92 protein-coding genes, 1 pseudogene and 1 riboswitch (1 of these 94 running past the window's edge) are annotated in these 96,095 nt (G+C 65.3%); of the genes and pseudogenes, 29 read left to right on the forward strand and 64 right to left on the reverse strand.

Annotated elements, in window-relative coordinates; all coding sequences use genetic code 11:
* Positions 1–38, forward strand: the end of a protein-coding gene (locus ASG84_RS08995; RefSeq protein WP_057476681.1) for a FadR/GntR family transcriptional regulator. Its footprint begins 706 nt before the window's first position; only the last 38 of its 744 coding nucleotides appear in the window; the start codon falls outside the window, past its left edge; its stop codon occupies positions 36–38.
* A gap of 59 nt (positions 39–97) precedes the next feature.
* On the forward strand, positions 98–2,650 hold the full coding sequence (gene otsB / locus ASG84_RS09000) for a trehalose-phosphatase (protein ID WP_057476682.1): 2,553 nt from the start codon (positions 98–100) through the stop codon (positions 2,648–2,650).
* Between the two features lie 221 nt (positions 2,651–2,871).
* Here the strand turns inward: otsB and ASG84_RS09005 are convergent, their stop codons facing one another.
* On the reverse strand, positions 2,872–3,978 hold the full coding sequence (locus tag ASG84_RS09005) for a LacI family DNA-binding transcriptional regulator (protein ID WP_057476683.1): 1,107 nt from the start codon (positions 3,976–3,978) through the stop codon (positions 2,872–2,874).
* A 142-nt stretch (positions 3,979–4,120) separates the two neighbouring features.
* Here ASG84_RS09005 and ASG84_RS09010 point away from each other — a divergent pair, with 142 nt between their 5' ends.
* The 6 genes from ASG84_RS09010 to ASG84_RS09035 are packed head-to-tail and all read left to right on the forward strand — an operon-like array spanning position 4,121 to position 9,095.
* A complete protein-coding gene (locus ASG84_RS09010; protein WP_057476684.1) occupies positions 4,121–5,134 on the forward strand; it encodes a metal ABC transporter solute-binding protein, Zn/Mn family in 1,014 nt (337 codons plus the stop codon).
* 31 nt (positions 5,135–5,165) lie between these two features.
* On the forward strand, positions 5,166–5,999 hold the full coding sequence (locus ASG84_RS09015; protein WP_057476685.1) for a metal ABC transporter ATP-binding protein: 834 nt from the start codon (positions 5,166–5,168) through the stop codon (positions 5,997–5,999).
* Positions 5,996–6,874, forward strand: a complete 879-nt coding sequence (locus ASG84_RS09020) for a metal ABC transporter permease (RefSeq protein WP_032380152.1) — start codon at positions 5,996–5,998, stop codon at positions 6,872–6,874. The genes ASG84_RS09015 and ASG84_RS09020 overlap by 4 nt, the downstream gene beginning before the upstream one ends.
* Positions 6,875–6,883: 9 nt before the next feature.
* A complete protein-coding gene (locus ASG84_RS09025) occupies positions 6,884–7,642 on the forward strand; it encodes a LamB/YcsF family protein (protein WP_057476686.1) in 759 nt (252 codons plus the stop codon).
* Positions 7,642–8,244 (forward strand): 5-oxoprolinase subunit B family protein, encoded by a 603-nt coding sequence (locus ASG84_RS09030; RefSeq protein WP_057476687.1) that lies wholly within the window; start codon positions 7,642–7,644, stop codon positions 8,242–8,244. The genes ASG84_RS09025 and ASG84_RS09030 overlap by 1 nt, the downstream gene beginning before the upstream one ends.
* A complete protein-coding gene (locus tag ASG84_RS09035) occupies positions 8,241–9,095 on the forward strand; it encodes a biotin-dependent carboxyltransferase family protein (RefSeq protein WP_057476688.1) in 855 nt (284 codons plus the stop codon). Before ASG84_RS09030 ends, ASG84_RS09035 begins: the two co-directional genes overlap by 4 nt.
* 95 nt (positions 9,096–9,190) lie before the next feature.
* Here the strand turns inward: ASG84_RS09035 and rlmB are convergent, their stop codons facing one another.
* The 5 genes from rlmB to ASG84_RS09060 are packed head-to-tail and all read right to left on the reverse strand — an operon-like array spanning position 9,191 to position 13,229.
* Complete coding sequence (rlmB, locus tag ASG84_RS09040; RefSeq protein ID WP_032380147.1) at positions 9,191–10,174, reverse strand: 23S rRNA (guanosine(2251)-2'-O)-methyltransferase RlmB; 984 nt, start codon at positions 10,172–10,174, stop codon at positions 9,191–9,193.
* Entirely contained in the window at positions 10,174–11,589 is a 1,416-nt protein-coding gene (cysS, locus tag ASG84_RS09045) for a cysteine--tRNA ligase (RefSeq protein WP_057476774.1), read from the reverse strand. The genes rlmB and cysS overlap by 1 nt, the downstream gene beginning before the upstream one ends.
* Positions 11,590–11,612: 23 nt before the next feature.
* A complete protein-coding gene (ispF, locus tag ASG84_RS09050; protein WP_057476689.1) occupies positions 11,613–12,077 on the reverse strand; it encodes a 2-C-methyl-D-erythritol 2,4-cyclodiphosphate synthase in 465 nt (154 codons plus the stop codon).
* A complete protein-coding gene (gene ispD, locus ASG84_RS09055; RefSeq protein ID WP_057476690.1) occupies positions 12,074–12,739 on the reverse strand; it encodes a 2-C-methyl-D-erythritol 4-phosphate cytidylyltransferase in 666 nt (221 codons plus the stop codon). Before ispD ends, ispF begins: the two co-directional genes overlap by 4 nt.
* Position 12,740: 1 nt before the next feature.
* Positions 12,741–13,229: a CarD family transcriptional regulator gene (locus tag ASG84_RS09060; protein WP_027494344.1), complete on the reverse strand. Its 489-nt coding sequence runs from the start codon at positions 13,227–13,229 to the stop codon at positions 12,741–12,743.
* 288 nt (positions 13,230–13,517) lie between these two features.
* On the opposite strand from ASG84_RS09060, the gene ASG84_RS09065 reads away from it, so the two are divergent.
* The 3 genes from ASG84_RS09065 to disA all read left to right on the forward strand — a co-directional run bounded on the left by ASG84_RS09065 (position 13,518) and on the right by disA (position 16,763).
* The gene (locus tag ASG84_RS09065) at positions 13,518–14,126 is read left to right on the forward strand and encodes a hypothetical protein (RefSeq protein ID WP_057476691.1); all 609 of its coding nucleotides are present in this window, start codon (positions 13,518–13,520) and stop codon (positions 14,124–14,126) included.
* 43 nt (positions 14,127–14,169) lie between these two features.
* The gene (gene radA, locus ASG84_RS09070; protein WP_032380143.1) at positions 14,170–15,567 is read left to right on the forward strand and encodes a DNA repair protein RadA; all 1,398 of its coding nucleotides are present in this window, start codon (positions 14,170–14,172) and stop codon (positions 15,565–15,567) included.
* Between the two features lie 110 nt (positions 15,568–15,677).
* The gene (gene disA / locus ASG84_RS09075) at positions 15,678–16,763 is read left to right on the forward strand and encodes a DNA integrity scanning diadenylate cyclase DisA (RefSeq protein WP_037195049.1); all 1,086 of its coding nucleotides are present in this window, start codon (positions 15,678–15,680) and stop codon (positions 16,761–16,763) included.
* 12 nt (positions 16,764–16,775) lie between these two features.
* Here disA and ASG84_RS09080 read toward each other — a convergent pair whose 3' ends face one another.
* The 3 genes from ASG84_RS09080 to ASG84_RS09090 all read right to left on the reverse strand — a co-directional run bounded on the left by ASG84_RS09080 (position 16,776) and on the right by ASG84_RS09090 (position 19,109).
* Positions 16,776–17,648, reverse strand: coding sequence for an SCO6745 family protein (locus ASG84_RS09080; protein WP_057476692.1), 873 nt, complete (start codon positions 17,646–17,648; stop codon positions 16,776–16,778).
* A 15-nt stretch (positions 17,649–17,663) separates the two neighbouring features.
* Positions 17,664–18,401 carry a hypothetical protein gene (locus ASG84_RS09085; protein ID WP_057476693.1) on the reverse strand — a complete coding sequence of 246 codons (738 nt, stop codon included), beginning with the start codon at positions 18,399–18,401 and terminating at the stop codon, positions 17,664–17,666.
* 81 nt (positions 18,402–18,482) lie between these two features.
* The gene (locus ASG84_RS09090; RefSeq protein ID WP_057476775.1) at positions 18,483–19,109 is read right to left on the reverse strand and encodes a carbonic anhydrase; all 627 of its coding nucleotides are present in this window, start codon (positions 19,107–19,109) and stop codon (positions 18,483–18,485) included.
* 90 nt (positions 19,110–19,199) lie between these two features.
* Between ASG84_RS09090 and ASG84_RS09095 the strand changes: the two genes are divergently transcribed.
* Positions 19,200–20,084: an A/G-specific adenine glycosylase gene (locus ASG84_RS09095; protein ID WP_057476694.1), complete on the forward strand. Its 885-nt coding sequence runs from the start codon at positions 19,200–19,202 to the stop codon at positions 20,082–20,084.
* Here ASG84_RS09095 and ASG84_RS09100 read toward each other — a convergent pair.
* Together ASG84_RS09100 and ASG84_RS09105 are read right to left on the reverse strand one after the other, a co-directional pair.
* On the reverse strand, positions 20,081–20,890 hold the full coding sequence (locus ASG84_RS09100; protein ID WP_057476776.1) for an alpha/beta fold hydrolase: 810 nt from the start codon (positions 20,888–20,890) through the stop codon (positions 20,081–20,083). The genes ASG84_RS09095 and ASG84_RS09100 overlap by 4 nt on opposite strands.
* Positions 20,891–20,895: 5 nt before the next feature.
* Positions 20,896–21,633: an alpha/beta fold hydrolase gene (locus ASG84_RS09105; protein WP_057476695.1), complete on the reverse strand. Its 738-nt coding sequence runs from the start codon at positions 21,631–21,633 to the stop codon at positions 20,896–20,898.
* Between the two features lie 36 nt (positions 21,634–21,669).
* On the opposite strand from ASG84_RS09105, the gene ASG84_RS09110 reads away from it, so the two are divergent.
* Entirely contained in the window at positions 21,670–21,981 is a 312-nt protein-coding gene (locus ASG84_RS09110) for an antibiotic biosynthesis monooxygenase family protein (protein ID WP_057476696.1), read from the forward strand.
* A gap of 10 nt (positions 21,982–21,991) precedes the next feature.
* Here ASG84_RS09110 and ASG84_RS09115 read toward each other — a convergent pair whose 3' ends face one another.
* Positions 21,992–24,304, reverse strand: a complete 2,313-nt coding sequence (locus ASG84_RS09115; protein WP_156399437.1) for a putative bifunctional diguanylate cyclase/phosphodiesterase — start codon at positions 24,302–24,304, stop codon at positions 21,992–21,994.
* A gap of 173 nt (positions 24,305–24,477) precedes the next feature.
* Complete coding sequence (locus ASG84_RS09120) at positions 24,478–24,915, reverse strand: OsmC family protein (protein WP_057476698.1); 438 nt, start codon at positions 24,913–24,915, stop codon at positions 24,478–24,480.
* A gap of 111 nt (positions 24,916–25,026) precedes the next feature.
* Between ASG84_RS09120 and ASG84_RS09125 the strand changes: the two genes are divergently transcribed.
* Together ASG84_RS09125 and ASG84_RS09130 are read left to right on the forward strand one after the other, a co-directional pair.
* Positions 25,027–26,208, forward strand: a complete 1,182-nt coding sequence (locus ASG84_RS09125; protein WP_057476699.1) for an alpha/beta fold hydrolase — start codon at positions 25,027–25,029, stop codon at positions 26,206–26,208.
* 65 nt (positions 26,209–26,273) lie between these two features.
* On the forward strand, positions 26,274–27,599 hold the full coding sequence (locus tag ASG84_RS09130) for a serine hydrolase domain-containing protein (RefSeq protein ID WP_057476700.1): 1,326 nt from the start codon (positions 26,274–26,276) through the stop codon (positions 27,597–27,599).
* A gap of 185 nt (positions 27,600–27,784) precedes the next feature.
* On the opposite strand, the gene ASG84_RS09135 is transcribed toward ASG84_RS09130, so the two are convergent.
* From ASG84_RS09135 to dacB, 19 genes are all read right to left on the reverse strand, one after another.
* Complete coding sequence (locus ASG84_RS09135; protein WP_057476701.1) at positions 27,785–30,325, reverse strand: ATP-dependent Clp protease ATP-binding subunit; 2,541 nt, start codon at positions 30,323–30,325, stop codon at positions 27,785–27,787.
* Positions 30,326–30,599: 274 nt separating this feature from the next.
* A complete protein-coding gene (gene lysS, locus ASG84_RS09140) occupies positions 30,600–32,123 on the reverse strand; it encodes a lysine--tRNA ligase (RefSeq protein ID WP_057476702.1) in 1,524 nt (507 codons plus the stop codon).
* Positions 32,124–32,159: 36 nt separating this feature from the next.
* Complete coding sequence (locus ASG84_RS09145; protein ID WP_057476703.1) at positions 32,160–32,597, reverse strand: rhodanese-like domain-containing protein; 438 nt, start codon at positions 32,595–32,597, stop codon at positions 32,160–32,162.
* The gene (locus ASG84_RS09150) at positions 32,594–33,163 is read right to left on the reverse strand and encodes a cysteine dioxygenase (protein ID WP_057476704.1); all 570 of its coding nucleotides are present in this window, start codon (positions 33,161–33,163) and stop codon (positions 32,594–32,596) included. Before ASG84_RS09150 ends, ASG84_RS09145 begins: the two co-directional genes overlap by 4 nt.
* 149 nt (positions 33,164–33,312) lie before the next feature.
* On the reverse strand, positions 33,313–34,113 hold the full coding sequence (locus tag ASG84_RS09155; protein ID WP_057476705.1) for a type III pantothenate kinase: 801 nt from the start codon (positions 34,111–34,113) through the stop codon (positions 33,313–33,315).
* 4 nt (positions 34,114–34,117) lie between these two features.
* Positions 34,118–34,549, reverse strand: coding sequence for an aspartate 1-decarboxylase (gene panD, locus ASG84_RS09160; protein ID WP_057476777.1), 432 nt, complete (start codon positions 34,547–34,549; stop codon positions 34,118–34,120).
* 4 nt (positions 34,550–34,553) lie between these two features.
* Positions 34,554–35,462: a pantoate--beta-alanine ligase gene (gene panC, locus ASG84_RS09165; RefSeq protein ID WP_057476706.1), complete on the reverse strand. Its 909-nt coding sequence runs from the start codon at positions 35,460–35,462 to the stop codon at positions 34,554–34,556.
* Positions 35,459–36,373 carry a Rossmann-like and DUF2520 domain-containing protein gene (locus ASG84_RS09170; RefSeq protein ID WP_057476707.1) on the reverse strand — a complete coding sequence of 305 codons (915 nt, stop codon included), beginning with the start codon at positions 36,371–36,373 and terminating at the stop codon, positions 35,459–35,461. The genes panC and ASG84_RS09170 overlap by 4 nt, the downstream gene beginning before the upstream one ends.
* A gap of 113 nt (positions 36,374–36,486) precedes the next feature.
* Positions 36,487–37,863, reverse strand: a complete 1,377-nt coding sequence (locus ASG84_RS09175; protein WP_200936531.1) for a DUF6779 domain-containing protein — start codon at positions 37,861–37,863, stop codon at positions 36,487–36,489.
* A 90-nt stretch (positions 37,864–37,953) separates the two neighbouring features.
* Positions 37,954–38,424, reverse strand: coding sequence for a DUF3180 domain-containing protein (locus ASG84_RS09180; RefSeq protein ID WP_156399438.1), 471 nt, complete (start codon positions 38,422–38,424; stop codon positions 37,954–37,956).
* Entirely contained in the window at positions 38,421–38,930 is a 510-nt protein-coding gene (gene folK / locus ASG84_RS09185) for a 2-amino-4-hydroxy-6-hydroxymethyldihydropteridine diphosphokinase (protein WP_057476709.1), read from the reverse strand. Before folK ends, ASG84_RS09180 begins: the two co-directional genes overlap by 4 nt.
* Positions 38,927–39,352 carry a dihydroneopterin aldolase gene (gene folB / locus ASG84_RS09190; protein ID WP_082520893.1) on the reverse strand — a complete coding sequence of 142 codons (426 nt, stop codon included), beginning with the start codon at positions 39,350–39,352 and terminating at the stop codon, positions 38,927–38,929. The genes folK and folB overlap by 4 nt, the downstream gene beginning before the upstream one ends.
* Positions 39,349–40,197 (reverse strand): dihydropteroate synthase, encoded by an 849-nt coding sequence (folP, locus tag ASG84_RS09195; protein ID WP_057476710.1) that lies wholly within the window; start codon positions 40,195–40,197, stop codon positions 39,349–39,351. The genes folB and folP overlap by 4 nt, the downstream gene beginning before the upstream one ends.
* Positions 40,198–40,216: 19 nt before the next feature.
* Positions 40,217–40,816 (reverse strand): GTP cyclohydrolase I FolE, encoded by a 600-nt coding sequence (folE, locus tag ASG84_RS09200; RefSeq protein ID WP_057476779.1) that lies wholly within the window; start codon positions 40,814–40,816, stop codon positions 40,217–40,219.
* Positions 40,817–41,033: 217 nt separating this feature from the next.
* The gene (gene ftsH / locus ASG84_RS09205; protein WP_057476711.1) at positions 41,034–43,907 is read right to left on the reverse strand and encodes an ATP-dependent zinc metalloprotease FtsH; all 2,874 of its coding nucleotides are present in this window, start codon (positions 43,905–43,907) and stop codon (positions 41,034–41,036) included.
* Between the two features lie 304 nt (positions 43,908–44,211).
* Positions 44,212–44,763, reverse strand: coding sequence for a hypoxanthine phosphoribosyltransferase (hpt, locus tag ASG84_RS09210; protein ID WP_057476780.1), 552 nt, complete (start codon positions 44,761–44,763; stop codon positions 44,212–44,214).
* An 11-nt stretch (positions 44,764–44,774) separates the two neighbouring features.
* On the reverse strand, positions 44,775–45,749 hold the full coding sequence (tilS, locus tag ASG84_RS09215; RefSeq protein WP_057476712.1) for a tRNA lysidine(34) synthetase TilS: 975 nt from the start codon (positions 45,747–45,749) through the stop codon (positions 44,775–44,777).
* A 17-nt stretch (positions 45,750–45,766) separates the two neighbouring features.
* Positions 45,767–46,849, reverse strand: coding sequence for a zinc-dependent metalloprotease (locus tag ASG84_RS09220; protein WP_156399439.1), 1,083 nt, complete (start codon positions 46,847–46,849; stop codon positions 45,767–45,769).
* Positions 46,846–48,249, reverse strand: a complete 1,404-nt coding sequence (dacB, locus tag ASG84_RS09225) for a D-alanyl-D-alanine carboxypeptidase/D-alanyl-D-alanine endopeptidase (protein WP_057476714.1) — start codon at positions 48,247–48,249, stop codon at positions 46,846–46,848. The genes ASG84_RS09220 and dacB overlap by 4 nt, the downstream gene beginning before the upstream one ends.
* Positions 48,250–48,392: 143 nt before the next feature.
* Between dacB and ASG84_RS09230 the strand changes: the two genes are divergently transcribed.
* Both ASG84_RS09230 and ASG84_RS09235 read left to right on the forward strand, forming a co-directional pair.
* The gene (locus ASG84_RS09230) at positions 48,393–48,884 is read left to right on the forward strand and encodes an inorganic diphosphatase (protein WP_032380124.1); all 492 of its coding nucleotides are present in this window, start codon (positions 48,393–48,395) and stop codon (positions 48,882–48,884) included.
* A 63-nt stretch (positions 48,885–48,947) separates the two neighbouring features.
* Positions 48,948–49,406, forward strand: coding sequence for a PAS domain-containing protein (locus tag ASG84_RS09235; protein ID WP_057476715.1), 459 nt, complete (start codon positions 48,948–48,950; stop codon positions 49,404–49,406).
* A gap of 37 nt (positions 49,407–49,443) precedes the next feature.
* Here ASG84_RS09235 and ASG84_RS09240 read toward each other — a convergent pair whose 3' ends face one another.
* The 3 genes from ASG84_RS09240 to ASG84_RS09250 are packed head-to-tail and all read right to left on the reverse strand — an operon-like array spanning position 49,444 to position 51,872.
* A complete protein-coding gene (locus tag ASG84_RS09240; protein ID WP_057476781.1) occupies positions 49,444–50,520 on the reverse strand; it encodes a GGDEF domain-containing protein in 1,077 nt (358 codons plus the stop codon).
* A gap of 58 nt (positions 50,521–50,578) precedes the next feature.
* Entirely contained in the window at positions 50,579–51,043 is a 465-nt protein-coding gene (locus ASG84_RS09245; protein ID WP_057476716.1) for a MarR family winged helix-turn-helix transcriptional regulator, read from the reverse strand.
* 1 nt (position 51,044) lies between these two features.
* A complete protein-coding gene (locus ASG84_RS09250) occupies positions 51,045–51,872 on the reverse strand; it encodes a crotonase/enoyl-CoA hydratase family protein (protein WP_057476717.1) in 828 nt (275 codons plus the stop codon).
* Between the two features lie 119 nt (positions 51,873–51,991).
* Here ASG84_RS09250 and ASG84_RS09255 point away from each other — a divergent pair, with 119 nt between their 5' ends.
* The gene (locus ASG84_RS09255; protein ID WP_057476718.1) at positions 51,992–52,489 is read left to right on the forward strand and encodes a 2-oxo-4-hydroxy-4-carboxy-5-ureidoimidazoline decarboxylase; all 498 of its coding nucleotides are present in this window, start codon (positions 51,992–51,994) and stop codon (positions 52,487–52,489) included.
* Positions 52,490–52,510: 21 nt separating this feature from the next.
* Here ASG84_RS09255 and ASG84_RS09260 read toward each other — a convergent pair whose 3' ends face one another.
* Both ASG84_RS09260 and ASG84_RS09265 read right to left on the reverse strand, forming a co-directional pair.
* Positions 52,511–52,735 carry a DUF6480 family protein gene (locus ASG84_RS09260; protein WP_057476719.1) on the reverse strand — a complete coding sequence of 75 codons (225 nt, stop codon included), beginning with the start codon at positions 52,733–52,735 and terminating at the stop codon, positions 52,511–52,513.
* A 28-nt stretch (positions 52,736–52,763) separates the two neighbouring features.
* On the reverse strand, positions 52,764–53,408 hold the full coding sequence (locus ASG84_RS09265) for a TetR/AcrR family transcriptional regulator (protein WP_082520887.1): 645 nt from the start codon (positions 53,406–53,408) through the stop codon (positions 52,764–52,766).
* Between the two features lie 72 nt (positions 53,409–53,480).
* On the opposite strand from ASG84_RS09265, the gene ASG84_RS09270 reads away from it, so the two are divergent.
* Genes ASG84_RS09270 through ASG84_RS09280 form a run of 3 tightly spaced genes read left to right on the forward strand, consistent with a single transcriptional unit; the run spans position 53,481 to position 55,991 of the window.
* Positions 53,481–54,485 carry a hypothetical protein gene (locus ASG84_RS09270; RefSeq protein WP_057476720.1) on the forward strand — a complete coding sequence of 335 codons (1,005 nt, stop codon included), beginning with the start codon at positions 53,481–53,483 and terminating at the stop codon, positions 54,483–54,485.
* Positions 54,486–54,489: 4 nt separating this feature from the next.
* Complete coding sequence (alc, locus tag ASG84_RS09275) at positions 54,490–55,464, forward strand: allantoicase (RefSeq protein WP_057476721.1); 975 nt, start codon at positions 54,490–54,492, stop codon at positions 55,462–55,464.
* A 53-nt stretch (positions 55,465–55,517) separates the two neighbouring features.
* Positions 55,518–55,991: a YbaK/EbsC family protein gene (locus tag ASG84_RS09280; protein ID WP_057476722.1), complete on the forward strand. Its 474-nt coding sequence runs from the start codon at positions 55,518–55,520 to the stop codon at positions 55,989–55,991.
* A gap of 18 nt (positions 55,992–56,009) precedes the next feature.
* Here ASG84_RS09280 and ASG84_RS09285 read toward each other — a convergent pair whose 3' ends face one another.
* Entirely contained in the window at positions 56,010–56,513 is a 504-nt protein-coding gene (locus ASG84_RS09285) for a hypothetical protein (protein WP_057476723.1), read from the reverse strand.
* 155 nt (positions 56,514–56,668) lie between these two features.
* On the reverse strand, positions 56,669–58,000 hold the full coding sequence (locus ASG84_RS09290) for an aminotransferase class V-fold PLP-dependent enzyme (protein WP_057476724.1): 1,332 nt from the start codon (positions 57,998–58,000) through the stop codon (positions 56,669–56,671).
* Positions 58,001–58,053: 53 nt separating this feature from the next.
* Positions 58,054–58,169, reverse strand: a riboswitch (SAM riboswitch).
* A gap of 195 nt (positions 58,170–58,364) precedes the next feature.
* On the opposite strand from ASG84_RS09290, the gene ASG84_RS09295 reads away from it, so the two are divergent.
* Both ASG84_RS09295 and ASG84_RS09300 read left to right on the forward strand, forming a co-directional pair.
* The gene (locus ASG84_RS09295) at positions 58,365–62,294 is read left to right on the forward strand and encodes a Pls/PosA family non-ribosomal peptide synthetase (protein ID WP_235581604.1); all 3,930 of its coding nucleotides are present in this window, start codon (positions 58,365–58,367) and stop codon (positions 62,292–62,294) included.
* Positions 62,295–62,296: 2 nt separating this feature from the next.
* Positions 62,297–63,634 carry a M1 family metallopeptidase gene (locus ASG84_RS09300; protein WP_156399440.1) on the forward strand — a complete coding sequence of 446 codons (1,338 nt, stop codon included), beginning with the start codon at positions 62,297–62,299 and terminating at the stop codon, positions 63,632–63,634.
* 87 nt (positions 63,635–63,721) lie between these two features.
* Here the strand turns inward: ASG84_RS09300 and ASG84_RS09305 are convergent, their stop codons facing one another.
* The 13 genes and pseudogenes from ASG84_RS09305 to ASG84_RS09365 form a co-directional block, all read right to left on the reverse strand.
* On the reverse strand, positions 63,722–64,342 hold the full coding sequence (locus tag ASG84_RS09305; RefSeq protein ID WP_057476726.1) for a hypothetical protein: 621 nt from the start codon (positions 64,340–64,342) through the stop codon (positions 63,722–63,724).
* Positions 64,343–65,129: 787 nt separating this feature from the next.
* Positions 65,130–66,338 (reverse strand): annotated as a pseudogene (locus ASG84_RS09310) (MFS transporter); the annotation flags it as partial.
* A complete protein-coding gene (locus ASG84_RS09315; RefSeq protein ID WP_057476727.1) occupies positions 66,335–66,991 on the reverse strand; it encodes a GntR family transcriptional regulator in 657 nt (218 codons plus the stop codon). The pseudogene ASG84_RS09310 and the gene ASG84_RS09315, both read right to left, overlap by 4 nt.
* A 123-nt stretch (positions 66,992–67,114) precedes the next feature.
* Positions 67,115–67,312, reverse strand: coding sequence for a hypothetical protein (locus ASG84_RS09320; RefSeq protein WP_057476728.1), 198 nt, complete (start codon positions 67,310–67,312; stop codon positions 67,115–67,117).
* A gap of 112 nt (positions 67,313–67,424) precedes the next feature.
* Positions 67,425–67,835 (reverse strand): DUF2752 domain-containing protein, encoded by a 411-nt coding sequence (locus tag ASG84_RS09325; RefSeq protein ID WP_057476729.1) that lies wholly within the window; start codon positions 67,833–67,835, stop codon positions 67,425–67,427.
* Positions 67,836–67,854: 19 nt separating this feature from the next.
* Positions 67,855–68,196: a cupredoxin domain-containing protein gene (locus ASG84_RS09330; RefSeq protein ID WP_057476784.1), complete on the reverse strand. Its 342-nt coding sequence runs from the start codon at positions 68,194–68,196 to the stop codon at positions 67,855–67,857.
* 23 nt (positions 68,197–68,219) lie between these two features.
* Positions 68,220–69,194 (reverse strand): HEAT repeat domain-containing protein, encoded by a 975-nt coding sequence (locus ASG84_RS09335; protein WP_057476730.1) that lies wholly within the window; start codon positions 69,192–69,194, stop codon positions 68,220–68,222.
* Between the two features lie 9 nt (positions 69,195–69,203).
* Positions 69,204–69,836 (reverse strand): HEAT repeat domain-containing protein, encoded by a 633-nt coding sequence (locus ASG84_RS09340; protein WP_057476731.1) that lies wholly within the window; start codon positions 69,834–69,836, stop codon positions 69,204–69,206.
* Between the two features lie 28 nt (positions 69,837–69,864).
* Positions 69,865–71,922 (reverse strand): FUSC family protein, encoded by a 2,058-nt coding sequence (locus tag ASG84_RS09345; protein ID WP_082520888.1) that lies wholly within the window; start codon positions 71,920–71,922, stop codon positions 69,865–69,867.
* A 22-nt stretch (positions 71,923–71,944) separates the two neighbouring features.
* Entirely contained in the window at positions 71,945–73,237 is a 1,293-nt protein-coding gene (locus tag ASG84_RS09350; protein ID WP_057476733.1) for a GAF domain-containing protein, read from the reverse strand.
* Positions 73,238–73,281: 44 nt separating this feature from the next.
* Positions 73,282–74,049: an acetoin reductase gene (locus tag ASG84_RS09355; RefSeq protein WP_057476734.1), complete on the reverse strand. Its 768-nt coding sequence runs from the start codon at positions 74,047–74,049 to the stop codon at positions 73,282–73,284.
* Positions 74,046–75,104, reverse strand: a complete 1,059-nt coding sequence (locus ASG84_RS09360) for a 2,3-butanediol dehydrogenase (protein WP_057476735.1) — start codon at positions 75,102–75,104, stop codon at positions 74,046–74,048. The genes ASG84_RS09355 and ASG84_RS09360 overlap by 4 nt, the downstream gene beginning before the upstream one ends.
* A gap of 110 nt (positions 75,105–75,214) precedes the next feature.
* Positions 75,215–76,003 carry a hypothetical protein gene (locus tag ASG84_RS09365; RefSeq protein WP_057476736.1) on the reverse strand — a complete coding sequence of 263 codons (789 nt, stop codon included), beginning with the start codon at positions 76,001–76,003 and terminating at the stop codon, positions 75,215–75,217.
* A gap of 132 nt (positions 76,004–76,135) precedes the next feature.
* On the opposite strand from ASG84_RS09365, the gene ASG84_RS09370 reads away from it, so the two are divergent.
* The gene (locus ASG84_RS09370) at positions 76,136–77,977 is read left to right on the forward strand and encodes a flavin-containing monooxygenase (protein WP_057476737.1); all 1,842 of its coding nucleotides are present in this window, start codon (positions 76,136–76,138) and stop codon (positions 77,975–77,977) included.
* A 93-nt stretch (positions 77,978–78,070) separates the two neighbouring features.
* Here the strand turns inward: ASG84_RS09370 and ASG84_RS09375 are convergent, their stop codons facing one another.
* The 7 genes from ASG84_RS09375 to ASG84_RS09405 all read right to left on the reverse strand — a co-directional run bounded on the left by ASG84_RS09375 (position 78,071) and on the right by ASG84_RS09405 (position 85,060).
* Positions 78,071–79,435, reverse strand: a complete 1,365-nt coding sequence (locus ASG84_RS09375; RefSeq protein WP_057476738.1) for an NAD(P)/FAD-dependent oxidoreductase — start codon at positions 79,433–79,435, stop codon at positions 78,071–78,073.
* Positions 79,436–79,498: 63 nt separating this feature from the next.
* The gene (locus ASG84_RS09380; protein WP_057476739.1) at positions 79,499–80,974 is read right to left on the reverse strand and encodes a carboxylesterase/lipase family protein; all 1,476 of its coding nucleotides are present in this window, start codon (positions 80,972–80,974) and stop codon (positions 79,499–79,501) included.
* A gap of 57 nt (positions 80,975–81,031) precedes the next feature.
* Complete coding sequence (locus ASG84_RS09385) at positions 81,032–82,036, reverse strand: aldo/keto reductase family protein (RefSeq protein WP_037149047.1); 1,005 nt, start codon at positions 82,034–82,036, stop codon at positions 81,032–81,034.
* A 23-nt stretch (positions 82,037–82,059) separates the two neighbouring features.
* Positions 82,060–83,307 carry a hypothetical protein gene (locus tag ASG84_RS09390; protein WP_057476740.1) on the reverse strand — a complete coding sequence of 416 codons (1,248 nt, stop codon included), beginning with the start codon at positions 83,305–83,307 and terminating at the stop codon, positions 82,060–82,062.
* Between the two features lie 7 nt (positions 83,308–83,314).
* Positions 83,315–83,779 carry a MarR family winged helix-turn-helix transcriptional regulator gene (locus tag ASG84_RS09395; RefSeq protein ID WP_057476741.1) on the reverse strand — a complete coding sequence of 155 codons (465 nt, stop codon included), beginning with the start codon at positions 83,777–83,779 and terminating at the stop codon, positions 83,315–83,317.
* Positions 83,776–84,375, reverse strand: a complete 600-nt coding sequence (locus tag ASG84_RS09400; RefSeq protein ID WP_057476742.1) for a DJ-1/PfpI family protein — start codon at positions 84,373–84,375, stop codon at positions 83,776–83,778. Before ASG84_RS09400 ends, ASG84_RS09395 begins: the two co-directional genes overlap by 4 nt.
* 40 nt (positions 84,376–84,415) lie before the next feature.
* Positions 84,416–85,060: a hypothetical protein gene (locus ASG84_RS09405; protein ID WP_057476743.1), complete on the reverse strand. Its 645-nt coding sequence runs from the start codon at positions 85,058–85,060 to the stop codon at positions 84,416–84,418.
* Between the two features lie 95 nt (positions 85,061–85,155).
* Here ASG84_RS09405 and ASG84_RS09410 point away from each other — a divergent pair, with 95 nt between their 5' ends.
* Entirely contained in the window at positions 85,156–85,527 is a 372-nt protein-coding gene (locus ASG84_RS09410) for an ArsR/SmtB family transcription factor (protein ID WP_057476744.1), read from the forward strand.
* A 2-nt stretch (positions 85,528–85,529) separates the two neighbouring features.
* Positions 85,530–86,561, forward strand: coding sequence for a TIGR03086 family metal-binding protein (locus tag ASG84_RS28620; RefSeq protein ID WP_057476745.1), 1,032 nt, complete (start codon positions 85,530–85,532; stop codon positions 86,559–86,561).
* A gap of 6 nt (positions 86,562–86,567) precedes the next feature.
* On the opposite strand, the gene ASG84_RS09420 is transcribed toward ASG84_RS28620, so the two are convergent.
* From ASG84_RS09420 to ASG84_RS09430, 3 genes are all read right to left on the reverse strand, one after another.
* Positions 86,568–87,773 carry an acyl-CoA dehydrogenase family protein gene (locus ASG84_RS09420; RefSeq protein ID WP_057476746.1) on the reverse strand — a complete coding sequence of 402 codons (1,206 nt, stop codon included), beginning with the start codon at positions 87,771–87,773 and terminating at the stop codon, positions 86,568–86,570.
* 9 nt (positions 87,774–87,782) lie between these two features.
* Positions 87,783–88,604, reverse strand: coding sequence for an SDR family oxidoreductase (locus tag ASG84_RS09425; RefSeq protein ID WP_057476747.1), 822 nt, complete (start codon positions 88,602–88,604; stop codon positions 87,783–87,785).
* A gap of 70 nt (positions 88,605–88,674) precedes the next feature.
* Positions 88,675–89,496: a sulfurtransferase gene (locus tag ASG84_RS09430; protein ID WP_057476748.1), complete on the reverse strand. Its 822-nt coding sequence runs from the start codon at positions 89,494–89,496 to the stop codon at positions 88,675–88,677.
* Between the two features lie 47 nt (positions 89,497–89,543).
* Here ASG84_RS09430 and ASG84_RS09435 point away from each other — a divergent pair, with 47 nt between their 5' ends.
* Positions 89,544–90,707 carry an NADH:flavin oxidoreductase gene (locus tag ASG84_RS09435; protein ID WP_156399441.1) on the forward strand — a complete coding sequence of 388 codons (1,164 nt, stop codon included), beginning with the start codon at positions 89,544–89,546 and terminating at the stop codon, positions 90,705–90,707.
* A gap of 183 nt (positions 90,708–90,890) precedes the next feature.
* Here the strand turns inward: ASG84_RS09435 and ASG84_RS09440 are convergent, their stop codons facing one another.
* Entirely contained in the window at positions 90,891–91,406 is a 516-nt protein-coding gene (locus ASG84_RS09440) for a CGNR zinc finger domain-containing protein (protein ID WP_057476750.1), read from the reverse strand.
* Positions 91,407–91,492: 86 nt separating this feature from the next.
* On the opposite strand from ASG84_RS09440, the gene ASG84_RS09445 reads away from it, so the two are divergent.
* Positions 91,493–92,374, forward strand: a complete 882-nt coding sequence (locus ASG84_RS09445) for an alpha/beta fold hydrolase (protein ID WP_057476751.1) — start codon at positions 91,493–91,495, stop codon at positions 92,372–92,374.
* A 79-nt stretch (positions 92,375–92,453) separates the two neighbouring features.
* Positions 92,454–94,316, forward strand: a complete 1,863-nt coding sequence (locus ASG84_RS09450; RefSeq protein ID WP_156399442.1) for a pyridoxamine 5'-phosphate oxidase family protein — start codon at positions 92,454–92,456, stop codon at positions 94,314–94,316.
* Between the two features lie 23 nt (positions 94,317–94,339).
* On the opposite strand, the gene ASG84_RS27735 is transcribed toward ASG84_RS09450, so the two are convergent.
* Positions 94,340–96,095, reverse strand: a 1,756-nt coding sequence (locus ASG84_RS27735) for an HNH endonuclease signature motif containing protein (RefSeq protein WP_057476753.1), incomplete at its 5' end; no start/stop codon positions are given.

Below are 96,095 nucleotides of genomic sequence, written 5' to 3' on the forward strand. Positions count from 1 at the left end.
TGACGCCGTCGCCCGGTCTGGTGCCCGACCAGCAGTGATACGCCGAGCGCGCGAAGCCAGGTACGCCGAGACGAGGTTCATCGCCTAGATTCGACGCGTGACTGCTCTCGAATTGCCGCTCGAACTTCGCCGCGCGCTCGTCGGAGTAGCGCGCACCCCGCGCCTGCTCGTCGCGTCCGATTACGACGGCACCATGGCTCCGATCGTGTCCGACCCGCAGAAGGCCTTCCCGCACCCCGAGTCCGTGAGCGCGATGCGCGGGCTCGCCTCGCTGGCCGGCACCAACGCCGCCGTCATCTCCGGGCGCGCCCTGCGCGATCTCGCAATCCTCTCTCGGTTGCCGTCCGAGGTGCAGCTCGTGGGCAGCCACGGCAGCGAGTTCGACGCCGGGTTCGTCAACGCCATCGACGACGACGCCAAGAAGCTCCTCACCCTCATCACCGGAGAACTGCAAACCATCGCCGACGCCCATCCCGGCGTCAGCATCGAGACCAAGCCGGCCAGCGTCGCGCTGCACGTCCGCAACGCCGAGACCGCCGCCGGTGACGAAGCGCTCGCGGCCGTGCGCTCCGGAGCAGCAGCACGCGACGGCGTGCAGGTCACCGAAGGCAAGTCCGTCATCGAGCTGGCCGTCATCGTCACCGACAAGGGCGTCGCCCTCGACATTCTTCGCCACCAGGAAGCCGCCACTGCCGCAGTCTTCTTCGGCGACGACGTCACCGACGAGAAGGCTTTCGGCCATTTGCACGGCCCCGACATCGGGGTCAAGATCGGGCCGGGCGACACCCTCGCAGAGTTCCGTATCGACAGCACCGAGCAGGTCGCGCTGGCGTTGGCGTTCCTGTTGGAGGAGCGTCGGCAGTGGCTGTCCGGAGCCGATGCACCGCGTATCGAACGTCTGACGATGTTGGCCAGCCCCAATGCGGTTGCCCTGCTCACCCCCGATGCCGACGTCACCTGGCTGTGCCACCCCGAACCCGATTCCGCAGCCGTGTTCGCGCACCTGCTCGGCGGCGATCAGGCCGGCCACTTCAGCGTCGGACCCACCCGCGCATCGCTGCCTCTCAGTCAGCAGTACGTGGACGGAACGATGACTGTGCAGACCAAATGGGCCAGCCTGCAGGTCACCGACTACCTGCCGCACGACATCGGCCAGGGCCAGACCGCTCTGACCCGCGTCATCACAGGCAAAGCCACTGCCGTGGTGACGTTCGCGCCGCGTCCGGAATTCGGAAAGGCCTGGGCCTCACTGGAACCCGATGCCGAGGGCCTGCGTGTCCTCGGTACGGCCGATCCGATGGTGCTGCGCAGTCCCGGCGTCACCTGGAACATCGTCTCCGACGGGTCGCAGCAGACAGCACACGCCGAGGTCGACCCCTCCGACGGACCGATCGTTCTCGAATTGCGTCTCGGCACAGACGATCTGGGCGAACATCCCTGGGCCGAGGTCGAGCGTCGTCGCGCGGCCGAGGCCTACTGGAAGGACTGGGCCGACGGCCTGGACCTGCCGCCGCTCAAGCGCGATCTGATGAAGCGATCGGCACTGACGCTGCGCGGCCTGGTGCACGCCGAGTCCGGTTCGATCATGGCGGCCGCCACCACCTCACTGCCAGAAGACATCGGTGGAGTACGTAACTGGGACTACCGCTACTGCTGGCTGCGCGACGCTGCACTCACCGCGACCGCACTGGTTGACGTCGGATCGGTCGCCGAGGCCGAGAACTACCTGTCCTGGATCCACGGTGTACTGGAATCGGTATCGGGCCCGGAACGACTACACCCGCTGTACACCATCTGGGGTCTCGGACTTCCTCCCGAAGCAGTCATCGACGAGCTGCCGGGGTACGCCGGATCGCGTCCGGTGCGCGTGGGAAACGCTGCGAATCAACAGGTTCAGCTGGACGTCTTCGGGCCCATCGTCGAATTGGTGTCCGCCCTCGCCCACGCACGTAAAGCCAAGGGCTCCGAAAACAGCCTGTCCGACGACGACTGGGAACTCGTCCGCGCCATGGTCGAAGCCGTCGAACGACGCTGGTTCGAGCCCGATCACGGCATCTGGGAAATCCGCGACAATCCCCGCCACCACGTCTACTCGAAGGTGATGGGCTGGATCACCGTCGACCGTGCTATCGGACTGGCCGAAACCTTCGGCCGCACAGCCGAATCGAGCTGGGCACCCCTGCGCGAGAAAATCCGCGAGGAAGTGCTCGCCAATGGCTGGAACGACGAGGTACAGTCCTTCACCGCCGCCTACGACGGCACCGACCTCGACGCCGCGACGCTGTACATCGGCCTGTCGGGTCTGATCGATCCGGCAGATCCGCGCTTCGCCGCCACCGTCACCGCCACCGAGGCCGAACTGCGGAGCGGATCGACCGTCTACCGCTACCACCACGACGACGGTCTCCCCGGCGGCGAAGGCGGATTTCACCTGTGCGCCGCCTGGCTCGTCGAGGCATATCTGTTGGTGGGACAGCGCGCCGAGGCCGAGGCTCTGTTCGCCCAACTCGTCAGCGCTGCCGGACCGACAGGCCTGCTCAGTGAGGAATACGACCCGATTGCCGAACGATCGCTCGGCAACCATCCGCAGGCCTACAGTCACCTGGGTCTGCTGCGTTGTGCGAGATTGCTCAGCGCTCAGCCTTACTGACCTCCACCCAACCCACCCCCGGTTCACCCCCATTCCGGATCAATGCGCCTTTGTTGCACTCAGACTGACTGAAACCCACATTCATCCCGAACGGGGTTCCGGCCGACACCGAATGAATGTGGCTTTGTTGCAGTCAGACTGACTGAAACCCGCATTGATCCCGAACGGGGGTTGGGCAGAGCTGGGGCGGGCGGTTGGGCGGGCGGTTGGGCGAAAGAAGGTCAGGCGATAGCGGGCGGTTGCTCCGGCGGCGGTCCCGCGGTTCGTCCGCGGAAGAGTTCGGTCGGCAGGGTTTCCGCGGCGACGATGCCCGAGTGCGAGGACGAGAGCACCAGCTTCCCGGCTCGTCGACCTTTTTCTTCGGCGTCCTGGCGCACGGTGGTGAGGTTCTCGCGGATGGCGTCGGAGATGCCGTCGAATCCGGTCACCGAGAGTTGGCTCGGCACATCGATTCCGGAGACCTTCGCGAAGTTGAGAGCACCCAGCGCGATGACGTCGGTGGTACAGAGCAGGGCCGTGGTTTCGCGGTTGGCTTGCAGCGCTTGGGCCGCAGCGGAGTGGCCGGAGCGAACGGTGTGGTCGAAGCGTTCGACGACGGTGAGGGTGTCGGGATCGAGTCCGGCGTCGATCATCGCGGCCTGCACGCCGGCGATACGTTCGCGCTGAACGTGGAAGTGACTGTCCGCCAGCCGTCCCGGGGGCACGACGCCATCGCGGCGGTCGCGTCCGAGCCGCATGCACAACACGGCAAGATGCTCGTGTCCGAGTGAGATGAGATGCGCAGCAAGCATTTTCATGGCGACGCGATCGTCGATAGCAACGAGGGCGGCCTCGGGGATGTTGCGGGGCTGGTCACAGACGACGATCGGGAGGTGACGTTCGCGCACTGCAGCGAGGTAGGGGTCGTCGTCGGCAACGGAGTACACGACGAATCCGTCGACTCCCGCCTGTTGCACCACGGCGGCAGCCTGTACGTCGTCTCGCTCGGCACCAGCGGGGATCAACAGCAGACCCTGCCCTGCGGCCTCGCAGGATTCGGCGAGGCCTGCAAGGAAGCTCATGGCGGCCGGGTCACGGAAGGAGTAGCTGAGGGCTTCGGTGAGAAGCAGCCCGATGGCTCCGGCCTTGCGGGTACGCAGCGATCGGGCAACCGGGTCGGGGCCCGCGTAGCCGCGCCGTTTGGCCGCCTGAAGTACGCGTTCGCGCAGTTCGGGAGAGAGCTGATCCGGTCGGTTGTAGGCGTTCGAGACAGTGGTGCGCGATACCTTCAGCTCGGCAGCAATCGATGCCAACGTCGCTTGACGTCGCGGTTCGCTCGACCTGACCATTACCGGGACGTTAGTCCCACTACGCACTCCGGAGAAATTGGAGGTCGCCTTCGTCCGATTCGATCGAGAGCCCCGACGAGCGCTAGAGTACAACGGTAACGGTTTCCATTAGCGTCAAGCCTTGCCCATCAGGAGTACAACGATGTCGTCCATCCATCGCGCGTCCCGGACCAAGCTCACGGCTGTACTGGGCCTGACCTGCGCCGCAGCCCTCACATTGAGTGCGTGCAGCTCCAGCGATCCTGCGAGCACCGAGTCCGCCCCCGCCACCCCTGTCGACGGGCCGATCACGATCGTCGCGTCCACCAACGTCTGGGGAAGCGTCGCCGAGGCGGTTGCCGGTGACCTCGCGACAGTGACGTCGATCATCTCCGATCCCTCTGCAGATCCGCATTCCTACGAGGCGAGCCCGGCCGACGCGGCGTCCGTCTCCGAAGCATCGCTCGTGGTCTACAACGGCGGTGGCTACGACCAATTCATCGAGGACATCCTCGATTCCGAGGCACAGAACGTGCCCTCGGTCGACGCCTTCACTCTGCTCGACGAGAGCCACGATCACGCCTCCGACGAGCCCACCTCGGAAGCCGCAGCCGAACCCACGGCGGACGACGGTCATTCACACGGCGAGGTCAACGAACACGTCTGGTACAACGCCGAGGTGGCAGCGCACGCCGCCGAGGAGATCGCCGACAAGCTCGGCCAGCTCGATCCCGACAACGCCGCGCAGTACACCGCCAACGCCGAGACCTTCCACGAGCAGGTCCACGCCATCACCGACGTGACGGCGAAGATCGCCGCCGATTTCCCGAACGCGCCGGTGGCCCAGACCGAACCGATCGCGCACTACCTGATCGAGGAGTCCGATCTCGACGATCGCACCCCCGAGGACTTCAAGGATTCCATCGAGGAAGGCAACGACCCGTCGCCAGCCTCCATCGCCGCAACGCGAGATCTGTTCACGTCCAAGTCCGTTCGCGCGCTGGTCTACAACATCCAGACCGAGGACGCCGTCACCCAGGACATTCGCTCCACGAGCGAGGCCGCGGGCATCCCCGTCGTCGAGGTCACCGAAACGCTGCCCGCAGGCATGACGTACATCGAATGGCAGACCAAGGCCGCGACGGATCTGCAGGCCGCTCTCACCACCGCCTCCTGAACCCGACGAGCGTGATGGAAAGCTGTAGTACATGCCTGCTGTAGAACTGCGCGATGCCGGACTGGCGTTCGGCGACCGCACGCTGTGGCAGAACCTGGACCTGACGGTCGAGAAGGGCGAATTCGTCGCTGTTCTCGGCCCCAACGGATCCGGTAAGACGTCTCTGCTCAAGGTGTTGCTCGGCCAGAATCAGCTCACGTCCGGCACGGCCGCGATCGACGGTAATCCCGTCCGTCGCGGCCAGTCGGGCGTGGGATACGTCCCGCAGCAACGCAACATCGACGACGATCTGCCGCTGCGCGGACGCGATCTCGTCGGCCTGGGCTGGGACGGCCACAAATGGGGCATGGGATTGCGCGGCATGCGGCAGCGCAAGGACACGGTGCAGCGAGCGATCGATCAGGTCGACGCCAACTCCTTCGCGGGTGCCCCGGTCGGCTCGATGTCCGGCGGGGAGCAGCAGCGTCTGCGCATCGCTCAGGCACTCGTCGGGGACCCCTCGGTCCTGCTGTGCGACGAGCCGCTGCTGAGCCTGGACCTCGCAAACCAATCTCTGGTCTCGGGCCTCATCGATCGCCGACGGCGGGAGCACGACACGGCGGTGCTGTTCGTGACCCACGAGATCAACCCGATCCTCCCGCTCGTCGACCGCATCGTCTACATCGTCGACGGCCGGTTCCGCATCGGCACTCCCGAGAAGGTCATGACCACCGAGGTGTTGTCGGAGCTCTACGGCACCGAGGTGGAGGTGCTGAAGGTCCGCGGCCGACTCGTGGTCGTCGGTACCGGCGACTCCATCGATGCGCTCGGCTCGGCAGGCGCACACCACCCACCCGTGTCGCACGACAGAGAAGACAAGGCATGAACGAGAAGGTTCTCGACGCATTCTCGAAGATGCTCGACTTCGACACCACCGCCAATCTGCTGACCTACGACTTCGTCCAGCAGGCGCTGATCGCGGCCGCAATTCTCGGGTTGCTCGCGGGCGCTCTCGGACCGTTGATAGTCAGCCGCCAATGGGCCTTCGCGGTACACGGATCCAGTGAACTCTCGCTCACCGGCGCATCCGCTGCTCTGCTCGTCGGCATCACCGTGGGCCTCGGAGCCATCGTGGGATCCGTTGTCGCAGCCGTGATGTTCGCGTTGCTCGGAAACAAGGCCCGCGATCGTGACTCGGTCATCGGCGTCATCATGTCCTTCGGCCTCGGCCTGTCGGTGTTGTTCATCTGGCTCTACCCGGGCCGAACCGGCACCAGCTTCTCGTTGCTCATCGGCCAGATAGTCGGCGTCGGGCAGAGCGGAATTCAGCTGCTGCTGGTCTGCGCCGTGCTGGTGCTGATCGTGCTCGCGGTGGTCTACCGGCCGCTGCTGTTCGCCAGTACAGACCCCGAGGTAGCGCTGGCGAGAGGCGTCCCCGTCCGTGCGCTGTCGGTCGTGTTCGCGGTACTCGTCGGCGTGGCGTGTGCGCTGGGCGTCCAGATAGTCGGTGCCCTGCTGGTGCTCTCGCTGTTGATCACTCCCGCCGCGGCCGCCGCGCGGGTCACGGCCAGCCCGCTCAAGGCGACGCTGCTGTCCATCCTGTTCGCCGAGATCGCCGCCGTCGGGGGCATCCTGCTCTCCCTCGCACCCGGACTGCCGGTCTCGACGTTCGTCACCACCATTTCGTTCGTGATCTACCTCCTCTGCCGCGCTGTGGGTGCCACACGCAAGGCCAATTCCGGACGGCTCGTCGCCGCTTAAGATGGCAGCGTGACGGCCATCGATCTCAACGCCGATCTCGGCGAAAGCTACGGTGCATGGACTCTGGGCGACGACGACGCCATGCTCGCCGTGGTCTCGAGCGCCAACGTTGCGTGCGGCTTTCATGCCGGTGATCCCACCACTTTGTTGCGCACGTGCCGCTCGGCCGCGAACGCAGCGGTGCGGATCGGAGCGCAGGTGGGGTATCACGACCTTGCCGGATTCGGCCGACGCTTTCTCGACGTCTCCCCCGCCGACCTCGCTGCCGACGTCATCTACCAGATGGGCGCTCTCGACGCGCTCGCTCAGGTGGCCGGCTCTGCGATTGCCTACGTCAAACCGCATGGGGCGCTGTACAACGCGATCGTGCACCACCGCGAGCAGGCACGGGCCGTGGTCGACGCCGTCAGCTCGTACGACCCAACGCTGCCGGTGCTCGGACTGCCCGGCTCGATTTTTCTCGAAGAGGCCGAGCGAGCCGGACTGCGCACTGTCGCAGAGGCTTTCGCAGACCGCGCCTACACAGCGCAGGGAACGCTGGTGTCGCGCTCGGAGCCCGGTGCCGTGCTGTCGGACCCCGTCGCGGTGGCACAGCGAGTGCTGACCATGGTCACCGATGGGACCACCATGGCCGTGGACGGCTCGACCATCGACGTTCGGGCCGAGTCGATCTGCTTGCACGGCGACTCCCCCGGCGCAGTCATGATGGCCACCGCCGTCTCGGAGCTGCTGCGTAACAACCACATCGACGTCACCGCCTTCGTCTGATGCGGATCCACCCGGCCGGCGATAATGGGGCACTCGTCGAATTCGACGGGCTGGACGAGTCGATGGCGTACTACCGCGCGCTGGCTCTGAACCCACCGGCTGCCGTCGTCGACCTCGTTCCCGCCGCGCGCACCGTCCTGGTGATGTTCGACGGGCCGCGGCAGCCGATACTGGACTGGATCTCGGCCACCGAGCCGGCCGAATCAGACGACTACAACCGCGCCGACACCGTGACGATCTCGGTCGTCTACGACGGCGAGGACCTCGACGAAGTGGCCCACCTGAAGGGACTGTCGACCACGGAAGTCGTTGCCGCGCATTGTGAACAGACGTGGACCGTCGCGTTCGGCGGCTTCGCCCCCGGCTTCGGCTACCTCGTCGGCACAGACACCCGACTGCACGTCCCGCGGCGTACATCGCCGCGCACCACTGTCCCGGCCGGTGCAGTGGGACTCGCGGGCGAGTTCTCGGGCATCTACCCACGCTCGTCGCCCGGCGGCTGGCAATTGATCGGACGTACCGACGCGCAACTGTGGAACCTCGACCGCGACCCACCCGCGCTGCTTCGCCCCGGCACCACCGTCCGATTCGAGCGGGCATGAAAACCCTCACCGTGCTGCGGACGGGACCGCTGTGCACCGTGCAGGATCGCGGCCGCCCAGGGCATGCGTCGATCGGAGTCGGGCGCTCCGGTGCCGCAGACCTGCTCTCACACGATGCCGCAAACCGATTGGTGGGCAACAATTCCGGAGCCGCGACACTGGAAGTGACCTTCGGAGGACTGACGCTGCGCGCCGAGTTCGACGCTGTTGTCGCAGTCACCGGTGCGCACGCGACCTGTCGAATCGACGGCACGCAGCAGGGACTGTATTCGACACTGGTATTGCGAGCCGGGCAGGAACTGGAGCTGTCCGCGCCGACATCAGGTCTGCGCAGCTACCTCGCCGTACGCGGCGGAATCGACGTGCCCGCTGTCCTCGGCAGCCGATCGACGGACACGATGTCGGGCATCGGCCCCGCTGTCCTCTCCCCCGACACCGTGTTGAGTGTCGGCAACGACAGCGCGGCATGGCCCGCCGCGGAGTTCGTGCCGCCACCATCGATTCGAGCCACACTGCACGTCACGTTCGGGCCACGCGAGAACTGGTTCACCGAGCACGCCCGATCGCTGCTGCTGGAGCAGCCGTGGACCGTCACGCAGGATTCGGATCGCGTCGGGATCAGGCTCGACGGTGCCGAGCCGTTGAGCCGGGTCGACGACAATGAATTGCCCAGCGAGGGAATGGTTCTCGGCGCACTACAGGTGCCGCCGTCCGGGCAGCCGGTGCTGTTTCTCGCCGACCACCCCGTCACGGGCGGCTATCCGGTGATCGCCATCGTCACCGCGGACGACGTGTCCGCCGCCGCGCAGCTGACCCCCGGAACGCAGATACGGTTCCGTGCTGTCGGTTGACCCCGACCGCACACAACCTCACACCCTTGTTCTCGACCTCACACACCCATTCGAGCGATAGCAGGGGTGTGAGGTGTGCAAAAAGGGTGTGAGGTTCAGCCCCGACGCTGACGCGCGATGTCCGCCAACACGACGCCTGCTGCGACGGATGCGTTGAGCGATTCCACCGGCCCCGCCATCGGGATCGACAGGATGTGGTCGCAGGTCTCGCTGACCAGACGCGACAGGCCCTTGCCCTCGGATCCGACAACGATGACCACGGGACCCTTACCGTCGAAGGTGTCGAGTTCGGTGTCACCGCCGGCATCGAGGCCAACGACCGTGACGCCCTTCGACTGCCAATCCTTGAGGGTGCGAGTCAGATTGACCGCGCGTGCGATAGGCAGGCGAGCCGCAGCGCCGGCGCTGGTTCGCCATGCCACTGCGGACACACTCGCGCTACGACGCTGCGGGATCACGACGCCGTGGCCACCGAATGCAGCCACCGAGCGCACCACTGCGCCCAGGTTGCGCGGGTCGGTGATGTTGTCGAGCGCAACGAGCAGCGCAGGTTCCTGGTGCGTGCGCGCGTTCGAGATCAAGTCGTCGGGATGCGCGTAGCGGTACGGCGGCACCTGCAGCGCGAGGCCCTGGTGCAATCCGTTGGCGCTGAGCTTGTCCAGATCGGAGCGAGGCACCTCGAGGATGGAGATGCGCGCATCGCCCGCTCGCTGGACGGCTTCCTTGAGTCGATCGTCGCTGTCGGTCCCCACGGCGACCCACAGGGCCGTTGCCGGCACGCCTGCCCGCAGGCACTCGACGACCGGGTTGCGGCCGAGCACCACCTCGGGGCCGTCCTCGGCCTTGCGTCCGGCCGGCCTGCTGCCTGCGCGGCCACCGGTGGTGCCGCCGCGGTTCTGCGCTGACTTCTCGGCGAGCTTCGCCCGGCGCGCGGCGGGATGCTTGGTGCGCTCGGAGGCGGGAGGCGTCGCGCCTCGTCCTTCGAGGCCCTTACGCCGCTTGCCTCCGGAACCGGCGACCTGCCCCTTCTTGGTGCCGTCCTTGCGGATTGCGCCGCGCCTACTCGAATTGCCTGCCATCACAAACCTGCTTCGTCGGTCTTGCTCGTACCCAGCGACCATTCGGGCCCGTTGGGTGTATCTGTCACGTCGACTCCGGCCTTGGCCAGTCTCGTCCGTATCTCGTCTGCGGCGGCCCAGTCCTTGGTCGCCTTCGCCGTTGCTCGACGCTCCAGCTCTGCATCGACCAGTACGCCGAGCGCACCGAGAGCTGCTGCGTCGGAACCACTGTCGCTGGACCAGTGCGGGTCGAGCGGGTCGACGCCCAGAATGTCCAGCATCGCCCGCACACTTCCCGCGTACTCCACCGCGGCCGGTAGGTCACCGGACTCGAGTGCGGTATTGCCGAGGGTGACCGTGGCGTGAATCTCCGCCAACGCCTTGGGAACTCCGAGATCGTCGTCCAGGGCTGCAGCGAATCCGGCGGTCCACTTGCCCATCGGTACCTCACCGGCGCGCTCGACGGCTCGCCGGACGAACCCCTCGATACCCCGATATGTCACGGCCGCGGTTTCGAGCGCGGCGTCCGAGTACTCGAGCATCGACCGGTAGTGTGCGCCACCGAGATAGAACCGAAGCTCTTGCGGCCGAACCTTTTTCAGAACGTTGGGCACGGAGAGAACATTGCCGAGAGACTTCGACATCTTCTCGCCGCCCATCGTCACCCACCCGTTGTGCAGCCAGTACCGCGAGAAGCCGTCTCCGGCCGCCATCGACTGCGCCCGCTCGTTCTCGTGATGCGGAAACACCAGATCGAGCCCGCCGCAATGGATGTCGAAATCCGCGCCGAGGTAGTTCTCCGCCATGGCCGAGCATTCGAGGTGCCAGCCCGGGCGACCCGGCCCCCACGGCGTAGGCCACGACGGTTCGCCGGGCTTGGCACCCTTCCACAGCGTGAAGTCGCGGGGATCGCGCTTGCCCTCGGCGACGGTCTCACCCTGGTGTACGTCGTCGAGCTTGTGGCCGGACAGCGCGCCGTAGCTCGGAAAGCTCTGCACGTCGAAGTAGACGTCGCCGCATTCGTCGGCGTAGGCATGACCGCTTTCGATCAATCGCTCGATCATCTGGACCATCTGCGTGATGTGCCCCGTCGCGCGCGGCTCGGCCGACGGCGGAAGAACTCCGAGTCGGTCGTACGCCCAGGTGAAGGACCGCTCGTAGGTCGCGGCCCACTCCCACCAGGGACGGCCTGCGTCGCGTGCCTTGTTGAGAATCTTGTCGTCGATGTCGGTGACGTTGCGGACGAAGGCGACGTCGTAGTCGTGCGCCAGCAACCACCGCCGCAACACGTCGAACGCGACGCCGCTGCGCACATGACCGATGTGGGGTTCCCCCTGCACCGTCGCCCCACACAGGTACACCGATGCATGGCCAGGGACCAAGGGGGTGAATTCCCGCAGGGCCCTCGTCTCGGTGTCGTGTAGGTGAAGGGTCACGACCAGCAATGCTACCGGTGGTTTTACCCCGTCATGACAAGTGCGGTCGCGATGGCCGCGATTCCTTCACCGCGGCCGGTCAGACCGAGCCCGTCGGTAGTGGTCGCAGACACCGAGACCGGCGCCCCGAGCACGCGCGAGAGAACTTCCTGCGCCTCGACGCGACGCGGTCCGATCTTGGGCCTGTTGCCGATGATCTGTACCGCAGCGTTGCCGATCGTGAATCCGTCCGCGTCGAGCAGCCGCTTGACCTCGGTCAACATGGCGGCCCCACTGACCCCGTCCCATTCCGGACGGCCCGTCCCGAAAACCGACCCCAGATCGCCGAGACCTGCTGCGGACAGCAACGCGTCGCACAGCGCATGGGAGGCGACGTCGCCATCGGAATGCCCCTCGAGTCCGTCCGCGTCCTCGAACAGCAGTCCGGCCAGCCAACAGGGTCGGCCGGGAGCGATGGGATGGACGTCGGTGCCGATGCCGACTCTCATAGGAGCGCCTTTGCCAGGAGTAGGTCGTGTGGCGTGGTGATCTTGAACGCGAGGGCGTCGCCGACGATGGTGTGCACCGTCTCGCCGATGCGCTCGACCAAGCCCGCGTCGTCGGTGGAGACATCGGTGGTGGCGTCGTACGCACGACGCAGGACGTCGGCGTCGAAGCCCTGCGGTGTCTGTACCGCGCGCAGACCAGCGCGATCGGGTGTGCCGATGACTGCGCCCATGAGGTCCACGGACTTGATGGTGTCGACGACCGGCAGAACCGGAATGACGGCGGAGCGGCCGGCGCGGACCTCGGCCACGACGCGCGCGATCAACGTCGGTGGCGTGAGGGCGCGCGCGGCGTCGTGGACCAGCACGATCGATGCGTCGCCGACAGCAGCGAGACCGGCGCGCACGGAATCGGTGCGCTCGGCACCACCCGCCACGACGAGGACATCGGCACCCACGTGGCTGCGAGCGACGTCGAGAAGATCAGCGGGGACGATGACGACGATGCGATCGACGGCACCCGAGGACCGCAACCCGTCCACGGACCGCGTCAGCAGAGAATCGGTACCCAGACAGACGAATGCCTTCGGCTCGTCGTGTCCGAGCCGAAGGCCTTTGCCTGCAGCGGGTACCAGCGCGACTACGTCGCCGGCGGTACCGTCCACGCTACGAAGCTGTAGCGAGAACTTCGTCGAGCATGGTGTCGGCCTTGGCCTGGTCGGTTCCTTCGGCCAGTGCCAGCTCGCCGACCAGAATCTGACGTGCCTTGGCGAGCATGCGCTTCTCACCTGCCGACAGTCCGCGATCCTGTTCGCGGCGCCAGAGATCGCGAACGACCTCGGCAACCTTGTTCACGTCACCGGAGGCCAGCTTCTCCAGGTTCGCCTTGTAGCGGCGCGACCAGTTGGTGGGCTCTTCGGTGTGCGGTGCACGCAGCACCTGGAAGACTTTGTCGAGGCCTTCTTGGCCGACGACGTCGCGAACTCCTACGTATTCCGCGTTGTCCGCGGGAACTCGAACGGTGAGGTCGCCTTGCGCGACCTTGAGAACCAGATACTCTCTCGGTTCACCCTTGATGGTGCGTGTCTCTATCGCTTCGATCAGCGCCGCTCCGTGATGGGGGTAAACGACGGTGTCTCCGACCTTGAAAATCATGTGACAAGTGCCCCTTTCGATTTATCAAGAATACCACGGCTGATATCAACGGTGCAGGTCAGGGGCATAGCGGTGCCGAATCAGGGGTTGACACAGACGCATCGACGTGTATCCGGGGCCACATTTTCAGGTGCATCGTTCTGCCTGTTCTTCTCCTGACAGGCACCCCCACCTGGCGTCATCGGGCCGCTGGCAGACCCCACGGGCGGTCGGTGGACGAGAACTACTACTCTGCCTAGTGGACGAGATGGACCGAGCCGGCCCGGCACCACATGGAGGACGACCGAAGTGACTTCAATCGACGCTGCGACACCGCTTGGCCGCCCTCGTAGAGTGGCCGCCACACTCGCCCTCCTCGCCGGTGGCGCGCTTGCACTCAGCGCGTGCGGCGCAGGCCAAATTTCCCAGACCGCCACTCAGGTCGCTGCCGTCAACGGCAACTCCGCTGACGTCGGAGACATCCAGCTGCGCAACGTGCACGTGGTGTACCCCGATTCGCAGGAGTACAGCATCGAACCCGGCGGCACCGTCGAACTCGGCTTCACTGCCATCAACTCCAACTCCGCTGCTGCAGACGAACTGATTGGCATCTCGTCCCCCGAGGCGCAGGTCACCATCGTCGACGAGGCGGAATCGGGAAGTACCGAGATCGCACCGTCCACCGCTTTGGGTGCAGGTGCGCCCGCCGACGTCCAGCTCGACGATCCCCTGCTGCCGATTCAGTTGATCAAGGTCGAGATGGCCGACATCAGCGAGAACGTTCGGCCGGGCCTGACACTGCCGGTGACGTTCGAGTTCGCGAACGCAGGCGAGGTCGTCGTCAACGTCCCGGTCGATGCCGGTCACGAGCTCGAGCGCTCCGAAGAGGCCGTGTCCGAGCACAGCGAAGGCGAATAGCCACCACCCCGATCCTGTCGGTGCCGATCGTTAGGCTCCGTGCGTGGTCAAACTGAAATCGAGCTACCGCTGCTCTGCGTGTCATCACTCGGTCTCGAAATGGGTCGGACGCTGTCCCGAATGCGGTAACTGGGGATCGATGGACGAGGTCCAGGCCACAGCCGCTCCCCTGACTACCCGTGCAGGCGCGTCGGCGTTGCGTTCCGGCGGCGGCGCCATGATCCCCACCACGCCGGCAGCCGCTCTGACGACGATCAGCAGTGCCACGTCACAGGCCAACACCACCGGCATCGACGAGTTCGACCGCGTACTCGGCGGCGGTTTGGTGCCCGGTTCGGTCGTTCTGCTCGCAGGTGAGCCCGGCGTCGGCAAATCGACCCTGCTGCTCGAGGTCGTGCACAGGTGGGCCCGCTCGGCACCGGACCGCCGCGCGCTCTACGTCACGGGCGAGGAATCCGCCGGTCAGGTCCGATTGCGTGCAGATCGCACCGGCGCTGTTCACGAGCGCGTCTTCCTCGCTGCCGAGTCCGATCTGGCCACGGTGTTCGGCCATGTCGAACAGGTGAAACCGAGCCTGCTGATCGTCGATTCGGTACAGACGATGCTCGCCGCCGACGTCGACGGTGTCATCGGCGGAGTCACGCAGGTTCGCGCCATCACCAGCGCCCTGACCACTCTCGCCAAGACCACCGGGGTAGCGGTGTTGCTCGTCGGACATGTCACCAAGGACGGCGCGGTGGCCGGTCCGCGGTCGCTCGAGCATCTGGTCGACGTGGTCCTCAACTTCGAGGGTGACAAGCACTCCACACTGCGAATGATCCGGGGCGTCAAGAATCGGTTCGGCGCGTCCGACGAAGTGGGGTGCTTCGAGTTGCGCGAGACCGGCATCGTCGGCATCAGCGATCCTTCCGGCCTGTTCCTTCATCATCGGAGCGACGCCGTCCCCGGGACTGCCGTCACGGTCACCATGGACGGCAAACGGCCACTACTGGCGGAGTTGCAAGCACTGATCGTCGACACCGCGATGCCGTCGCCCCGGCGTGCGGTCAGCGGACTCGATCACGCGCGAGTGGCGATGATCCTGGCCGTTCTCGAACGCCGTTGCGGGGTCAAGGTCTCCAAGGCCGAGGTCTACGCGGCCACGGTCGGCGGCATGCGCACCAGCGAACCATCCGCGGACCTCGCTCTCGCGGCGGCCGTGGCCTCGGCCGTGCGCGATCAACCCCTCCCCGCGGGAATGGTGATTCTAGGCGAAGTGGGCCTGGCCGGCGAGGTGCGACGCGTGGCCGGGTTGGGCCGCCGACTCGCCGAGGCTGCGCGACTGGGCTTCAACTACGCAATCGTCCCCGAGGACGCCGGTCCGATCCCCGACGGCATCAAAGTCAAGACGGTCACCAACGTCGGCGAGGCGTTGACCTACACGCGTATGCGCCCTGTATGACACCGGGCGGTATTCTTCGTCGTGCTGCCTGCAGGTAGCAGCGCAGTAGTCTGTGTTCGCACGAGTAGATCCGCACACACGACGGCGACATGAACACGAGGGGGTTGGCCATGGAGGGCACCACGCCGTCCCCAGCGTTGCGCGAGACCATCGCTCGGCTCGCACCGGGAACCGCTCTGCGTGACGGCCTGGAGCGAATTCTGCGCGGGCGCACCGGCGGGTTGATCGTCCTCGGCTACGACGAGGAAGTCGAAGCGATCTGCGATGGAGGCTTCGAGCTCGATGTCGAGTTCGCCCCGACCAGGCTTCGCGAATTGTCGAAAATGGATGGCGCAGTGGTGCTTTCGACCGACGGCAAGCGGATCGTCCGGTCCAATGTCCAGCTGGTGCCCGACCACAAGATTCCCACGGTCGAATCCGGTACGCGCCACCGTGCCGCCGAGCGAACCGCCATGCAGACCGGCTATCCCGTTGTCTCCGTGAGCCAGTCGATGAGCATCGTCAGCGTGTACATCGGCGGCATCAGACACGTCGTCGAAGGCTCGGCCACCATCCTTTCGCGCGCCAATCAGGCCGTCGCAACCCTCGAGCGTTACAAGGCCAGGCTCGACGACAACACTCGTCAACTCTCGGTCGTCGAGATCGAGGACTTCGTGACTCTGCGCGACGCCCTGACCGTCGCACAGCGACTCGAGATGGTGCGGCGAGTGTCGGTGGAGATCGAGCAGAACGTCCTCGAACTCGGCACCGACGGCCGCCAGCTCGCCCTGCAGCTCGAAGAGTTGTTGGGCGACAACGACGTCGATCGCCAGCTGATCGTGCGCGACTATCTGGCCGGCAACGAGCCGTCGAGCACCACCGGGGTGGAGAAGGCACTGGCCGCACTCGACAAGCTGACCGACGTCGATCTGCTGGATCTGACGACATTGGCCCGCGCCTTCGGCTACCCCGCGACCATCGAGGCCCTCGACACCCCGATGAGTCCTCGCGGGTACCGGGTGCTGACGCGCGTTCCGCGGTTGCAGTTCAGCCAGATTCATCGACTCGTCGGCGCGTTCGGCACACTGCAGGGCTTGCTCGCCGCCACCGCTGCCGATCTGCAGTCGGTCGACGGCATCGGTGGACTGTGGGCTCGACACATCAGAGAAGGCCTCTCCAGACTCGCCGAGGCCTCGATCTCGGGTCCTTACGACTGAGATCCGGTACGACTAGGACTTCTTCTTCGTCCCCGGCAGGAAACCGGCGTCGATCACGGCCTTCACATACGGCCGTGCGCTCGTGATCAGCTCCTCGGCACCGGGGACGTCTCTCCACACTGCCGACGCCATGGCGTCGGTGCGATCTTCGATGTGCTGATCGAGAGCAGTGCCGTTGTCGGTCAACGTCTCACCATCGCTGGAGATGGTGAGCAGTCCGCGCGTCGCGAGTCGTTCTGCAGCCGAATCCCATTCGCTGTCGGACCACTGCCGCGTCAGCTGCGTGATGCGCTTGCCGAGTGCTCGGCGGCCGGCCTGCGGGGTCGGGCGGACGGCCTCGTGGAACACTGCTGCTTCCACCGGGTCGAGTTCTGCGTCGATCAACGCGGCGAGGTGGCCGTCGCCGCGCCATTCACGCAGCACGGTGATCGAGTGCCAGAGGGCGAGATGCGGCACGTCGGGTCGTTCTGTGGAATGCCACGCTGCCGCGAGAGGACGGCCTGCGAAGGAGGCGGTGTCACCGATATCGCCCAGCCGGCCCGCCAACGTTGCGAGCGCTGCATCGTCCGCCAAAGAGCCGAGAGCCGTTCCGAGAACGGAGTCGAGCAGTGCCCACCGACGGTCGGACACCGCATCCAGGCCGACGGCCACAGCGGCCGGCCACGCACGCTCGATCAGCGCCGGGTTGAAGTTGTAGAACGCAGCCGCCACGACGCTCGGCGCGCACAGACCCATCGGGGCGGCCCGTGCACCGACGTACCAGGCGTGACCGTCGAGTCCGGTGTCCTCGTAGGCAGTCCCCAACTCGGGATTGAAGTAGGCGGTGACGTGAAAAGGTTCGAGAGTCTTGTAGGCGGCACGGGCGAGGGCTATCGGAGTCGTCATGAGATTCGACCGTACTCAGCCGGTGATGTTGAACGGCTCCGGCGCACTCTTGAGCTCGCCGAGTTGCGCGATCGCCTGGTACGCGCCGACTCCCACCGGGATGCGCTCTTCACCGCAGCCGGGAACGGAGTTGGTACCCGACCACTTGACCGTGAAACCGGCCTGCTCGCCCGGCTTGAAGGTACGCAGATCGGACGCGGCGTTGGGGAAGCAATCGACGTTGGACCAGATGCGCTGGTTGTCGAGGGTGTAAACGAGAGCCTGCTGCAGACCGGCACCGACGTCGCGCTGGCATTCGGTGGAGCCGATGTTGGTGATGACCACGGTGAACACGGGCTCTTCACCCAGACGGTAGGTGGCCTTCTCCGGCGTCACCTTGATCGCGAGTGACTGGTCCGGGCACTGATTTGCGATCACCGGAGCCGGTGCACCGCTGGTGGTCACCGCTGCGCCGCCACCGGCTGCAGAGTCGGTACCTCCACCCGAGCCGCCCGATCCACCCGAGCCGCCGCCGGAGCCACCCGAACCACCGGAATCACCTGCGGTGGCGGACGAACTGGGTGACGGCAGAGCGGACGTCGACGCCGGTGCCGACACGACACCGGCCGGTGCGGCCTCCGTGTCGTCGGAACCGCCGCTGAGCGAGGCGATGAACCACACGATCAATCCGAGCACGACCACGGCCGCACCGATGGCGAGCGCACGGCGTCGCCAATAGATTTCGGGAGGCAAAGGCCCGTTCGGTTCCAACACGAAACCAACCGTATGCGGCCGAACGCTCCCTATCCCTGAGCCCACGCGGCGTGTCGCGCCAGTGAACTCGGCGATGCCGGGTCAGGCGGGCTGTTCGCCGATGTCGCCGATGACCTCACGGAGCTGCGCGTGACCCTTCGACAGCTGGTAGGTCAGGCCGACGATCGCCAACTCCCCCGCCTCGACCTTCTCGGCGACGATGCGGGAGCGCTGCATCAGCAGGTTGCCGGTCTCTTCGACATGCCTGGCCTCGAACTCGTCGACGGCGGCGTAACCATCGCGGCGAGCCGAGAGCACAGACGGGGTGACGCGTTCGACGACGTCGCGAATGTAACCACCGGGGACGTCACCACTTTCGAGCGCATCGACGGTGGCCTGCACTGCACCGCAGTGATCGTGACCGAGTACGACGATCAGCGGCGCGTTCAGCACTGCGACGCCGTACTCGATGGAACCGAGAACGGCGGAGTCCACGACGTGACCGGCGGTGCGGACGACGAACATGTCGCCGAGGCCCTGGTCGAAGATGATCTCGGCTGCAACGCGCGAATCGGCGCAGCCGAAGAGGATGGCACCGGGATGCTGAGCACTCTCGAGGCGAGCTCGGTCCTCGATGCCCTGCGATGGGTGCAGGACCTCTCCGGAGACAAACCTTTGGTTGCCTTCCTTGAGTGACTTCCAGGCAGCGATCGGGTTCGAAGCAGGCATGGGTTTCATTGTGCACGCGCAGCGGGCGCGAGGCGAGTCGGGTTCACTACTGTTGGTACCGGTCACAGACACGAGGAGAAGGGCGCACAGTTGCCGATCGATGCCGAGGCTCTGCTCGGGTGGTTCGACACCGACGGACGCGATCTCCCGTGGCGTCGTCCGGGCGTCAGCGCCTGGCAGATCCTGATGAGCGAGATCATGCTGCAGCAGACTCCGGTGGTGCGGGTTGCGCCCATCTGGGAGCAGTGGGTGCAGCGGTGGCCCGTGCCGTCGGCGATGGCCGCGTCCTCGCAGGCCGAGGTGCTCCGTGCGTGGGGCAAGTTGGGCTATCCGCGTCGGGCACTGCGGTTGCACGAGTGCTCGCGAGTGCTCGCCGAGGAGTACGGCGACGAGGTGCCGAGCGAGGTGGAGACACTTCTGGGCCTGCCGGGCATCGGTGCCTACACAGCAAGAGCGGTCGCGACTTTTGCCTACGGTCAGCGAGTTCCGGTGGTGGACACCAATGTTCGACGCGTTGTCGCGCGTGCGCAGCACGGCAGCGCCGAGCCCGGAAATCCCTCCACCACAAGAGATCTGGCCGATGTGGAGCAGCTGCTTCCGGTGAGCGTCCCGCGGGCGGCCCGATACTCGGCGGCACTGATGGAGCTCGGCGCGTTGATCTGCACCGCCAAGAATCCGGCGTGCCTGCTGTGCCCGCTGCCGGAGTGCGCCTGGCTCGAGGCAGGTCGACCGGCGCACACCGGGCCTGCCAAGAAGGTCCAGAAGTTCGCGGGCACCGACCGTCAGGTTCGCGGCAAACTCATGTCGGTTCTGCGCGAGAGCACCGGCCCGGTCGAGCGAGCCCAACTCGACATCGTCTGGCCCACCGACCCGACGCAACGCGACCGAGCTCTCGATTCATTGCTCACCGATGGCTTGATCGAGCAGACCGAATCGGGATTGTTCGCCCTCGCAGGCGAGGGTGGCGACAGCTAGGACGCCAGAAACTCCACGAGCGCGGCGTTGACCGCATCGGGTCGTTCGAGGTAGCCGAAGTGGCCGGTGTCGGCTATTTCGACATAGCGCGCACCGGGTATCGCGGCTGCGACGTCGCGGCACTGCTGTACCGGAATCATGCGGTCATCGGCGAATCCGATCACCAGAGACTTCGCCCTGATTGCCCGGTACGCAGCCAATCGGTCTGTTCCGGAGCGCATTTCGAGTCCGATCTGCGCCCGCATTCCCGCCGTCTTCCGGCCGCCCGAGTATTCGAGGACCGCCAGCCAATCACCGATCGCACTGTCGTCGGCCAGAGTCTTCGGTGAAAAGTTCTGCATCGCAGTCATTGCCGCGCGGTACGACGCGGGGAGTTCGACTCCGGCGTCGTGGAGGTCCTTCTCGCCCTTCGACATCTGCGCACGAAAGGTGGTGGTCTTGCCGAAGGTGGCCATCATCACCGCATGCGACACCAGATCCGGCCGGGCCAAAGCCAATTCCTGGGTGACGCGAGCTCCCATCGAGGTACCCACGACGCGCGCGGGGCCACCACCGAGGTGCTCGATGAGCGCAGCCGTGTCGGCCACCAGGTCGTCGAGCATCATCCCGCCTGCGCACTCGGAAGACGGTGCAATGCCGCGATTGTCGAAGGTGACGACCCGGTATCCCTGCTTAACCAGGGTCGGAACCTGATGGGTTCGCCACACTCGCCCCGGACTACCGGTACCCATCACCAGCACCACGAGCGGTCCGTCGCCGGCGATGTCGTAGTTCAGGTCGATTCCGTTGAGCTTCGCGAGCGGCATTCGGATCATCTTAGTGTGCGCAGGAACTCCTGGACCGCCGTGCGATATCGCTCGGGGGCCTCGTCGTGAATCAGGTGCGCGGCGTTCTCGATCCGCACATACGACGATTCGGGCTTGCGCGCGTGCATCTGCTTCATCTGCCCGGCCGGGGTGATGGTGTGCTCGCCCTCGATCAGCAACACCGGAGCGCTCACGGCATCCCACTCGTCCCAGAAATGACGCGTACCCCATTCCTGCGAGATGGCCTCGAAGGTGTCGACGTCGCCGTGCAGTCGCCAGCCGTCGTCGTCGCGCTCGAAGGAGTCCAGAAAGTATTGTCCCGCAACGTCTCCGAAGAATTCACGCACGGCACCCGCGTCGGGAAAGGGTTGCGGCCATGCCCGCATCATCGTGGCCCAATCGTCGGCGGTGCGGCCTCTGAAGTCGGGAGCGATGTCCTCGATCACGAGTGCGGTCACCAGGTCGGGACGCTGCGCTGCCGCACACCAGGCGTGCAGCGCGCCCATCGAATGGCCGATCAACACACTCGGGCCCAGCGACTCCAGATTCTCCAGAAGGTCCGCCACGAACGACTCGGTGGTGAGCTCGGGCGGTGCCGGACGGCGGTGCCCCGGTGCGTCGTAGGTGTGCACGTGCCCGAATTCGTGAAGCCATGGAACCTGTCGACGCCAGGTTGCTGCACTGCCCATCAACCCGTGCAACAGCAGGATCGAACGTCCGGATCCACCCTCGTCGTAGAGCATCACCGCCGAGCATAACGGCGGCGTAGTCTCTCGAGAATGGCCATTGTGAAGATCAACGCGATCGATGTACCGGAGGGCGCAGGCCCCGAGCTCGAGAAGCGCTTCGCTGCGCGCGCCGGAACGGTCGACGGCTCCCCCGGATTTCTCGGTTTCCAGTTACTCCGGCCGGTCAAGGGCGAGTCGCGCTACTTCGTCGTCACCCAGTGGGAAGACGAGGAGTCGTTCCAGGCTTGGTCGGGTGGGCCGTCGCGCCAGGCACACGCGGGTTCCGGTGAGAGCAAACCGGTGTCTTCGGGAGCATCACTGCTCGAGTTCGAGGTCGTCCTGGACGTGCCCGCCACCTCGTGAGCAACGCTGCTCAGATGCGCGCGCGTGCGAGTTCCCACTCGAGTTTCGTCGGCGTCTCCGAATCCAGTTTCGCTACGGCATCGGCCAGGAACTCCGCGGACATCGGTCTACCCAGGAAGTAGCCCTGGGCACCGTCGCACCCCAGCAATCGAAGCGCGTCGAGAGTGCCCGCGTCCTCGACCCCCTCGGCCATCACTCGCACCCCGAGGCTTCGCGCGAGATCGATGGTCGATCGCACGATCGACGCATCGGTGTCGTCGGTGTTCATGTTCGACACGAACGAGCGGTCGATCTTGAGCGTCTGCACCGGCAGACTCTGCAGATACGCCAACGAGCTGTAGCCGGTGCCGTAATCGTCGATAGCGAGGGTCACCCCCAGGCTGCGCAAGGATGCCAATGCGTTCACCGAACGCACCGGGTCGGTCATGGCGGTCGTCTCGGTGACCTCGAATTCCAGGGTGTGCGCAGGCACGGAGTACTTGGTCAGCGCAGCGGACACCTGTTCGGTGAGTGTTTCGTCGAGCAAATTTCGAACCGAAAGATTCACCGAGACAGACAGATTGATGCCACGTCGCCGTAATGCGCTGCACTGCGCCAATGCCTCGTCGAGCACCAGCGCGGTGATTGCGGGCAGCATGCCGGTGCGCTCGGCGTCGGGTAGGAAGATCGACGGTCCGATCAACCCCTCACGCGGGTGTTGCCACCGCAGCAGAGCCTCTACGCGGTCGACGCTGCCCGATTCCAGATCCAGGCAGGGCTGGAAGAACACCCGCAGCTGGTGATCCCGAATCGCGGTGTCGAGCTCGCCCAGCAACCGCATCTGATCGTGGCGGTCACGATCCATGTCGGGTTCGTATCGACCGACTCGGGTCTGCCCTGCCTTGGCCGCGGTCAGCGCCACATGGGCCTGCTGCATCATCGCCTCACCGTCGACAGGCATAGCCGACGGGCAGACCTCTCGGCGCGCACGTGCCGACGACTCGTCGATGGCCGCAATTCCGACTGTCGCGTCGAGGGCCACGTTGATGTCGTGGACGAACATCTTGCGACTGACGGCGAACTGCAGCTGTGCGGCGGTCTCGTTCGCGTCGATGAGGCCTGGGCGACGACACATCGCCACCACGAACTGATCGCCGCCGAGGCGTCCCACCAGATCGTCGGGTCGAACCGATGCGACGAGTCGATGGCCGATCTCACGCAGCACGCTGTCGCCCACGCTGTAACCGAACGTCTCGTTGATCTGCGCGAAGCGGTCGATGTCGACCACCAGCGTGAAGACATCCGAATCACCGCGAGTGGCGAGCATCGAGTCCAATCGCTCGCGAAGTAGACGCCGACTGGCGAGTCCGGTCACCGCGTCCGTGCGTGCCACATCCTCGAGAATGGCAGCCTGCCGTCGCAGTGTCCGCACGAAACGCGCCATCCGGAACCCGACAAGAACGATGACCAACGCCGAGGACCCCACGATGACCCAACCCCATTGCCCGACGGGAACGCCGCGAGCCAGCTGCACGGTCATCACCACCGGTGTCACGGCTACCGCAACCGAGAGAGTGGAAAACCGCCCCTTGCCGAACCGGAGCGGACCGGGCCGGGCGGCCCGCCTGACCGACTTCTGCTCGTCGTGCAAGGCGATGACGCCGAAGCAGACGTACGCGGCCAGCCACATCGCGTTGGGAAGCGTCGATCGATAGATCTCGATATCGATCGCGGCGGCGTAGGACGCGCAGTCGGCGGCAACGAGTAGTACCACTCCCGCTGCTGCGGCCAGGAAGGGAACTGTGACCGACCGCGTGACGAGGTACAAACTGACGACGAGGGTCAACAGGAACGCGTCGACGGTGAGGTACGCCGTTGCCGGCCACAGGGACACGGCCTCGGAGAACGACCGTGCCGAGCCGTCGGACACGACGAACACCCAGGTGACGAGACCGAACCCGACGGCGACGATCAAGCATTCGTACAGCTCTTCCAGCCCGAACACCAGGCCGTTCTCGTCGGCGGCCCGGGCGAACGCGACTGCGATGATCGCGTAGCCCAGCAGGTAGAACGCGTCCGCGGCCGACAACGTCGGCATACGAGCACCGTCGACTTTCGTCACGGCTATCAGTGCGTCCCCGACGCCCCAACTGCCGACGCCGACGGCCAGGTACTTCCACGTTCGCTTGTCCGCACCCGGTTCGCGGACGTAGCGGTACACGAACGCCGCCACTGTGGCCGAGACCACGATTGCGTAGATCGCATTCCGGGGTAATCCCTGCGGGGCAATTATGTAGGCCACCACTGCGATCGCACCGAGGCCCAGGAAGCGCGTCCACAACATAGTGGGCCGATCCTTCCTAGGCCGGTCGGTGCGTACCCCGGACGTACGCGAAAGCCGATCGAACCCGACGTGTGACTTGAATTCGTCGCCGAACCATCCGTAGATGGGCCAAGTCACGAACTATTTCAAACTTGACGATCGTTCGCCAGTCTCACATCGGGCACCGCGTCTGTTCAGCCCTCCAAAGACGCATCCAAGGTGATGTCAACGCCGGTCAGTGCCTTGCTGACGGGGCACGTTTCTTTGGCAGCCTGAGCGGCCTTCGCAAAGCCGTCTGCGTCGAGACCGTCGACCTCGCCCCGAACGGTCAGCTTGATACCCGTCAGTTTGAAACCGGGCTGGTCAGGACCGAGCGAGACTTCGGCGGTGACCTCGAGACTCTGCGGGGTGCCACCCGCCTCGGCGATCAAGGCCGACAGCTGCATCGCGTAGCAACTGGAATGAGCGGCTGCGATCAATTCCTCGGGGCTGGTGGTGCCGTCGGCGTTCTCGGCGGCGCGCTTGGGAAACGACACGTCGAAAGTCGCTGCGCCGGAACTGGACAGCTCGACCTGGCCGGAACCTTGCTCGAGGGTGCCGTTCCAAGCTGTGCGTGAGGTACGAGTTGGCATCGAACTTCGATCCTTTCGTTGTCGGCCCTGTGTAGGACCGATACTCAGGCTAACGTCGGCGGCACGGCCGGGCCATCGAGTGCGGGAATCTCGACACGAAGGATGTGACAGATGAAGAAGCGGGTGTGCGCGCTGACGATCGCGTCGACTGCGATGGTGGCGATCGCAATGCCGTCGACGCCGGTCGCGGGCGCCGATTCATTGCGAGACTTCTACGACGCGCCGGTCCCGACCCTCGCCGCGGCGGCCCCCGGCGAGGTGATGAGGACAAAGCCGGTCACCTCACCCAAGGGATTCGGACTGGGCTTCGACATCGAACGTATTCTCTACCGATCCACCGACACTCGCGACGACCCCATGGTCGTGTCCGGGTACTCCATGACCCCCACCGCTCCGTGGCCCGGCCCCGGCCCACGGCCGGTCATCGCCTACGCGCCCGGCACCTCCGGTATGGCCGACCGCTGCGCCGGATCCGCAGTTCTCGGTACCGTCGGATCGTCCCCGGCCATCCTGCCGTTGCTGCTGGCCGGATACCGCGTCGTCGCGACCGATTACCAGGGACTGGGCACTCCGGGCGGACACACGTATCTGAACCGGCTCGCCTCTGGCCGAGCGCTGCTCGACGCGGCCAGAACCGCCGACGATGACGCCCCCGTGGTGTTGTTCGGTTACTCCGAAGGCGGATTCGCGGCGGGGGCCGCTGCCGAACTTGCTGCCACCTACGCCCCGGACCTCGATGTCGTCGGGGCGTATGTGGGCGCACCACCGGCAGATCCGACGCTCAACATCGAGAATCTGGACAACACGACTCTCGGTAGTGCCGTGCTCTTCGCCGTCGACGGCATGATCAACTCCTACCCGGAACGAGCGGAGAGCATCCGCAGCTTCTTCGACTCCGACGGCGTTGCCGCGCTCGATGCCGCGGAGGACTGGTGCACCACCGACCCCGCGGCCACCGAGACGGTGCACACCAGCGAACTCACCCGGGACGGCCGACCACTGATCGAGCAGCTGAGCAACCCGGTTTTCGCCGAGGTGGCCGAAGAGAACACCGTCGGCCGCATCGCCCCCGCAATGCCGGTGTACCTGTCGCATGCAGTCGAGGACGACACCGTGCCCGTCGAGCAGAGTCGCACTCTGCTCGAGCGCTGGCAGGAACTGGGCGCCCAGGTCACCTACCGCGAGTACGAGTTTCCGGTCATCCCCTACAAGGGCGCGAACCATCTCCCGGGGGCTCTGGCCGCATACTCCGACATCCTGCCCTGGATCGCCGGCCTGGTTCGCTCGAGCTGATCTCGGGTAGGAAATCAGGGTGTTCACCGAGGCGTCGACCTCGGTGAGGTTGGTTCACTCCATCCATGCGAATCGTGCACGCCCTCCTGACCATCGCAGCAGTTCTGACCGCCACCCCGACCATCCCCGACGACGGCAGCGCGTCGGACATCGCGGTGATCGCCGAGGATCTGGGCCTGCCTGGAGTGGCCTTCCGAGTCGTCTCCGAACGCGACGTGATCGAGAACGTCGAATACGGGGTGGACGGGTACGGTGCCCCGATCGACGACGGCACGCCGTTCGTCTGGGGTTCGGTCTCGAAGTCGGTGACGGCAGCGACGGTGTACTCGCTCGCCTCGCAGCAGCGCCTCGACCTGCAGTCGACTGTCAATTCTGTTCTGCCGAATAGTAATTCGATCCTCGCCGACCACGTCACCATCACCGACCTGATCCACCACACCAGCGGACTCCCCCACGACGTCGCCCCACTCGATGTGTGGGGACGCACCGACCGAGCACTCGACGTCGTACCCACCCTCGACGTCACCTCCGCCGAGCGCGGCAGTTTCCGCTACTCCAGCCTGAATTACCTACGGTTGCAGGCCGTCGTCGAGAAGATCACTGCCGAGCCGTTCGCGGACGTCGTCGCACGTGAAACCGGAGTGCACACCGTGGCTGCCGTCGCGCCCGGGCACGTTCCGTTCTTCGGGTCACCTCGACGCATCGACACCGGGATCGATGCCGCCGGACTCGGTTACGGCTACCTCGGTGGTTCGATCGACGAACTCTCGCGCTACGCGGCGCGGCAACTGACCGACCCGGCGTCGAACAGTCCCGACGCGGTGCCGACGGGATCCGGCACGGCCTACGGATACGGGTGGTACGTCGAAACGCTGACCGACGGCACCGAGATGCGATGGCATTCGGGAGCGGTTCCCGGCTACTTCACGCACGTTGCACTGATACCCGAACGCCATCTGGCCGTGGTGTTCGCCGCCAACGGATACGGCGAACTGGAAGCCGAAAAACTGGCTTCGGCAGCCCGCTCACTGGTCCTCGCCCGAATCGGAATCGACGAACCCCGCAGCACCGGCCTCGGTATATATGCGGCTGCGCTGATTGCGTCGAGCACACTCGCGGTGTTGCTGGCACTCTGCGCTTGCCGAATCCTGTTTCGCATCAAGACTCCCCCGAGCCGATGGGCACCCGCGCACATCCTGATGGCCGTCGTTGCCGGAGGACTGCTCTACTTCGCGTTGCCGATGGTCGCCGGGGTGCCGATGTCGACCCTGGCCCGCTGGGCTCCCGATATCTCGCTGCTGTTCTGGATCGTGCTCGCTGAACTTGTCCTCATCGCTGGGGCTCTCGCTGCCCGGGTCTGGATCAATGCGCCATTGTTGCAGTCTGACTGACTGAAAGCCACATTGATCCACAACGGGGGTGGTCCATTGACGCGAACGCGAGGGGGTGTGCCGAAAGGGGCGGGCGCGCGGGCGCGCGGGCGGGCGGGGGCGGACGGCGAACGGGGCGGTAGGCGGAGATACGACAACGGGCGACCCTCCGAAGAGGATCGCCCGTTACTTGGAACTGGTGAAACTTACTCGCTGTCGCTGTCTCCGCTGGCCTTGGCCAGGTCGACCGGGACCTCGTCGGGGACGATGATGGCCTTCTTCTCGCCGCGGAACGTGAACTTCGCGTCCTCGCCAGCGCCTTCGCCGTCCCAGTTCTCGACGTCGACCAGGATGATCTGGCCGGCTTCGATCTCGCCGAAGAGGATCTTCTCCGACAACGCGTCCTCGATCTCGCGCTGGATGGTGCGACGCAGTGGCCGCGCACCCAGTACGGGGTCGAATCCGCGCTTGGCCAGCAACGACTTGGCCTTCTCGGTGACCTCGATCGCCATGTCCTTGTTCTTGAGCGCACCTTCGACTCGGTTGAGCATGAGATCGACCATCTGGATGATCTCGTCTCGCGTGAGCTGGTGGAACACGACGATGTCGTCGATACGGTTCAGGAACTCGGGGCGGAAATGCTTCTTCAGCTCGTCGTTGACCTTGAGCTTCATCCGCTCGTAGTTCGAGCCGGTGCCTTCACCCGAGGAGAAGCCGAGACCGACAGCCTTGGAGATGTCTGCGGTACCGAGGTTCGAGGTGAAGATCAGCACGGTGTTCTTGAAGTCGACCGTGCGTCCCTGTCCGTCGGTGAGACGACCGTCTTCCAGGACCTGGAGCAGCGTGTTGTAGATCTCCGAGTGGGCCTTCTCGATCTCGTCGAACAGCACCACGGAGAACGGCTTGCGGCGGACCTTCTCGGTGAGCTGGCCACCCTCTTCGTAGCCGACGTATCCGGGAGGAGCACCGAACAGACGCGAGGCGGTGAAGCGGTCGTGGAACTCGCCCATGTCGATCTGGATGAGTGCGTCGTCCTCGCCGAACAGGAAGTTGGCGAGAGCCTTCGACAGCTCGGTCTTACCGACACCGGACGGGCCGGCGAAGATGAACGAGCCCGACGGACGCTTCGGGTCCTTCAGACCTGCACGGGTACGACGGATCGCCTTCGAGACGGCCTTGACTGCCTCGACCTGGCCGATGATCCGCTTGTGCAGCTCGTCTTCCATGCGGAGCAGACGAGTGGTCTCCTCCTCGGTGAGCTTGAAGACGGGGATGCCGGTCCAGTTTCCGAGGACCTCGGCGATCTGCTCGTCGTCGACCTCGGCGATGACGTCGAGGTCACCGGAGCGCCACTGCTTCTCGCGCTCGGCGCGCTGACCGACGAGCGTCTTCTCCTTGTCGCGCAGGTTCGCAGCCTTCTCGAAGTCCTGTGCGTCGATGGCCGATTCCTTCTCCCGGCGCGCGTCGGCGATCTTGTCGTCGAACTCACGCAGGTCTGGCGGCGCGGTCATCCGGCGGATGCGCATCCGCGCGCCCGCCTCGTCGATGAGGTCGATTGCCTTGTCGGGCAAGAACCGATCGTTGATGTACCGGTCGGCCAATGTGGCGGCCGCGACGAGCGCACCGTCGGTGATCGAGACGCGGTGGTGAGCCTCGTAGCGATCGCGCAGACCCTTGAGGATCTCGATGGTGTGCTCGACCGTCGGCTCGCCGACCTGGACGGGCTGGAAACGACGCTCGAGTGCGGCGTCCTTCTCGATGTACTTGCGGTACTCGTCGAGGGTGGTGGCACCGATGGTCTGCAGTTCGCCACGAGCCAACTTCGGCTTGAGGATCGACGCTGCGTCGATGGCACCTTCGGCAGCACCTGCGCCGACGAGCGTGTGCAGCTCGTCGATGAACAGGATGATGTCGCCGCGGGTGTTGATCTCCTTGAGCACCTTCTTCAGGCGCTCCTCGAAGTCACCGCGGTAGCGGCTGCCGGCCACGAGCGAGCCGAGGTCGAGGGTGTAGAGCTGCTTGTCCTTGAGCGTCTCGGGAACCTCGCCGTTGACGATGGCCTGAGCCAGTCCCTCGACGACGGCCGTCTTACCGACACCGGGCTCACCGATGAGAACAGGGTTGTTCTTGGTACGACGCGAGAGCACCTGCATGACGCGCTCGATTTCCTTCGCACGACCGATGACCGGGTCGAGCTTGCCTTCGAGCGCGGCCTGGGTGAGGTTGCGACCGAACTGATCGAGGACCAGTGACGTCGACGGGGTACCCGCCTCGCCGCGACCGCTGCCGCTCTCGGACGGCTCCTTGCCCTGGTAACCGGACAGCAGCTGGATGACCTGCTGGCGTACCCGGTTGAGGTCGGCTCCGAGCTTGACCAGAACCTGAGCTGCGACGCCTTCGCCTTCGCGGATCAGGCCGAGCAGAATGTGCTCGGTGCCGATGTAGTTGTGGCCGAGCTGCAGTGCTTCACGCAGACTGAGCTCGAGTACTTTCTTGGCGCGCGGGGTGAACGGGATGTGACCGGACGGAGCCTGCTGGCCCTGGCCGATGATCTCCTCGACCTGGCTGCGTACTCCTTCGAGGGAGATGCCCAGCGACTCGAGAGACTTGGCGGCGACGCCTTCGCCCTCGTGAATGAGGCCGAGCAGAATGTGCTCCGTGCCGATGTAGTTGTGGTTGAGCATCCGGGCTTCTTCTTGAGCCAGGACGACAACACGCCTCGCGCGATCGGTGAACCTCTCGAACATCGCTCTCCCTCACTTCTTGGTGGGTGGTAGCTCGCCCACCAGTTCTTCTAGCGCCGCAGTGTCCATACGCTGAGGTCGCTTGTGCATTTGAAGGTAAGACTGATTCTCACTGTAGTTGGCCGACGTGACGAACGCCGACCCTCCACCCCTGAAATGCTGCGCAACCGCCCGCGGATCCGGACTGCTGTGCCTGCTTACTGTTCATAACGCAGGCACTATGCAAAACGTTTCCCATTCGATGTCCGCTGCTGGCGAACAGCGCTTTACCTACCGATCAGGCCTGCGAGGGCTTGACGATCGGAAACAGGATCGTTTCGCGGATGCCCAGGCCGGTCAGCGCCATCAACAGACGGTCGATGCCCATGCCGGTTCCGGTGGTCGGCGGCATGCCCTGCTCCATCGCGGCGAGAAAGTCCTCGTCCAGAACCATCGCCTCGTCGTCGCCCGCCGCAGCCTGACGAGCCTGGTCCTCGAAACGCTCGCGTTGAATGATCGGGTCGATCAGCTCGGAGTATCCGGTCGCCAACTCGAAGCCGCGTACGTACAGGTCCCACTTCTCGGTGACGCCGGGCTTGCTGCGGTGCTGCCGGGTCAGCGGGGACGTCTCGACGGGGAAATCGCGAACGAACGTCGGTTCGGTCAACGCGTCGCCCACCTGGTGTTCCCACAATTCCTCGACGAGCTTGCCGTGGCCGTAGATCGGGACCCCGTCCTTGCGCGGCACCTCGACACCGACCTTGTCGGCGATGGCGAGCAGTTCGTCGACGGTGGTCTCCGGGGTGACGTCGAATCCGAGCGACTCCGACAACGACGGGTACATCTCCAGCGTCGTCCATTCGCCGCCGAGGTCGTAGCTGGTCCCGTCGGGCAGCGTCACCACGGTGGATCCGAGCGCGGCCATGGCCACTTCCTGGACGAGTTCGCGCGTCATCTTCGCCGAGTCGTCGTACGTGCCGTAGGCCTCGTACGTCTCGAGCATCGCGAACTCCGGAGAATGCGAGGAGTCGGCACCTTCGTTGCGGAAGTTGCGGTTGATCTCGAAGACCTTCTCGATGCCGCCGACGACGCAGCGCTTGAGGAACAGCTCCGGTGCGATACGCAGGAACAGATCGGTATCCATGGCATTGGAGTGGGTGACGAACGGCCGCGCCGCAGCACCGCCGTGCAGCGTCTGCAGCATCGGCGTCTCGACTTCGAGGAATCCTCGACGCTCGAGTGCGTTGCGCAATTCTCGAACGACGGCGATCCGCTTGCGTGCGGTCTCGCGGGCTTCCGGACGCGTGATCAGATCCAGGTATCGCTGCCGAATACGCGTCTCTTCGTTCAGTTCCTTGTGCGCGACGGGCAAGGGCCGCAACGACTTCGACGCGATCTGCCATGCGTCGGCCATCACCGAGAGCTCACCGCGACGGGAGCTGATGACCTCGCCGTGCACGAACACGAAGTCACCGAGGTCGACGTCGGCCTTCCACTGCGCAAGCGCGTCCTCGCCGACGCCGGCAAGGCTGATCATCGCCTGCAGCTGGGTGCCGTCGCCCTCCTGCAGCGTGGCGAAGCACAGCTTGCCGGTGTTGCGGACGAAGATGACGCGGCCGACGACTCCGACGACGAGACCGGTGGTCGTGTCGGCTTCGAGCTCGGGAAACTCGGTTCGGATCTCGAGCAGCGAATGGGTGCGCGGAACCGATACCGGGTATGCCTCGACCCCGCGCTCGAGCAGCGCAGCGCGCTTGGCTCGACGAATCCGTAGCTGCTCCGGGGTGTCGTCGGCCGGCTGGGTAGAAGCTGAATCACTCACGCGCAAACACTTTACAGTCCGAGACCGTGCGAGCGTTCAGTGCGCTGCGACGGCCTCGGCCTCGCGAACGCAGTGCTCGGCCTGCGTCAACACACCGAGTAATCCCGCCGACTTCAGGGCCTGATAGCCGCCGACCAGATCGGTGGCCTTGTGCAGACCCAACTGCTTGAGCGAGGCCGCCGCGAGCGAGGAGGTGTAGCCCTCGGAGCAGATGACGATCCATTCCATGTCGTGATCGACGGCGATGGCCAGGCGCGCATCGCTCGTCGGATCGAGACGCCATTCGAGGACGTTGCGTTCGATGGCCAACGCGCCGGGCAACGTTCCTTCGACGGCACGCTGGGCCTGCGGGCGAATGTCGATCACGACGGCACCGCGCTCCACGGCGTCGCGCAACTCGAATACGGTGATGCGATCGATGGTCTTGCGAGCGGCTTCCAGCATGTCGACAATGGTCCAGGTGTGAACGGTCATCGTGTGGCCTTCTCGGGTTCGTCGGTGAGCTCGCTGCGGGTGCGGCGCAGAGTCGCACGCTCGGTCACCTCGTAGTAGGACATTGCCGTCAGTGGCGGCGAGTATGCGTGGACGCTGAGAGTGGGCCCGGTAGTAGTCGACGCCGGATCGTGCATCACGTCGTGCACCCACCCCAGCGGGAAGGCCGCCTGATCTCCCGCGTCGAGATGACGCTGCTTCAGTTCGGTTCCTGCCCAACGATATTCGAGCAAAGATCCACTCAGGACGGTCAGGGCTCCGAGCGATCCGGCATGGTCGTGCAGTTCGGTGGACCGATCCGGAACCCAGCTGATCAACCAGACATCGAGGTCGTCGTCGGAATGCAGGCGGGCGGCCCAGCGCTCGTCGGTCGGCCAGAGACCGCCGCCGGGTAGCAGGTGATCGAAACGACCTTCGAGGACGTCCGATGCGCCTTGATCGGTGATCCGGAGCAGGTCGGGAGGCCGCAGCCGCGTCGGCAGTGCGGAGACCGGCCGCGAGGACAATAGGGTGCGGGAGGGTGCAGAAAATACAGGTGTGGAAAGCATGAAGCTCTACTCCAGGGGTGTGTTATGAGCGAGGCAGCGGTCAGCCTCGACAACACTCCTGGGTGGCCATGCACGTCATCACGCCGACGATTCTGACACACGAACGCCGGATGCGCTAGCGCTGGATCGAAACGGTCATCGCGAAACCCTCAGCGCGGGCGCCGCTTTGCCATGTTGCGCTCGTAGACGAGTCGCAATCCTTCGAGTGTCAGGTCCGGTTCGTGGTGCTCGATGGTGGTCGACTCGGGCAGGATCAACGCCGCGATGTCTCCGGTGCCGATGACCGCCACGTCCGTTCCGGCCACCTCGGGCACCTCCCGCCGAATTCGTCCGACGAGGCCGTCCACCAGGCCCGCGAATCCGAAGATGGTGCCCGACTGGATGCATTCGACGGTGTTCTTGCCCAGCACCGACCGCGGCCGGACCATCTCCACCTCGCGCAGCGTGGCGGTGCGGGTCGACATCGCCCACGCCGACATTTCCAGGCCGGGCGCAATGGCACCGCCGAGAAATTCACCCTTGGCCGATACGACGTCGACGCAGGTGGTGGTGCCGAAGTCCACCACGATGCACGCCGAGTCGTAGAGATCATGTGCGGCAAGGGTATTGACGATCCGATCCGCTCCCACTTCTTTGGGATTGTCCACCAGCAGCGGCACACCGGTCCGGACGCCGGGTTCGACGACCACGTGCACCACATGGTCCCAGTACCGCGTGAGCATGGTGCGCATCTCTCGCAGCACCGACGGCACCGTCGACAGTGCGGTGATTCCGGTGATCTGTTCCGCATCGGCTCCCAGCAACCCACGCAACATCAGCGCCAATTCGTCGGCTGTCACATGAGGATCGGTTCGAATGCGCCAGTCCCGCAGCAGCTTCGAGTGATCACCGGTGCCGGTGAACAACCCGACCACGGTACTGGTGTTGCGCACATCGATCGCGAGGAGCATCGAATCAGACCAGCACGGAATCGGCCCGGAGATCGCGCGGACTGATCAGACCCGAGCCCGCAGGCGCATGTGCCGGATCGCTGCCCAGCTCGACCGGCCGGTTCTTCTCGTCGACGAAGACGACCCGAGGCGCGTAGTCGGCAACTTCCTGCTCGTCCATCACCCCGTAGGCGATCAGAATGACCAGATCACCTGGATTGACCAGATGAGCTGCGGCCCCGTTGATTCCGATGACTCCGCTGCCGCGTTCACCGGTGATCACGTAGGTTTCGAGTCGAGCGCCGTTGTCGATGTCGACGATGGTGACCTGCTCGCCTTCGAGCAGATCGGCGGCCTCCATCAGATCCTGGTCGACGGTCACCGAGCCCACGTAGTGCAGGTCTGCGTGCGTGACGGTGGCGCGATGGATCTTGGACTTCATCATGGTACGAAACATCGTGTCACTCTCCACTTTTCGGATCGTCAGGATATTCTAGAAACCCGGTGCCGACGGCGACACCGACGTTGTCGATCAGCCTCGTGGTGCCTACTTTGGCGGCCACGAGCAGCCTGCCGTCCCCACGTTCGGGAGCCGGGCCGAGATGCGGGTCTCGTACCTCGAGGTAATCGACCTGCACCAGCGGCGCCTCGTCGAGAACGGCGCGCGCAGTGGCGATGATGGCCTCCGCTCCCCCGGCCGCGGCATGCGCCCCGGCCACCAGCGCGGCCGACAGAGCCATCGCCGCATCACGCTGCTCCGGGTCCAGATACCGATTACGGGAGGACAGTGCCAGACCGTCCTGCTCGCGCACCGTCGGTACCCCGATGACGGCGACGTCGAAATTCAGATCTCGCACCATCTGCCGGATCAGGGTCAGCTGCTGGTAGTCCTTCTCCCCGAAGTACGCCCGATGCGGAGCGGCTATCTGCAGCAGCTTGGCCACGACGGTGAGCATACCCGCGAAATGAGTTGGCCTGCTTGCACCTTCGAGTTCACTGCCGAGCGGCCCGGGATGGACCGTAGTGCGCGGACCGGACGGGTACATGTCCGACGCGGACGGCGCGAAGACCAGCTCGACTCCCTCCTCACGGAGCAGCGCGACATCGGCGTCGAGGGTTCGCGGGTACGCATCCAGATCCTCACCCACACCGAACTGCAGCGGATTGACGAAGATCGACACGATCACCACCGCACCGGTGAGCTTTGCCTGACGCACCAAGTGCAGATGACCGGCGTGCAACGCGCCCATGGTCGGCACCAGCGCGACCTGTTTTCCGACACCCCGTAAGGCCTTGGACACCGACGTGATCACCGCGGGATCGTGGTGAACTGTCAACTGCCCCTTCGTGTAGCTGCCCGCGAGGGTCATTGCTTCCCTTCCAGAAGTTCGATCAGGTCTGCCCCGGCACCGATGCGCTGCGCAGAGCGAAGAGACAGCGCCCGATACCCGGCAGCGATTCGCGGATCCACGGTCTCGAGCACGTCGAGGTGCTTACCGACTGCGGCGGTATCGCCTCGGGCCACCGGGCCGGTGAGCGCCGATTGCCCGTTGCGCAGCGCATTGTCCAGCGCAGCTTCGAGAAGCGGAGCCAGAACACGCTCGGGCACACCACGTTCGGCATCGGAGCCAGGAAAACCCGGTCCGGCCAACGCGACTCGAAGCGCTTCGACCGCGTCGACCACAAGGGTGACAAGGTGATTACTACCGTGCGCGAGTGCGGCGTGGTACAGCGCCCGATTGTTCTCGGCGACATGCACCGGCTCGCCGCCGATCTCGAGCACCAGAGCCTGCGCAACGGCGTAACCGATCTCGTCACTAGCGGTGATACCGAAGCACGCCGCCGTCATCCTGTCGGTGTCCTCGGCTCGGCCGCTGAACGTCATGGCCGGATGGATCGCGAGCGGCACCGCACCCAGGGCCGTCAGCGGTTCGAGCACCGAGACACCGTTCGCACCGGAGGTGTGCACCACGAGTTTCCCTGGTGCCACCGCCCCGGTGGACGCCAGGCCGGCGACGATCGACGCCAACTCGCTGTCCGGTACGGCAAGAATCAACAGTTCAGCGCGACGAGCTACCTCGTCGACGGGCAGAACCTGCGACTCCGGTAACCGGTCGCGCACCCGAGCGAGCGACGCGTCCGACACAGCAGCAGCACCGACAACGACGTGTCCGACGCGTTCGAGCGCCTCCCCGAATGCCGTGCCCACCCGCCCGGCGGAGACGACACCCACCGTCAATCGAGCTGGCGACAGACCACCAGTGAACCCTGATGAGGTCACCGAAAACTTCCTCTCGTTCGTTCCAGTCCCGCTCGGCGGGTACCAGACGTCCTGCAGGGAACAATAGCGACAGCGGCACCGATGGTGCCATGAATACCGGTGTGATCTGGTTCTCAGTCGGCGCGACGCCGACGACGACGCGTGCCTGCGTCGGTGGTCGTCGTATCGGCCGAGTCGCCGCCGGCCAGACCGGCCATGATCTCGGCGACGGAACGGCCGTTCGAGTGCGCGCCGGTGGCATCGTCGTCGGTCGACTCTGCTCGCCTACGACCGCGCCGAGGCGAGCTGGAAGCATCCACGGCTGGAGTCTCGAGGTCTCGATCCACCGAGAAGAACGCGTCCGCCGAGTCGCGTAACGCACTACGAGAGGCCGGGTAGGGGTCGACGTCCTGGTCTGGATCCGATCCCTGAGCAGTGTCGGAAACGTAGTCGGCGGCAGGCTCGGCTTCGGAATACGGGGCTTCGGAGTACCCGGTCTGACGAGACTCGACGGGCGTCGAGTACTCCTCCGCTTGGTACTGCTCGGCCTGATATTGCTCGGCCACGACGGTGTCGGCCTCGTACGTTTCCGCGGTGGGCTCGGGCTCGTAGTCCTGCGCTTCCGGCTCCGCTGCCGGCGGACGCGTCTGCTCGAAGTTGTAGGCGGTGAACGGCGAGCTGGGCGGAGTGACCCGCGCGGCCGGTCTCGCACCGTACGGGCGGGGCCGCGTTCCGGGGCGCTCGAAAGCATCGACTTCGTCCACGGCTGTTGCCGACGCGTCGTAGCTCGAGTCCTCGGTCTCGAACGCGTTCTCCGCGTACCCACCCTGCGACTCGGGAGCAGTCGATGCCGCGGTGGCCTGCGGCATCTCGTCCGGTCCTTCGGGGTACACCACCGACGTCTCGGCCGTGACCGGCTCGTCGTACGGGGTTCCGACACCGTTGAGACCGGCGCCCGCGGGCATCGGCCCGTTGCCGTTCCCGCCACCCGGTACATACAGCCCGGACGGGGCAGGCTGATAGCTGTCGTATCGTCGGCCGCCGAGTTCTTGCATTCTCATTGCCTCGGCCCGTAACGCGACGCGTTCGGTGGGCAGATTGCCGTCGAACAGCACTTGCAGGTTCTGGCGGAGCGCGGCGAGTTCGTTGCGCAGTGCTGCGACTTCGTCGATCTCCATTCGCGATTCGCTACGAACCCGGGCCTCGACGCTCATCTCGTATTCGCGTCGCGCCGAAATCTCCCGGGCCAACTGCAACTCGTAGACCGTCTGCAGATCTTTGGCCTTGGTTTGGTCCGCAGCCGATTCCCGGCGGTACTTCGTCATGGCGAAAGCGCCGATCACGGCAGCCCACAACGCCGAGAGAACGCCGACCCTCATCCACTGCACACTCTCGGTGAACAGCATGAACACGCTGGCGACGATGCCGAGCACGACGAGCGCGGCAAGAAACAGCTGGCTCGCACTACGCCTGTTTCGGCGTCCCTTCTTTGCGCGAGTCTGATCTGTCATGTTCACCAGGGTAACTGGCAACTCGACCGCAAATAGTCATCCTCGGCCGATCACTTACACAACCGAGGTAACAATCAAATGTTTCGTGCGTTACCGGGAACGCTCGTCGTCCCGATCTTTCGGGGTTCGGCAACACTGCTCGAGCCACACCGCGGCAGCGACGACGGCCACTCCCGCAACCAGCGCCACGATCGCCCCGACGCGATCGGAGGACGCGGCCCGTACCGTCGTGGCACGCGGCATCACATACACCAGAAATCCGACGGTCACCCCGGTGACGGCTGTCCCCACCAGCATCGATGCCTTCGCCAGCACCAGCGCCCGATACACCGTCAACGGATTCAGATCGTGCAGACCGGTACCCACCCGGTGCTCGGCAATGCGATTGCGGACGATCACTGCAGTCACGACCTCCACCACCGCCACGAGATACAACGAGGCCCCGGCGTACACGGGAATCGGCGGCAACGAACCGTAGAAAACCCGGACCAGCAGCCAGGTGCCGATCGCGGCGACCAGGAAAATACCCAAGACATCCCCGACCTTGGTGGGATTGGTCACCACGGGCCATCACCGGTGCCGTCGAGGCGTTCGACTCCCGCACGCTCTTCCGCACTCAAACGCGAGAGCAACTCGGTCACCGGCACATCCGTGTCACCGACGCACAGGGTGGCGTCAGGTTCGACGTCCAGCCACGGCAGCAGCACGAATGCCCGCTCGTGCGCGCGGGGATGCGGGAGTATCAGACGAGGGTCATCGCTGATCACGTCGTCACACACGATCACATCGACGTCGAGGCTGCGTGGCCCCCATCGTTGCACTCGAACGCGATCCGCCGCTTCCTCGAACTGCTGCCCCAGACGCAACCAGTCCCAGGGGTCGTACGCGTCGTCCTCGGCCACCAGCGTCGCATTGAGAAAATCCTGCTGCTCGACGCCGCCCCAGGGCGCAGATCGGTAGACGGCTGAACTGGCCACCAATCGTGATCCCAATCCTGTTGTCACAGAACGCAAGTGGCTGAGCGAGTCGCCGATGTTACTGCCGATCGACAGCACCGCACGCGTCACGTTCGCTCCCGGTACGCCACCACGGCGACATCCTCGAACGTCAGCGGGATGGGGGCGGACGGCTTGTGCAGCACTACTTCCACCGCGTCGACGCGCGAATCGTAGGCCAACACCACCTCGGTGATCTCGGCCGACACCGTCTCGATCAAGTCTTTCGAAGGACCCGAGATCACGGCCGCGGCACGTTCGGCCAGTTCGCCGTAGTGCAGCGTCCGGGTCAGATCGTCGGTCTCGGCTGCGGGCCGCAGATTCATCCATACGGTGATGTCGACGACGAAGTCCTGGCCGTCGCGCTTCTCGAAGTCGAACACACCGTGATTGCCGCGCACCCTGAGGCCACGTAGTTCGATGCGGTCGCCGCGACGCGTTCCGAGGCCACTGCTCTCGGGGCCACTGCTCTCTGGGCCACTGCTCTCGCTCATGCCCGTCCACCCTGCCATGCCTTGACGACGGCGACCGCGTCGAGTGAGGCCTGAACGTCGTGCACCCGCACACCCCATGCGCCGCCGGCAACGGCGAGTGCCGATACGACAGCCGTGGCGATCTCGCGTCCGTCCGGTGGTCGAGGCGAACCGTCATCGTCGGCCAGAAGCGAACCGAGGAAACGTTTGCGAGAGGCTCCGACGAGTACCGGAAAACCGGCCGTCACCAGCTCGGGTAGGCCGCGAAGCAGTTCCCAGTTGTGCTGGGCATTCTTGGCGAAGCCGAGACCGGGGTCGAGCACCAGCGCCGATTCGTCCACCCCCGCGGCCACCGCGCGATCGATCTGTTCCATCAGCTCGTTGCGCACGTCGGCAACCACGTCGTCGTATCGGTCGGCCGGGCCGGAGTGCCGATACTCGGACCCGGCTGACCGCCAGTGCATCAGGATCCACGGCACGCCACCGGCCGCGACCACCCCGGCCATGGCCGAATCGGCTCGGCCACCCGACACGTCGTTCACTATCGACACGCCTGCCTCGATGGCTGCCTCGGCGACCGAAGCGCGCATCGTATCGACGCTGGTCACCACGCCTTCTGCGGCCAGCGCCGCGATCACCGGCACTACCCGCTCGGCTTCGAGAACCGAATCGATACGGTCGGCCCCCGGGCGCGTCGATTCACCACCGACGTCCACGACGTCGACCCCGCGGCGATGCATCGCCAACCCGTGCTCGACGGCCGCGTCGACGTCGAGGTACCGACCGCCGTCCGAAAAGGAATCGGCAGTGACGTTGAGAACGCCCATGACGACGGGGGCCGGCGGGATGCTCCTCGCGAGACTCATCGGGTATCGGTCGGTCGCGTCATTTCCGCAGGATCAGGTCCAGTGCTTCCGAACGCGACGCCGCGCTGGACTGCAACAGACCGCGCACGGCCGAGGTGGTGGTGCTGGCCCCCGGCTTGCGAATTCCGCGCATTGCCATGCAGAGGTGCTCGGCCTCGATGACGACGATCGCGCCGCGCGGGTCGAGCTTGCGCATCAAGGCGTCGGCGATCTGACTGGTCAGACGTTCCTGCACCTGGGGGCGCTTGGCGTACATGTCCACCACGCGTGCCAGTTTCGACAGGCCGGTGACCTTGCCGCTCTTGCCCGGGATGTATCCGACGTGGGCAACGCCATGGAACGAGACCAGGTGGTGCTCGCACGTGGAGTACATCGGGATGTCACGGACGAGTACCAGTTCCTGATGTCCCTCGTCGAAGGTCGTGTTCAACGCTGTGTCCGGGTCGGTGTAGAGCCCGGCGAAAATCTCGCGGTACGAGCGTGCGACGCGGGCCGGGGTATCGAGCAGTCCGGGGCGATCGGGATCCTCGCCGACGGCGATCAACAACTCACGCACTGCAGCCTCGGCGCGAGGCTGGTCGAAGACCGCCCCGGTGGCGTAGGCGACCGTCTGCTCCACTGCTCGCTGTTCGGCTGCCGGGACTTCTGCCGAGTCGTTGGTCGACTCGTCGGTCCGATTGACTGACACGTGAATGTACCTCCGTTTGGGCTCCACGAATGAGACGGCTGGGCTCACCTGCAACGGTCCGAAAAAACAATTGCAGATGAGCCCAACACGGTTCGAACGACGTGCTGGGCCGACCTTCGCGGTCGACCCAGCAAGCCTAATGACAGGTCTAGCGGTACGAACCCCCAGGCCCTTCCCAGCGACGCGTCTGCGGGCCGTCGTCGCCGTCCTCGTCGGCTCGCTCGTCGCCTCGCGACTCCTCGTACGGAGTATCGCCGGAACGATCGTCACCGGGAAGCGGGTAGTTCTGCGACGGACCGGGCACCTCCCACGACGGGGCCGACGGCTCTTCGTGGGCGGAACTGTCCGGATTGTCGGCGTACGGGGGCGCGTGACGAGACGTCCGACCTTGGTCCCGTGTATCAGGTCGGAACGGGTCCGGCTGATACTGCGGCGGCTGGTACGCCTGTTGCTGACCGGTCGGCGGTTGGTACGACTGCGGCTGCTGATAGGTCGGGTGCTGCCGGTAGGTCGGCTGACCCTGAGGCGGCTCGTACCGATTCTGATCCGGTCGATTCGATTCCGGCTGATCCCGAGTCGGCTGGTTCTGGGCCGGTGGGTTCTGGGCCGGTGGGTTCTGCGCCGGAGGAGTCGTCGGGCCCTGGTAGCGCGGAACCGACGGTTGATCGCGCGGCGGCCAGCCCGGGGCAGACCATCCTGCGGGAGCGCCGTAATCGGGCCGTGCACCAGCATTAGGGGCCGGACGGGGATCCGATCTGCGGTAGCCCTCGGAGTAGCCGCCGTCGTTCGGAACACCGCCGTTGTGGGCGCCACCGTTGTGGGTGCCACCGTAATTGCCGTTGGTGCCACCGCCGTTGTAGCCCCCGTTGACCGGTCCGCCGTTGTTCGGGGCACCGTTGACCGGGCTGCCGTTCGTGGGAGCACCGTTCGTGGGAGCACCGTTCGTGGGAGCACCGTTGGCCGGGCTGCCGTTGTAGCTGTTGCTTCCGTTCGGGTAGCCGCCCTTGCTCAGCTGCGGCGAACCGGAGTAGCTGGGCTGCGGAACCTGTTGCGGCGGAAGCTGTTTCGGGGCCGGCGGCACCGGAGGCCACGGCTCGCCGCGCTCAGCGGCAAGTTCGCGCGGAGTCTTCACCGGCGGCTTGTCCGAGGGCTTACGGTCACCGAAGTCGTTGAACAAGGTGATGCGCGGGCGCTTGGTGACGCTGTGGAAGATCTTTTCGAGGTCCTTGCGGGTGAGCGTCTCACGTTCGAGCAGCTCGGAGGCGAGGGTGTCGAGCAGATCGCGGTACTCGTTGAGGATGGCCCACGCTTCGGTGTGCGCAGCTTCGATGAGCTTGCGCACCTCCTCGTCGATCTCGCGGGCGACCTCGTGCGAGAAATCGGACTGCTGGCCCATCGAACGACCCAGGAACGGATCGCCCTGTTCCTGCCCGTACCGAACGGCTCCGAGCTTGCTGCTCATGCCGTACTCGGTGACCATCGCGCGAGCGATCTTGGTGGCCTGGTCGATGTCGGATGACGCGCCGGTGGTCGGCTCGTGGAAGACGAGTTCCTCCGCGGCGCGGCCGCCCATGGCCATCACCAGACGAGCGATCATCTCCGACCGCGTCATCAGGCCCTTGTCGTCCTCGGGCACCGTCATCGCATGGCCGCCGGTACGCCCGCGAGCGAGGATGGTGACCTTGTACACGGGCTCGATATCGGGCATCGCCCACGCGGCGAGGGTGTGTCCACCCTCGTGGTACGCGGTGATCTTGCGCTCGTGCTCGCTGATGATGCGGCTCTTGCGTCGCGGACCACCGACCACGCGGTCCACCGACTCCTCGAGCGAGGCCTCGGTGATCACGGTGCCGTTCTCACGCGCGGTGAGCAGTGCCGCTTCGTTGATGACGTTGGCCAGGTCTGCACCCGACATTCCGACGGTTCGCTTGGCAAGACCCTCGAGGTCGGCGTCCTGAGCAACGGGCTTGCCTGCCGAGTGCACCTTGAGGATTGCGCGACGGCCGGCCAGGTCTGGCGCGCCGACCGGGATCTGCCGGTCGAAGCGGCCGGGACGCAGCAGCGCCGGGTCCAGGATGTCGGGACGGTTGGTCGCGGCGATGAGGATCACGCCGGTGCGCTCACCGAAGCCGTCCATCTCGACGAGCAACTGGTTGAGCGTCTGCTCGCGCTCGTCGTGTCCGCCGCCCATGCCTGCACCACGCTGGCGGCCGACGGCGTCGATCTCGTCGACGAAGATGATGCAGGGGCTGTTCTGCTTGGCCTGCTCGAAGAGATCGCGGACGCGAGATGCACCGACACCGACGAACATCTCGACGAAGTCCGAGCCCGAGATGGTGAAGAACGGGACTCCCGCTTCGCCTGCGACGGCGCGCGCGAGCAGCGTCTTGCCGGTTCCGGGAGGGCCGTAGAGCAGAACACCGCGCGGAATCTTGGCACCGAGCGCCTGGTAGCGCGCCGGGTTCTGCAGGAAATCCTTGATCTCGTACAGCTCTTCGACGGCCTCGTCCGCGCCTGCCACGTCGGCGAACGTGGTTTTGGGCATGTCTTTCGTGAGCTGCTTGGCCTTCGACTTGCCGAAGCCCATGACTCCGCCGCGACCGCCACCCTGCATGCGGCTCATCACGAAGATGATCACGCCGAGGATCAGCACCATCGGAAGGATCAGCAGCAGGAAGGAGCTGAACCAGCTCTCCTGGGTGACAGTGGTGTTGTAGCTGTTCAGACCCTGCGAGTCGACCTTGTCGAAGATCTGCTCGGATGCCGAGTCCGGGTACTTCGCAATGATCTGCTTCTGATTGTCGGTGGCGTCGGAGGCCTCTTTGAGGGTCAGCCGAATCTGCTGCTCACGGTCGTCGATCTGCGCGGACTCGACGTTGCGGTCGTCGAGCTGGGCGATCGCCACCGAGGTGTCGACCGACGTCCAGTTCCGCGTGTCGTTACCGAAGTAGCTGAAGGCATAGATCACCAACAGAATGCCGAAAACGATGGCGAGATTCCGTATTACTGTCTTCCGATTCATACAGCTTCAGCCGAGACGGCCGTGTCCTTTCAGTCCGCTCCCGCGCGCTGGCTGCTCCCTGCCCGCCGGATACTCCAGGCTAGCGCGAGACTCGGACATCTGACTCGCTCATACCTGGCGCTCTGCGTCCACGCACCTGTTTGCGTCGACGCTTCTTCCCCTCCAACGACCGCACTCCCCCGGCAGTTCCCCACCTCTTCGGCACCTTATCCGCATCGATGGACCATTGCATACGTCTCGGCGCGGCAATGGTCCATTCACGCGGGTCCGGGAGCCGCGAACCGGGCTGAACGAACGACGAGGCTCAGCTGTAGACCTTCGGGTCCAGCAGGCCGATGTACGGCAGATCACGGTAGCGCTCGTTGTAGTCCAGGCCGTATCCCACGACGAATTCGTTGGGGATGTCGAAGCCCACGTTCGCGACCTCGACGTCGACCTTGATGGCGTCGGGCTTGCGCAGCAATGTCACCACCGACAAGGAAGCAGGCGAACGGGTCGCGAGGTTGCGCTTGAGCCAGCTCAGCGTCAGACCGGAGTCGATGATGTCCTCGACGATCAGCACGTGGCGTCCGGTGATGTCGCGGTCGAGGTCCTTGAGAATTCGGACGACACCGGACGACGACGTCGACGAGCCGTAGGAGCTGACCGCCATGAACTCGAGCTGCGCCGGGATGGGCAGGGCCCGGGCGAAGTCGGTCATGAACATGATCGCGCCCTTGAGGACGCCGACCAGGAGCAGGTCACCTTCCGGGGCACCTTCGGGATACCGCTTCGCGATTTCCTCTGCGAGTTCCGCAGTGCGCGCTTTGATCTGTTCCTCGGAAATGAGAACCGATTCGATGTCGCCCTCGTACACGGGGTTTCCCTTCATTCGTTCTCCAGGCCGACGCTCAGCCTGCCATGTCGCCGCGAGCACACCAACCTCGCATCGGGCGTTCCGCCTGGCAGCGCAACCCCGCCCTGGCCGGTCCATCGTCCGACGAGGGCGTCGACGGCTCGGAGCTGTCGATCGGTCGACGACGTCACTCCCCGTTCGAGCAACCATCGGCGAAGCACGCGGCGGCGAACGGCCGGGGCGAGAGGTTCGATCACCGACACCTCGAGGTCCGGGCCATCGGTGTCGGCGACGGACCCGGCAAGCGCGTCGAGCACGTCGCCGTCCTCACGTAACTGCTCGGCCGTCCGCGCGAGTGCAGCGGCGACGCCACCACCCAGCACGTCCTCGAGCAACGGCAGCACCTCGTGGCGCAGCCGCACCCGAGTGAAATCGGTATCGGTGTTGTGCGGATCCTCGAAGGGCTCCAACCCGAGCTCGACGCAGGCAGCCCGGGTGACCGCACGCCTGACTCCGAGCAGCGGACGGCCCCACGGTGGGGTGAACGCCGTCATGCCGGCAATCGACCGCGGCCCCGATCCGCGGCCCAACCCGAGCAGCACCGTTTCGGCCTGATCGTCGAGGGTGTGCGCCACCAGCACCGACGCGTCGCCGCGCGCGAGATCCAACGCGTCGTATCTGGCTCTGCGGGCCGCTGCTTCCGTCCCGCCCGAACCGGTGACGCGCACCGGAAGAACGCGAGCTTCGACCGCACCCAACTCCAGCGCCCGCGCCGCTGCCGCCGCCGCGACCTCGGCCGAACCCGGCTGAAGACCGTGGTCGACGATCAACGCGCGCACGTTCGGGGCCTCGGCGACGCTCGCGGCCATCAGGGCCAGCGAATCGGCGCCGCCGGACAGCGCAACGGCAACCGGGCCGGGGTGTGCAGCGAGCCATGCCCGCACCGCATGCCGAATCTCCAGCAGGGCAGGGCCCTCAGGAAATCTCGGTCGTTCCGCGGGCTCCACTCCCTCAGGCAGACGCACTAGTCCAGAACTCGGGCGATCCACGCGTCCGGATCCTCGATCTCCGACAGCAGCGGCAGCGTGTCGGGGCCGGTCCACACGGTGTTGAAGCGCTCCATCCCCACCGCCGCGACGACGTGATCGACGAAGGCCTTGCCGCGCACGTACTGGGCCATCTTCGCGTCCATGCCGAGCAATGCCCGGACGACGCGTTGGAGCGGGCTGACCTTGCGTCGTCGCCGCTGATCGAATGCACCGCGAATCTGCGTCACGGTCGGTACGACGGCAGGCCCGACGGCGTCCATCACGTGGTCGGCGTGGCCCTCGAGCAGAGTGCCCAGCACCAGGAGGCGGTCGATGGCGTCGCGCTGCGGCTGAGGTTGGGTGGCGCGCAACAGACCGACGATGCCCGCGTCCTCCGACTTCGTCGTTCCGCTCGGATTCTTGCGGGCCTTCAACGCCCCGGTCAACCGATTGGCGACGTCCGAGAGTGGCTCGTCGGAACCGTCGGAGAGCACCCCCACGTTCTCGCGCATGTAGCCGCCGAGCCACGGTGCGGAGGAGAACTGCACACGGTGCGTCACCTCGTGCAGGCACACCCACAGGCGAAAGTCACTGGGAGACACGCGCAGCGCGCGTTCGACGGCAATCACGTTCGGCGCGACCAGCAGCAGCGTTCCGTTCTCCCCGGTGAACGGATCGTACTGTCCGAGAATGGCACTGGACAGAAACGCCAGCATCGCGCCCGCCTGCAGGCCTGCGGGCTTTCCGCCGAGGAGGCCCGACGGCGGCGTATCGTCGTCGTCTCCGGTGAGGTGCTTCATGGACGACGCGGCCGCCGCGATCCAGCCTGCTCGATCGACCACTTGGGCGTCGGGAACCGGAAGTCCGTCGGCCAGACCGGTGGTCTCACGGACCGGCCCCTCGGCTCGAATCGATGCGGCCGCAAGCTCTTCCACGGCCGCCTCGGCGGTGTAGCGCGAGGTGGCGGGACCCGGGCGGGCCAGCTTGGCCCCGGCTTTCGCGGCTACCGACCAATCGACCGCACCGGCGAACCCGGACGTGCTCTCGTTCTCGTCGGCGCTTGCTGCTGCTGACTTCACTGGCAACCACACAATCTCAAGGTCGATGCGACGGCATCGAGGGCGGGGCGACTGACCTCGGGTGGTCGGTCGTTCGACATCAGCGCGAACGTCAGAACCCGGCCGTCTACATCGACGACGTATCCGGCGAGAGCGCTTGCATTGGACAGGGTTCCGGTTTTGGCCCGCACCCACCCCGCTCCGGTTCGATCCCCCGAGGCATACCGATCCGACAGCGTTCCGGTGGCACCGGCGACGGGCAGGTAGTCGAGCATCGGACGCAACGTCGGCTGCTGCGCTCCCGCGGCCGAGGTCAGCACCTGATCGAGCAGTCGAGCCGGAATCTTGCCGTCCACCGACAGACCACTGGCATCCTCGAGAGCCAACCCGGCCATGTCGAAGCCGGCCGCGTAGAGCGTCTGCCCGATGGCTGCCACCGCGCCGGAAAAGCTTGCTGCCGTGTTCATGTCGATCGACAGTTCGCGTCCGACCGCCTCCGCGAGGACGTTGTCGGAGCGATAGATCATCTGCTGCAAGCGGTTTCGCAGTGGGGCGGACTGTACCGACGCGAGCTGGTCGGCACCCTCCGCGGCCGTACCCGTCGTCACCGCGGCCGGATCGACGCCCAGTCCTGCCGCCAGTGCGCGGCCCGCGTCCAGCGCCGGGGTGGTGCTTCGGGGCGACTCGTCGACCAGTGGATCGGACCGTCCGCCGTCGAGCATGATCGGTTCGATCGGCGTGATCGAACCAGCGGCGATGTCGGCGGGAAACCAGCCCTGCGCCATCGTGTCGCCGGAGTAGATCGAAGTGTCCACGCTGATGCTGCGCACCGTCGTTCCGCTGCGGCGGATCTGCTCCACCAGGTCGTCGATACGGGCCGCCCCCGGGTAGAACCCGACGGTGCCGACCGGCAGTGCGGTGAGCGTGGGGTCTCCGCCTGCGATCAGGACGATGTTGCCTTCGCCGTTGCCCTGGACGACGCGGGTGGCGACGCGGTGATCGGCAGGGAGCGCCAGCATCGCCGCGGCGGCGGTGAGCACCTTGGTCGTCGATGCCGGCGTCATCGGCGCATCGGGGTTCCGGGACCACAGCACCTGGCCCGTTTGTGCATCGGCGACGGTTCCGGTGAAGGTGCCGAGATCGGAATCGTCCACCACCCCGGCCAGCGCACCGGCCAGCCCGGCCGGGCTCGGCGAGGGTGCGGACTCCGGAAAGGGGGTGATCTGCGGGTTCGGGAGCACGGTGTCGGGCGGCGGCGCGATCGCGGTCTCGGCACCGTCGGACACCGAGGGGAGCACGAGCGCGGCAGTCGTCACGGCGAGGATGACCACGAACACTGCGCACAGCGTCAGGATCAACCGCTTCTTCCTGCGCCGCCGGCCCGCTGTGGGACCGAGGAACCGCCGTGTCAGCCCCGCCACCGTTCCTCCGTCATTGCCGTGGTCGTACCCATGATCGTCCAGTCAACAGTATCCTCGGGTCCGGTAGCCTTTGCGCCGCCACCATCGACACATTCGCAACCGCTCGGGCCGTTCCGGCTCGACGAAGACAGTGAGGACTGCACGTGCCGTTCGACGTCACCATCGAGATCCCCAAGGGGCAGCGCAACAAGTACGAGGTCGACCACGTCACCGGACGTGTGCGCCTCGACCGCTACCTCTACACCGCGATGGCGTACCCAGCCGATTACGGCTTCATCGAGAACACGCTCGGCGAGGACGGCGATCCGCTCGACGCACTGGTGCTGCTGCCGGAGTCGGTCTACCCGGGTGTCATCGTCGAGGCGCGCCCTGTCGCGATGTTCAAGATGGTCGACGAGGCCGGCGGTGACGACAAGGTGTTGTGCGTACCGGCAGGCGACACCCGCTGGGATCACATCCAGGATCTGAGTGACGTATCGACGTTCGAACTCGACGCGATCAAGCATTTCTTCGTCCATTACAAGGATCTCGAACCCAACAAGCACGTCACCGGGGCAGACTGGGTGGGGCGCGCAGAGGCCGAGGCCGAAATCGCTGCATCCTTCAAGCGCTTGACGGACAATCCGGGTCACTGATCGTTTCGGCACTACACACTTCGCTTCGGCCGCGCGCCGACGAAACACAGTTTGGGGAGACCTATGACCGACAGCAGTTCCAACGGTGCCCCCGGTGATCGGCGCAATCTCGACTCGCGGCCGATCTCGGATCCGACGCAGTTTCCCGATCTGCCGGTGACGGTCGTTCTCGACCGGATTCCGGTGCCGATCCTCGCTGTCGATCCCAGCGGTGCGATCGTGTTCGCGAACGAGGCCTTCGACGATCTGTTCGGCCTCGACCGCACCGAACGCGTGGACTTCCACCTGCACGACATCTTTCCGGACCGGGCACCGGAGGGGGTCAACGTCGCAGACATGTTCCTGACGACAGTGGCCACCCGCGCGGATTCGCTGTGGCGAATGACCGACAAGACCGGCGACGTCGTTCAGGTACGCGCCAGCAAGTCGATCCTGCGCCGCACCGAGGACACCATCGTTCTCGTCGCGCTCGAGGATTTCACGGACCAGTTGTGGAACGACCCCAAGAGCGCATTGCGCTGATCGTTCTCCCCGAACGAGTGACGGTGTGTGCCTGCGATCAATCGCCGGCATACACCGTCGTTCTGTTTCCACCCGCGTGCTTCGACTCGTACATCGCCGTATCGGCGTCGAGCAGCACGTTGTGCACCAGCTCGGCTGCACCGTAGGAGGACACTGCCGCCCGCCAGCGAGCGGCATCGAGCACGGCGACACCGACGCTGACCGTGACCGGCACGTCGTCGCCCGAATCGTGCACCGACTCACGGATACCGTCTGCGAGGTGGTCGGCCGAGTGCTCGCAGACCGGGACCGCGATCGTGAACTCCTCGCCCCCGGTGCGCGCGACGCAGGGCCGTCTACCGGTCGCGGTGGTGAGGCGCCGGGCCGTTCGGCGTAGGACCCGGTCCCCCATGGCGTGACCGTAGGTGTCGTTGACCCGCTTGAACTGATCGAGATCGACCACCATCAGCGCCACCGACTGCTCGTCGGTCAACCGGGCCATCATTCGGTCCAGCCGCAGTTCCAGGCCTCGCCTGTTGAGCAGACCCGTCAGGGAGTCGGTGTTGGCGAGGTCGAGTTGGCGCTGAATGACGGCTCGGAACGCCAGCACCGAGTTGACCACCAACACGGTCACCAGGGCCCGCGCGACGATCGACGCGGGATCGTCCGGCTGCTCGACGACGGCCAGCACAGCGAGCAGAAGAATCACGGTGTTGACGAATGCGGTGTGGAACTTGAGGACGTTGCGCCGCGAGAAGTAGGCGATATAGGTGCCGATGACCGAGAACAGGGCTGCGCCGTAGAGGGCCAGATCCCGGTCGTCGAAGGTCAGCAGCATCACGGACACGCCGACGTCGGCGTAGACCACGAACCACCCTGGCATGTGCGACGCGTCGACCGAGCGTAGCCACCACCAGGCTCCCACTGGGATCGTCGAGAGCAGCACCGCTGTACACGCTGCGACGGCGGCCGGGCCGACGGGTCCGTCGGAGGACAGCATCACGATCACACCGATCAAGCCGAACGACGGCACGAGAACTGCGATGCCTCGAGCAACGCGGCGTTCGAGTCGAACCGAACCCGATTCCGATCCCGTGCCGGAGGACTGGGGAGGTCTGTCGTGATCGGTTGGCACCACATTCCCTCCATCCGTTACGGCAGTGACATCCGACGCGTTCCCGGTCTTTCGCGGCTCAGACGTTACCCGCGCGCTGATCGGGCAGGTCCAGCCTGACGGTTTCGTAATCGGTCAAGAATCGATCCAACAGCCCGACCAGCGCCGATCTGTCGTCCCGGTCCCATTTCTCGATGACTCTGCCGAGTGACTCGGTTCGGCGTTCCTGAATCGCCGCGGCCACTTCCCGGCCCGACTGCGTCACCGCGAGGACGAAGGCCCGGCCGTCCCGCTCGTCGGGCAACCGCTCGACGTGGCCCAGTTCCACGAGCTGAGCCACCTGTCTGCTCACCGTCGACGGGTCCGAATTCACCATGGCGGCAAGCTCGCTGGACCTCATGGGTCCGTCACGCAAGAGCCGGAACAGGCAGACGTACGCGGCACCCTCGACGCCACCCGACGACGAGATCTGCGCGATGTTGCGCTCGCGTAGTCGCTGTAGTCGAACCAGCTGCGTACCCAACTCCTCGGCGAACTCGACCACGTCAGCTACCGGTGAACTGAGCCGGCCGCTTCTCGAACACCGAGGTGATCGCCTCGGTGAGGTCGTGCGAGGCGAGGAAAGCGGCATTCCAGGCGGCGACGTATCGCAGCGAGTCGTCGACACCGGAGGAGCGGGAGTGGTCCAGTACGGTCTTGATGCCCTGCACCACCAGCGGCGGATTGGCGGCAATGGCCGCGGCGCACTCACGGGCGGCGGCGAGGGTGGCATCGTGATCCTCGAACACCTCGTTGACCAGGCCGATCTTCTCGGCGCGGGCCGCGTCGATGTCCTTACCTGTCAACGCGAGCTCGCGGAGGTGGCCGTCGCCGATGATCGCGGGGAGCCGGGCCAGAGACCCCATGTCGGCGACGATCGCCACTCGTACTTCTCGCACGCTGAATTTCGCGTCGGCGCTGGCGTATCGCACGTCGGCAGCGGTGATGAGGTCGACGCCACCGCCGATGCACCAACCTTGGATCGCGGCGACGACCGGCTTGCGGCAATCCGCGACGGCGTTGATCGCCTTCTGCATCGTCTTGATGGTGTCGTGGAAGGACGTTCGCGGACCGGCCAACGCCTTGTCCGCCATGAGAGGACCGAACGTGCCTGCCATCGCGGCCAGATCCAGTCCGTAGGTGAAGTTCTTGCCGGAGCCTGCGAGCACCACTGCCCGAACCTCGGGGTCGGCGTCGAGCTGCGTGAACAGCTCGGTGCTCTCGGTCCAGAAGTCGGGGCCCATTGCGTTGCCCTTGCCGGGCCCGAGGAGTGTCACTTGCGCGATGTGGTCCGCGATCTCCACGGAGAAAGCTTTCCAGGTACGTTCCGTCATGGTTGCGAGCCTAGCGGGATCGCCGAAGATTGCCGCACCGCATGTTACGGCGCGTAACGTCTGCGCTAAGTCCCTGCTCAGCTCTGGTATGTGCAGCGCAGTCGGCCCACTATCTACACATGCTGATGCACCAGGGACTGGGACTCGAGACGTTCAACGACCTGCCGCGTCGCAAGGCAGTGCATGCGCTGTACGAGTGTTGCTGCTCGGTGGCGTGGGCGTCCAGGGTGGCCGACGGCCGCAGCTATCGCTCTCGCGCCGACCTGTTCTCCGCAGCCGACGCCGAACTGGCCGAGCTGTCGGACGGCGACATCGATGCACTGGCAGCGACGTTGCCGGAGCCCGGCAAGGTGTGTGCGGCCATGGATTCGGACACCCGCGGAGCGCTGGTCACGGCTGCTCGCGCCTACGACGAGCGATTCGGATTTCCGTACGTTGCCAGTGTGATGTTCGGACCCGAGGGGTTCGAGCCGCGCGAGATCTTGGTGGACCTGGGACACCGACTAGACAACGACGACCGGACCGAGCGCAAGATCATGCGTAACGAACTCGCGGAGATCAACCACATTCGACTGAACCGTCTTTTGGGCCCCGAGGGTGGTTGGCCTCGGTACTGAAAATTCGAAACTACCGAGCTTTCAGCCGAACAGGCCGACGACGCGACCGATCAATCCACCGGCGATCACAATGGCCAGCAATGCCACGATGCAGATGATCGCGATCGGCATGACCCGGCTGCGCTGCGGCGGTTCGTGATTCGGTCCACCGACTGCTGTCTCGGCTGGAGGAGTGTCGCCCGGCGTCACGCCACCGCCTGGTTCGAGGCCGGCAGTCTCATCGGGATCGGGATTCTGAGCAGTCATGTTCTCGTAGTACCCGGTCGCTCTTCCCTCAATCGAGATGTGCTCTAGCTATCGCTCCGGCGAACAGTTCGGATACCGCGTCGGCGATCACGCCCTCGTCGATGTCTTCCGGATCCACCGAGTGTTCGACGGCCAATCCGGAGATCAGGGCCGTCAGTGACGTCGCGACGCGTCGGGCATCGAACTTCTCGCCGACGCCCCACTGGTCCGCGCGTTCGGCAATCAGTCGTTCGAGCTCGCGCCGCAGCGCTCGACGGTCGGTGCGGTAGCGCTCGGCGACGGCCGGGTCGCGTCCGGCGAGGATGCCGAACTCGACGGTCAGCAGCGGCCAGCGGGGTTCGGCGACCACCCACGAGGCGATCTCGTTACCGCCCGCTCCTGCTGCCGCGCCGGAGTCCAGATCGGAAATGTGGGCCAGCACGCGGGCCGCGAGGTCGAGTGAGCGTTTGGCGAGCAACTCGGCGAACAGCGCTTGTTTGGACTCGAAGTTCGAGTACACGGCCCCCTTGGTGAAGCCGGCGCGATTCGCGATATCTGCCAGTTTGGCTGCAGCGTAACCTTTTTCGGTGAACTCATCGGCAGCGGCGGCGAGCAATCGGTCTTGTACGTCGGCTCGCTGCGGTCGTCGCTGCGACTGTGTCGGCCCCCACTTTTCTTGCTCCTCGGCAATCACGATACCTAGAGTATTGAATACCTCGGGTATCGACAAGGCTCGCGGGTCTCGACACGGTTCAGGAGTTCACTCATGCGCAAGATGTCACTGCTCGCCGCCGCAGTCCTGGTGCTGCAGCTCGGATTCATCCTCAGCTACGTCTCGGCGTTCCATCAGCCGACGCCACACGCAATCCCGATCGCGGTGGTGACCGAAAGCGGCCTCCCGGAAGGACTCGATCAGCAGACTGCCGATCGTCTCGACGCCATCGACGGCGCGCCGCTCGACGCACGCACCGCAGCCGATACCGCCGAGGTCCGCTCGCTGCTCCGCGACCGGGACATCATCGGGGCCTTCGTCGTCGGTGCGAACGGAACGGACACGCTCATCACCGCCGGCGCGGCAGGTAGTTCCGAGGCCACCGCCTTGCAATCGATCTTCAGCGAGGTGGAATCCGCACAGGGCCGTCAGTTCGTGGTTCGCGACGAGATCCCGGTCGGAGTGCACGACAACCGAGGGTTGACCGGTTTCTACCTCTCGGTCGGCTGGGTCGTCGGCGGCTATCTGCTGGCCGCTGCCTTCGGTTTACTGATCGGGGCACCGTCCTCGCGTCGCGAAACCTGCATTCAGGTCGGCATTCTCGCGGTGTACGCCCTCGCCTCCGGTGCGCTCGGAGCGTTCCTCACCACCCACGTTCTGGGAACCTTTGCCGGTCACTGGTTCCCACTCACCCTGCTGGGTACCGGCGTGGTCTTCGCCACCGGGCTGGTCACCATGGGTCTGCGCGCCCTGATCGGTGTGGCCGCGGTTCCCGCCGCGATCGTATTGTTCGTGATCCTCGGAAACCCCAGCGCAGGAGGAGCTTTCGGGGCCGAGGTGCTGCCATCGCTCTACGCGTCGATCGGGCGCTGGATCACCCCCGGCATCGGCACCGAGGGCGTGCGCAGCATCGTGTACTTCTCCGGCACGGGGCTGGGGCAGCCGGCACTCGGACTGGCGCTCTACATCCTGGTCGGGGTGGCACTCCTGAGCGCCGCGGCACTGCGGCGTCGGCGTGCACACAACCCGGTGAGCTCACGCGAGACCAGTAAAGTGTGATCCCATGACTGCCACCTTCCCCCTGCCACTGCCCGATCTCGCCGTCCGCACTCTCGGAGGCGCAGTCGTGTGGGCGAACGACGAGACGTTCGCGGAGAAGGAGAATCTCGTCAGCCCGGGCAAAGCCGACTATTCGACGGCGACGTTCGGGCACAAGGGACAGATCTACGACGGTTGGGAGACGCGGCGGCGACGCGAGGCCGGATACGACGAGGCCATCGTGCGTCTCGGGGCACCCGGCGTCGTCTCGGCGATCGTCGTCGACACCTCGTGGTTCACCGGCAACTATCCACCGGAGATTTCGATCGAGGCCGCCGAGGTCGAGGGGTTTCTGTCGCCGGACGAGCTACGCACGCAGACCGAGTGGACCACCATCGTCGCGCGTAGTCCGGTCAACGGTGACAGCGAGAACCGATTTCAGGTCACCTCCGACGCCCGCTGGACGCATGTGAAGCTGTCGATCTATCCCGATGGCGGAGTGGCTCGCCTGCGGGTCCTCGGACGCGGCAAGCCCGACCCCAAATTCCTCGCGGCCGGCCCGGTCGACCTGGCCGCCCTCGAGAACGGTGCCCACGTCTCGGCGTGTTCCAACATGTTCTACAGCTCCCCCAACAATCTGCTGTTCCCCGGTCCTCCGCGGTCGATGGGCGAGGGCTGGGAGACCTCGCGCCGACGCAACGACGCGAACGACTGGGTCCAGGTGCAGTTGGCGGGTGCCGGACTCATTCGGCTCGCAGAGCTCGACACCACGTGCTTCCTCGGCAACGCGCCGGGTGCCGCATCGTTGCGCGGCCGACTCGGGGACGGCGAGTGGATCGAGCTGTTGCCACGAACGACGTTGCAGCCCGACACCCGGCATCGCTTCGTACTCGACCACGACACTCCGGTTTCGGAGGTTCGACTCGACATCTTTCCCGACGGCGGCATGGCGCGATTGAGACTGTTCGGTGATCTCGCGGGAGTGGAGCCTGCGGAATGACCCAGTTAAGCAAGCTCTCTGCGTAAACGGCGTCGGGGCAATAGCATTGGCTCATGTCCCGGCTACTTCATCCGAATGCAGCCCATGTTGCCGACACTCTGATTTCCCGTGGTCATCACGGGGTGGTGGTGAACAGTCCGGAGGGCACCCACACCGCCGCCGATGCCGCTGCGGCACTCGGCGTCGAGGTGGGTGCGATCGTGAAGTCGATGGTGTTTCTACTCGACGACGAGCCGGTGTTGTTGCTCGTGTCCGGAGCCCACAACGTGCACCTCGAGCACACGGGTGAGCGCCTCGGTGGCAGGCTGGCGCGGGCCGATCTCGACACGGCAAAACACGCGACCGGGCAGCCGATTGGTGGTATCGCCCCGGTCGGTCACCCCACGAACCTGGATACGTTCGTGGATCAGGATCTGGCCGGGTTCGCCGAGGTGTGGGCCGCGGCCGGCCACATCAACACGATTTTTCGGTCCACGTACACCGAGTTGTTGCGGATCACCGCAGGCTTGGCGATCGACGTGACCTGACCCCGCCGACGTCGAACCTCAGGATGCGAGCGTGGGTGCGATGCTCGATGCGCCGAGGACCTCGTCGACCGTGTCGACGTCGAACCGAGTGCCGCGAGCGCCGAGCAGCGGCAGAACCCCGGAGCTCAGCAATGTCGACTGCCGATTCACGTCGTCGTGGACCTGCAGCGTCACCCCGTCGGCGACGTCGGCTGCGGTGACGTCGGAGATCAGACTGGCCAACCCCGACGGCGTGCCGACGTAGCGGATGGACGACGGGCTGATCGGCGCGTCCAGCCCGCCGAACTCACGGCGAGCCGTCCGCGCATCGGCCGCGATGTGTACCTCGAGGTCGAGGAACACCGCCGTGCTGTCGGCCGACTCGCCGCGCTCGACGGCTTCGGCGCGTAGCCGCGCGCGTTGCTGCTGCGCTTCCCGCAGGTCTGAGGCTTGGATCCGGACAATGTTCGCATCCGGACCCACGGTCAGTTCGGACCAGATCTCATCGAATTCGACGGCGATGCGAGTGTGGTTGTGCGACATGGGTGGTGGTCCTGATTCTAGAAGTCGGAGAACGCATTCGGTCGGAGCGGAGCCGAAATCGAACACGAGCCGGACGCAGTGCGGCACAGATCCACATATCTGTTGCACCAGTGGCGGTTGCCCAGCCACGCGACACTCACGGTCATGACGCCATGCTAACCGTCCGAGGGGGTGCACGGGGATCCAACCCCGGCGGCACCATCAGCAAGGTCGGGGAACGGTCTCGGGTCGGGTACGGGGTTCCACCAGCCGGCGTCCTCCGCGTAGTCCCAGTTCGGTCCCGACTCGACCAGGGCGGCGAGTGCATCGACGAGTCGGTCGACATCGGCCGAGGAACTGCCGAGACCGATGCTGGCTCGAACCGCGCCGTCCGCATGGCCCAGCCGGCGGAGCAGCGGGTGCGCGCAGAACTTTCCGTCCCGCACTCCGATGCCGTGCTCGGCGGAGAGGTACGCAGCCACCTCACCCGGGTCGCGTCCGGCCACCGTGAAGGTGACGATGCCGACGGTATCGGGCGCGTCGGCCCACACCTGCAGCAGTTCGACGCCGTCCAGATCAGCCAGGCCGCAACGCAGTCGGGACGACAATTCGTGCTCGTGTGCCTGCAGCTCGGCGTCGTCGAATCCTGCAATGGCCTCACAGGCTGCGGCCAGTGCGGCCACTCCGAGCACGTTGGGGGTGCCGGCCTCGTGGCGCTGAGGCGCTGGGGCCCACTCCGTGTGATCGATGCTCACGCTCCGAACCGCACCGCCACCGGCCAGGTGCGGCTCACCGGCGTCGAGCCAATCACGTGTGCCCACAAGCACTCCCGCCCCGAACGGGGCGTAGAGCTTGTGCCCGGAGAAGGCGAGGTAGTCCACGCCGAGTGCCGCGATGTCTATGCGGCGATGCGGAACGAGCTGAGCACCGTCCACTGCAATCCTGGCACCGTGGCGATGCGCCAGTGCGGCGAGTTCCGCAATGGGGAGGACCTCACCAGTGACGTTAGATGCCCCCGTGATCGCCAGCAGCGCAGCGGGTTTCGCGGCCAGTTCGGCGTCGAGACGCGCGATGGTCTCGGCCAGTGACGATGCGGCCACCACCACTCGGCGATCGCGCCACGGAAGCAGGTTCGCATGATGCTCGATATCGAGCACAACGGTGTCGCCCGGCACACACGCAGCCAGCAGGTTGAGCGAGTCGGTGGTGTTCCGCGTGAACACCGCCACCGAATCATTCTGCGCACCAACAAAATCGGCGACAGTTACCCGAGCCTTCTCGTAGGCGGCCGTCGAGACCCGCGAGGCGTAGCCGGCACCTCGATGCACGCTCGAGTAGAACGGCAGCAGTTCCGCGATCCGATCGGTCACTGCCGCCAGGGCCGGTGCGCTGGCCGCGTAGTCGAAGTTGGCGTAGGTGCACGTGCCACCCTGAACCAGGGGTACCTGCAGATCCGTGCCCGAAACAGGGGCAAAAGGAGCACAGGGGCGGGAAAGTACAGACGTCATGACAGATCAAGCCCTCACGTTCGAGGGACCCGCAACCGAAGAGTTCGTGAACGAGTCCGCGCTTGCCGCGCCGGTTTTCCGGCGTCAGCCTGGTCGTCACCCGGAGCACCCCACCGCGAAGGAGGGTTGCCGACCAGCAAGCCGGGGCTTGATGCTGGTACTCGTGACCGTGGGCAGAACCATTGCAAACCCGCTGCAGTTTTGTCAAGCCGGGACTCACACGTCTGCAGCAGTAGGATTTCCGCGGTAGGAGCGTGCGCTCGTTCACCTGCTGGCAAACAGAACGTGAGATAACCAACGGCGCTGCTGCTCGCCAGCACTACAGAGTCACTTGCCAACGAACGAGAAGGACGCCCGGTTGTCTGTGCATCAAGAGAACGATCTGCCGGGTTCGAGCGCGGACATCGCGCCTGCCCCGGCGGCGTTTCTTCGCTCGTCGCTCGCTCCTCCCGCCCGGACGCTCATCGACGTTCTCCGCGAGACCGCCCATCGCTTTCCCGACGCCCCGGCAATCGACGACGGCGCGGTGTCGGTCAGCTACTCGGAGCTGTTGGACGACATCGCCGAGGGCGCTCAATGGCTCGCCAATGCGGGCGTTCGGCGCGGCGATCGCGTCGGCATCCGTATGCCGTCGGGTTCTTTTTCGCTCTACGTGGCCATTCTGTCCATCCTTGCCGCCGGTGCCGCGTACGTTCCGGTCGACGCGGACGATCCCGAAGAGCGTGCCGAGCTGGTCTTCGGCGAGGCCAAGGTCACGGCCATCGTCACCGCGGGCGGTATCGCGGCCGGTACCGCCCCGAAACAGGACGTCCCCCAGGACACCGCCCGACCGCCTACCCCCGAGGACGATGCGTGGGTCATCTTCACCTCGGGTTCGACGGGTACGCCCAAGGGCGTTGCGGTCAGTCATCGCAACGCGGCGGCGTTCGTCGATGCCGAGGCGCGAATGTTTCTACAGAAGGATCCGTTGGGCCCAGGTGATCGCGTACTCGCCGGCCTGTCGGTGGCGTTCGACGCCTCGTGCGAAGAGATGTGGTTGGCGTGGCGGCACGGCGCGTGCCTGGTGCCCGCGCCGCGGTCGCTGGTGCGGTCCGGCTTCGATCTCGGCCCGTGGCTCGTCTCCCGCGACATCAGTGTCGTCTCGACGGTGCCGACCCTCGCGTCGCTGTGGCCCGCGGTCGCACTCGAGGCAGTGCGGCTGCTCATCTTCGGCGGCGAAGCATGCCCCCCGGAACTGGCCGAGCGACTCGCCGTCGAGGGCCGCGAGGTCTGGAACACCTACGGCCCCACCGAAGCAACGGTCGTCGCGTGCGCGGCCATCATGGACGGGAACGGTCCCGTCCGCATCGGATTGCCGTTGGACGGGTGGGACCTGGCGGTGGTCGACGCGTCGGGCGCTCCCGTGCAGGTGGGTGACATCGGTGAACTCGTCATCGGTGGCGTCGGTCTGGCGCGGTATCTCGATCCGGCCAAGGACGCCGAGAAGTACGCGCCGATGCCCTCGCTCGGTTGGGATCGGGCCTATCGAAGTGGCGACCTGGTCAAGCTCGAACTCGAGGGCCTGCTCTTCCAGGGCCGCGCCGACGATCAGGTCAAGCTCGGTGGTCGACGCATCGAACTGGGCGAGATAGACAATGCGCTGCAAGCACTTCCGGGCGTCAGCGGTGCCGCCGCAGCCGTGCGCAAGACCGGTGCGGGTAACTCGGTTCTCGTCGGCTACCTCGCCAGTACCGACCCCGATTTCGATCTCGAAGCCGCCCGAACGCTGTTGGCCGAGCAGCTGCCGTCGGCGCTGGTTCCACGGCTCGCGTTGGTCGAGGAGATGCCCACGCGCACCTCGGGCAAGGTCGACCGCAATGCGCTGCCGTGGCCATTGCCCGGCTCGGCGGGCGCGTCGGCACTCGGCGGCACGGCGGGGTGGGTGGCGCAGCTGTGGACCAACATCCTCGGCGCTCAAGTCAACGACGAGAACGCCGACTTCTTCGCCAACGGCGGCGGATCCTTGTCTGCCGCGCAGCTGGTGACAGCGTTGCGCGAGCGGTTCCCCGAGGTCACCGTCGCGCAGTTGTACGACCATCCCCGATTGGGTTCGCTCGCACAGTATCTCGACGACCTGAAGCCGGTGGTCGAGGCAATTCCGCGGGAGGTCGCCCCGACATCGCGCACCGCGCAGTGGGCGCAGATCCTGGCGACGGTTCCGTTGACCACCTTGACCGGGTTGCAGTGGGTCACGTGGCTCGGATTGCTGTTCAACGTGATGTCGTGGTTCGGCGACGTGTCGTGGGCTCCGACACTGTCGTGGTGGTGGATTCTGATTGCATTCCTCTTGTTCATCACGCCGGTCGGGCGAATGGCGATCTCGGTGATCGGATCTCGCATCCTGTTGGCCGGATTGAAACCCGGCGCGTACAAACGCGGTGGGAGCATGCACATAAGGCTTTGGGCGGCAACACGATTGACAGATGCCAGCGGTGCCTCCAATCTGTCGGGTGCGCCGTGGATGGTCTACTACGCACGCGCTCTCGGTTCGAAGATCGGCAAAGGCGTCGACCTGCACACGCTGCCGCCGGTCACCGGCATGCTCGAGCTGGGCGACGGCTGTTCCATCGAGCCCGAGGTGGATCTGTCCGGGCACTGGATCGACGGTGATCTCGTCTACATCGGCGGCATCGAGATCGGCGCCGGTGCCACCGTCGGTGCCCGCTCGACACTCCTGCCAGGAACGAAGGTCGGCAAGAACGCGGTCGTCACCGCCGGCTCCGCCGTCGTCGGACGGGTGAAGGCCGGGCAGATGTGGTCCGGTTCGCCGGCGCAGAAGGTCGGCAAGGCCGATCATCCGTGGCCCGCCGAAACACCGCCGCGCGCAACCCATTGGGTACTCGCGTACGGCGTCGCATCCCTCTTCCTGTCCGGCATGGCACTGTTCTCCATCGGCGTCAGCCTCGTGCTGATGGGGTGGTGGATCCACACCGCCGACTCCGTGCTCGACGCCTTCCAACGTGGCTTGGTGATGTTGCCCGTCGCGACGCTGGTGTCGCTGGCGGTGTTCGCACTGATCACCGTCGTCGCGGTGCGGTTGCTCAGCATCGGACTCGTCGGCGGATACCATCCCGTGCGCAGCCGCATCGGCTGGCAGGTCTGGGCCACCGAACGGTTGATGGACTCGGCGCGCACGTTCCTCTTTCCGCTCTACGCATCGCTGCTGACGCCGCACTGGCTCCGACTCCTCGGCGCGAAGATCGGCAAGGACGTCGAAGCGTCGACCGTACTGATGATCCCCAAGTTCACCACCGTCGCCGACGGTGCCTTCCTCGCCGACGACACGATGGTCGCCAGCTACGAACTCGGCGGCGGTTGGATGCACCTGGGCGACGCCAAAGTGGGCAAGCGAGCGTTCCTCGGAAACTCCGGCATGACCGGGCCCGGGCGAACCGTGCCGAAGAACGGCTTGGTCGCGGTGCTGTCCGCGACGCCGGACAAGGCGAAGTCGGGCTCGTCGTGGCTCGGTAGCCCACCGGTGCGACTGCGTCGGGCGGCCGGTAGCGCGGACTCGTCGCGCACGTTCGATCCTCCTCGGAAGTTGAAGATCGCTCGTGCCCTCGTCGAGACGTGCCGGTTGATTCCCGTCGTCGTGACGTTCGGGATCGGGCTCGGAGTGCTGTTCGGTCTCACCGCCATCGCCGAGTCCGTCGGGTACTGGTTGGCTGCGCTGCTCAGTGGCATCGTCCTACTCGTCGCCGGATTTGTGGCTGCCGCGGTGTCGGCGTTGGCGAAGTGGTTGTGGGTGGGCCGGATCGGTAAGACCGACCATCCACTGTGGAGCTCGTTCGTGTGGCGCAACGAGGTGGCCGACACGTTCGTCGAGACCGTCGCCGCGCCGTGGTTCGCGCGCGCGGCCGAGGGCACCGCGGTGCTCAACATGTGGCTGCGGTGGCTCGGTGCCGACATCGGCCGCGGTGTCTGGTGCGAGACGTACTGGTTGCCGGAGGCCGATCTGGTGACGTTGGCCGACGGTGCGACCGTCAACCGAGGGTGCGTTGTGCAGACGCACCTGTTCCATGATCGGATCATGTCCATGGACACGGTCGATCTCGGCGCAGGGGCAACCTTGGGACCGCACTGTGTCGCATTGCCCGCATCGGGTATAGGTGTTGGTGCGACGGTTGGCCCTGCCTCCCTGGTGATGCGCGGCGATACGGTTCCCGCGCATACTCGTTGGCAAGGCAATCCGATCGCGCCGTGGGCCAAGGGTGATCCCTTTCCGCGTATTCGCGACGACCGAAACGAGGGGTGATCGTGGCAGGCAGACTGGTGGCACCGGTGTTCGACGTCGATTCCAGTGACAACCCCATCGATACGTATCTTCCGCAGAACGGCAACCGCGGCTACCGCGTCTCACGCTACGAGCTCGACCTCGAGTACAAGGTGGAGAGCAACCGGCTGGCGGGCAAGGCCAAGATCACCGCCGTCACCACTGCGACGGTGTCGAAGTTCGCGTTCGATCTCGGCCCGGCGATGAACGTGTCGAAGGTATCGGTCAACGGGTCGCGTTCGGTGAAGTTCAGCCACCAGCGCGGCAAGCTGAAGATCACGCCGGCAAAGCCCATCGCGTCGGGCGCGGCGCTGGTCGTGACGGTGACGTACGGCGGAACTCCGAAGCCCATCAACGGTTCGTGGGGTGAGGTCGGTTGGGAGGAGCTCACCGAGGGCTCGCTCGTCGCCAGTCAGCCGAACGGTGCCGCGTCGTGGTTTCCGTGTGACGACCATCCGGTGTCCAAGGCCAGCTACGGCATCACCATCACCACCGATTCGCCGTACTACGCGGTGGCCAACGGAACGTTGGTACGCAAGCAGACTCGTGCCAGCCGCACCACCTGGGTGTACGAGCAGCCCGAGCCGATGGCCACCTATCTCGCGACCATCCAGATCGGTCCGTACGAGCATCGCATCGTGAGCCCGGGTCCGGTGCCGATGAAGGCGATCACTCCCCCGCGACTGCGCGCACAGTTCGACCACGATTTCGGCCGTCAACCGCAGATGATGGACACCTTCGTACGGCTCTACGGCCCTTACCCTTTCGCCTCGTACACCGTAGTGGTGACCGACGACGATCTGGAGATTCCGATCGAGGCGCAGGGGCTGTCGATCTTCGGGGCCAATCACTGTTCGGGTTCCCGGTACTACGAGCGTCTGGTGGCGCACGAGTTGGCGCACCAGTGGTTCGGCAATTCGCTGACCCTCGGCAAGTGGGCCGACATCTGGCTGCACGAGGGATTCGCCTGCTACTCGGAGTGGATCTGGGCCGAGAACTCCGGCGGCGCAACGGCTCACGACAAGGCGAAGCGGGCGCACACCATTCAGCGCGGGCTCGAGATGGATCTGCAGCTCACCGATCCGGGGCCGGAGCGCATCTTCGACGATCGCGTCTACAAGCGCGGCGCGCTGGCCCTGCACGCACTACGACGCACCATCGGCGACGAGCGCTTCTTCGGACTGATCCAGGAATGGACCTCCAAGTACCGCTACTCCACCGTGGCAACCGCTGACTTCACCGACCTCGCCTCCCGCTTCGGTTGCCCCCGAACCCTGTGGGACGCATGGCTGATCGACAAGCAGCTTCCATCGTTGCCGTAGTCCTCCGTCGCGAATCGGCTCCTCAGTTCCGAAAATCAGCCTGCAATCGGAGGCCTGAATCCAAGTCTGGGGAGCCGATTACCGTCGTCAGCGATAACCCAGCGAGACCGTCAACCCGGCGACGGCGCAGCCGTACAGTGCCACTGTCGCCAGTGCCTGCTTCCAGAAACCTTTCGGGAACGACGCCGCCCAGCGACCCTTGCCGTCCAGGTAGAGGTCACACGGAAAGTCACTGATGGCCATCGCAGACGACGGCTGCTTCGAGTGCGCGAGCACCACACCGGTGGTGAACGGCAGTCCCCGAACGAACAGGTGACCGTGCGCTTCCCCGGCCCGGTACCGCACCGCGGATTCGGTGACAATCCCTGTGTACCAACGTCGTTGGACGTTCCAGCCGGTGGCGTGCGCGAGGTGAAGATTGCCTGCGCCGCGCAGGGCGGTGTCCACGGTCTCGACGTCGGCGATCACTCCCCAGCGCAGCATGGACATCCAACGCACGCAGTTCCCCACGCGGATTCCCAGGGCAATGAGTAACACGACCGTGAACACGTAGGGGACAAGCGCGGGATACCTGGACCAGCAGGCGGCCGGAACGATCACACCGATCAAAAACCAGTACGCCTCCCGCCGGCTCCACACGGTTGCACCCGCGAGCGCCACCGTCGGCGGGACCCGATGCGGCGGGGCAGTGCGCGCGGACTGCAGCATGATGCCGCTGATCCTAGATCCGAACGGGTCGGCCCGCAGCGATCCGCCCGGTTCGGGCCGCCGACGTGCGTCACGGCGCTGGGGTGACCTCCGGAGGAAGGGGGCGCGCCGTGTCGGTCGACTCGCCTGGCTCGTATACGTCGAACGGGGCGTCGACGGTGACGGATCCTGCGCGCTCGAACTCGAAGGTGAATGGAATCGAGGTTCCCGGCGCGAGTTCTCCGTCGGCCAACTCGAGTGCCACGGTGAACGGACGGTCGGTTCCGTCGTCTCCAGCGTCCAGGTTCTCCACCGCCTGCCCGGCCGCGATGGACGTGCCCGGTTCGATGACGAGCTGGTCGGCGGTGGCGTCGATCGACACTGAAGTCGCTGCAGGAGAGGATATCTCGAGAAGTCTGTCGGTCTCTGTCTCGGCTTCGTTCACGGCCGTGAATTCGAGCGTTGCGTTGCCGTACGCCGAGGCGGAACCCTCGGGCGTGGCACCGGTGAGTTCGGCTCCGACAGAGACATTCTGCAAGTCGATGGTGCCGACCTCCTCCGCTGCGCCGGAGTCCTGTGTGGTGACCGGGTCGTTCGAGCATCCGGCCAGAGCCCCGACGGTGGCAAGCGCCGCAAGCGCGGTGATCATGGACTCGGAGCCGAAGCGACGCCGACGGGCGGGAGCACGTCCGTTCGTATTCATGCACCGAGGGCTACCCAACGCCTTGTCGGACCAAACGGCAGCCTCCCCTCGTGCGCGTTTTGCGCCCCTCCAGGTACGCAAAACGCGCACTCGCACCACCAGGCCGCAAATTGCGGCCATCACCGCGCCGAATCCGAAGATGATCGGGTAGGTGACCACTCCGGGCCAGGTCTCGGTGAGCGCCGACAGCACGGCGGGCACCGCAAAGCCCAGGTACGTCAACGAATAGAACACCGCGGTTAGGCCGGCGAGGTCGTCGGGGCCCGCAATGCGTTGCACCTCTTGCAAACCCGAGACCAACGCCATGCCGTACCCACAACCGAGCACGGCCGCCGCGATCAAGGCCGCGGCGATGGTCAACACTGACGCAGCCCACGCCGCGACAGCCATTCCGACCACCAACAGAGAGAGCGCAACCAGAGCGCCACGCGCATTGGCGGGTGTGTCGATCCGACGTCCGACGGCCTGGATCGCAAATCCGGATCCGAGGGCGATCACCGCCATCGCCGCAGAGAGTGCAACGGGGTAGCCGCCACCGGGCTCATCGGCCAACGCGTCGGCCATCAGTGACGGCAGCACCGCGTAGGCGACGCTCGCAGCACCGAACACCCACGGGGCCAACGGAAGCACGACGAACAGGAACCGTCGATGCGATGCGGACGGGATCCGAAGGTCGTCGAGCAGCTTCCGATTCTTCGATGCCACTGTTGCAGTGCGAGTTTCGGGAACGGAGAGCATGCCGATGCCGGCGACGATACAAATGAGCACGTGCACGCTGTAGGCGAGGTGCGTCGGCCACGGGGCCCACTGCGCGAGCACACCGGCGACTCCGGCACCGAGGGCGAAGCCCGCAGTCAGCGACATTGCGGCCCGGCGCGCTCCGGCACCCGGCTTGGCGGTCGCGTCGCGGCTCGAGAGCTCCTTGACCCAGCTGCCGCCGACGGCCATTCCGATACCGAGTGCGATGCCGCTGAGCACACGGCCGCCGAAGAGCATGTATGCGTTGTCGGGTCCGAGTGCGATCAGAATGGAGCCGGCCGCGGCAATTGCGGTCGCGGGCAACATGATCGGGCGTCGGCCGAGTCGATCCGAGAGCGGCCCGCAGATCAACATCGCCGGAATGATGCCCAGGACGTACGCGAACAGGAACGTATCGACCACCACTGCCGAGAAGCCGTGATCGAGCCGGTACATCACCAACAACGGCGTGAATTCGTTTCCGCCCCATGCGACGGCGAACATGCCCGACGCGACCAGCAGCCAGCGTCGTGCCGTCGTGTCGATGTCTCGGTCGTTCGTGAGCGTTTCACTCATCGTGCTCCCCCTCTGTCCGGTCGTAGGCCGTGCACCCCGAGCATGTGTTGTTCGACGGCCTGCTCGAATCCGTCTGCGTCACCGACCTCGATCAGGTCGGTGAGTCGGCGATGGTCGTCGACGATGCGTGAGATCTGGCCCGGATCGCGCGTCACCGAGGCCGCGGTCATCCGCCGCTGTCGCTCGCGAAGTCCGTCGTAGAACGCGTCCAGCAACGGGTTGCCACCGGCTCGAACGACGATGCGGTGGAAGTCGGCGTCGGCTGCGCTGAACTGCGCGGCGGTGCCGTCGAGCGCCAACTGTTCCTGCAATCGCAGGTTTTCGCGTAGTGCATCCACCACTCGTGAGCGGGCACCCGCATCGCCGATGAACGCGCGAACACTTCCCGCCTCGACGAGGCGACGCGCATCCACGACACTTTCCGCCTCACCCACCGCGATCGGCACCACCAGTGCCCCACGCTTGGGGTACAGACGCATCCATCCCTCTACCTGCAGACGCAGAAACGCCTCACGTACGGGCGTACGACTGATCTCGAGCCGGGCCGCGATTTCACCCTCGCTGACGAGCTCACCGCCGGGCAGATCACCCGACACTATGAGCTCTTTGACCGTCGCGTACGCCGTATCGGCAGCAGATTTCGTCTCGAGCACAACATAGATACTAGATGCACCTCAACGGTGCACCGATTCGGGACCCAACAAAGTCCACTCAACGTGACATTGACCGTCGAAAAGGCCACCGAACGTCACATTGACTCCCCAGGGGCAGGGCGGTCAGGGCACCCAGTGGCGGGCGGCGATGTCGTCGATCACCGGGTCCCCGTCCGAGGCGGCGTCAAGTGCTTCGAGGTCGTCGCGCAGGGCATTCAGGCGCGGGTCGTCGCCCTCTGCCTGCTCGGCGGGTGTGCCTCCGTCGTCGGCGATCTGGGCGAGCAGTTTCGCCCGCACCCGATCTCGCAGTGAGTCGCTCATTCGTCGTCACCCTTCTTGAACACGCGTCGGGCCGTGGGGATGAGCGCGATGAGTACGCCCAGCAGCACGATGATCGAGAAGATTTGCAGCAGCACAGCTACTCCCAGGATTGTCAGGTCGGGGCGAGTGCGCTGCCCCACGGAGTGTTGCGCACCACCGTGAAAGCAGCGAGAACAGCGATCAGGACGATGACCGTCGGACGATGGACTCGCGGGCGCGGCATCGGACGAGCGGTCCAGCGCGATCGAAGCCACAGGGCCCACACCCCGACCGCAACGATCGCAAGGACAACCGCAACGACGTTGCTCGACGCAGCAGCCGCGAAGTCTCCGCGCGTGAGGTCACCGAAAGCCCTGGTCGTTCCGCACCCGGGGCACCACAGTCCGGTCAGGGCGTGAAACGGGCAGGGCAGATAGGTCGAGGTTCGTGGATCGCGCACATGCAGGAGCACTGCCCCACCGACAACCGCAGCGGCCACACCGAGGGGTGCGGCGATGCTGCGCGATCGGGTCGGTGCCGTCATGCCCCTGAGCCTAGGAGTTTCAGGGCTCGACGACGATAGATGCCGTCATGTCGGGATGCGGCGTGCAGTGATAGGTGAACGTGCCCGCGGTGTCGAAGGTGTGGGTGAACCGGCCGGTCTCCATGAGCTGACTGCGAAACGAGTTGTCGTCGGCGACGACGTTGTGCGCCATCCCTCGGTCCGCGAAAACCCACGTGACCGTCTCTCCCACAGAGATCGTCAGAGACTGCGGCGAGAACATCCGGTCGGCGACGGTGACCTGATTCTCGGCAACGGGTTCGGTGGGCGCGGCCGGGGTGGTGGCGGTGGAGCAGGCAGTCAACGTGATCATCAGTGCCGCGAACAATCCGAATGCCTTCATGAACTCGACGGTACCGAAAGGGATCATTCGCTCCGGCCGAGGATGTACTCGGCCGTGAGTGCGATCGATCGGTCCGCGTCACGGGTCAAGCCCTGCAACGCCTGCACGGCTGCCGGTCCCGGAATGCTGGCCAGGGCTTGCGTCACTCGCAGTCTCACGGCGACATCGTCGATCCCGTCCATCAGAGCCGCAACTGTCGAGGAGTCGGATCCCAGCATTCCGAGTGCATCTGCGGCGTCCACATCGTTCGTTCCGTCGTGGACCATCTCGATCAGCGTCGGAACGGCGTCGGCAATTCCTCGGGCCGCCAGTTCCAGAGCGGCAACGCGTCCGATCTGCGCGTCGTCGTGGACCAACGCCTCACGCAACACCTCGGTGGCGTCGGGGTGGGCAATCTCCACGACGGTATCGACGGCGCGGCGACGCACCTCGGGGTCCGGTGAATCCAGGCCCTGCCGAAGCGGCGCGATCGCGTGGCCACCCGACTGTGCGAGAGCCCACCGAAGCGCGCCGGCCACGTTGGTTGCGGGTTCGCGCAGCACTGCCTCGGCCAGGGCCTCCGCCGGTACGGTCCGATCACCGACCGCCGCCAACGCTGCCGACTGCCGTTTTCCCGCACTCACCGAGTCCAGGTCACCGAGCAAACCGACGACGCCCAGCACGGCCTCCCAATCCTCCGGTCGGGCGCTCCCGATGCGACGCAACCGCGTCAGCAGCTCCGTATCGCGGGCGATGCGCTCTTCGGCGCAGGCAGCGAGCTCGTCGACGAGATCCGCCGCCGCGAAGCTCGGATCGTCCAGCGCACGGCCGACGTCGTGCAACGACAGACCCAGCGATCGGAGCGATTCGACATGGAACAGGCGTCGAACATCCTCCGGGGAGTATTCGCGGTAGCCGGTACTGCTCCGCGAGGTCGGCTGAATCAGGCCGAGCCGGTCGTAGTGCCGCAGCATGCGCGCACTGACCCCGGACCGCCGCGCCACCTCACCGATCAACACCGTCCTATCTCACCCCGTCGGGTCGGCTGCGCCAAGTGCATCCACACGCTTGGCTTCGAACACTGCGAATCCGGCATCCGGGTCCAGCAGCAGCGACTCGGTGGCCAGTGCGTGGGCGCGGACAGCAACATCCTTGCTCGACGCGGCCTCCCGCAACATCGGCTCGATCACCGACCCGAGTGCCACCAGCGCGCGACTCAGACTGCGCTGCAACTCGCGCCCGCCTCGTCCCAGCTGAGTGGACAGCGTTGTCGCCAACCACTGCTCGCAGCCTTCGGGCACCAGGACGACCGACGCCCGCCACGCGCTTCGGGCCACGTCATCGTCGGCGTCGGAGACCAACGGCTCGGTGATCACCGGCCAGGCCGCACGATCCTTGACCTTCGACAACGTGTGCAACGCCTGGCTGCGGGCCGGCGCTCCGCCGGTGCGCACTTCCTCCATCAGCCTGGGCACCGTCGATGCCGCGGGATAGCGAATCAGCGCCCACGTCAACATCTCCCGCACCTGAAAATCCGGTTCGACGGCACACCGCTCGATCAGCGCGTTCAGAAATTTCGGGTCAGGCGATATCCCGATGTCGAGCGCAGCCCGGAGCCGCACAGACGAGTTCTGATTACGAAGTAGTTCGATCATGGCCATGAGCCAAGACCTTGTCACCGTGTGAAGGTCAAGCCCGAGTCAGCACATCGGCGAGGGTCCGGTTCATCGTGTTGAGCGCCCGCACCGCGACTCGCACCGCCCCGGGTGAGTTCGCGCTGGTGAGCAACACATTCAATACCGTTGTGTCGGTAACCTTCTCGGGCTGATCCACATGCTTGCCCGCGATAGCGGCCTCGACCTGCCGGGCAGTGTCACGCACCACCGCCGCAGCGTCGCGCAGAGCGTGGGCAGTATCGGCCGAGGGTGCCGTCTCCGGTTCTGCGCGCGACGCCAGCACTCCGGCTCGCGCCAGTGCGTGTGCGGATCGGCCGCTGACGGTCAGCACTCGCAGTAGCCGCTTCGCCCCTCGCCTGCTGCGAGTCGTCGGCCCGAGTACAAGCGGTTTTCCCGCCGTCACGACCTCTTTCAACGCGTTGTCGAGCGTGCGTGTCGACGCCACCAGATCGGTCGCGTTTCCCGGCGTGATCACCGATTCGACACTGGTATCGATCAGGGCGTCCAATTGATCGAGATACGTATCGACCTTGTCCACCAGAGTTTTTCGCGTCCCCGTCGAGAAGATGAAGTACGCGGACGCAATGCCGACGGCACCGCCCACCGCAGTTTCGACGATGCGCAATTCGAGCACCTCGATACTGAAGGTGCCGAGCAACCCGTAGAGCATCGCCAGCAGAATGGTGACGAAGAACGACAGCAGTGCGTACGCGACGGTGACCAGGTAGAACGCGAAGAAGACACAGACGACTATCAACACCAACTGGACGGGCTGATCGTTTCCCACGAGTGCGGCGATCACCACTCCGGCCAGCACTCCCGCCATCGTGCCCAGAATGCGCTGGCCGGCTCGGGTCAGAATTTCGCCGCGCGTCGAGGCCCCGGTGAACACCAGGAACGCCGTCAGCACGGCCCAGTACCAGCGGTCCGGCGAGACCAGCTCGCCCAATACCGTTGCTGCACTGGTGGCGACGGCGACCTGAATGGCAGCCTTGGTACTGGGGTTCAGACCGGCAGGCTTGTCCTTGTCCACCGGTTGGGCATCGTCCGCCCGGGGACTCGACGCTTCGGCCACGGCGTTGGTGGTGATGTGATGAATGGCGATGTGTGCCTGCACGGCTCGCTGCGCGGACACTGTCGCAATACCGGCAGGAGTCGATGGGTCGGCGCGCTCGGCCGCAGTGGCGGCCAACCGTCGCGCGGCTTTGAGCTGCTCCGCGGACGGGGAGTTCTGCAGACACGATCCCAGTGCGGTGGTCGCCTGCCCCAGTGCGGTCGGCCAGGGCTTGGCGGGGTCGAGTGCCCACAGAGAGCTGACGAGCTGCTCGGTGGCGATCTGGGCGTCGAACACCCGCAGCGACAGATCGCTACTGGTCACGCTGAGCAGTTGTCCGGCGTCGTGCCGGTCGAGCCAGTCGTCGATCATCAGGGCGGTGTTGCCGAGCCGATCGAGCCTGCGGCGCAGCAGTTCCAGATCTCGACCTTCTCCTGCGGACGCTGCCTCGAGCACCGACACCGACACCGCACGCATGGCGTAGAGCAGCCGCCGCACCTCCACGATCGGACGGTCCGGAAAGATCACAGCGCGGACGAACAGGGCGATGACGACCCCGCCGACGATCGCCGCGATCAGAAGCGGAACCTGCCCCGGGGTCGCCCGGAGAAACAAGGCGAAGAAGTACGAGATGAACGCAACCATGCCCAGCGCCGTGCCGCGCGGACCGAATCTGCGCACCCATACAGCGGCGAACAGGACAGCGATGAAGCCCACGTCGGCCACCTTGCCGAGCTCGGAGAGCAACGACGCCAACGTCACTGCCGCCGAGGCCGGCAGCGCCATCAGTGCGGTGGTGATCAGCCGACTGTGTTGGTTTTTGTCCTTCACTGCCGCCGATGCCTGCATCGCGACCACGGTGCCGAGCATCGCGACGGTCACCGGCTGACCGATGGCGCGCGTGGTCAGCAGCAGAATCACCATCGCCAGCAGCACCGTCAGCGTCGTCGCCGACGCGCTGCGCAGCCGCACCTGCCCCGGATCCGAGGCGTCGAGGATTCGGGCGAGGCGGTTCATTCCCCCGATTCTGCGCTACCGCTCAGCCTCGTGCCGCGCAGATCGCCGGGGCCGACGAATGCGGCAGCAACCGATTCATGTCCGACGGCATGAGCAGTTCGACTGTCGCCGATTCGTCCAATCGGTACGGCTGCGTGGAGATGATGCCGGCGAGGTGCTTGCGCAGCCGCGACATCTCGGCGCGCACCGTGATCGCGCGGCCATCGTCGCCGAACAGATCGGCGGCCATCTGCAACGCGGTTCGCCCCTGCCGATGCGTGGCGAGCAGGTACAGAATCTCGGCATGCCGGGGCGTCGGCTCGTGAGTCCACTCCCCCACTTCGCTGCGCACCTCGATGCGAGGTTTCTGCGAATTGCGTAGGTCGATACTGATTCTCGTCGATCCGACATCGGCGACGCCGGAATCCACAGTGCTGGTGGGTCGGACGAGCCATCCACCGGGCAGGGGTTCGAAGTCACACACGCCGAGGGTCGGCAGCCAGAAGCGGCCCGTTGCCAGGTCCTCGGGAAGGAGGATGCGATTGCGCAGAGCCACCGACTCGACGGCCGCAACCCAGCCGTTCGCGTCGACGGCCAGCGCCGGGGATTGCAGTCGCGCGAGCATCGGTGCGGCCACCGAGCGCAGTCGATCGAGGGTGCTCCGATGAATTTCGCGCAGCTGGGATTCCGCCAACCTCGCCACGGCGTCGACCAGTGCAATCGTGGTGGGGTGCACCGTCTTCGCCGGGCCACTGACGTCGATGGCCCCGAGTACCTGACCGGTACGCGGATCGCGGATCGGCGCTCCGGCGCACGTCCACGAATGATGGCTGCGCACATAGTGTTCGGCTGAGAATATCTGGACCGCGCGGCGTGAGACCAGTGCAGTTCCGATGGCATTGGTGCCTACCGAGTCCTCGGCCCAGTTGGCCCCCTCGACGAATCCGAGATCGTCGGCGCGGTCGAGGACGGCCGTCGATCCGCTGCGCCACAACACGCGGCCGTGGCGATCGGCGACGACGAGAATGTTGTCGCCGTCCTGCACCACCGATTCCAGACCGCGGGCCAGGTCGTCGAGGATGTCGAACAGACCCGATTCTCGCCGGCTGAGCTCGAGATCGGAGACGTCCATCTGTGTCTCGGCGGGGTTGCCCACTTCGGGGTCGATGCCCAGGGTCTGCAACCGCCGCCACGAGTCACCGATGACCTCGCGGGGACGTGCTGGCGACTTGCCGCCGGTCATGGTCGCGTCGTACACGGCAGTGAGAATCTGCGCGTAGCGGCGCGGGTCTTCGCCGGCCGCCAGCGCAGGTTCAGGACCTGTCGACTGCGTCATGACGGTCAATTGTGCTCCAGCTCACAGATCGACATCAACGGGGGTTACCGATAGACAAGGCCACCGTCGATCAACGGTGCCTGACCCGTCATGTAGTCCGAGTCGGGTCCGGCGAGATACGAGACGAACGCCGCCACGTCCTCCGGCGTCTGTGCCCGCCCGAGAGCGATACCGCCGACGAACTTGTCGTAGGTTTCGCCCTCCGCCGCACCGGTCAGCTCGGCGAATCGTTTGTCGATGGTCACCCACATGTCGGTGCCGACAACGCCGGGGCAGTACGCGTTGACGGTGATACCGTCCGCGGCGTACTCCTTGGCCGCAGCCTGGGTGAGTGCTCGAACCGCGAATTTCGTTGCGCTGTAGACCCCGAGCATCGCGAATCCGTCGTGACCGGCGATGGACGACGCGTTGATGATCTTGCCCTTCCGGCCGAGGGACTTGAATGTGGCTGCGGCCGCTTGGATTCCCCACAGCACACCGTCGACGTTGACGGCCCAGATCTTCTTCGTGTCTTCGGGGCGAACATCGTCGAGCGGAGCCACCTGCGCGATACCCGCGTTGTTGACCATGACGTCGAACCCACCGAGCGCGCTGTGCGCGTGATCGACGGCTGCGAACACCTGGTCGCGATCACTGACGTCGGCCACGAATGTCGTTGCCTTCGAGCCTGTTCGACGCACCTCGTCGGCGACGCCGGCGATCTTGTCCTCGGACAGGTCCACCAACGCGATGTCGTGACCGTCGGACGCCAACCGTAGTGCGATGGCGCGGCCGATGCCCTGACCGGCACCGGTCACCAGTACCGCGCTCATGACGCCGCTCCGGTGGACGGGTCGACGAGGACCTTCATCTTGGTGCCTGCATGCAGCGCCTCGAAGCCGTCGTCGATGACGCCGTCGAGCGTGATCTTGTCGACCCAGCCGGTCGTGTCGTAGTGGCCCTGGCTCATCAGCTCGATGACGGCCTCGTAGTCGGCGGAGGTGTAGCACAGCGATCCCTGGATTCGGGATTCGTTCATCACCAGCTTCTGCAGCGGTGTGGTCAGGGGCTTTTCGTAGATCGCGACGCTGACCAGCGGCTTACGCGCGCCAATGCAGCCGAGTGCGGTCTCGACGGCCGGTTGCACACCGGCCGCGTCGTAGATGGCGTCGGCTCCGTTGCCGTCGGTGAGGTCGGCGATGAAGGCGGGGACGTCGACGGCGGTCGGATCGAGGGTCTTCGCGCCGAGTGCTTCGATCGATGCTCGACGCGTCGGCGACGGTTCGACAACGTAGACGTTCTCGACTCCCTTGCCGCGCAGTGCGAACCACAGCCCGATGCCGATCGGTCCGGCACCGAACACCATAGCGGTGTCATCGGGTTTCGGATCGCCCAGTGTCGCAGCGTGATACGCCACCGACATCGGTTCGACGAGAGCACCGAGTTCGAGAGAGACGTTGTCGGGCAGGGCATGAATCATGTCGGTGGGCACCACGGTGTACTCGGCCATCCCGCCGTCGGACATCAATCCGTGGAAGCCGATCTGCGCGCAGATGTTGTAGTTACCCGCGCGGCACGGTCCGCAGTGCCCGCAGCGATAGAGCGGCTCGATGGCGACGCGGTCGCCCACCGCGATACCGGTGACACCCTTCCCGAGTTCGGTAACGGTGCCCGAGAACTCGTGTCCGAGCACCAGCGGCATCTCCTGGCCGGTCAGAGGATGGGGCGAGGTGGGGATGAAGATGGGGCCGGCGTAGTACTCGTGCAGGTCGGTTCCGCAGATTCCGTTGAACCCGACCTTGACCTTGACCTGCCCTTCACCGGGGCTGGGCTCGGGAACGTCGGTGATCTCCACCTTGTTGGGGCCGTAGTAGACAGCTGCGCGCATCACTTCACTCCTGATCGTCGGATGCGTTCATGTCTATGTGACGCCGACCACTTCCGACAGGGTTGCAGCGCGTTGCAGCGGGCCGGAGACGAGAACCAGCCGCAGCCCGATCAGTCGCTCAGCGCAGGACACTGAAATGTCAGTGCGGCTCTGATGAATTCGACCCGATCCCGTTCGATCTGCAGCAGGTGTCCATCGGTTTCGCTCTCCAGTCGCGCAATGATGTCACGTAGTTCGATGACGTCATGTCGGGCGATTCGTCGGTTCTCCGGCAGTTCGTCGGGTTCCTCCGGGGAGGCAAGGAAGTCGAGGCGGTCTTTCAGCGAGTTCTGGTGCATCGCCCTCATGAAGTCGACCTTGCCGGCAGCGTTGTCCTCGAATTCGGCCAGTTTCTCATCGGCCCTGGCGAGATAGTCGGTGGTGTTGCCGGACATCTCCACATCTGTGCAGAGTCGACGACCCAGACCGCGCAAGAACCCCGGGGTCGAGACCACCGACTCGAACTCGCTGGACGACAGGCCCGCCTTCCAGTCGAATTCGAGACCGCATGTGGCCGCGGCGAACTCGGCATCGCCACCGGCGGGTGTGTCGGGGTACAGCAATGCAGTCTTGTTACCACCGGGAACGAACGCGCTCAGGCGGCGTGCGTCCATGGGGTCGTCGGGCTGCTTGTTACGCCAGTAGAACTCTTCCTCCAACGCCGTACGCACCTGTCCCCGCACACGCAGATACGGCGTAAGAAGCAATGCGTCACCCATGACGGTCAGGGGCGAGTTCTCGCCGACGGAGTCGATGCACGGAACCGTCGGAGACCGGGTACCGGTGTCGACGGTAGGCGACGCCGACGAGCAACCGGTCACGACGACCAGCACCAGAACAACGGTAATACGACGAATCATGTTTCCCCCCGGAAATTTCTCGAACCATACCGCCGATCGCCCAGTGCAACCCACTGCAACTCTCGACCCAGCCGTGATCGAAGAGTGTGCTGGGTCACACAACGCACCGAACTTTCGCCACGAGGAGTTTTCATGACCCAAACCATCGAGCCGATCGAGATCACCAGCACGCGCAGTCCTCAGGAGCGGGTCGACGCCTGGCTGTCGAAGTTCGAGGAGGCCCTGGTCGAACGTGATATTCCTCGCGTGGCCGGCATGTTCGCCGTCAGTAGCTTCTGGCGTGATCTCGTCACCTTCACCTGGAATCTCAAGACCGTCGAAGGCCGTGACGGCGTCAGCGACATGCTCTCCGAGCGGCTCGACGACACCGATCCGACGGGCTTTCACACCACCGAGGTCCCCGACGAAGCCGATGGCGTCGTCTCCGCCTGGATCGAGTTCGAGACCGCAACGAGCCGCGGCAAGGGGCATCTGCGCTTGACGACGGACGCCGACACCGGCGACGACGTGGCCTGGACTCTGCTGACGACCATGCAGGAGCTCAAGGGGCACGAGGAGCGCCAGGGTGCATCACGCATCAAGGGCGCGGTGCACGGCTCGAACGCCGATACCCAGAACTGGGCCGAGAAGAAGGAGATCGAGGAGAACGAGCTCGGCTACAGCGTGCAGCCGTACGCCCTCGTGATCGGCGGGGGTCAGGGCGGCATCGCGTTGGGAGCTCGGTTCCGGCAGCTGGGTGTGCCGGCGATCGTCGTCGACCGCGCCGAACGCCCCGGCGATCAGTGGCGGGGACGATACAAGTCGTTGTGCCTGCACGATCCGGTCTGGTACGACCACCTCCCGTACCTGCCGTTCCCGCCGAACTGGCCGGTGTTCGCGCCGAAGGACAAGATCGGCGATTGGCTCGAGATGTACACGAAGGTCATGGAAGTGCCGTACTGGAGCAAGACCACGGCCAAGTCCGCCACCTACGACGAGGCGGCGAAGGAGTGGACAGTCGTCGTCGACCGTGACGGCGAGGAAGTGATCCTGCGGCCCAAGCAGTTGGTGATGGCCACCGGAATGTCGGGCAAGAAGAACGTGCCCAACTTCCCCGGCATGGACGAATTCGAGGGCGAGCAGCATCATTCCAGCGAGCACCCCGGTCCCGACGCCTATGTCGGCAAGCGCGTGGTGGTCGTCGGTTCCAACAACTCCGCGCACGACATCTGCAAGGCCCTGTACGAGACGGGCGTCGACGTCACGATGTTGCAGCGTTCGTCGACGCACATCGTCAAGTCCGATTCGCTGTGTGAGATCGCACTCGGCGATCTGTACTCCGAAAGAGCCGTCGAATCCGGAATGACTACGGCCAAAGCCGATCTCACGTTTGCTTCGCTGCCGTACCGGATCATGCACGAGTTCCAGATCCCGGTGTATCAGCAGATCGCGGAGCAGGACAAGGACTTCTACGATCGGCTCGAGAAGGCCGGGTTCCAACACGACTTCGGCGACGACGGTTCGGGGCTGTTCATGAAATACCTACGTCGCGGCTCGGGCTACTACATCGACGTCGGCGCATCCGAGCTCGTCGCGGACGGCAAGATCAAACTCGTTGCCGGACAGGTGGAGCGGATCAGCAAGACCGGCGTCGTACTCGACGACGGCACCGAGCTGCCCGCCGACCTCATCGTCTACGCCACCGGCTACGGCTCGATGAACGGTTGGGTCGCGGATCTCATCGACCAGGAGACCGCGGACAAGGTCGGCAAGTGCTGGGGCCTTGGATCGGACACGACCAAGGATCCCGGGCCATGGGAAGGCGAGCAGCGCAACATGTGGAAGCCGACGCAGCAGGAGAACTTCTGGTTCCACGGCGGCAATCTGCATCAGTCACGGCACTATTCGCTGTACCTGGCCCTGCAGATCAAGGCGCGCTACGAGGGCATCGACACCCCGGTCTACGGGCTGCAGGAGGTGCATCACCTGCGGTGACCCATGTGCACGGAACTTCTTAGCCTGCTACGAAATTCGGAGTGGAGCCTGCGGAACGACCGCAGGCTCCGCGTGCACATGCGGCGCAGCGCTCTACTCGTAGAGATCGATTGCCTGAGCCTTCTTGATCAACGCGTCCTCGGATCGCACCTGGGCAAGATTGACGACCCGGGTCGGCAGCACCGAGGCGTACAGCCAATCCGTCGCCACCCGCACTCGTGCCGACACCGTGGGCAACGCGTACAGGTGGTAGCCGCGTGCGACGAACTTCGCTACCGGACCGGTCAACGGAATGCCGAGAGGCTTTGCGACACCGTCGAATCCACCGAGATCGGCAACGAGTCCCAGATCCGTGTGCTTGTACGGACGCGCCTGCCCGACGCCCAGTGACGCCGCGACATTGCGGGCGACGGCCACACCTTGACGCTGGGCGTGCTGCGCCGTCGGCGGTGTCGGCTTCGAGGGATCGGCGGCGAGGTCCGGGACTGCCGCTGCATCGCCGATCGCCCAGACATCCGTTACCCCAGGAACGGTCATGTCGGCACCCACGGCCAGGCGGCCGCGGTCGGTGGGCAGGCCCAACTTCGCGATGAGCGGGCTCGCCGCCACACCGGCTCCCCAGACGAGAGTGCGCGACGGGATGACCTCGTCGTCGGTGAGCGTCACCGACGTGGCCGTGGCCGATGCCACCGACACCCCCAGCCGAACATCGACACCGCGCTCCGCCAGCACTGCGAGCGCTTCCTTGCCCAGTCGAGCGCCCAGTTCCGGCAGTACCGCGTCGGCCACGTCGACGAGCACCCAACGCACCTCGTCGGGATCGACACTCGCCCAGCGCGACGCGATGCCGGTGACCCAATTCTGCATCTGCGCGACGAATTCGGTGCCCGTGTAACCCGCTCCCACGGCGACGACCGTCAAACGCTCGGCGCGTTCGCTCCGGCCCTCCGGGGTATCGGGCAGAGCGTCGGCCGCATCGAGCTGCGCAATTACGTGGTTGCGGATGTAGACGGCCTCGCTCAGTGTCTTGAGTCCGTACGCATGCTCGTCGACGCCCGGGATGTCGAACTGCTTGGTGACCGAACCGGGGGCAAGTATCAGCTTGTCCCATTCGAGGGTCGAGTCACCGTCCGGTCCGGTCACCGACAACTCACGGGTCTCGAAGTCGACGTTCGTAACATGCCCCAGCACCAACCTGACCCGCGGCAGGGCCTGGCGAGTCGAGACGGCGATGTCCCGCGGATCGAGGACACCGGTGGCGACCTCCGGGAGCAGCGGACTGTAGAGCAGGTAGTCGGTGGGGGCCACCAACGTCAGCACGGCGCGATCGGGACCCAGCAGCTTCGCCAGGCGTTGCAGGGCGTTGAATCCGCCGAAACCGCCACCGACCACCACGACGCGAGCAGGCCGCGCCGGAACCGGAGCATTCGTACCGAAACCAGGAAGGAGTCTGCGCATATCCGAGATTAACCCTCCGGCGACCGGCCTCGCAGACGACGTTCGGAGGTTGTGGCAGGAAGCTCAGCGCACCCCGTCCCACACCTCGCGGGTAGTCGTCCGCGGGTCCAGAACGACTCCAGGCTCGTCGCCGAACATCATCACGGCGCGGTCGCTGCCGTACGAGTCCCAGCCGGGAGAGCCGTCGCGCACGAATTCGACCCATGCACGGTGCATCTCGTCGGCCACCTTCTGCGGCGGGTTGGGACCCGTGATGCGTGCGGTCTCGGGCTTGTGCAGCATGTCGAACACGAACGGAATTTCCAGTGCATGGCAGGCACCGAGAGCGCCGTCGAACAGCGTTGAGCGCCAGATGAATTCGTAGACGAAGGCATTGCCGGAGCGGGCCTCGACCAGCCGCGTGGCCGGAATGCGGAAGAACCAGTCGGTCATGACTGCGATCATCAGCTCGCCGGCCGAGGCATCGGGCAGCTGCTCGCGGTACTTCTCCAGCGCCGTGGAGTCTGCTCGGTACCCAGCGAGGACCATCTTCACGTAGTCCTCGGTGAGGTGCGAGACAATTCCGGCGGGCACGATGAAGAACGCATGTTCCTCGCTGGTGGTTCCGATCAGCACGTCCACCTGTGCGCTCGCGCCGTCACTGATGATGCGCGAAAACGGCAGCGCTGGAACGACATCGCCGTCGATGTACGGCTCGAACGCCATGACGTTCAGGGCGAGCTCACCCCACGCACCGGTCGGGGCCTCGGCCGCGATGCGATCGGACAGATCGCGCTGCGCGTCGACCAAGGCGTTCACCGAGACCGAACCGAGGCCGTCGACCGTCGCCTCGACGCCGAGTGCGGTCGCCAATGCCGAGGACACCGTCGCGGCGGTCTCGGCGGTGATGACGTGGTGGCCGGCTCCGCTCTGGAGAATCGCCCGCTGGAAGAGCCCCTCGGCACGGGGCATCGACATCAGGGTGCCGACGCTCATCGCGCCCGCCGACTCTCCCGCGATGGTCACCCGGGCCGGGTCGCCGCCATAGGCCGAAATGTGGTCGCGCACCCATTCGAGGGCCGCCACCTGGTCGAGCATTCCGCGATTCGCCGGGGCACCGTCGATCAGCGCAAAACCGTCGACGCCGAGTCGGTAGTTGATCACCACGGCCACGATGCCGTCACGAGCGAAGGCTGAGCCGTCGTACGTGGGAATCGCGTTGCTGCCGTTGACGAATGCTCCACCGTGGATCCAGACGAACACCGGTGCCGAGCCGCCGACATCGGGGGTGAAGACGTTCACGTTCAGGCAGTCGTCGCCGGGTACCACCGGCTCACTGAGGATCTCGCTGGTCGGCGGACGGTATCCCACCTTGGGGACGGTGGCCCCCAGCTCGAGTGCGTCGCGCACTCCGTCCCAGGTGGGCGGCAGCGACGGAGCCTGAAATCGGCGGGGTCCGAACGGAGCCTCGGCGTACGGCACTCCGAGAAACGAGGTGACGCCTGCGCCGGTCCGACCGCGAACCTGGCCCTGAGGTGTATCGACGGTGATCGTGTCCATACGTCCTTATTACCCTGTTCGCTTCACCTTGTCGGTCGGACCGGCAACTTCGAGTGCTCAGACCAGGCGTGCCTCGGGCGAGCCCGTCTTGCCGGCGTCGCGCTCGACCGAATCACCGAGCGCCTCGTCGATCTTCGCGAGAACGTCGGCGTCGAGGGTAACCTCCGAGGCCTTGATGTTCTCGGCGATCTGCTCCGGCCGTGAGGCCCCGACCAGCGCGGCGGCGATGTTGTCGTTGGCCAGCACCCACGCAACAGCCAACTGCGCCATGGTGATTCCCAGATCGTCGGCGATCGGCTTCAGCTGCTGCACCCGGGTGAGCGTCTGATCGTCGAGGTAGCGGGCGATCATCTTGTCGCCGCCCTTGTCGTCCTTGGCGCGAGAGCCGTCGGGCAAAGGCTGACCGGGGAGGTACTTTCCGGTGAGCACGCCCTGGGCGATTGGCGACCACACGATCTGCGAGATGCCCAGTTCCTTCGACGTCGGGATCACCTGATCCTCGATGACGCGCCACAGCGCGGAGTACTGCGGCTGGTTCGAGATGATCGAGAAGCCGTTCTGACGGGCGAGTTCCTGCCCTGCACGCAGTTGATCGGCGGTCCATTCCGAGACGCCGATGTAGAGCGCCTTGCCCTGGCGGACGACGTCACCGAAGGCGGCGATGGTCTCTTCGAGCGGAGTCTCGACGTCGTACCGATGCGCCTGGTAGAGGTCTACGTAATCGGTGCCGAGGCGACGCAGTGAAGCGTCGATTCCTTCGAGGATGTGCTTGCGTGAGAGTCCGGTGTCGTTGGGGCCCTTGGGTCCGACCGGGAAGTAGACCTTGGTGAAGATCTCGAGCGATTCCCGACGCTCACCCTTCAGCGCGTCGCCCAGGACCGTCTCGGCCGCTCCGTTGGCGTAGACGTCGGCGGTGTCGAAGGTGGTGATGCCCGCATCGAGGGCCGCGCGTACGCACTGGGTGGCGATATCGTTCTCCACCTGCGATCCGTGCGTCAACCAGTTGCCGTAGGTGATCTCCGAGATCTTCAGTCCGCTGTTTCCGAGGTATCTGTAAGCCATGTAAGAAAACGGTACTCCGGTGGCTAATTCGGTAGTGGCCGACGACCGAGGAACCGAGTCCCGACGCCGGCGAGGACCACAATCGCAACGGCCGCGCCGGTCGAGAGCCACAGATCGGTGCCGGGCGAGAACGTACTGGTATCGATCGTGGTCAGCGGCGTGTAGGCCGTCCAACCGTACGTGACGACCATCGGCACCGTGATCGCCACCGGCACCGCGAGGCCCAGGGTAAGAGCCGTGGGTGTTGCGGGCGTGGCCGACGTGCACGCCACGTACAGGTAGGCCGCAGCGGCCGGGAAGATCAGCAGACTTGCCGCGTAGTTCACGTTGTCGAGCGGCTGGGACTCGAACAGTCCGGTCACACAGACCACGGCAAGGATCCCGAAGCCTACGACAGGGCGACCCCACCGCACTCCGAGCGCACCTCCCACTGCTACTGCGACCGCGGTGACGGCCACGAGCCCGAGTGTCCAGACTCCGTCCGACACCTCGATGCCCACCCCGGCGGTGGTGGTCGACGTGATCAGCACAGCCGTCCCGGCGAGAATCATGATGCCGCCTCGCCCTGGCAACAGAGCCGCGGCACCGAACAACACCGGTACGACGAGAATTGCGAAGTACCACCGACCGACGAAACCGTACTGGCTCTCGAAGATGCTGTGCCCGAACAGTACGGCGAGTAAGAGGCCGCCGATCGAGACCAGCAGTATCGCCCCGACTGTTCGCCCGCTCCGTTCGGGTGGCGCATTCTTTTCCCCGCGGTCTTTTCGCGCTGACCAGGCCACTGCCAGCACCACCACTAGACAGAGCACCGGAACGATCACCGGTGTACCGATGTCGGATTCGGTGAGGTAGTCGGCGTAGCGCCGCGGGATACCTGGGGATTGCAAAGCCTCGACCGCGCCTGCACTGAGCAGTCCGAGAAGGAACGACCCGATCAGCAGCGCCTCTCGAATTCGCGCACCGTTCGCTCGTACTGCACTGCAACCCAACAGAACTCCACCTGCCACCATCTCGGCGAGGTGAGACGGCATCAGGAGTGCTGTCACCCCGGCGACAACGGCGGCGGCGATGGACAGCCCCACCAGAATACTGCGTCGACGCACGACCATCGCCAGCACGGACGCCGCGATCACTGCCACCGCAACTCCCCCACCGCCGCTGAAGAACACCACCGAAACGAAGCTGGTGTCACCGAAGACGTCGCCCCCATTGGATTGCGACAACAGTCCGGCGAGCAGTCCTGAGAGCAGTATCGAAAGAGCAGCCATGCCCGAATTATGCACTGCCGCCGCGGTAGTCACGAGATGCCGCGAGTATTTTGCCCAGGGTTGCCGCGAAGGCCTGCAGTTCGCCCTCTCCCACAGCGACTCCCACGGCGTCGGACCACGCGTGTTGTGCATCCCGCAGCTCCGTGACGGTGTCGCGACCCTTTGGGGTGGGTTCCAACAATTTCGCGCGCTTGTGGTTCGGGTTGTCGACGTATACGGCCCAGCCTTTGTCCACCAACAGATTTGCGGTGCGCTGCACGCTCTGCCTCGCCAACCCCAGGCCGACGCGGCGCGCGATGTCGGCTACCGACAGCGGCTCGTCGAGGGTCGCTCCCAGCACCTGCCACCACGCCGGCGTCAGACCTGTCGGCTCGGTGATGTCCTGTGCTGCAGCGAGAAATTCGCCGTTGAGCTCGAATACGGGAAGCACCAGAGCCGTCAGCGCGTCACCCTCCGGCGTGCGTTTTTTCATGCTCCGGCGAGTTGCTCGTAGTACTTGCGTTCCCCCGTCGTGTACAGGCCGTACCAGGCGTCGACGACGGGTTGCGGAAACACGTTCAGTCGCTCGAACACCAGCTTCGCGAATTCGATCGGTGCCGTCGCGCCCGCGGTGATCACGGTGCCGTCGGACACCGCCTTCTCGTCTCGATATTGCTCCGAACCACGGTATTCGACTGCCTGCGTGAGGAACTCGGCGGCATTCGAGGTATGCGGACGGTCGTCGAGCAGTCCGGTTCGAGCCAAACCGTATGTCGCACCGCAGATCGCCGCGACAAGAGTTCCGGACGCGACGAGTCGGGCGGCGAGCTTCAAGACGGTCTCGTGCCCGGATTCCCAACTGCCCGCACCGGGCAGAATCAAGGCGTCGAGTGTCGGCAGGTCGGCCAAGCCTACGTCGGGAGTGATGCGCAATCCTCCCATCGTCGTGACGGCCTGCCCCGTCTCCGAGGCCACGATCAACCGATTGGCATTCGGGTCCTGTTCACGGGCCATGGCCAAGCCTGCAGTGAGGTACCCGTACTCCCAGTCGGCCATGGTGTCGGTGGCATACAGCGCAATGGTGGTCATCGGAACGTCCTCGCATCGATTGACAGGATGCTGTCAATCATCACCCCATTGACAGCAGGCTGTCAATACTCGGCAGCACTCGAGTTGCTCGGGCGCGCGGCTCCACCTCGTCCAGATAGATTCGGCATGCTGCGTGATAGCGCCGGTCGAAGGCCATACCCGCGGCTTCCTCACCGCCCAGCGCATTCGCATCCCTGACTGCTCCGCGCGCCCGTGCGACGTCCATCGGAGTGTCGATGAAGACGGTGTAGTCCCAGTAGTCAGGCAGCGGTGGCCGGTGCAGAAATGTTCCGTCCACTACGACGATCGCATCGGTAGGCACCGGCTCGAGCGGATCATCCACCGGCTCGTCCGTGGCCAGATCGATGATCCGACGCCGAATTTCGCTACTTCCGTTCGGCCCCAACGGAATCAGTACATGTGTACACAACGCGTCGAAGTCGTATGCGTCCCGGTAGTAGCCGGCAGCCGACGCCCGCCCTTGCCGATACCGATGTTCACGCCGGTGATGAAAACCGTCCATTGTCACATGAATCGCCGGACGACCCTGCGCTGCAATGGCATTCACCAGCCACCGCGCACAGGTCGACTTTCCCGATGCCGTCACCCCGTCGATCGCCACTCGTAGCGGGTGCCCCAGATCTCGGGAGATCACGTCCCGCACCATGTCGTCACCGATGCCCATCCGACGAGGGTAGGCCAAGGGGACTACTCAACCAAATGGTTGACTACGCACGTTACGCGGCTTACGCTCGGCTTCATCGAGGAAGCGAGGAGCCGATGGACGATCACACGGAGCAACTCGACAAGACGTTCGCGGCGTTGGCAGACCCCACTCGTCGCGACATGGTGGCGCGGCTCGCCGGCGCAGATGCAAGTGTCAGCGAATTGGCGGAGCCGTACGACATGAGCCTCCAGGCCGTATCCAAGCACGTGAAGGTGCTCGAGGAAGCAGGCCTGGTCACCCGCAGCAAGGATGCCCAGCGTCGGCCGGTGCATCTGGATGCGCAGGTGTTCGGCCTCATGGCGAAATGGATCGAGCGCTATCGACAGGAAGCAGAACAACGCTATCGACGCCTCGACGCCCTGCTGGACAGCATGGACATCGAGGACAACCCGACGAAGGCCCCGGACACGAAAGAAGCGTCGTAACCATGTACGAAACCGAGATCCTTGCGGACGAGAAAGTACCCACGATCGAGATCGTTCGAGAGTTCACTGCAACGCCGGAGCAGGTGTTCCGCGCCCACATAGATCCCGAGCTGTATCGGCAGTGGGTGGGCCCCAGATCGTTGACGACGCGAATTCTGAAGTGGGAGGGCCGCACCGGAGGTTCCTGGGCATTTGCCAACGATCGGGACGGTGAAGAGATCGCAGCCTTCTTCGGCAGCTTTCACGAGGTCAGGGACAACGAGCGGATCGTGTGGACGTTCACCTATGAGGGCCAACCCGATTCGGTTGCCCTCGAGACCCTCACGTTCGAGGGCCGCGACGGCGGCGGCACGCTCCTGAGAGTGCTCAGCGTGATGTCCGACTTCGCAACTCGGGACGGCATGCTGTCCAGTGGCATGGACGTCGGGGTGAGGGAGGGCTACGACAAACTCGACGAACTGCTCGGGCAACGAACAGAGCCGGCCCAGCAGCACCTACAGGACGCGGCAACCTTCACCGCGCTCGTCGAGTCCGCCTCGTCCGAGGACTGGTCACGCCCGAGCCCGGTATCGGACTGGGCCGCAATCGATGTCGTGAAGCACCTGATCGAGTGGTCTCGCGGCTTTCTATTCGGCGGAGCGGGAATCGAGTTCCAGCCCCTGGACATCGATGCCGACCCGAAAGCCGCGTGGAAGCGTCACGATGCCGACATCCAGGCCATTCTCGACGACCCTTCCGACCGCATGTTGAGCAACCCGCACACCGGCGACATGCCGGTGGACGAGGCGATCGACATGTTCTACACCGCCGACATCTGGATGCACTCCTGGGACCTGGCGAAAGCCCTTGGCCTCGAACCCGACTTGGGCGAGGAGCGCTGCGCTGCGGCCCTCGATGCCATGCGACCGATGGAACAGATGCTACGAGACAGCGGGCAGTACGGGCCCGCCGTCCCGGTTGGCGACGACGCGTCCGCTCAAGACAAGCTGATGGCCTTCATCGGCCGTGACCCGGCCTGGCAGGCGGGTCGCTAGCCGTACTCAGAGGTACTTCTTCAGCTCCATCTTCGCGATCGACATCTTGTGGACCTCGTCCGGACCGTCGGCGAGCCGCAGCGTCCGCACGTGCGCATACATCATCGCGAGCGGGAAGTCGTTGCTCACACCGCCGCCGCCGTGCACCTGGATGGCACGGTCGATGATCTTCAGCGCCATCTCCGGTGCGGCAACCTTGATGGCTGCGATCTCGGTGCGCGCTTCCTTGTTCCCGACGGTGTCCATCAGGTAGGCGGCTTTGAACGTCAGCAACCGCGTCTTCTCGATCTCGATTCGCGCCTCGGCGATCCAGTCCTGGATGTTCGAGCGCATCGCCACCGGCTTGCCGAACGTCACTCGCGATGCCGCACGGCGACAGAGCAATTCGAGCGCGCGCTCGGCCACACCGATGGTGCGCATCGCGTGGTGGATACGGCCCGGTCCCAAACGAGCCTGACTGATGGCGAAGCCCTCACCCGGCCCCTTCAACACGTCCTTGGCCGGCACTCGCACATCCTCGAAGAGCACCTCGGCATGGCCTTCGCGGTCGACGTAGCCGAAAACCGGCAGATTTCGCAGGACAGTGACACCTGGTGCGTCGATGGGTACCACCAGCATCGACTGTTGACGGTGGGTGGCCGCCTCTGGATCGGTCTTGCCCATGACGATGAGAACCTTGCAGTTCTTGTGCATCGCGTTGGACGTCCACCACTTTCGACCGTTCAGAATGAAGTCGTCGCCGTCGCGGTCCATCTTCATCGCGATGTTGGTGGCGTCGGAGCTGGCCACGTCGGGCTCGGTCATCGCGAAGGCAGAGCGAATCTTGCCGTCCAACAACGGCTTCAAGTACTTCTCTTTGTGCTCGTCGGTGCCGAAGAGCGTGAAGACCTCCATGTTGCCCGTGTCCGGTGCGTTGCAGTTGCAGGCCTCGGGGGCGAGCAGGCTGCGTCCCATGATCTCGGCGAGCGGCGCGTATTCGAGGTTGGTCAGGCCTGGCCCCCACTCAGGGTGCGGGTGGAACAGATTCCACAGTCCACGTGAGCGCGCTTCCTTCTTCAGGTCCTCGAGGATCGGCGGGTGGAAGTGCGGGTCCCCGGCTTCGAGCATCTGCTGCTCGTACACGGCCTCGGCCGGGTAGACGTGAGAGTCCATGAATTCCAACAGATCCGACTCGAATTTCTTCGCGCGATCGCTGGTCTCGAAAAATGCCACGGTGGGCCCCTATCGGTTGTTGTCGAGCAAGCTGTCCTGGTAGCGACGCATGCCGCGTAACCACCGGTCGTAATCGGCACCCTTGTTGCGGTACATGTCCAGTACGTTCTCGTGCGGCAGGATCAAGAACTGCTCGCGGTCCATCGCGCCCAGCACCACATCGGCAACGTCGAGGGGTTCGAGCACAGCGCCGGCGCTCAGAACCGCCGCAGTTGCCGCCGCTCCCAACGCATCTCCGGATTCGCGTCCCTCGTAGAGCAGTTTGGTGTTGACACCCATCGGGCACAGGCAACTGACGCGAATTCCTCGGTTGCCGTACGTGACGTTCAACCACTCCGCGAATCCGACTGCCGCGTGCTTGGTGGTTGCGTATGTGGCCGAACCGATCTGGGTAAGTAGGCCTGCCGCTGAGGCGGTGCTGACGAAATACCCCTCACCGCGCTCGAGCCAGCCCGGCACCAACAGCTGAGCGGCCCGGATGTGGGCGCGAACGTTCACATCGAACGAGAGATCCCAGTCCTGTTCGGTGGCGTCAAGCCCGGGTGCGCCGCTGATGCCTGCGTTGGCGAAGTAGAGATCGACCGGACCGAACGATTCCTCGGCCTGCGCGATCAGCCGCTCGATATCGGCGATGTTCGACGCGTCCGCAGCAACCGCAACGGCCGTCCCCGGCCGGTCTCGTTCGATGGCGTCGACCACCGCTTCCGCCGTCTTTCCGTCGAGGTCGGAGACGACGACGCGTGCGCCGTGCTCCGAGAGTCGAGCAGCGATGGCCCCGCCGATTCCGCCACCACCGCCGGTGACGATGGCGACCTTGCCTTCTACCTTCATGCCCCAGGTATAGTTGAAGTCAGATTCAAGTTCAACCCTTGTTGCATGAACACCCTGGTCAGAGGTTGTTTCACGCACGCGGTCGCGACGGGTCGGTGATCCATCCCGACCATGACCCCGGATACAGAGCAGCGTCGATGCCCGCCAACTCGAGGGCGAGAATCTGATGCGCCGCGGTCACCCCGGACCCGCAATAGACGGCGACCTCTTTCCCTGCCGGCACAAGTCCACCAAATGTGCCATTGAGTACCTCCGGAGCCAGAAAACGTCCGTCCGAATCGACGTTGTCGGTCGTCGGCCGGTTGATTGCGCCCGGGATGTGACCGGCCACGGGGTCCACCGGCTCCACCTCGCCGCGGAACCGTTCGGGTGCCCGCGCGTCGAGCAGCACGTTGTTCCGTGCGAAGTCCAGCACGTCGTCGACGTCGAGAACTCGTGCCAGTGATGGGCGCGCGGTGAACGATCCGGCGGCGGCGATCGACGGTTCGGTGCCGATCGGGAATCCGGCGGCCACCCACTGAGCAAGTCCGCCGTCGAGGACGCGCACGTCCGCGTGCCCGAAGTAGCGCAACAGCCACCATCCCCGCGCCGCCGCGGTCGCCGGTCCTCCGTCGTAGACCACGACCGAGGAGTCGTCACTGACCCCTGCTCCGCGCATCGCCGCGACGAACGTGTCCGCGTCGGGCAACGGATGCCGGCCACGGTCATTCGGCGGTGCCGCCAGTTCGGTGCCGAGGTCTACGAATTGCGCAGTCGGGATGTGCCCCGCCTCGTAACCTGCTCTGTCGCTCCCGTTCTGGAGGGTCCACCGGATGTCGAGGACGACAGGGGGCCGTCCCATCTCGAAGAGATCGTGCAGTTCGGTGGCAGAGATCAGCGGCGAAGGGCTCATAAGGATTCGACGCTAACAGCCTCGCCCGGGGAATAGCTCGGTGTTGCATGAGGTTGTGCGCAGGCGTGACCGAAACTGCATCCACAACTCAGCATCTGTCCACCGCCGGGCTCTTCGAGCCGTTCGAGGTCAAGTCGCTGAAGCTGCGTAACCGCTTCGCCATGGCTCCGATGACGCGCGCCTTTTCTCCAGACGGCATCCCCGGCCCGGATGTCGCCGAGTACTACCGCAAGCGCGCCGCCGGCGGCACCGGTCTCATCATCACCGAGGGCACCTACATCCCCGACCCCGCCGCGGGTCCCCACACCCGTGTTCCACGGATCTACGGCGACGCCAGCCTGGAAGGCTGGAAGGGCGTCGTCGACGCGGTACACGCCGAGGGCAGCGCAATCATCCCGCAGCTGTGGCACCTCGGCGTCGAGCGTGGCACCGAGCCACGCCTGTTCCCCGATGTCACCACGGTGAGCCCCTCCGGCATTGCACTCGACGGCTCTTCGGTCGGCAGAGCCTTCACCGACGCCGACCTCGACGAACTCACCTCGCAGTGGGTACAAGCGGCGGTCAACGCGAAGAACACCGGATTCGACGGCCTCGAACTGCACGGCGCTCACGGCTACCTTCTCGACGAGTTCCTCTGGGCCACAACCAATGTGCGCGACGACCAGTTCGGCGGCTCACTCGAAGCCCGCACCCGTTTCCCAGCGCAGGTCGTTGCTGCGATTCGTGCAGCCGTCGGCGAGGACTTCGCCATCGTGTACCGATTCTCGCAGTGGAAGAGCAACCACTTCGACGCTCGGATCGCGCAGAACCCCGAGGAGCTCGGACGCGTCCTGACGCCCCTCGTCGACGCCGGTGTGGACGTGCTCCACGCCTCGACCCGCCGACATTGGGATCCCGCGTTCCCCGAGCTGGACGGCCACGACGGCAAACTCGGCCTGGCAGGCTGGACACGCAAGCTCACCGGGGTTCCGACCATCACCGTCGGATCGGTCGGCCTCGATTCGGTGTTCACGTCGGCATGGTCGGAGGATGCCGCGTCGGGTGTGACCGGATTGGACGCTCTCGTCGGTCAATTCCAGGACGGCGAGTTCGATCTGGTGGCCGTCGGACGCGCGTTGCTGTCCGATCCCGAGTGGGTGAACAAGGTGGGCGACGGCCGCGTGGACGAGCGCATCGAATTCACGCGCGATCACATCCAGCACCTGGTCTGACACCCGGTCGGGCAATTCACATCGCAACCTGATTCGATTCGAGTGGGGCTCGACACTGTTGGTGTCGAGCCCCACGATCGTCGGCGTCGATAGTACTGCCACAACCGACCGATCGAGTTCCGTTGTGGCGATACGAGACTGGTACGGCGTTTCTCCCCCGAGCCCCGCTCCCGCGCGCCGAAGTCAGTCGCCTGCCGCCCGGGCACGGTGCCGTCGGGCCTTCATTTTGTTGCCGCACGTGGCCATCGAGCACCACCGCGCGGTGCCCGCACGCGAGCGATCCAGCAGAAACAAGCGGCACTCGTCGTTCGCACACGGGCGCAGTGCGCCAGGCAAACTCTCACGAATCCCCGCCCAGGCCAGCACAACCCGTGCGGCCAGTCGGCGATCCTCGGCCACCCGCAAAACCCAGTGAAGCGCGTCATCGGTCAGCACCGGCACCCGCGAGAGGTCGCGGAGATACCTGCTCAGCGACGACGGTGACGCCTCACTGCGCACCACCCGCTGGATGTCGTCACGCAGGTCGCGGCACACCCGAAGTTCTTCGGCGCTTCCGGTCCCACCGCGTGCACTGAGCCAGTCTCGGCCGTCCGCGTCGTCCGCCAGCAGATCGATTGCCCGCTCGTCGACCACCGGCGTGGTGTTGAGCAGGTCGATCAGCAGTGCTTCGTCGATCGCCCGCGCCTCCTCGGTGTTCATGTAACCACCATAGACCGCTTGACAGGTTACGTCTACTGTGGTTCGGTCATCGGAGTAACCACATCAACTACCCATAGGGGTTATCCATGGTCACCGTTCATCACCACACCACCACCGTCGACGGACTCGAAGTCTTCTACCGCGAGGCCGGCAATCCGTCCGATCCCACCATCGTGCTGCTTCACGGAACACCCGCCAGCTCGTTCATGTTCCGCCACCTCATCCCGTTGTTGAGCAACAGCTTTCACGTGATCGCTCCCGACCTCATCGGCTTCGGATACTCGGCGGCTCCGTCCGTAGACGACTTCGATTACACCTTCGACAGCCTCACCGCCGTCACCGACCACCTCCTCGACCAACTGGGTATCGACCGGTACGCGATCTACACCCAGGACTACGGCGCACCCGTCGGGTGGCGCCTCGCCCTCGGTCATCCCGATCGCATCACCGCCATCGTCACTCAGAACGGCAACGCGTACGAGGAAGGGTTCGTGGACTCGTTCTGGGCACCGCTGTGGACCTACGCGCAGAACCGCACGCCGGAAAACGCTGCGCCGCTGCGCGATGCACTCGAACTCGACGCGGTCCGGTGGCAGTACGTCCACGGTGTCTCCGATCCGACTCTCGTGAGCCCCGACGCCTGGATCCACGACCACACGCTGCTCACCCGTCCCGGCACCGACGAGATCCAGCTGAGGCTCTTCGCGGACTATCCGTCGAACGTCCGCCTGTACCCCGCTGTGCACCGCTACTTCCGCGATTCACGTCCCCCGCTCCTCGCCGTCTGGGGCAAGAACGACGAGATCTTCGGACCCGACGGTGCGCGTGCGTTCCTGCGCGATCTTCCCGACGCGGAAATTCATCTGCTGGACGGGGGCCACTTCCTCCTCGAAAGCCACCTCGACGAAGTAGCCTCCCTGATCACCGCCTTCCTGCACCGGTTCTCCGGGGCACGACAGGCAGCCTGATCGAAAACCTGCGCTCGATTCCGTGCCATTACCTCGAATAGCCAAGTAGAACAACAGTATCCGAGAAAGGTCAGACGTCATGCGAGCAGCTGACGACCATGTCACGAGCCAGTGGCATCCGGGGGAAGAGACGATGCACCGTCTTCTACAGGTGCCCTACGAGGACAACCCCACTGCTCCAGGTCTGCCCGCCGCTTACGGACCCTGGATGAGTCGGAGCCCACTCGTGGCACTCGGAACAACCGGCGTCGACGACCGCGTGTGGACAACACTGCTCGGGGGCGCTCCTGGAACAGCAACCCCGGCCACGGACGGGGTCCTGCGGTTGAGGTTCCAGGCCCAGCTCGAGCCTCACACCGCAGACCCGGTGCTCGAGGTTCTCTTACGCGACGACAAGCCGAACGGACGAGGAAGGCTGGTCTCGGGCCTCGTCATCGACCTCGAGCACCGAGGCCGGGTCAAGATCGCAGGACGGATGCTCGACGGTATCGTGGCGGAAAAGAGCACGAAGACAACAACTTCAGAGACGAACGGGCCCATCGACGTCCTGGCGAACATCGTGGTCGACGAAACCCTCGGAAACTGCCCCAAGTATCTGAACAAGCGGGCGATAACACCCTACGAAATGTCTCCGCAGTTGATCGGCGATTCACTCCCGCTACCAGCCGAGGCCCTCACCATCATCGAAAAATCCGATACCTTCCTCATCTCCAGCCGACACGGTACGGACAGCATGGACACCAACATTCGCGGCGGGGCACCAGGATTCGTCCAGGTCTTCAGCAACTCCGAGGCCGAGGGCGTGACCCTGGTGTATCCGGAGTACTCGGGGAACCGCCTCTACCAGACGCTGGGGAACATCACCTCCGACCGGGCAGTGGGAGTCACCTTTCCCGATTTCGACACCGGCGATCTTCTCTACCTTTCGGGAAGCGCGGAGGTACTGATCGGCGATGCTGCTGAAAGTGTTCTGCCCCATAGCAAAATGGCCGTGAGAATCGAAATCGAGGCGGTGCGTTTGGTGAGAAACGGCCTTGCGTTCAGAGGCGCGCTGCTCGAACCGTCACCGTACAACCCACCGGTTCGGAGGTTGGCCCGCGAGGTCGGCGTTTCGGGCCGGCAACCCAGACCAGCGGAGAGAACGCTTGCCTCGCTGATCCACAAGCTACCGATCACACCGACGATATCGCGGTACACATTCCGACTTACTCAGGGCGAATCGTCGACGCCGGTGCAGTGGCGAGCCGGGCAACACGTCACCCTCGACTTCTCAGCCCAACTCGATCGCGGCTGGTCGCACATGCGCGATCACGACCCGAGCTCCCTCAACGACGACTTCATCAGAACGTTCACTGTGTCGAGCGAACCGCATGCACTGGGCAACAACGAATTCGAGATCACCGTCCGAGAGCACGGACCGGTCACCGGGCTGCTGTCGCGATGGACCCCAGAGTCGGAACTTACTGTCACCGTCCTGGGCTTCGGCGGCGAGGATGACACCCGATACGCCGACACCAAGTACGCCGACACCAAGCCGACTACCGACGACGTAGTGGTCGTGGCATCGGGGGTCGGGATCACCCCATTCATGGCACAGGCGCACGCTGCCCACGAATCCGGACTCGCGCTGACCCTGCTCTGGAGCGTGCGCGCGGAGGACCTGGCTCTCGCCGTCGACGTCGTCGAGCGGGTCAGCCAGTTGGGGGTGGCAATCACGGTGTTCCTCACCGGACAGATGGACTCCGACAAGCTCGCCCAGCGTCGCACTCTCGAACAGCTCGGAGCCCGGATACGCACCCGAAGAATGACCGAAGCCGACGTCGAAGCCGTGGGACGCGTTGGGCGAAGACAGTTCTACGTCTGCGCTGCTCGGCCCCTGCACGAAGCAGTTCTGGAGTGGGTGGCCGGTGAAGACGTCAGGTTCGAGGCGTTCGACTACTGAAGGGTGTAAGTCGAAGTCTGCATCTAGAACGGCGGTGCTTCTGTGTCGTCTGTTTCGCGCTGTTCGTTGCCAGGCGGGTTCGGTGGGTGTGGGTAGGCGATGATGCCGGATCGTCTGGGTTTGGTGGGGATGTGTGGGCGCAGGTCGTTGTCGAGGATGGGTACGGCTGTGCCGTTGGCGGGCAGTGTGATTCGGGTGGTCTTCGAGGTGGATCGCCAGAGGATCGCGCCGCCCGGGAGCATGATCGCGCTCCAGTAGCCGGCGGATTTGACGGTGTGGTGGAACTCGCACAGGCATTGGAGGTTGTTGACCGTCGTCCAGCCGCCGCCGAGAGGGTTGGCATGGTCGAATGCGATCACGTGGTCGAGTTGGCAGCGGTCGGCTGGACGCTGGCATCCGGGGAATCGGCAGTGTCGGTCGCGGAGTCGGACGGCTGCGGTGGTCAGGGAATCGGGTCGGTAGATCAGGGCCCGGTCGGTCAGTGGATCGCGTGCGACGGACTTTCCGAGGGTGGGGTCGGCCGCGATCGCGGCTTCGAGAGCGGCGGCGAGGGAGGCATTGCCGAGATAGATACCTGAAGGTGTGTGGCCCGCGGGTGTCCGGCCTGCCGCGTGGATCGTCCTGTCGTCGCGCGGGCCTGCGGAGGGTAGGTCGAGGGCAGAGCTGTGCCGTGTGCCCTTGCCGACGGGGGTGTGGGTGCAGAACAGGGCGGCAGCGGAAGTCAGTGGTCCCAGTCGACGCTGGTGGGGGTTGTCGCTGGCGGCTGCGGGTGCCGGGCCTGTTTCTAGTGCCGGGCCTGTTGGCGGTGCCTGGCCTTCAGCTGATTTCTGGTGGGAGGCTGCGGGGTCGGATGGTGTTGCAGACGAACGTGATTGCGCACAGCTCGATGCGGTATCAGGTGCCGGCGATGCCTGTTCCGGAGACAATCCTGAAGCTGGCGTGGCTTCCGAGGGAGCAGCTGCCTCGTGGTCGGTGGCCGACGGTGCGTCCGCCTGCCGGTCGGTCGCCGGTGCACCTGCACGTGTTGCTGCGTTCTTGCGGACAGGATCGGCGGCACCGGGTTCGGGAATTGCCGACGGGTCGGTCGCAGGTACGGGTGTGGACTCGTCGTTCTCCTCGGACCCGGCAGTCTCGTCGGTTGCGCCATTCTTTTCGATCCCCTCGGACCCACCGGTCTCGGCCGTCTCGTCGACCGCATCTCCCGGCGTCTCCGGTGCATCTGCTGCGTCTGCTGCGTCTGCGTCGAAATCTGTATCTGTGTCGGCGTCCGTCACCGTTCCCGCATCGGATCCCGTTGCCGTCCCTGCTTTCTCGCCGCCGCTGCGTCGCTCCCATTCCCCGGTCTCCGGGTTCTGCACCGCCAGGCCGAGCTTCTCGGCGAGAGTGACCGCCTCGGTGAGCAGGACCTGCCATTGACTGTTGCGCGCCAACTCTCGTGCGAGATCCGGGTCGATCGAGCCATGCCCGGCGAGATACGCAGGGTTCGCAAGCAACCCGATGAGGGTGGCGATGTCGACGGTGATCATCGTCAACGGCACCCGACGATCCGGCAATGCTGCATCGGCTTTCGGGCAGTCCGCGCGTTCGCACAAGCACGCCAGGCGGGGTTCACCGTGCATCCTCGCCATGAACGCATCACACAACCGGTCCTGTTTACCGCGGGGGTCTTTCTGGCAGAGGGTGTCGGCCATCTCCTCGAGCAGCTGCCACGCCGCGGCGGCCTCGGGTGCAGTCAATTCTGCTCGGATTCGCGCCAGTTCCCCGGCCGGGTTGTAGGAC

Origin of the sequence: Rhodococcus sp. Leaf278, from assembly GCF_001426085.1 — a bacterium.
In the GTDB taxonomy this organism is placed as follows: domain Bacteria; phylum Actinomycetota; class Actinomycetes; order Mycobacteriales; family Mycobacteriaceae; genus Rhodococcoides.

Excerpts from the sequence above, each read along its gene's own strand:
- ASG84_RS09320 (WP_057476728.1), bottom strand. The coding sequence starts at position 67,312 with ATGAGCGACTCACTGCGAGATCGGGTGCGGGCGAAACTGCTCGCCCAG.
- ASG84_RS09435 (WP_156399441.1), top strand. The coding sequence starts at position 89,544 with ATGAGGTTGTGCGCAGGCGTGACCGAAACTGCATCCACAACTCAGCAT.
- ispF (WP_057476689.1), bottom strand. The coding sequence starts at position 12,077 with ATGAGAGTCGGCATCGGCACCGACGTCCATCCCATCGCTCCCGGCCGA.
- ASG84_RS09345 (WP_082520888.1), bottom strand. The coding sequence starts at position 71,922 with ATGAACCGCCTCGCCCGAATCCTCGACGCCTCGGATCCGGGGCAGGTG.
- rlmB (WP_032380147.1), bottom strand. The coding sequence starts at position 10,174 with ATGGCAGGCAATTCGAGTAGGCGCGGCGCAATCCGCAAGGACGGCACC.
- ASG84_RS09285 (WP_057476723.1), bottom strand. The coding sequence starts at position 56,513 with ATGTCGCACAACCACACTCGCATCGCCGTCGAATTCGATGAGATCTGG.
- ASG84_RS09145 (WP_057476703.1), bottom strand. The coding sequence starts at position 32,597 with ATGACCGTTCACACCTGGACCATTGTCGACATGCTGGAAGCCGCTCGC.
- ASG84_RS09385 (WP_037149047.1), bottom strand. The coding sequence starts at position 82,036 with ATGGCTTACAGATACCTCGGAAACAGCGGACTGAAGATCTCGGAGATC.
- ASG84_RS09030 (WP_057476687.1), top strand. The coding sequence starts at position 7,642 with ATGCGGATCCACCCGGCCGGCGATAATGGGGCACTCGTCGAATTCGAC.
- ASG84_RS09360 (WP_057476735.1), bottom strand. The coding sequence starts at position 75,104 with ATGCGCGCAGCTGTCTACTACGGCCCCAACAAGGTGGAGATCACCGAC.
- ASG84_RS09250 (WP_057476717.1), bottom strand. The coding sequence starts at position 51,872 with ATGACGGAACGTACCTGGAAAGCTTTCTCCGTGGAGATCGCGGACCAC.
- ASG84_RS09355 (WP_057476734.1), bottom strand. The coding sequence starts at position 74,049 with ATGAGCGCGGTACTGGTGACCGGTGCCGGTCAGGGCATCGGCCGCGCC.
- ASG84_RS09060 (WP_027494344.1), bottom strand. The coding sequence starts at position 13,229 with ATGATTTTCAAGGTCGGAGACACCGTCGTTTACCCCCATCACGGAGCG.
- ASG84_RS09350 (WP_057476733.1), bottom strand. The coding sequence starts at position 73,237 with ATGACGCAGTCGACAGGTCCTGAACCTGCGCTGGCGGCCGGCGAAGAC.
- ASG84_RS09410 (WP_057476744.1), top strand. The coding sequence starts at position 85,156 with ATGGACGATCACACGGAGCAACTCGACAAGACGTTCGCGGCGTTGGCA.
- ASG84_RS09290 (WP_057476724.1), bottom strand. The coding sequence starts at position 58,000 with ATGACGTCTGTACTTTCCCGCCCCTGTGCTCCTTTTGCCCCTGTTTCG.
- ASG84_RS09130 (WP_057476700.1), top strand. The coding sequence starts at position 26,274 with ATGCGAATCGTGCACGCCCTCCTGACCATCGCAGCAGTTCTGACCGCC.
- ASG84_RS09270 (WP_057476720.1), top strand. The coding sequence starts at position 53,481 with ATGCGCAAGATGTCACTGCTCGCCGCCGCAGTCCTGGTGCTGCAGCTC.
- ASG84_RS09100 (WP_057476776.1), bottom strand. The coding sequence starts at position 20,890 with ATGCCGCTCGCGAAGCTCAACGGAATCGACCTGAACTACGACATCGCC.
- ASG84_RS09395 (WP_057476741.1), bottom strand. The coding sequence starts at position 83,779 with ATGAAAAAACGCACGCCGGAGGGTGACGCGCTGACGGCTCTGGTGCTT.
- ASG84_RS09120 (WP_057476698.1), bottom strand. The coding sequence starts at position 24,915 with ATGCCAACTCGTACCTCACGCACAGCTTGGAACGGCACCCTCGAGCAA.
- ASG84_RS09115 (WP_156399437.1), bottom strand. The coding sequence starts at position 24,304 with ATGTTGTGGACGCGCTTCCTGGGCCTCGGTGCGATCGCAGTGGTGGCC.
- ASG84_RS09375 (WP_057476738.1), bottom strand. The coding sequence starts at position 79,435 with ATGCGCAGACTCCTTCCTGGTTTCGGTACGAATGCTCCGGTTCCGGCG.
- alc (WP_057476721.1), top strand. The coding sequence starts at position 54,490 with ATGACTGCCACCTTCCCCCTGCCACTGCCCGATCTCGCCGTCCGCACT.
- ASG84_RS09440 (WP_057476750.1), bottom strand. The coding sequence starts at position 91,406 with ATGAACACCGAGGAGGCGCGGGCGATCGACGAAGCACTGCTGATCGAC.
- ASG84_RS09430 (WP_057476748.1), bottom strand. The coding sequence starts at position 89,496 with ATGAGCCCTTCGCCGCTGATCTCTGCCACCGAACTGCACGATCTCTTC.
- ASG84_RS28620 (WP_057476745.1), top strand. The coding sequence starts at position 85,530 with ATGTACGAAACCGAGATCCTTGCGGACGAGAAAGTACCCACGATCGAG.
- ASG84_RS09365 (WP_057476736.1), bottom strand. The coding sequence starts at position 76,003 with ATGATTCGTCGTATTACCGTTGTTCTGGTGCTGGTCGTCGTGACCGGT.
- ASG84_RS09005 (WP_057476683.1), bottom strand. The coding sequence starts at position 3,978 with ATGGTCAGGTCGAGCGAACCGCGACGTCAAGCGACGTTGGCATCGATT.
- disA (WP_037195049.1), top strand. The coding sequence starts at position 15,678 with ATGGAGGGCACCACGCCGTCCCCAGCGTTGCGCGAGACCATCGCTCGG.
- folB (WP_082520893.1), bottom strand. The coding sequence starts at position 39,352 with ATGAGCGAGAGCAGTGGCCCAGAGAGCAGTGGCCCCGAGAGCAGTGGC.
- ASG84_RS09235 (WP_057476715.1), top strand. The coding sequence starts at position 48,948 with ATGACCGACAGCAGTTCCAACGGTGCCCCCGGTGATCGGCGCAATCTC.
- ASG84_RS09305 (WP_057476726.1), bottom strand. The coding sequence starts at position 64,342 with ATGCTGCAGTCCGCGCGCACTGCCCCGCCGCATCGGGTCCCGCCGACG.
- panD (WP_057476777.1), bottom strand. The coding sequence starts at position 34,549 with ATGTTTCGTACCATGATGAAGTCCAAGATCCATCGCGCCACCGTCACG.
- ASG84_RS09255 (WP_057476718.1), top strand. The coding sequence starts at position 51,992 with ATGCTGATGCACCAGGGACTGGGACTCGAGACGTTCAACGACCTGCCG.
- ASG84_RS09260 (WP_057476719.1), bottom strand. The coding sequence starts at position 52,735 with ATGACTGCTCAGAATCCCGATCCCGATGAGACTGCCGGCCTCGAACCA.
- ASG84_RS09010 (WP_057476684.1), top strand. The coding sequence starts at position 4,121 with ATGTCGTCCATCCATCGCGCGTCCCGGACCAAGCTCACGGCTGTACTG.
- ASG84_RS09405 (WP_057476743.1), bottom strand. The coding sequence starts at position 85,060 with ATGGGCATCGGTGACGACATGGTGCGGGACGTGATCTCCCGAGATCTG.
- ASG84_RS09340 (WP_057476731.1), bottom strand. The coding sequence starts at position 69,836 with ATGGCCATGATCGAACTACTTCGTAATCAGAACTCGTCTGTGCGGCTC.
- ASG84_RS09110 (WP_057476696.1), top strand. The coding sequence starts at position 21,670 with ATGGCCATTGTGAAGATCAACGCGATCGATGTACCGGAGGGCGCAGGC.
- ASG84_RS09400 (WP_057476742.1), bottom strand. The coding sequence starts at position 84,375 with ATGACCACCATTGCGCTGTATGCCACCGACACCATGGCCGACTGGGAG.
- ASG84_RS09325 (WP_057476729.1), bottom strand. The coding sequence starts at position 67,835 with ATGACGGCACCGACCCGATCGCGCAGCATCGCCGCACCCCTCGGTGTG.
- ASG84_RS09370 (WP_057476737.1), top strand. The coding sequence starts at position 76,136 with ATGACCCAAACCATCGAGCCGATCGAGATCACCAGCACGCGCAGTCCT.
- ASG84_RS09035 (WP_057476688.1), top strand. The coding sequence starts at position 8,241 with ATGAAAACCCTCACCGTGCTGCGGACGGGACCGCTGTGCACCGTGCAG.
- ASG84_RS09425 (WP_057476747.1), bottom strand. The coding sequence starts at position 88,604 with ATGAAGGTAGAAGGCAAGGTCGCCATCGTCACCGGCGGTGGTGGCGGA.
- ASG84_RS09150 (WP_057476704.1), bottom strand. The coding sequence starts at position 33,163 with ATGCTTTCCACACCTGTATTTTCTGCACCCTCCCGCACCCTATTGTCC.
- ASG84_RS09280 (WP_057476722.1), top strand. The coding sequence starts at position 55,518 with ATGTCCCGGCTACTTCATCCGAATGCAGCCCATGTTGCCGACACTCTG.
- ftsH (WP_057476711.1), bottom strand. The coding sequence starts at position 43,907 with ATGAATCGGAAGACAGTAATACGGAATCTCGCCATCGTTTTCGGCATT.
- ASG84_RS09155 (WP_057476705.1), bottom strand. The coding sequence starts at position 34,113 with ATGCTCCTCGCGATCGATGTGCGCAACACCAGTACCGTGGTCGGGTTG.
- ASG84_RS09450 (WP_156399442.1), top strand. The coding sequence starts at position 92,454 with ATGCGAGCAGCTGACGACCATGTCACGAGCCAGTGGCATCCGGGGGAA.
- ASG84_RS09390 (WP_057476740.1), bottom strand. The coding sequence starts at position 83,307 with ATGGCTGCTCTTTCGATACTGCTCTCAGGACTGCTCGCCGGACTGTTG.
- panC (WP_057476706.1), bottom strand. The coding sequence starts at position 35,462 with ATGACCCTCGCGGGCAGCTACACGAAGGGGCAGTTGACAGTTCACCAC.
- ASG84_RS09090 (WP_057476775.1), bottom strand. The coding sequence starts at position 19,109 with ATGCCTGCTTCGAACCCGATCGCTGCCTGGAAGTCACTCAAGGAAGGC.
- ASG84_RS09080 (WP_057476692.1), bottom strand. The coding sequence starts at position 17,648 with ATGACGACTCCGATAGCCCTCGCCCGTGCCGCCTACAAGACTCTCGAA.
- ASG84_RS09020 (WP_032380152.1), top strand. The coding sequence starts at position 5,996 with ATGAACGAGAAGGTTCTCGACGCATTCTCGAAGATGCTCGACTTCGAC.
- ASG84_RS09330 (WP_057476784.1), bottom strand. The coding sequence starts at position 68,196 with ATGAAGGCATTCGGATTGTTCGCGGCACTGATGATCACGTTGACTGCC.
- ASG84_RS09135 (WP_057476701.1), bottom strand. The coding sequence starts at position 30,325 with ATGTTCGAGAGGTTCACCGATCGCGCGAGGCGTGTTGTCGTCCTGGCT.
- ASG84_RS09125 (WP_057476699.1), top strand. The coding sequence starts at position 25,027 with ATGAAGAAGCGGGTGTGCGCGCTGACGATCGCGTCGACTGCGATGGTG.
- folP (WP_057476710.1), bottom strand. The coding sequence starts at position 40,197 with ATGAGTCTCGCGAGGAGCATCCCGCCGGCCCCCGTCGTCATGGGCGTT.
- ASG84_RS09380 (WP_057476739.1), bottom strand. The coding sequence starts at position 80,974 with ATGGACACGATCACCGTCGATACACCTCAGGGCCAGGTTCGCGGTCGG.
- ASG84_RS09015 (WP_057476685.1), top strand. The coding sequence starts at position 5,166 with ATGCCTGCTGTAGAACTGCGCGATGCCGGACTGGCGTTCGGCGACCGC.
- ASG84_RS09445 (WP_057476751.1), top strand. The coding sequence starts at position 91,493 with ATGGTCACCGTTCATCACCACACCACCACCGTCGACGGACTCGAAGTC.
- ASG84_RS09105 (WP_057476695.1), bottom strand. The coding sequence starts at position 21,633 with ATGCTCTACGACGAGGGTGGATCCGGACGTTCGATCCTGCTGTTGCAC.
- ASG84_RS09175 (WP_200936531.1), bottom strand. The coding sequence starts at position 37,863 with ATGACAGATCAGACTCGCGCAAAGAAGGGACGCCGAAACAGGCGTAGT.